The sequence below is a fragment of the Pseudomonas sp. zfem001 genome (assembly GCF_032621725.1).
Classification (GTDB): Bacteria; Pseudomonadota; Gammaproteobacteria; order Pseudomonadales; family Pseudomonadaceae; genus Aquipseudomonas; species Aquipseudomonas sediminis.
In genome coordinates this window covers 1-109,827 of the sequence record NZ_JAVYJI010000001.1, presented here as the reverse complement: position 1 = coordinate 109,827, position 109,827 = coordinate 1, and the positions used below count along the sequence as shown (strand labels likewise).

The window sequence follows — 109,827 nt, the reverse complement described above, 5'->3', positions numbered from 1 at the left end:
GCTCGAACTGGCCAGCCTGCCGCGTCTCTGCGACCCGCTTGCCGATACGGTTGGTACGGTGCAGGCGAAGTTTCATTTCGCCCGTGACGAGCAGAAAACTGTGGTTATCCGCAGTGAGCTCGAGGTTGAGGTCAAAATGGTCTGCCAGCGTTGTCTGGAGCTGGTCGCGCTACCCATCCGCAGCGAATGTGAATACGCAGTGGTTCGGGTTGGAGCGAACACTCAGTCCTTGCCCAAGGGCTACGACATACTGGAAGTGGGCGAAGAGCCGCTGGAGCTTCTTGGTCTGGTCGAGGAAGAGTTACTTCTCGCCCTGCCAATCGTTCCTGCTCATGCCCCAGGTGATTGCCAGCAGCCGGACGGTCTCGATGAGCCCGAGCCAGGCGAGGACGAGGTATCGCGGTCCAACCCGTTCAGTGTATTGGCGCAGTTAAAGCGTGACCCAAACGTTTAGGAGTTAATGAGTTATGGCTGTTCAGCAGAACAAAAAATCCCGTTCCGCCCGCGACATGCGTCGTTCGCACGACGCCCTCGAGGCCAGCACCCTGTCCGTAGAGAAGAGCACCGGTGAAGTTCACCTGCGCCACCACGTTTCTCCGGAAGGCGTGTATCGCGGTCGCAAAGTGATCGACAAGGGCGCTGACGAGTAATCCTTGTCCGCCTCGATCATCGCGATTGATGCAATGGGTGGGGACTTCGGTCCCCACTGCATTGTTCCGGCCTGCATTTCTGCGCTGGCCGAATTCCCCTCGCTGCACCTGGCCCTTGTCGGTCAAGCTCCCCTCATCGAAGAACAGCTCGCTCGCCAGTCTGGTGTCGATCGCTCACGCCTGCAGGTTCATCACGCCAGTGAAGTGATTGCCATGGACGAGCGTCCAGCTCAGGCCCTGCGCGGCAAGCCGGATGCCTCGATGCGCGTGGCGCTGGAATTGGTGCGTCAGCGTCAGGCGCATGCCTGCGTCAGCGCCGGCAATACCGGTGCGCTGATGGCGCTGTCGCGTTATGTGCTGAAGACGCTGCCGGGTATCGATCGGCCGGCCATGGTCAGCCCGATTCCTACCGAGCGTGGTCACTGCTACCTGCTGGATCTGGGCGCCAACGTCGATTGCAGTGCCGAGCACCTCTATCAGTTCGCGATCATGGGCGCCGTGGCTGCCGAGACGCTGGGCGTCCCACGGCCGCGAATCGCCTTGCTCAATGTCGGTACCGAAGACATCAAGGGCAATCAGCAGGTCAAGCTGGCGGCCAATATGCTGCAGCAGGCGCCTGGTTTGAACTTCATTGGCTACATCGAGGGCGACGGCATGTACCGCGGTGAGGCCGATGTCGTGGTGTGCGATGGCTTCGTTGGCAATATCCTGCTCAAGTCCAGCGAAGGTCTGGCCAAGATGATCACCGGGCGGGTCGAGACGCTGTTCAGTGAGGGGTTGTTCGCGCAGGCCATCGGTGCTCTCGCGATGCCGCTGCTGCGTCGCCTCAAGGCCGACCTGGCGCCCGCCAAGCACAATGGTGCGAGTTTCCTCGGGCTGCAGGGCATCGTGGTCAAGAGCCATGGTGCGGCGGGGCAGGAGAGTTTCCAGAGCGCCATTCGTTGTGCGTTGCGCGAGGTGCAGGAAAATTTGCCGCAGCGACTGCATGGTCGCCTCGAAGACTTGTTGCTGTAGACTCGTCACGTTTTCAGGGTATGAGCTGCAGCGGAATGTGACTGCCGCGCGTAGCCTGTCATCCAACTGTCAGTTTGCTGCGCCAGGCTCGCCTGGCGTTGGTTTTTCGACTCAAGGGACTTATTCATGTCTGCATCCCTCGCATTCGTCTTTCCCGGTCAAGGCTCGCAAGCCCTGGCCATGCTTGCCGACCACGGTGCTCAGCAGAAGCTGGTGCTCGATACCTTCGGTGAAGCCTCTGAAGCGCTCGGCTACGACCTCTGGGCGCTGACCCAGCAAGGTCCGGAAGAGCAACTGAACCAGACCGACAAGACTCAGCCGGCCATTCTCACTGCCTCCGTCGCCCTGTGGCGCCTGTGGCAGGCCGAAAACGGCGCTAAGCCGGCGTTCGTCGCCGGTCACAGCCTGGGTGAATATTCCGCGCTGGTCGCCGCTGGTAGCATCGCCTTTGCCGATGCCGTGAAGCTGGTGGAGCGCCGTGGTCAATTGATGCAGCAGGCCGTTCCAGCCGGGCAGGGCGGTATGGCCGCCATCCTCGGTCTGGAAGATGCCGACGTACTGGCTGCCTGTGCCGAAGCTGCGCAGGGTGATGTGGTCAGTGCAGTGAACTTCAACGCACCTGGCCAGGTGGTGATCGCCGGTAGCGCTGCTGCCGTCGAGCGCGCCATCGAGGCGTGCAAGGCCCGTGGCGCCAAGCGCGCCATGGCGCTGCCGGTCAGCGTGCCGTCGCATTGCGCGCTGATGAAACCGGCCGCCGAGCGTTTCGCCGAGTCGGTGGAGGCGCTGAGCTGGCAGGCGCCGCAGATCCCGCTGGTACAGAACGTCAGTGCAGCCGTGGTATCGGATCTGGCCACGCTGAAAGCCGACCTGCTGGCGCAGCTATACAGCCCGGTACGCTGGGTCGAGTCCATGGTGCGTCTGTCCGAGCAGGGCGTTACCGAGCTGGTCGAGTGCGGCCCGGGCAAGGTGCTGGGCGGCCTGAACAAGCGCTGCGTCAAAGGCATCAACACTTACAACCTGGATACCACCGATGCTTTCGCCGCTGCTCGCGCTGCGTTGGCTTGAGAAAGGAGAACGAACATGAGTCTGCAAGGTAAGGTCGCGCTGGTCACCGGCGCCAGCCGTGGCATCGGTCAGGCAATCGCCCTGGAATTGGGGCGTCAGGGGGCTACCGTTATCGGTACTGCTACTTCGGCATCCGGTGCTGAGCGCATTGCTGCCACGCTGAAAGAGCATGGTGTCAGTGGGACTGGTATGGAACTGAATGTGACCAGCGCCGAGTCCGTCGAGGCTGTGCTGGGCGCTATTGTCGAGCAGTTCGGTGCTCCGGCGATTCTGGTCAACAACGCTGGCATCACGCGCGACAACCTCATGCTGCGCATGAAAGACGACGAGTGGTTCGACGTCATCGATACCAACCTGAACAGCCTCTATCGCCTGTCCAAGGGCGTGCTGCGTGGCATGACCAAGGCGCGCTTCGGTCGCATCATCAACATCGGTTCCGTGGTCGGTGCCATGGGCAATGCCGGGCAGGCCAACTATGCGGCTGCCAAGGCCGGTCTCGAAGGTTTCAGCCGCGCTCTGGCGCGTGAAGTGGGTTCTCGCGGTATCACGGTCAACTCGGTCGCTCCGGGTTTCATCGACACCGATATGACCCGTGAGCTGCCTGAAGCACAGCGTGAAGCGCTGCTGACTCAGATTCCGCTGGGTCGTCTGGGCCAGGCTGAAGAGATTGCCAAAGTTGTCGGATTCCTGGCTTCCGATGGCGCAGGCTACGTCACTGGCGCTACTATTCCGGTGAACGGCGGTATGTACATGAGCTAAAAAGGGCGCCTTCGAATGATCGGAGGCTCTCGAATGTGACGCGAGCCATCAGAAAACTGTCATAGTGGCTGTCTAAAATCCGTTATAAAGCTGCAACAGGTTTATAGACAGATCGTTGAAGTGTTCCTGGGGGCTCCCCGGCATTCAGCTTGAAATGCTAAAAACCCTTTCTATACACTTGGCCGCTACCAGCTGCCTGGATTTGTCCAATAGGAGTGAAAACAAGGTATGAGCACCATCGAAGAACGCGTCAAGAAAATCGTTGCTGAGCAACTTGGCGTCAAGGAAGAGGAAGTAACCAACAGCGCTTCCTTCGTTGAAGACCTGGGTGCCGACTCTCTTGACACCGTTGAGCTGGTGATGGCTCTCGAGGAAGAATTCGAGACCGAGATCCCGGACGAGCAAGCTGAGAAGATCACCACCGTTCAGGAAGCTATCGACTACGTGACTGCCCACGCGCAATAAGTCACCGTCAGCTTTCTGACCGAGAAAAGCCGCACTGCCCTAATCAGGCGTGCGGCTTTTCTTTACGTGCAAGGCGCATGTGGCGCCTGAGTAGAACAAGAGGAGATTGCTGTGTCGCGTAGACGCGTCGTGGTTACCGGTATGGGCATGCTGTCGCCGCTGGGTAACGATGTGCCGAGCAGCTGGCAGGGCATTTTGGCCGGGCGCAGTGGCATCGGTCTGATCGAGCATATGGACCTGTCCGCCTACTCCACCCGTTTTGGCGGATCGCTCAAGGGCTTCAACGTCGAGGAATACCTGTCCGCCAAAGAGGCGCGCAAGCTCGACCTGTTCATCCAGTACGGTCTCGCTGCCTGCTTCCAGGCCGTGCGTGATTCCGGGCTGGATATCACCGACGCCAACCGTGAGCGTATCGGTGTGGCCATGGGCTCCGGCATCGGCGGCCTGACCAATATCGAGAACAACTGCAAATCGCTGCACGAGCAGGGACCGCGGCGTATTTCGCCGTTCTTCGTGCCGGGCTCGATCATCAACATGATTTCCGGCTTCCTGTCGATTCACCTGGGTCTGCAGGGGCCGAACTACGCTATCGCCACGGCGTGCACTACCGGCACCCATTGCATCGGTATGGCCGCGCGCAACATTGCCTACGGCGAAGCCGACGTGATGGTTGCCGGCGGTGCCGAAATGGCGGCTTGCGGCCTGGGCATGGGCGGCTTCGGTGCTGCACGTGCGCTGTCGACGCGCAACGACGAGCCGACCAAGGCCAGCCGTCCGTGGGACAAGGGCCGTGACGGCTTCGTGCTGTCCGATGGTTCCGGCGCCCTGGTGCTGGAAGAGCTGGAGCACGCCAAGGCACGTGGTGCCACCATCTACGCCGAGCTGATTGGCTTCGGCATGAGCGGCGATGCCTTCCACATGACCTCGCCCCCCGAAGATGGCGCCGGTGCAGCGCGCTGCATGGCCGCCGCCCTGCGTGATGCGGGTATCAATGCCGATCAGGTGCAGTACATCAACGCGCATGGCACCTCGACGCCTGCGGGTGACAAGGCTGAAGTTGCCGCGGTGAAAAGCGTGTTCGGCGATCACGCCTACAAGCTGTCGGTCAGCTCGACCAAGTCCATGACCGGTCACCTGCTGGGTGCTGCAGGCGCTGTGGAAGCGATCTTCAGCGTGCTGGCGCTGCGCGATCAGGTTGCGCCGCCGACCATCAACCTGGATGAGCCGGACGAAGGCTGCGATCTGGACTTCGTCGCGCATCAGGCCAAAGCCAGGCCGATCGAGATCGCTCTGTCGAACTCCTTCGGCTTCGGCGGCACCAACGGCTCGCTGCTGTTCCGTCGGTTCAACGGCTGATGCTGAGCTGGGTCAACGGCGTGCCCGGCGAGCAGTCGTCGGTTCGCGACCGTGGCCTGGCTTACGGTGATGGTCTGTTCGAGACCATCGCCGTGCGCGGCGGGCACATTCCGCTGCTGGCGCGGCACATGGCGCGCCTGGCCGATGGCTGTCGGCGTCTGTCCATTCCTCTCGATCTGCTTCTCATGGAGCGCGAGCTGCAGGCGTTCGCCGGGCAGTTGGGTGAGGGTGTGGCCAAACTCATCGTCACCCGTGGCGAGGGCCAGCGTGGCTACGCGCCACCGCAACCCTGCCAGCCGCTGCGCATCCTGCAATCTGCTGCGTTGCCGCAGTACCCTGTAGCGCATGCCGAGCAGGGCGTGCGTCTGTTTCCCTGCGAGACGCGCCTGGCTGAGCAACCACTGCTGGCCGGGCTCAAGCACCTCAATCGCCTGGAGCAGGTGTTGGCGCGCGCCGAATGGCAGGATGCCGAGTGCGCCGAAGGCCTGATGCGCGACAGCAGTGGCCGAGTCATCGAGGGCGTGTACAGCAACCTGTTCCTCGTCGTCGGCGGCGGGCTGGTGACGGCTGATCTGTCGCGCTGTGGCGTGGCTGGCGTGATGCGTGCGGAGATCCTGCAGCAAGCGCAGTTGCTCGGACTGGCCGTCGAGTTACGCGATGTTTCCTTCGACGAACTGCTGGATGCCGATGAAGTCTTTCTCTGCAACAGCCTTTACGGCATCTGGCCTGTTCGGGCGCTGCAAGAGCGACACTGGTCGGTCGGGCCGCTCACCCGTAAACTGCAGGCCATCGTCTGCGACCTACTGAGTAAATAACTGGTGCTACGCAAGATCTTGGTGCTGCTTGAGTGCGGCGTGCTACTGGCTGCGCTGCTAGTCGTGGGAGCCGCCTGGCAGCAGCAGAGAGCGCTGGAACAGCCTCTGCATCTGACTGAGGAAATGCTCCTGGAGGTGCCGTCCGGCGCCACGCCGAGCGGCCTGCTCAATCGCCTGGAGGCGGATGGCGTGATCGACAACGCCTTCTGGCTGCGTCTGTACTGGCGCTTCAATCTGCGTGCTCCGGCCATGCACAGCGGTGAATATCGACTGCTCCCGCAGCAGACGGCGCGAGACATGCTCGGCCTGTGGCAGCGTGGCGAGGTGGTGCAGTACAGCCTGACTCTGGTCGAGGGCTGGAACTTCCGCCAGGTGCGCGCCGCCCTGGGTCGTCAGGAGCGCCTGGAGCAGCATCTGGCCGATCTCAGCGATGTCCAGCTGATGGAGCGCCTGGGCCTGGCCGGACAGAATCCCGAGGGGCGTTTCTTTCCCGACACCTATCGCTACGTGCGCGGCATGAGCGACGAGGACCTGCTCAAGCAGGCCAACGCACGCCTCGAAAGCGTATTGGCCGAGGAGTGGCAGAAGCGTGCCGAGGGCTTGCCCTATCGCGAGCCCTACGATGCGCTGATCATGGCCTCGATGATCGAGAAGGAAACCGGCGTGCCCGAGGAGCGCGGCGAGATCGCCGGTGTGTTCGTCCGGCGTCTGCGCATGGGCATGCGTCTGCAGACCGACCCAACGGTTATCTACGGCATGGGTGAGCGCTATAACGGGCGCATCACTCGTGCTGATCTGCGTACACCGACGCCCTACAACACTTACACCATCGACGGCATGCCGCCGACACCCATCGCCATGGTCGGCCGTGAGGCGATCAATGCTGCGCTCAACCCGCTCGATGGCACCACGCTGTATTTCGTCGCGCGGGGCGACGGTAGCCACGTGTTCTCCAACACCTTGGCCGAGCACAATCGCGCGGTGCGCGAATATCAGCTCAAACGTCGCGCCGACTACCGCTCCAGCCCCGCGCCGCGCGCGGCGGCCGAAACTGAATAAGGGCAATCCGTGACCGGTCTGTTTATTACCCTGGAAGGCCCGGAAGGCGCCGGCAAAAGCACCAACCGCGAGTACCTGGCCGAGCGCCTGCGCGAGCGCGGTATCGACGTGTTGTTGACCCGTGAGCCCGGCGGTACGCCGCTGGCCGAGCGCATCCGCGAATTGCTGCTCGATCCCAGCGATGAGCCGATGGCGGCCGATACCGAATTGCTGCTGGTGTTCGCCGCCCGCGCCCAGCACCTGCAACAGGTGATTCGTCCTGCTTTGGCCAGGGGCTGTGTGGTGCTGTGCGACCGTTTCACCGATGCTACCTACGCCTACCAGGGCGGCGGCCGGGGTCTTTCCATCGAGCGCATCGCGCAACTGGAGCAGTTCGTCCAGGGTGAGCTGCGTCCAGATCTGACGCTGATCTTCGATCTGCCGGTAGAGGTTGGTCTGGCACGCGCGGCGGCACGCGGGCGTCTGGATCGCTTCGAGCAGGAAGGCCGTGGCTTCTTCGAGGCCGTACGCCAGGCCTACCTGCAGCGTGCTGCGCAGTCGCCGCAACGCTATCGGGTGCTGGACGCCGGGCAGACTCTGGTGCAGGTGCAAGCCGATATCGATGCCTTGCTGCCGAGCCTGCTGGAGGCTTGCCGTGGCTGAGGTCTATCCCTGGCAACAAACGCTCTGGCAGCAACTGGCCGGGCGTACTCAACATGCTCATGCCTATCTGCTACATGGCCCGGCCGGGATCGGCAAGCGTGCATTGGCCGAGCGTCTGATGGCGCGCCTGTTGTGCCAGAGTCCGAACGGGCTGGATGCCTGTGGCAACTGTAAATCCTGTCATCTGTTGGCCGCCGGTACTCACCCGGACAACTACGTGCTGGAGCCGGAAGAAGCGGACAAGCCGATCAAGGTCGATCAGGTGCGTGAGCTGGTCGATTTCGTGGTGCAGACCGCGCAGCTCGGTGGGCGCAAGGTGGTGCTGCTGGAGCCGGCCGAGGCGATGAACCTCAATGCCGCCAACGCGCTGCTGAAAAGCCTGGAAGAGCCGTCCGGCAATACCGTGCTGCTGCTCATCAGTCACCAGCCGAGCCGCTTGTTGCCGACCATCAAGAGTCGCTGCGTGCAGCAGGCCTGCCCCTTGCCGAGCGAGGCGATGAGCCTGGCCTCGCTCGCCCAGGCACTGCCCGAACTGGGTGACGATGAGCGCGCTGACCTGCTGACGCTCGCAGCGGGTTCGCCGCTGGCCGCCGTGCGCTTGCAGGCTCAGGGTGTGCGCGAACAGCGTGCGCTGGCCGTGGAGGGTGTGAAGAAACTGCTCAAACAGCAGATATCGCCGAGCCAGCTGGCCGAAAGCTGGAACTCACTGCCGCTGAATCTGCTGTTCGACTGGTTCTGCGACTGGGCGCAGCTGATGCTGCGCTACCAACTGACCAAGAACGAGGAAGGCCTCGGCCAGGCCGATATGCGCAAGGTGGTGCAATACCTCGCGGACAAGAGCGCGCAGGCCAAGGTATTGGCGATTCAGGAATGGTTGCTCGCGCAAAGGCAGAAAGTGATGGGCAAAGCCAACCTCAATCGTGTGCTGCTTCTCGAAGCGTTGCTTGTGCAATGGGCGGCACTGCCGGCGCAGGATCGCGGCTGAGTCGCGTCGGAGCAGGATTCGGCAGGGCGTCACATTCTGCTGGCTGCCTGCCACCTGGTTGTTTGCGCATGAGTATGGTCAGGCCCTAGAATCAGGCATTAAGCAATAAACGCCAGGAATGTGCTGATGAGCCTGCCACCCAATCTGGGTCCCCGTAACGGAATTCTGTCCCTGACCATCAAGGACAAGTCCGTGCTGTACGCGGCCTACATGCCCTTCATCAAGAATGGCGGCCTCTTCATTCCCACCAACAAGAGCTACAAGCTCGGTGACGAAGTGTTCATGCTGCTCAACCTGATGGATGAGCCGGAGAAGATTCCGGTTGCAGGCAAGGTGGTGTGGATTACGCCGAAAGGCGCGCAGGGCAACCGTGCTGCCGGTGTCGGCGTGCAGTTCAACGATGGTGATAACACTGCGCGCAACAAGATCGAAACCTACCTCGCTGGCGCGCTGAAGTCCGACCGCCCGACGCACACCATGTAATTCGTCGGCCGTGAGCCACCTTTCCCTCGCGGTCGATGCCTCTGCCCTCAGAGCGTCCAGCCAACTGCTGCTTTCGATTACAATTCGGGCTTTCCCTTTGCCCGAGTTTTCCCGCTGTGCTGATCGACTCCCATTGCCACCTTGATCGTCTCGACCTCGCTGCCCATGGCGGCTCGCTGGATGCTGCCTTGGATGCGGCGCGCGCCGTTGGTGTGGGCCACTTTCTGTGCATCGGCGTCAGCGCCGACAACGCCGCCACGGTCAAGGGCCTGGCTGAGCGTTATGACGATGTCGATTGCTCGGTGGGCGTGCATCCGTTGGATCTGGAGCCGGGGGCAGAACCCGCGTTGGACTGGCTGCTGGGCGAGCTGGCGCATCCGAAGGTGGTCGCCATTGGCGAAACCGGCCTCGATTATCACTATGAGCCGGAGTCTGCTGCGCTGCAGCAGGATTCCTTCCGTTTGCATCTGGAGGCCGCACGCATTACCGGAAAACCGGTGATCGTGCATACCCGCGAGGCCCGCGCCGATACCCTGGCGCTACTGCGTGAAGCGGCGTTGCCACAGGCTGGCGTGCTGCATTGCTTCACCGAAGACTGGGATATGGCCAAGGCCGCGCTGGATATCGGTTTTTATATTTCCCTGTCGGGTATCGTCACCTTCCGCAATGCCGAGGCGTTGCGCGAAGTGGCGCGCCAGGTGCCGGTTGATCGTCTGCTGGTGGAAACCGATTCGCCATATCTCGCGCCCGTGCCCCATCGCGGTAAGCCCAACCTGCCGCAATACGTGCGAGAGGTGGCTGAGTACCTGGCGGTGCTGCGTGGGGTGAGCTACGAGGCCTTGGCTGAGCAGACCTCGAACAACTTCAAGCGTTTGTTCCCGTTGGCTGGTGTGGCTGACGCATAACAGCCCGTAGGGGCGCCGCGCGCACCAGGCGATGTGAGGTGTTGCAGCCATGGTGGGTTACGCCGCACCCAGATCCAGCGAAGCAGTCGGCGACCGTGACAGGCGGCTCACCCACCCTACGGGAACGGCGATCCGCTGAGCAAAAAAAACCCGGACTCTGGGGGATGAATCCGGGTCAAGACCATTAGGAGTAAATCAAGGTACGCGGTCCACGGTACCTTGGCTGGCGGGGCACTTGGGGGGAGATGCCGCACACCAGTACGTTCCAGTATTAGCCATGATCAGCGAGCGTCCAGGCCAAAGCCTGAGTTTTTTAAACGGATTTGGAATACCACGGGCGCTGCTGAGTCCTCACCCTTTTGCCAGCTGGGTTAGCAGGCCCAAGGTCTCTTCGATAACCTGCTCGCTGGTGTAGAAATGCGGTGACAGGCGCACGCCTGGCCCGCGTTGCACGCAGATCACCTGTTCCTCGCGCAGACGTTGATACAGCGCGGAGTTGTCCCAACCCGTTAGGCTGAAGTTGAGGATGCCGGCGCGGCGCGCAGGGTCGAGCGGGCTATGGATCACTGCTCCGGGCAATTCGCGAATGCCGTCGTTCAAGCGCTGAACCCATTCCCCCACTAGCTCGCCAACCCGCTCCATTCCCACATCCTCGAGCAACGACAGGCTCGCCTCCAAGGCGAAGGCGCCGAGCATGTTCGGGCTGCCGCATTCGAAGCGCCGTGCACTGCGGGCCGGCTGCCAGTCCTGGCGGGTGTAGTCGCCGGCGTGCTCTAGCATGTGCCAGCCGTATTCGTGCAGTTTCAGCTGGTCGCGTACCGCACTACGGCAATAGAACACCCCCAGGCCCTCCGGGCCGAGCATCCACTTGTGGCCGTCGGCCATGGCGAAGTCGCAGTCGTAGGCTTGAACGTCGAAGGGCAGGGCGCCCAGTTGCTGGATGGCATCGATGCAGAACAGCACGCCATGCTGGCGGCAGCCGCGGCCTAGGCGCGGCAGATCGAGACGCAGGCCGCTAGCGAACTGCACGGCGCTGATCGACAACAGGCGTGTACGCGGGGTGAAGGCGGCGAGCAAGGCCGCTTCCGGATCATCACTCTTGAGATTGACCTCGACTACCTCGACGCCCTGAGCCGCCAGTGCCAGCCAGACGATGCGGTTGGAAGGGAATTCCTCGTCGCTGATGATCACCTGGTCGCCAGCTCGCCAGTCCAGGCCGAAGGCCACGAATGAGAGTGCCTCGGAGGTATTCTTGACCAGTGCAATATCACCGGTGCTTGGTGCGTTCATCAGGCGCACAAGGCGTTCGCGTAGGCTACGCTCAAGTTTCAGCCAGTCGGGATAGTCACGCGCACCGCTGCTGACGTTCGCTTCCGAGAACCGTCGAACCGCTTCAGCACTGCGTTTCGGCCAGGGGGCGACCGCCGCATGGTTCAGATAGCGCAGTCCATTTTCCAGGGGGAACTCATCATGAAACACGTACATGGTCGGATGATCCGTGCAATTTGGCCACATTTGGGCATAATAAGCGGCTTCGATTTTTGACCCCGTAGTCCCTTTATGCAGAAAGAACCCCGTAAGGTCCGCGAATTCCGTCGCCGCGAGCAAGAAATTCTCGATACCGCGCTGAAACTCTTCCTCGAACAAGGAGAAGACAGCGTTACCGTCGAGATGATCGCTGATGCGGTTGGTATCGGCAAAGGCACTATCTACAAGCACTTCAAGTCCAAGGCGGAGATCTACCTGCGCCTGATGCTCGACTACGAGCGCGATCTCAACGAGCTGCTGCATTCGGCCGATGTGGATCGTGACAAGGAAGCGCTGTCGCGTGCGTACTTCGAATTCCGCATGCGCGATCCGCAACGCTATCGCCTGTTCGACCGCCTCGAAGAGAAGGTGGTCAAGGGCAATCAAGTGCCGGAAATGGTCGAGCAGCTGCACAAGATTCGTGCTTCCAACTTCGAGCGTCTGACCCAGCTGATCAAGGGCCGCATCGCCGAAGGCAAGCTGGAAGACGTGCCGCCGTACTTCCACTACTGCGCCGCCTGGGCCCTGGTGCACGGCGCCGTGGCGCTGTATCACTCGCCGTTCTGGAGCAATGTGCTCGAGGATCAGGAAGGCTTCTTCCAGTTCCTCATGGATATCGGCGTGCGCATGGGTAACAAGCGCAAGCGCGACGCCTGAAGCCTGGCATGTCGGCCGCGGGACTGTGCCGCGGCCGACATAGCGATATACTCCGGCTCTTAACGAACTGGAGTTTCCAATGATCGTCGACCGCCAGGGCAGACGCTTTCGCAATCTTCGCGTCAGCCTGACCGCCGCCTGCAACTACGCCTGCACCTACTGTGTGCCGAACGGCAAGCGTCTGGTCGCCGCTCAGGACGAACTCTCCGCTGACGCCATGGCGCGTGGCGTCGCTTACCTGATCGAAGCCGCCGGTATCGAGCGCTTGCGCATTACCGGTGGTGAGCCCCTGGTCAGCACGCGCCTGGAACCTTTCCTGCGCCAGGTCAGCCAACTCGGCCTCGACGATATCAGCCTCACCACCAACGGCCAGTTGCTCGAGCGCAAGCTGCCGCTGCTGGTCGAATGCGGTATCCGCCGTCTCAATGTTTCCCTCGATACCCTCGATGCCAACGCTTTTCGCAGCATCGCCCGCGGCGGCGACCTGGCCACCGTGTTGGCCGGTATGGAAGCGGCGCGTGAAGCCGGGATGAAGATCAAGGTCAACATGGTGCCGCTGCGTGGGCAGAACCTCGACCAGGTGCTGCCACTGCTCGAGTACTGCCTGGAGCGTGGTTTTGAGCTGCGCTTCATCGAACTGATGCGCATGGGCCATCTGGCGCGCGACCCCAATGCCTTCAACCAGCAATTCGTCGGTCTGCCGGAGCTGCTGGAGCTGATCGGCAGCCGTCACCAGTACGTTCAGGCCAGCGCCCCGGTGGATGCTACCGCGATGCGCTATGCCATTCCCGGTGCCGGTCATTTCGGCGTGATCGCCAACGAAAGCGTGCCGTTCTGCCGTACCTGCTCGCGCCTGCGCCTGTCGTCTACCGGTTGGTTGCACGGCTGCCTATCGTCGAGCAACCGCCACTTTGTCGGTGACTTGTTGGACAAGCCGCGTCACCAGGCCTTGCCAGCGTTGCAGCGATTGCTGGTCAAGGCGCTGGGGGACAAGCAGGATCTGGCCTTCTCCGGTGGTGTGACGGTGATGAAGATCATCGGCGGCTAGTGGGCTGATCACGGTAGGGTGCGCCATGCGCACCGCCGACAGTGCTGCAGGGTGAGCTTTAGCCCACGATCCATTATAGAGCCCCGTCCCACGTGAGTTAAACGCAACCTGAGCGGCATGTAACGGTTCTAGGTCGAGGCCCAGAGTGGCTCGGCAGTCACGCCATGCCCGGATAAACTGCCGGGGCGCCAACCAACCGAGTGACTGCCTGCATGCCCGCCACCTTTCCCATCGCTTACATCGAGCCAGTGTTTCGCCCGCCGAGTGAGGCGCAGTCGCTGATTCTGCCGGTCACCAACGGCTGCTCCTGGAACCAGTGCACCTTCTGCGAGATGTATACAGCGCCGCAGAAGAAATTCCGCGCCCGCGATGAGGCGCAGGTGCTGGAGGAGATTCGTCGTGCGGGTGAGCAACTGATCGTCAACCGGGTGTTCCTCGCCGATGGTGACGCACTGGTGCTGCCGACTCGGCGTTTGCTGGCCATCCTGCAAGCCATCCGCGAATACATGCCCGAGGTGCGTCGGGTCTCGAGCTATTGCCTGCCGCGCAACCTGCGCAAGAAATCGGTGGATGAGCTCAAGGAACTGGCCGATGCTGGATTGAAGATGGCTTATGTCGGCTGCGAATCCGGTGATGACGAGGTGCTGGCGCGGGTCAACAAGGGCGAGACTTTCGAGTCCAGCCTTAGCGCTCTGGACAAGCTTGGCCAGGCCGGCATCACCCGCTCCGTGATGATTCTCAACGGGCTCGGTGGTCAGGTGCTCAGCGATCAACATGCGGACAACTCGGCGCGCTTGATGAACGAGGCCCAACCTGAGTACCTCTCCACTCTGGTGGTCAGTTTCCCCATGGGTGAGGCTCGCTTTCGCGAGCAATTCGCCGATTACCAGCCGCTGACGCAACTGCAGCTATTCGGTGAGGTTGAGCGCCTGCTGCAGGGGCTCGAACTGCAGCAGACGGTGTTTCGCAGTGATCATGCGTCCAACTACCTGGTGCTCAAGGGCAACCTGGGGCGTGACAAAGTACGTCTGCTGGCGCAGGTGCGTGAGGCTATCGAGCGTCCGCAACAGGCCAATCTGCGTCAGGAGTGGCAGCGCGGGCTTTGACGAGGCTGGCGCAGAACCTGCATCTATCCCTCATCCGCCGGTTTTCCGTCACCGGCACGAGGAGGATTCATTCATGCGTAACCTGCTTCTATTGGTGGCGCTGCTGGGGCTGGCTGGCTGCATGAAGGTCAGCGACATGGCCAGTGGCGCCGAATACCACCTGCGCGATGCCGGGTTTCTCGACCATGGCCGCACCGAGCGCATGGCGTCGCGGCGACTGCAGCAGGACTCCTTCATCTATATCGCTCAGGGGCACTTCGTGCCGCCGGGGCACGGCTATCCGCGGCCCAATGTGGTAGCCGAGGAAGCCTTCAAGGGCTTCGTCGAATATTTCCCTTTGGTACGTCGTGCACGCCAGCCGGCAGGCCTGGACGAAGCCATGGCCGAAGCCCGTGCCGCCGGCGCGCATTATCTGCTGTACAGCCGTTTTGCCTACAGCGACGACCGTATCGGCACCCTGGAGGAGTGGGAGGACCAGGAGGCTGTGGATCGCCTTGGTACCGACCGCGCCTCGATCCAGCTGATGCTGATCGAGACCAACACGCGTTATCTGGTGGACACCGCGCGGATTCGCAGCCGTGGCGGATTCCTGACGTTTTACGACGCCCAGCCGCAGGACCTCATCGGCCCGCCGCTGCATGACTATGCGCGCAGCCTGTTGGGCGTGGGACGCTAAGAGTAGGGACAATCGGCGCGCCGCTCTTGTTGGAGGGGCTTTAGCCGCGACAGGTGGCACGGTGTATCCTCGTCCGTTCGAATCGAACTGGACGAGGAAAGACCATGAGCGATCCAGGCAAGGCGGGCGATCTGCTGGCGCAGATCCCCAAGGGTGAAGGCAAGGGCCTACCTCCCGTGCACCTGTGGAATCCCGATTTCTGTGGCGATATCGACATGCGCATCGCCCGCGATGGCACCTGGTATTACCTGGGCACGCCCATCGGCCGTAAACCCATGGTGCGGCTGTTTTCCACGATCATTCGCCGTGACGGCGACGACTACTTCCTGATCACGCCGGTGGAGAAGGTCGGCATCCAGGTCGAGGATGCGCCCTTCGTCGCCGTGACCCTGCAGGTCGAAGGCGAGGGGGAAGCACAGGTGCTGCGGTTCACCACCAATGTCGAGGACGAAGTGGTAGCAGGCGGCGAGCACCCCATCCGTGTCGAGATCGACCCTGCGACACTCGAACCCTCGCCCTACATTCTGGTGCGGCGTAACCTCGAGGCGCTGATTCACCGCAACGTGTTCTATCAGCTGGTGGAACTGGCGGTGGAGCGCGAGGTCGACGGAGAACCCTGGTTGGGTGTGTGGAGCGCTGGGGTGTTCTATCCCATCGGGCCTTCTCCGGCCTGAACGGGCGATGCGCAAGCGGCGCTGGCGCACCCCATGGATTTGACAGGAGACGCATATGGATGAGCACCGCATCGAAACCGAACGGCTGACGCTGCGCCCGCCGCAACCGCAGGACGCGGCCGAGGTGCAGCGTTTGGCCGGAGATTTTCGCATTGCCGATGTCACCGGCAGCATTCCTCATCCCTATCCACCTGAGCTGGCGCAGCAGTGGATCGAGCGCTGTGCGCAGGACTGGGCCAGTGGCGCTGCTGCCAACTTCATCATCACCGAGTCCGGCAGCGGCACGCTGGTCGGCAGCATGGTGCTCAAGGATATTGGCCGAGGCGAGGCCGAGGTGGGCTACTGGATCGGCGTGCCTTACTGGAGCCGCGGCTACGCCAGTGAGGCCTGCAATGCCCTGGTGGAATTCGCCTTCCGCCAGCTTCGTCTGCGCCGGCTGCACGCCAGCCACCTGGCGCGCAATCCGCAATCCGGCCGGGTGCTGTTCAAGGCCGGCTTCCGTCACTTGGGCCTGGGCCACAGCCAGTGCGGCGCCCAGGGCAAGGTCGAGCCGGTCGAACTCTACGAGCGGGTTTCCGGCGAGTGACCTGAACGGCCCTCAACGCACCCGATCGCGACTCTGCACCGCCAGGTCCAGCGCCTTCTGCATATCCAGCCGCGCCGAGCGGCCCACGTCCTTGTCACTCATCTTGTAGTTGCGCTCCGATGGCAGGATCGGTGCGGTCAGGTCTTCGGCGTCCATCGGTTCGAAGTCGTAATCGCCGCCGATGGTCATGGCGCTGCGCCGTAGCAGCATGCGCACCTGTTCCGGCTGCAGGCGCGGATTGATCGACAGCATGGCGGCGACCACGCCAGTGACCAGGGGCGTGGCGTAGGAGGTGCCACAATGCACATCGCCGGTGGCATCGACCTTTTGGGTGGACGCGCGGGCACAGGCGGCGGCGGTGATATCGACACGCATGTCGACGTTCGATGAGTCGCGCTTGACCACGTAGCTCGGGTCGTCGATTTCGGCCTCTTTTTCCTTGCTGCGCTGATGCCCGCCGACCACCAGCAACTGCTCGGTAATGAACGAGGAGGGCAGGCGGTATTCGTCCCGGCCGGAGAAGGACGAACCGTTGCCGGCGGAGTTGATCACCAGCACGTCCGGGTGTTCCTCGCGCAGCCAGAGGAAGAACTCCTCCAGCAGTTCTTCGTAGCCGCTCATGGCGATGCCGGAGCGCACCAGCGAATCGATCTCGTCGCCTTCGACATTGCGCGTGCCGACGCGGTGGATGCCCCAGCTCCAGTTGAGTACGCGCACGCCGTCTTCCACCAGGTTCACCGAGGCGGCGATGTTGGCGGTGATGCCGGCGTCCGAGTTGCGTTCGACGATCACCTCGAAGCCCTGGCTGGCTTTGTCCAGCCCGCGCAGGAAACCAGTGTTGCCACCCTTGTCCCAGTGCGCAGCGAGGATGCCGGCCACGGTGCTGCCGTGGTTGTCCGGTTCGTCGGCATCACGCGCATAGACGCAGGTGCGCGGTTTGCCGTCGGGACAGGCGCCGAGGTAATCGGCGAAGTCGGGCGCGTCGAAATCGACGTTACGCTCGATCACGCCGATGCGAATCGGCTCGGCTTCGATGGGTGTATCGCCCGCCGGGATGCGCCGCTGGTAATAGTTCACCGCATCCATGAAGCGGTTCGCTGCCCATTCCTCGGAGTTCTTTTCCGGTTTATGTGCCGACTTGCGGGTGGCCTCGCTTTCTTCGCCACGCTCCGGTGCGCTTTCTTCCACCACCACGGCATCGACGCTGACTTCGTTGCCGATACGTAGCACCAGCGCATCACGCTCGGTCAGGTTCTTTACCGGCAGGCGCAGTTGGTAGACGTTCAGCGGTGGGATGGCGCCGACCACCTTGGCGTCATACTTCTTCGCCAGGCGCTTGGCCTCGTCTAGGCCGTCGTGGCTTTCCTCGATCAGCAGGCTGACCAGGTCGACATAGGTGGTCAGGCCATCCATGTTCTTCGCCACTTCATCCGGACCGGCAGCGAGCACATGGCTGCGGTGCAGCGACAGCCACACCGGATTGCTGGCGCGTGAGTCGTCCTCCAGCCACAGCGGTGCGCTGCGATGTTTGTCGCTGCTCAGTTGCAGACGCAGGCCATCGCCAGTGCGCTTGACCGCCGAAGCGGGCAGGGTGTCGTCGCCGAGGTGTAGCTTGGGCAGCTTCGCGCCTAGGCCACGCACCTGCATGCACCATTCCTGCTTTTCGTTGGCGAGCAGGTCGCCGCAGCGTTGCAGGCTCTGGATGCGCAATGGCTCCTGCGCCTCGGCAAGAGGGCTGAGCAGGGCCACGACGAAAGCGGAAAGGAGGGCGCGGTTGGGCAGCATGGGGCAGGGTTCCCTTGACGATTGTCCTGCATTTCCGACTGCGGCAGCCGCGCATCGTTCAGCGTCAGGTGCGCGCATGGCGCCTGGTGTCGAGGCAGATTGGCCACAACTGCAATGTGAATATGGTTATAGTATTACGTTTCATTTAGGCCTTATTCGAAGCCCCCCATGCCCTCCAATCGTCTGCTCTCGATCGACGCCCTGCGCGGTCTGGTCATCCTCTTCATGTTGCTCGATCACGTTCGCGAAACCTTCTACCTGCACCAGCAGGTCGGCGACCCGATGGACGTGACCGCCACCGAGCCTGCGCTGTTCTTCAGCCGTACCTTGGCGCATCTGTGCGCGCCGGTATTCATCCTGCTCACCGGGCTTTCGGCGTTTCTCTATGGCGAGAAGCAGATGAGCCGGGCGGCGACCAGCGCCTTTCTGTTCAAGCGCGGGCTGTTTCTGGTGGTGCTGGAGTTCACCCTGGTCAACTTCGCCTGGACCTTCCAGTTCCCGCCCACGGTGATCTACCTGCAGGTGATCTGGGCTATCGGCCTGAGCATGCTGGCGCTCGCCGCGCTGCTATGGCTGCCGCGAGCGCTGCTGGCCGTGCTGGGGCTGGCGCTGGTCGCGGGGCATAACCTGCTCGATGGGCTGCACTTCGGCCCCGAGTCGGCGTTGCACATTCCCTGGGCGATCCTGCATGACCGCGGCTGGCTCGAGTTTTCTGACACGCTACGCCTGCGCACCTCGTACCCGGTGCTGCCGTGGATCGGGGTGATCGCCCTGGGCTATGTGATCGGCCCGTGGTTTCGCGGCACGAGCGCGCCCGAGCAGCGCCTGCAATGGCTGCGTCGAGTCGGTTTCGCTGCGCTGGCGCTGTTCGTTCTGCTGCGCCTGCTCAACGGCTATGGCGAGAAGCCCTGGGTCGTTGAAGAAACCTCGCTGCAAACGCTGATGGGCGTGTTCAATATCACCAAGTATCCGCCGTCGCTGCTGTTTTTGGCGCTGACGCTGGGTATCGGTCTGCTGTTGTTGGCGGCCTTCGAGCGCCGCAACGATGGACGCATGGTGCGCACGCTGGCCGTGTTCGGGAGTGCGCCGATGTTCTTCTACCTGCTGCACCTGTACGTACTGAAGCTGCTGTACATCGCCGCCTTCGCCATCAGGGGCGCGAACCAGGGGCACTACTTCGGCTTCGATTCGATGGGGTGGGTCTGGGTTACGACCGTGCTGCTGGCGCTGGTGCTGTTTCCACCCACGCAGTGGTTCGCGCGGCTCAAGGCGCGGCGTCGCGACATTCGCTGGCTGAAGTACCTCTAGGAATCTCTGTCGTAGGGTGCGCCGCGCGCACCGGGGCAAGCCGTAACCAAGCCGGTGCTGACCGTCAGCCCCTTGAACGCAAAAAGGCCAGGGTTCGTCCCTGGCCTTTTCATTGGTGGTGTGCGACCTGTGCAACGGTTGTTGTTGAGCTGGTCTGGCGGTGCGCACGGCGCACCCTACGTTCGCTGGTCACACCATGTTGTGCGTGCAGGAGTCCGTTTTCGAGCTCCTGCAGGCCAGGTTGCAGCCGGGCGGCTTACAGCTTCATGTTCACCGACAGATAGGCCGAGCGACCTGGGGCAGGGGAGAACATCGGTTGTTCGTCGCCAGCAGCCCAGAAGAAGTTGTCGAACCATACGTACTCGTAGTCGCGGTCGGTCAGGTTCTTCATCTGCAGATCGAGGCTGGTGGTTGCCGATACCTGATAGCGCACGTTGGCATCGAGCACCGCGAAGCCGCCGTACTTGCCTTGCTCGTTCAGCTCGTCGATGTAGTAGTCGCCCTGTGCGCGGGCCGACAGGCCAAAGCGCCAGGCATCGTTGAACTGGTAGTCGACCCCTGCATTGCTGATATAGCGCGGCGTGGAGAATACTTCCTTGCCCGACAGCGACTGCCCGCCAGCGGTGAATGCGCTGACCACCTTGGCTTCCTGGATGGCGTGCGAGCCCCACACCGTCCACTGCTCGTTCAGCTGTGCGGTGAGCTGCATGTCGATGCCACGACGCTTGGTTTCACCCAGGCCTACGGTGGTGCCGGTGCTAGGCATGTTGGCCACCTCATCGGTAGCTTCCTGTTGCCACACAGCGATGCGCGCCTCCGAGCCGGCGAACGGCTTGAACTTCACCCCCACTTCCTTGCCGGTGTTGATAGACGGTTTGTACGAGGCTTGGCCGGCGGTCATGTAGGCCGGTGCGGTCGACCCGGTGAGAATCTGGAAGGTACGGCCCCAGTTGGCGTAGACGTTGATGTCCGAGGTGATGCTGTACACCACGCTGAGCTTGGGCTGCTCGATCCAGCCGTAGTCCTGCAGCTCGGCCTTCTCGCCGTTCATCAGCTCGGTATTACCGGAGAACTTGTCGACGCGGTACGCCGGGATGATCTTCAGCTGCTCGATGGGCTGGATGATCGCCTGGGCATAGGCGCCGGTGTTGTAGAGCGTGTAGCTGTCGTCGTTCTGCGTGCGTGCCGGCGGCGCGTCGAAATCGGTGGGAACGCCGAAGTTGTAGCGGTAGCGGCGGTATTCGTTGTTCTGCTGCTCGTAGTTGATGCCGCCGTCGAGGGTCAGCATCTCGTGGGCGCGCCAGGTCAGGTTGCTCAACACGCCGGTCTGGCGTTCCTCCCACTGGCGGCGCTGACGCGGGGCGTTGCCGACCGGGTAGCTGGTGAAAGTCACGGTGCGGTCATCGTCGTAGCTGTTGTAGTACAGCTTGTTGCTCAGGCTCAGATCGTCGCTGAGCTGGAAATCGGCATGCGCGCTGAGGTGCTTCATGTCACGGTCGTCGCCATCGTTGGCGTTCTTCTCCGGCGACTGCGAGCGGCTCGCGGCCAGCTCCTGCGCGGTGAGAAAACCCGGCTCCTCGGCCTGGTGATGGTAGAGGCGAGCGACTATGCCGAGCTTCATGGTCTGCGCGTCATCGGTGACGAACCATTTGCCGCCCAGGGAATATTTGTTGGAGTTGCTGTTGTCGCGGAAACCGTCGGAATCCTGCTTGGCCAGAAAGTAGTTCTGCGCGAAGTTGCCTTCTTCGTGGCCTACGGCCAACTGGAATTCGCGGGTATTGAAGCTGCCGTAGGTCAGGCGGCCGTCGGTGTAGTTGCCGCCCTGGCGGGTCACGAAATTGATGTTGCCGCCGATGTTGTGCAGGCCGTAGCGCGGGTCATTGGTGCCGCGCACCACCTCGATGTATTCCAGATCCAGCGGGAAGACCATGTCGATGAAACGCTGGTTGCCGCTGTTGACGTTGCTCGGTACGCCGTCGATCAGCGTCTTGATGCCATTGATGTAGCCCTCGCCGTTGAACGCACGGAATGTCACCTTGCCGGACTCGGCGCCCATGCGCGTCTCGGTCAGTTGGATGCCAGGCATCTGGCCCACCAGCTCCCAGCTGTTCATCACGTTCTTATCCTCGATCTTGTCGCTGCTCATGATGTCGACCGAGGACAGGATGCTGTCGGTGCGCAGCGTGCCGCTGGCCTCCGGGGTGACGTAGACCGAGCCGAGCGAGACGGTGGAGTTGCCGGACGAAGCGGCGTGAATCTGAGGCGTGACCAAGGCGGTCATGACGGCGAGGGAGGCCGAAGTGGCTTTCATGGGTATTCCTAGCGTTGCGTTTTCTAAGTGAGGGAGGGGGTGCGTTGGCCTGCTGGAGTGGCTGGCGACGTCCAGACAGCAGCGCGGGATGTATCGGTAAATGATCTATTTGAAAGATGTTATATCATAACAATTTTAAGGCTCACGGCTACGCTGAAAACCTGCAACCAGAGTCAGTGCAGGCCCAGGCCAGAATGATCGGCCGCTGAGTATCCGGCGCAAAGGCCGATGAATAGAGGCTTTCGGTGCACGAAGGATTAGACGCCAGCGCGCTAATGGCGTATCAATATCAAGCGCCTTCCGCGTTTCTATCCAAGCAGAATCACTATGCAGCCCCTGTGTTCGGTCAACGCGCCCACCAGCGCCAATGATGAGCGGCTCGATGGCTTCGTGCGCCTGCTTAGCCGGTATTTCGACTCGGCCGCCGCGCTGGTCTCCGGCGTTGGGGCTGCACGGCATATCTGGGCCAGCCCTGGCCTGAGCGATGTACGCCTGGCGAAGCTCATCGACACGCGCGAAACCTCACCCACTACCCTGGTCTGGCCCTTGCAGATGCAAGAGGGCGTCAGGCTCGGCACGCTGTACCTGCATTTCGACCCGCCCCGCATGCTCGACGCCAAGCAGCATGAAGCCCTGCAGGACTTCGCCGCACTGGCCCTCGACCTGCTGGCGCGCGAAGCGCAAGAGGCCCGCCAGCGCCATGAAGTCGCCGCCCTGCATGCCAGCGAGCGGCGCATGGCGCTGGCCATCGCCGGTAGCGGTACGGGCATCTGGGACCGCGACATCACCACCGGCGACATCCATTACTCCAGCAGCTGGAAGGCGCTGCTCGGCTATGCCGATCACGAAATCGGCAATCGCATCGAAGAGAGCTATACCCGCGTGCACCCGGCTGACCTCGACTACGTGCGCACGACCATTCAGGCGCACCTGGATCAACGCACCGAAGCCTATGAAGTCGAGCACCGCCTGCGCTGCCGCGACGGCCAGTACAAATGGGTGTGCAGCCGCGGCAAGGTGGTCGAGCGCGACATGCACGGCAAACCGCTGCGCATGATTGGCACCACCACCGACATCACCGCCATGCGCCGCCTGTCCGAGCAGGTACAGCAGACCGCGGCCCTGATGACCGACCTGACCAATGAAATCCCCGGCATGGTCTTCCAGTTCCGCCGGCAGGCCGACGGCACATCCGCCTTCACCTACGTCAGTGCCGGCGCGCAAGCCATCTGCGGTCTCAGTGCGATACAACTGATGCAGGATGCCGACGCGCTGACGGCCATCGTCCACTCCGACGACCGCATGGCCTTTATCGATTCTCTGCAGCTATCGGCCGAGGAGCTGACGGACTGGCATCTGGAGTTTCGCGTGCAGGTGCCGGGGCGCGAAATCGCCTGGTGCCAGGGCGAAGCCTGCCCGCGCCGCGAAGAAGACGGCAGCGTAATCTGGCATGGCTTCATGACCGACGTCACCGAACGCAAGCAGATCGAAGCCGAGCTGCAAGCCTTCGCTACCACCGACTTTCTCACCCAACTCGCCAACCGCCGGCACTTCATGCGTCAGCTTGAAGCCGAACTGGCGCGCCTGCAGCGCAGCCCCGAGCAGAGCGCGGCGATCCTGATGTTCGACCTGGACTACTTCAAGACCATCAACGACCGCTGGGGCCACAACGTCGGCGACCAGGCCCTGCGCCACTTCGCGGCGATTCTCTGCACCCAGCTGCGTAAGACCGATACCGCCGGGCGCCTGGGCGGCGAAGAGTTCGCCGTGGTGCTCAGCGAAGCGGATCTGGACCAGGCCATGCACTTCGCCACCCGCATCCAGAACGAACTGGCCAAGACGCCGATCGTGCACGCCGGGGAGCCAATCTTCCTTGCCGTCAGTGTTGGCATCTCCTCACTCAACGCCAGCGATGCCAGCGTCGAGGCCGCCCTGTCGCGCAGCGATATCGCTCTGTACTGCGCCAAGCGCGGCGGACGCAATCGCATCGAGCATCATTGACGGGAGGCTGGCTCAGGCAGCCAGCAACGCCTGGCTGATGGCCTCGTTGAACGCAGGAATATCGTCGGGGTTGCGTGAGGTGATCAGCGTCCAGTTCTGCCCTGGGCAAACCTGCACCTCGGCGTCTACCCAGCTCGCACCGGCATTGGCCAGATCCAGGCGTACGCTGGCATACGACGTCAGCACCTTGCCTGGCACCACGCCAGCATCGATCAGCAGCCAGGGGCCATGGCAGATCGCCGCGACCGTCTTGCCCGCATCGCGAAATTCCTGCACCAGGCGCTGCGCGTCCTCATCCTGGCGCAGGTTATCGGCGTTCACCGTACCGCCGGGGATCACCAGCAGATCGTAATCCGCCGCGCCCACTCCCTTGATCTGGGTGTCGGACTGCACGCTGACGTCCTTCTTGCTGTCCTGCAGCCAGGTTTCCGCCTCGCCACCCTTGACGCTGGCGTGGGTGACGCTGGCGCCCTGATCCTTCAACGCCTGCATCGGCTTGAGCAGCTCGTCGCGCTCGATGCCCGTGTTGGCGGTGATGAACAGCACCTTCTTGCCTTGCAGATTCGAACTCATGATCGATACCTCCGCTGATGCGCCGCTCGGCGCGGTGAGTGGTCGCGTTGGTGAACGCGACATGTATCAGGATTGAAAGGTGTAAGAGGCAGAAGTTCGACTTGATTGGCTGGCGATGGCTGCCGTCAGGCTCGTTTGCGGCGGGTCACAGATTCGCTGAGGGCAACTGCAGCCAGATCGAGAACACGCCCAGCACGCTCCAGAAAACGATGAACAGCCAGGGCGAGCGCAGGAAGAACAGCAACGACTTGTAAGTGCTCTCCCGGCTGGCCTCCTTCTCGCTGAACAGTGGTGAGTCGTCATAGGCATGGCCGAACTCGGGATCGCTGCGCAGCAACTGCTCCTGCTTGTAGTGCCAGTGCTCGATGATCGTCGCGGAGGCCCTGATCCCCGGCCAGGCGTGCAGTGAACTGATGATGCCGAGCAGCGTGAACAGCGCCGGAACCACCAGGGTGAATAGCGCCCCCCAGTTCTCATTCAGGTTGGCCATGGACGATGCATAGGCGATCACCAGAAACGACTGCGCCGTCAGATACGAATTGGTACGCCCGGCCAGCATACTGGCTTCGTACTGAATTTCCCGCCGATAGAAATCGAGCCGCTCCTTCGGCGTGCCGAAAATCATCAACTCCGCCTGCTGCTCACTCTGCAGATCGTGTAATTCCGAGGTGATGATTCGGGCGCGTTTCATGGGCTGTGCTCGACTGTCAGTTGGGCCTGCTCGGCAGACGAGCAGCCACGTGGGGGCTGACGAGTTAGACTGCAGGCCCTCCAGTCATTCACTGTTTTTATCGGGCCGGCATGCTACGCACGGCGCGTGACAGCCCAGCCGCCACCATGGGGTCGCCACCTCAGAGCTGAACTGCCGCACAGCGATAGCGCGCTTTATCGCGCCAAGCGCAGCGGGCGCAATCGCATCGAGCATCATTGACGGGGCAGGCTTGATCACCTGCCAGAGACACGCGTCACAGCCAGCGCCCGCCGCGCAAAAACGGTGGGCAGTTGCGCTGGACGCATGGCGCCATGCTGACTAACGTGGTTGCCCCATTCGAACCACCACAGGAAATCGTCATATGGACGTGCAATGCAATTCCCTTGAAGAGGTGCGCGAGCGCATCGACCAGATTGACCGCGCCATGGTCGACCTCATCGCTCAACGCGGCGGTTTCGTAGCTCAGGCGGCGCGCTTCAAGAAAGACAGTGCAGACGTTCGCGCCCCTGCGCGCGTTGAGCAAGTCATCGCCAAGGTGCGCGCACTGGCCGATGAGCGCGGCGCCTCGGCAGCGGTCGTGGAGCAGGTTTACCGCGCGATGATCGCCGCATTCATCGAGGAAGAACTGCGTACCCATGCCGCCTTGAGCGCAGATGCCTGAACGGCGCCAGCGCGGATGCTGAGCCTAGCGCTGGCTCAGCGTCGCCACTGATACGCCGGAGGCTACGAAGGTCATCCCGGCGCCCAGGTTCAACCCCTTCACCACCCGTGGCCGCGCCTGCAGATAGCGCGACAGCGAGGTGGCGAATACACCCATCAGCGCGAAGCCCACAGCCGTCAGCACCGCGAACCACAGGCCGTAAATCAGCATCTGCGTGCTCACCGAGCCGCGCTGCGGATCGACGAACTGCGGGATGAACGCCAACACGAAAAAGCCCGGCTTGGGGTTGAGCGCGGCGGACAGAAAACCGGTGAGAAAGATGCTCGGCAGCGACTGCCGGGTGACGGAGCGAAAGCTGATCAGGTTGCGCGTGCGCAGCACCTTGATACCCAGCCAGAGCAGATAACCGGCGCCGATGCACTTGATCAGCCAGAACGCCAGCTCCGAGGTCTGCATCAGCAACGTCAGCCCCAGCGACGCCGCCAACACGTGAAACAGAATCCCGGTGCCCGACGCCATACCTGAAACGATGGCGGCCAAGCGGCCCTGGCCGAGCCCGCGCGCCACCGCCAGCAGATTGTCCGGGCCGGGAGCCAGCACCAGCAGAATGCAGGCGCCCGTATAAGCCAGCCAGGTATCGATAGGGAACATGCACACCTCCATGCCGAAATGAACGAGGGCTCCGCCCCCAGGGACGGCCGACACTAACGCAGCGTAATTGGCCGGGGCAAACCATCGCGGCCGGAAATGCGACACAGCTGCCGAATGGTAAATACAGAGGGATGCCACTCGCTGCATATGAACGAGTGACCTCTCTCTGTAGCAAGTGACGACTCAAATACAGGCCGCCAGTCTACAGACGTAACTCCGTGCGCCAGGCTTGATGCTCACCGCCAAGCGGCGAACATTGGTGCTGATGGATGCGTATGGGGAACCCCAGCTTTCGACTATGGCGCTACCGCGCTTTGAGTACTCGGTTATCACGCCCTGTTGTAGCTTGGGACGGTGAGGACAAGTTTGTTAGGGGCTGCTATCGGCCAAGAGTTGTCCTTCGCAAGCTCATGCCTAGAATCGGAATACGATTCAGTCCTTACAGCCTTCGGCACACAGCTAATGCGACTGCGAGCCTATGAGAACTGAACAGAGAAGTAGATATCATGAGAACAGGTCTCCAGTTTTATGTTATTTTAAGGACTCGCTGTTCAAATCTTTGGCTTAGCGGGTTGCTTACGCTGTGTATAGCGCTGGAGGAGTTATGTTTGATATGAGTGTGGAACTTCCTGCTAAGATCGGTGACTTGGCGCAGGAGGTTTATTCGGACGGCGCAAAAGAAACTCTCCGTGAAACTTCCAAGATCGGCGTGGACGCAGCCAAGACTTTGAGATTAGCCCTTGCCCCGTTGCAATTCACGGCCATGCTTCAAGACAGAGTGGCAATGTATTTTAAGCGAGCTGCGGATAAAGCATCCCCCGAAAACAGGGTGAGCCCTGCACCTTCCCTAGCTCTGCCTATTCTGGAGAAGCTTCGTTACCAAGAGGACGGGGATCTGCTGACCGATATTTACGTGGAGCTTCTTTCCGCCAGCTTCGACAAGTCGCGTACGGGTGATGCCCATCCTGCGTTCTTGACGATCATTTCGCAGTTATCGCCTGACGAAATTAGGCTGATTAGTTCATTAGCTGGATCTGAACCCAAGAATTATTTTGGACGAGTGGCCTCAGAATGGACTCAATCCTCCGAAGGCATAATTGGACACTTGAATAGCAGTGTTATTGAACCTGTCGAAATTGATTGGAGCCTAGTTGTAAATCCTGATGAGTTCATGTGGCCTGCGCACCTACAAGTATACATAGGGCATCTGCACTCTCTCGGACTGATTGAATATACAAATGACTTAAAGTATTTGTCCGGGCGTGGGCTGAATCACGGCAAGGAGTGTTGGGCTGTAACTCTCACGGAGTTCGGTTCGTTGTTTCACCGTGCTTGTGTCAAGGGTGCACCATTGGAAAGCTTTGCCGTGACACACCAAGATAAGATCTAACATCACTGCTCATAGGGTGGGTTGAGCGCAGCGATACCCATGCAGTTCGGCTAAACACCTTGATCTAACTGAGAGCACGATGGGTATCGTTTCAATCAAGCCATCCTACTGCGTGCAAAATCAGGTTCGGGCTTCAGGCTGGCCGATTGCTGCTTGTCCTCACGAGCTGCAATGGGTCGGAATCAGCCCTTGAGACTGGCTGCTTTTGGCCGAAAGCAGCCCAATCACTGAGCTAGTAAAGACCGTGTGTGGAAGTAGACGCCAGATTGGATGTCACTCTTTGGCTATCTGCGCACAAATCATCGGTGCTGCGGCATACAGGCAGGAGTAGTGAGAAAGCCCCTCCATCCGCTCGACACGCGCGTTGCTTGAGAAACACTCAGCCAGATACACCGACATACCGAGGGGCGACCAGTTGTCCTCGGCGCCATGCCATAGGCATACATCTGCCTCGCAGGCGAAGGCCCTGGCTGACCAGGACTGGAGATATTGTTGTATGTCCCGCGTATAGCCGGTCGGATCTTGGGCAAAGCACTGTTGCAGTACCTGGCAGATAAACGTTTTGAACTTCGGTGATTTCACCAGCCCCCGATCCTGCCCCTGAGCGCTGGCAAACAGCATGCGAAACAGCAGCTGCGGTGCGCGTCTGGCCAGTAGCGCCTGCCACCTCACCAGCCAGTGGAACAAGCCTGGGCTGCGTTGGGCCAGCGAGAACACGGCCCTGCCGGCCATCTGATCGAGGAAGTCTCCACCATCGAGCGGGGCGGCGGCGGAAACAAGGTGCAGGCTGCGAACCTGGCCTGGCATAAGGGCAGCGACTTCCAATGCGGTATGTGTGCCGAGGGAAAAGCCGATGAAGTCGATCCGAGCATCTTGCACGGTCTCGCTGACCGCTTGGGCAATCTGTCGGTAGTAGTCAGCGCCGGTGATGGCGTGGTCGATGGCGAATCGGTCGAAGCAGAGAATGCGCAGGCCCTGTTCTCGGGCCGGCGCGTCGAATACGGAGGCCTCAGAAGGCGAGCCCGGCACCCCGTGGAAGTAAACGACCGGTTTGCCAGCCGGGTTTCCGTATTCGCTGAAGTCCATCGCTAGTTCCGAGCAAAGTGGCGTCTCGGTCTTTTATCACCACCTTGCTGAATACGCGCTAGGGCGAACTGCCGCATTGTCTTCTGGGTTCGAGCCCCGGAATGAGCCGAGCTTGATTCACGCCGGCAACCTGACCTTCTTCTTCGCCCCGAACAGGTTCCAGCTGGCCACGAACAGCGCCGCCACCAGCGGGCCGATCACGAAGCCGTTGAGGCCCAGCAGGGAGAGACCGCCGAGGGTGGAGATGAGGATCAGGTAGTCGGGCATGCGGGTGTCCTTGCCGACCAGGATGGGGCGCAGGATGTTGTCCACCAGGCCGATCACGAGTACGCCGAAGGCGGTGAGAATGATGCCTTGCACCATGCTGCCGCTGAGCATCAGGTAGATGGCCACTGGCGCCCAGATGATGCCGGCGCCGGCTGCCGGCAGCAGTGACAGAAAGGCCATCAGCACGCCCCACAGCAGCGGGCTGTATATGCCCAGCGCCCAGAAGATGAAACCACCGAGTGCGCCCTGTACGGCAGCGACCACCACGTTGCCTTTTACCGTGGCGCGCACTACGCGGGTGAACTTGATCTGCAGGCGGCGTTTGGTGGTGTCGGCCAGCGGGATGGCGCCTCGGATTCTATGCACCAGATCCTTGCCGTCACGCAGCAGGAAGAACAGCAGGTACAGCATCACGAAGAAGCCGATGAAGAACTCGAAGGTGCCCTGGCCAATGGCGAATACCTTAGTGGCCAGGTATTGGCTGCCGGCCATGGCGCCCTTGGAGATCTGTTCGCGCAGGCCTTCGAGGTTGCTTATGCCGACACGGTCGAGCTGTTGCTGTACCGACGGCGGCAGCATCTGGATGAAACGGGTGACGTAGGCGCCGGCATCCAGCTCGCCCGACTCGAGCTTCTGGTACAGGGCGGTACCTTCGGCCACCACGGCTGAGGTGATGAAGATCACCGGCAGAATCGCCACCAACAGGCAGATGATCAGCGTCAGCAGGGCAGTCAGGTTGCCTCTGCCGCCAGTGCGCCGCAGCAGGCGCTCCTGCAGCGGTGCGAACACCACGGCCAGGACCATGGCCCAGAACACCGCGCCGTAGAACGGCAGCAGTATCCAGAAGAAGGCGACGGTCACCAGGACGAGCAGGAGGATGAAGGCTTTCTGTTCGAAGGTCGGGTTCTGCATTTCGGGTTCGCCGGGAAGGGACATGCCCGTTAGTCCCCCGATGCCCTGGCAAAGTGCCCACAAAGTTGGATTGGGCTTGTAGTCGCTCGCTTGGGGGGCTTGACAGCTCTGGGATACTGGAAGGCGTGAGGGCGATCATTCGACGGAGGCATGGCCATGCGTGATGAGGAAATCAAGGCGCTGTTCGATCAACAGGCGGCGGGCTACGACAAGCAATGGGCGGGGATGGCGCCGATTCGCGAGGCGCTGTATCTGCTGCTCGATGCGCTGTTCATCGACCTGCCGTCCGACGCGCGGATACTCTGCGTGGGAACCGGTACGGGCGCGGAAATCGCGCACATGGCCGAGCGCTTTCCGGGCTGGCGCTTCACTGCGCTCGATCCGTCCGGGGCGATGCTCGAGGTGTGTCGCCAGCGTGCGGAGCACGGCCGCTTTGCCGAGCGCTGCGACTTTCATGAGGGCTATCTGGATACGCTGGTGCCTGTGGCGGCCTACGATGGCGCGACCTGTTTTCTGGTGTCGCAGTTTCTGCTCGAACCGGCGGTGCGTACCGGGTTCTTCGGCCAGATCGCACAGCGCCTGAAACCTGGCGGGCTGCTGGCCAGTGTCGACCTGGCAGCGGATACCCAGTCGCCGGCCTACGAGGTATTGCTGCCTGGCTGGATGACGCTGATGTCAGCGGCCGGGGTCGATACGCAGATGCTGGAGCGTGTGCGCGCAGCCTACGCTCGCGATGTGGCGGTGCTACCGGCGCAGCAGGTGGCGGGCATCATCCAGGCCGCTGGTTTCGAGGCACCGGTGCAGTTCTTCCAGGCCGGGCTGATGCACGGCTGGGTAAGTCGGCGCGAAGCCGATGCGTGAGCGGTGCTACTCGTGACGCGTGCTGCGGTCGCGGTCGCCTGGGTAGTGGCGGTCGAAGGGCAAGGGCGGTAGCCAGGCTTCGCGGCGGATGGTCCAGAGTTCGTAGGTGGGGGTGAACTGGTTCGGTTCATCCAGCGAACCGACATTCACTTCGATTTCATCCCCCGAGCGCGCGAACACCGGCGAGCCGCAGTGCGGGCAGAAGTGGCGGCCGGCGTACTGACCGGTTTCGCCCTCTACCGTCACCGCGTCCTGCGGGAATATCGCCGAGGTGTGGAAGAGGGCGCCGTGGTGCTTGCGGCAGTCCATGCAGTGGCACACGCCGACCCGATAAGGCTGGCCGCTGGTTTCGAAACGCACCTGGCCGCAGAGGCAGCCGCCAGTGAGATTGGGCATGGCGATGTTCTCCTGTTTCGTGTGCAGGGACTGAGAACATAGCAGGACGCTGGCTCTGTAGGAGCCCGCTGGCGGGCGATCCTGACAAGAGCATCGCCGCAAGCGGGCTCTTACGGTTTTGTATCGTTGCGCTCCAGTTCCTGCTCGATCTTGGCCCATTCCGCTTGCAGGGCGCGGCGCAGGTAGGCGATGAAGAGTTTGTCGCGCAGGCGACGCAGGGTGGAACTCTGTCGCGCCGCCTGGGCTTGCTCGATGGTTGCGCTGAGCCAGGCGCTGTCGAAGCCTGTCCAGATGGGTGGAATGGGCGCGAGCATGTTGGAGTAGCACGCGGGCGCGACGTCTTGGTAGAAGGCGGCTTGTACGGTGGCGCGGTCGAAACCTGCCACTTGACGGGCGATGTATCCGTAGTCGACTTCGTTGTCGACGAATACGTCCGACAGCGCCGACCACAGATGAATGCGTTCTTCGCGGGTCATAAGCCTGCTCTGCCCAATGCAGCGTAATCGGTGGCGAGACTGTAATGGCTGCCGCGCGTCCTGGCCATTGCCGCGGGCTGCTGCGAAGGCCGGGTGGGATGTATCATCGGGCACATGGTTGCATGGCTGAATCTGCCCGTGGGCGTCGGCCGTGCACGCTCTGTTTTCGTATCCGTGGCCGTAGACGCGGCCCGCCATTTGCGAGTGATGACACCATGATCGAGGTAATCGAAGTTTCCATTGCCGAGCTGCGCGCCGCGCTGGAGTCCGGCCGCACCACGGCGGTCGAGCTGGTCAAGGCCTACCTGGCGCGTATCGACGCCTATGACGGCGCGGACACGCCGACCCGGCTCAACGCGGTGGTGGTGCGCAACCCCGATGCGCTGAAAGAGGCCGAGGCCTCCGATGCACGCCGCGCTCGCGGCGAGACGCTGGGCCCGCTTGATGGCATTCCCTACACCGCCAAGGACAGCTACCTGGTCAAGGGCCTGACCGCTGCTTCCGGCAGCCCGGCGTTCAAGGATCTGGTGGCGCAGCGTGATGCCTTCACCGTCGAGCGCCTGCGCGCGGCCGGCGCCATCTGCCTGGGCAAGACCAACATGCCGCCGATGGCCAATGGCGGCATGCAGCGCGGCGTCTATGGCCGTGCCGAAAGCCCGTATAACGCCGATTACCTGACGGCGCCGTTCGCCTCGGGCTCGTCCAATGGCGCCGGCACGGCGACCGCTGCCAGCTTCTCCGCGTTCGGCCTGGCCGAGGAAACCTGGTCCAGCGGGCGCGGCCCGGCGTCGAACAACGGCCTGTGCGCCTACACGCCGTCGCGCGGGGTGATCTCGGTACGCGGCAACTGGCCGCTGACACCGACCATGGACGTGGTCGTGCCTTACGCCCGGACCATGGCCGATCTGCTGGAAGTGCTCGACGTGGTGGTGGCCGACGATGCCGACAGCCGTGGCGACCTGTGGCGTTTGCAGCCCTGGGTGCCTATCCCGAAAGCCTCCGAGGTACGCCCCGCATCCTACCTGGCACTGGCGGCCAAGGCCGATTCGCTCAAGGGCAAGCGCCTGGGCGTGCCGAAGATGTTCATCAACAAGGACGAAGCCGCCGGCACCAGCGAGAACCCGGGTATCGGCGGCCCGACCGGCCAGCGCATTCTCACCCGGCCGACGGTGATCGCTCTGTGGGAAGCAGCGCGCCAGGCGCTGGAAGCGGCCGGCGCCGAGGTGGTGGAAGTGGACTTCCCGTTGGTGTCCAACTGTGAGGGGGATCGCCCCGGTGCGCCGACCGTGTTCAATCGCGGCATCGTCACGCCCGAGTTCCTGCATGACGAACTGTGGGAGCTGAGCGGCTGGGCCTTCGACGATTTCCTGCGTGCCAACGGCGACCCCAAGCTCAATCGTCTGGCTGATGTCGATGGCCCGCAGATCTTCCCGCACGACCCCGGCACGCTGCCGAATCGCGAGGGCGACCTGGCGGCGGGCATGGACGAATACGTCAACATGGCCAAGCGCGGCATCAAGCCCTGGGACCAGATCGCCACGCTGCCTGACGGCCTGCGCGGCCTGGAGCACACTCGCAAGATCGATCTGGAAGACTGGATGGATCAACTGGAGCTGGACGCGGTGCTGTTCCCCACCGTGGCCGACGTTGGCCCGGCGGATGCCGATGTGAACCCGGCCTCCGCCGATATCGCCTGGAGCAACGGTGTGTGGGTGGCCAACGGCAACCTGGCGATCCGTCACCTGGGCGTGCCGACCGTCACCGTGCCGATGGGCGTGATGGCCGATATCGGCATGCCGGTGGGCCTGACCTTCGCTGGCCGTGCTTATGACGATTCAGTGTTGCTGCAACTGGCGGCAGCCTATGAGGCCACCGGCAGCAAACGCCTGGTGCCACCGCGTACGCCAGCGTTGTGAGGTGACCTTGCCACCCTGTGGGAGGGGCTTTAGCCGCGACGGCTGCAGAGATTATCGCCGCTGAAGCGCCTCCCACGGGCTGTGGTGCTCCACGATTCAGCGTGTAGGGCGGGTGCAACCCGCCACTGCCATCTCGGCGGATTTCACCCGCCCCACGACCCATAAATGGGAAAGGGGAGGCAGGTTGCATCGGTCTTGTGGGAGGGGCTTTAGCCGCGACGGCTGTAGATATCGTCGCCGCTGAAGCGCCTCCCACGGTTTGTGGTGCTCCACGATACAGCGTGTAGGGCGGGTGCAACCCGCCACTGCCATCTCGGCGGGTTTCACCCGCCTTACGACCCATAAATGGGAAAGGGCAGGCAGGTTGCATCGGTCTTGTGGGAGGGGCTTTAGCCGCGACGGCTGCCGCTAAAGCGCCTCCCACGGTTTGTGGTACTCCACAATTCAGCGTGTTGCCCCCAGCGCCCTATCTTTACTCTCGCAAATCCACCGCCGGTGCGCCCTGGCCATCGAACAGCTGGCTCGGGGTGCTGGGCAGGATGCTCGGGCGGCCGTTGCTGCCGTCGCCGAGGATGCGGATGTCGCTGTACTTCTTGCCGGACAGCGCAGCCAGGCCGGCGCCGTCACGTACCACGGTGGGCCGCAGGAACACCATCAGGTTGCGCTTGATGTGCGAGTCGCGGGTCGAGCGGAACAGCCCGCCAATCAGCGGAATGTCACCGAGCAGCGGCACCTTCGAGGTGGCCTGGGTGACGTCGTCCTGAATCAGGCCGCCGAGCACGATCACCTGGCCGTCGTCGGCGAGGATGGTGCTCTTGATCGAGCGTTTGTTGGTCACCAGGTCGACCGCCTGGGCGTTGAGCCCGGTGCTGGGAGCGAGGGAGGAGATTTCCTGCTCGATCTCCAGGCGCAGGGTGGCGCCTTCATTGATGTGCGGCGTGACCTTGAGGGTAACGCCGATGTCCTGGCGCTCGATGGTGGTGAAGGGGTTGCCGGCACCGGAGGCGTCGGTGGTGTAAGAGCCGGTCTGGAACGGCACGTTCTGGCCGACGAGGATTTCCGCCTTCTGGTTGTCCAGGGTCAGCAGGCTTGGCGTGGATAGCAGGTTGCTCTTGCTGTTGGCTGACAGCGCGGTGATCAGAGCGCCGAAGCGGTCGCTGCCGACGCCGATGATGGCGCCGTCGGGCAGTGTGGTGTTCTCCGGCACTTCGCCGTTCTGCAGGATCTGCAGCACGGTGCCGACCGACAGGCCGGTGCCGCCGAAATTCACCCCGCCCAGGCCACCAGTGCCACCACGGGCATCGACTGCCCACTGCACGCCGACGGCATCGGTGATGTCGCCGGAAATTTCGACGATGGCCGCCTCGACCATCACTTGCGCGCGCGGCACGTCGAGCTGACGCACGATGTCTTCGAGGGTCGCCACCAAGTCTGGCTCGGCCAGCAGCACCAGGGCGTTGAGGCTCTCGTCGGCGCGGATGAGAATGTTCGACTGCTTGCCGGTGGTTTCGCCGTTCTGCTGGTTCTTCAGACCTTCGGAGATTTCTCCGAGGGTTTCGGCCAGGGACTTGGCGTCGTTGTGACGCAGGCGAATCACCCGTGTGTTGGCCGAGCGGCTGGTGGGCGTATCCAGTGACCGGGCGAGGTCGGCCAGCTTGGCGCGGGCGTCCGGCGGGCCGAGCAGGATCAGGCGATTGGTGCGTGCATCGGCCACCACCTGGGTGGCGCTGGTGCCCTTGGCCTGGCCACGGGCGATGGCGGTGTTGAGCACTTCGGCAGCGTCCATCACCCAGGCGTTTTGCAGGGTGACCACGCTGAAGTCCTGCGCACCGCTCTGGTCGAGCTGGCGCATCAGGTCTTCGATGCGGGCGATGTTGGCGCTGCGGTCGCTGATGATCAGCGCGTTGGCCGAGGTGACGGCGGCCAGGTGGCCGTATTGCGGCACCAGCGGGCGAATCAGCGGGATCAGCTCCGCCACCGGCGCATGTTGCACCTGGATCAGGCGGGTTTCCAGGCGATCAGGCGCTGGGCGGCCGGCATCGGCTTCAGCCTTGGCCTCGGCGTTGGGCACGATGCGCGCCTGGTCGCCCTGGGTCAGCACGCTAAAACCGTGGGTGGCCATGACCGAGAGGAACAGCTGGTAGACCTCGGACAGCCCCAGCGGCGTGCTCGACACCACGTTGACCTGGCCTTTCACGCGCGGGTCGACGACGAACGTCTGCCCGGTGATGCTGGCGATCTGGTCGACGAACTCGCGGATGTCCGCGCCCTTCAGGTTGATGGTCCAGCTTTCTTCCTGCTGGTTGGCGCTGGCCGGCACCTGCTGGATCTGCGCGAGCAGGGGCAGCGGTGCGGTGGCCAGACCGGCGGCGAAGAGGGCGAGGGTCAGTCGGCTACGGAAAAAATGCATCGGTTCAGTCGCTTTCCATGGGCTGATCGGGGGGCGTTTCCACAGGCTGGGTGCCGGAGGCTTCCATCTGCTCGCGCAGCGCCTGCATGCGCTGGCGCAGTTGTTCGAGGTTGTCCTGGTCGAGTTGATCGAGCTGTTGCAGCGAGTCTGGCGCTGCCGTTTCGACCGGCGGGGTATAGCTGTATTGGCTGCTGCTCGGACGCGGGAAGGTGAGGCTTTCGCGGCGGCCGTTGCGCACCAGTTCGACGCGGTCGGCGTAGACGGCATCCAGGCGCACGCCGTTGTCCACGTCCGTGCCGACGGCAAAACGCTGGGCGCTCTGGCCCTGACGCTGGATCATCGCGCTGGAACGTTGCGGGTCACTGTGAACGAAGCTGCCAAGTAAGGTCAGTTGCAGGTTGGTGGCCGGCGGCGGGCCGCTGTCGGCCTGGCGTGGCGTGCCGAACAGCTGGTCGATGGGCGCCTGCGCGCGTTGTTCGGGGCTGGGCGTGCTCTGGCTGGGCGCTTGCTGCACAGGGCCGCGCACCAGGCGCAGCAACTCGGCGCTCTGCCAGGCCAGGCTGACGCTCAGGGCGATCAGCGCGAGCATGCCGATCAGGCTCGGGGCATTGTCCTTGAGCCGCTGGGAAAGGGCCGACATGGGCAAAAGCATCACTCCGGAAAACGACGTTCTAGTTCTTCTTATGTGCGGGGCGTCGCGCGCTGATCATAGCAGCCTGCTCGCGCTTGGCATCCCCCAAATAGGGTGGGTGTGCAGTTCCTGGCAATGTGGTAAAGATAATTGCATAAACATACAAGAAGACCGTCCCAGAGGTGGCCCATTGGGTCAAAACGGCCAGGTTAGGCTGTAATACCGGGATAAGGTTCTGTTCTAAGGTCTCGCATGAACGCTTCGCTGCTCGAAACCCCATTGCGCCGCTTGCCCTTCAGTTTCGCCAAGCGTCATGGCCTGGTGTTCGTCATGCATGACGGGCGCGCCAGTCTGGCCCATCGCGCCGACTGCGACCTGGCTGCCCTGGCCGAGGCGCAGCGTTTCGCCGGGCGCAGCCTGCCGCTGCAGGTGCTCGATACCCAGGCGTTCGCCCAGGCGCTGGGCGCTGCCTATCAGCACGACTCCGCTTCCATGCAACTGGCCGAGGATATCGGCGGCAGCTTCGACCTGGCCTCGCTGGCCGATCAGGTGCCGGAAACCGAAGACCTGCTGGAGCAGGAAGACGATGCGCCGATCATCCGCCTGATCAACGCCATTCTCGGTGAAGCGATCAAGGAAAACGCCTCCGACATTCACCTGGAAACCTTCGAGAAACGTCTTGTCGTGCGCTTTCGCGTCGACGGCATCCTGCGTGAGGTGCTCGAACCCAAGCGTGAGTTGGCTGCCTTGCTGGTATCGCGGGTCAAGGTCATGGCGCGTCTGGATATCGCTGAGAAGCGCGTGCCGCAGGACGGGCGCATTTCCCTCAAGGTCGGCGGGCGAGAGGTGGACATTCGTGTATCGACACTGCCCTCGGCCAACGGCGAGCGGGTGGTGCTGCGTTTGCTCGACAAACAGGCCGGGCGCCTGTCGCTGCAGCACTTGGGTATGCGCGCCGAGGATCGCGCGCTGATGGAAGACACTGTGCGCAAACCGCACGGCATTCTGCTCGTCACTGGCCCCACCGGTTCGGGCAAGACCACTACGCTGTACGCCAGCCTGGTCAGCCTCAACGATCACACACGCAACATTCTTACCGTCGAAGACCCCATCGAATATCACCTCGAAGGCATCGGCCAGACCCAGGTCAACACCAAGGTGGACATGACCTTCGCCCGTGGCCTGCGCGCCATCCTGCGCCAGGACCCTGACGTGGTGATGGTCGGCGAGATTCGCGACAAGGAGACCGCCGAGATTGCCGTACAGGCCTCGCTGACCGGCCACTTGGTGTTGTCCACGCTGCACACCAACAGCGCCATCGGCGCCATCACTCGTCTGGTGGATATGGGCGTGGAGCCGTTCCTGCTGTCGTCATCGCTGCTTGGTGTGCTGGCCCAGCGCCTGGTGCGGGTGCTGTGCCCGGCGTGCAAGGAGCCCTACGAGGCTGATGAGGCCGAATGTGCGTTGCTCGGCGTGCCGACCAGCTCACCGCCGACGCTCTACCATGCGCGTGGCTGCGCCCATTGCCATCAGCAGGGTTATCGCGGGCGTGCCGGCATCTACGAACTGGTGGTGTTCGACGAAACCATGCGCACCCTGGTGCACAGCCGCGCCTCCGAGCAGGACATGACCCGCCACGCCCGCACGCTGGGCCCGAGCATCCGTGACGATGGCCGGCGCAAGGTGCTGGAGGGGGTGACCACGGTCGAGGAAGTGCTGCGCGTGACGCGAGAAGAATAGATGGCCGCTTTCGAGTACATAGCCCTCGATGGGCGCGGCCGTCAGCAGAAGGGCGTGCTGGAGGCCGATAGCGCGCGCCAGGTACGCCAGTTGCTGCGTGAGCGACAGCTGGCGCCGCTGGAGGTCAAGGCCACGCGCAGCCGCGAGCAGGGCGGTGGCCAGGCGCGCCTGGGGTTTGTCCCTGGCCTGTCGGCACGTGATCTGGCGCTGGTCACCCGTCAGTTGGCGACATTGATCCAGGCGGCATTGCCCATCGAAGAGGCGCTGCGCGCCGCTGCCGCGCAATCCACCAACTCGCGTATCCAGGGCATGTTGCTGGCGGTGCGCGCTCGCGTGCTGGAGGGCCACAGCCTGGCAGGTAGCCTCAAGGAGTTTCCGGCCGCTTTTCCCGAGCTGTATCGCGCCACGGTGGCGGCGGGTGAGCACGCGGGGCACCTCGGCCCGGTGCTGGAGCAGTTGGCCGATTACACCGAGCAGCGTCAGCAATCGCGGCAGAAGGTGCAGCTGGCGCTGCTTTATCCGGTGATTCTGATGTGCGCGTCGCTGCTGATCGTCGGCTTCCTGCTCGGCTATGTGGTGCCGGACGTGGTCAAGGTGTTCGTCGATTCCGGGCAGACATTGCCAGCGCTGACGCGTGGGCTGATCGCCCTCAGTGATTGGGTCAAGGCCTGGGGCCTGGTCGCGTTGGTGGTGCTGGCGCTGGCGGTCTTCGCCTTGCGTGCAGCCCTGCGTGACGAGGCATTCAAGCTACGTTGGCATCGATTCCTGCTGCGTATACCGCTGATTGGGCGGCTGGGTCGCGCCACCGATTGCGCGCGTTTTGCCTCGACCCTGGCCATCCTTACCCGCAGTGGCGTACCGCTGGTGGAGGCGCTGGCGATTGCCGGTGAGGTGATCGGCAATCGGGTGATCCGTGGCGAGGTGCTGGTGGCGGCACAGAAGGTGCGTGAGGGCGGCAGCCTGACCCGTTCGCTGGAGGCCACCGGGCAGTTCCCGCCGATGATGTTGCACATGATCGCCAGTGGCGAACGTTCCGGCGAGCTGGATCAGATGTTGGCACGCACGGCGAAGAACCAGGAAAACGACCTCAGCGCGCAGATCGCTCTGCTGGTCGGGCTGTTCGAGCCTTTCATGCTGGTCTTCATGGGGGCAGTGGTGCTGGTGATCGTGCTGGCCATCCTGTTGCCGATTCTTTCTTTGAACCAAATGGTGGGGTAATTAGGTGATACGCAGACAAGCAGGTTTCACGCTCATCGAAATCATGGTGGTTGTCGTCATTCTGGGCATTCTGGCAGCGCTGGTGGTGCCGCAGGTGATGAGCCGGCCGGATCAGGCCAAGGTCACCGCCGCGCAGAACGACATCCGGGCCATCGGTGCGGCGCTGGATATGTACAAGCTCGACAACCACAACTACCCCAGCACCCAGCAGGGCCTGGAAGCGCTGGTGAGCAAGCCGAGCGGCAACCCACAAGCGAAGAACTGGAACAAGGACGGTTACCTCAAGCGCCTGCCCATCGATCCGTGGGGCAACCCTTACCAATACCTGGCGCCCGGCACCAAAGGCGCCTTCGATCTGTATTCGCTCGGCGCCGACGGCAAGCAGGGCGGCAGCGACCTGAACGCTGATATAGGCAACTGGGATCTCTGACCTGAGCATGATCGGTGTGCCGACAAAGACGCGCGGTTTCACCCTTATCGAACTGCTGGTGGTGCTGGTCATTCTCGGCAGCCTGATCGGTCTGGCTGTATTCAGCACCGGCATCGCCGGGCCGGGACGCGAGCTGCGCAGCGAGGCCGAACGCCTCAGTGGGCTGATTGGTGTGTTGCTCGATGAAGCAGTGCTGGATAACCGCGAATACGGCCTGAGCTTCACCCGTGAGGGCTATCGGGTGTTGCGCTATGACCCGCAGCGCGCCGAGTGGCAGGCGCTGGATCGTCAGGCCCACCGCCTGCCGGAGTGGGCCGAGCTGGCCTTTGAAGTGGAGGGTGAGGTCCTGAGCCTGGCGACTGAGGCCGGTGCTGATACGCCGCAGTTGCTGATTCTCTCCAGCGGCGAGCTGACGCCATTTCGCCTGCGCCTGGCCGAGCGCAGGCGCGACGGCCTGCGCCTGCAATTGTCCAGTGATGGCTTCGGCCTGCCGCGTGTCGAGGAGTTGGGCGCGGGGCGTGCCGGATGAAGGGCGCGCGCGGTTTTACGCTGCTCGAGGTGATGGTGGCGCTGGCGATCTTTGCCCTGGTCGCCGCCAGTGTGCTGACCGCCAGTGCACGCAGCGTGCGTACCGCCAGCCAGCTGGAAGACAAGACCCTGGCCATGTGGGTAGCCGACAACCGCATGACGGAATTGCAACTGGCCGAGACCCCGCCCGCCGATGGCCGCGACCAGGGCCAGGTGGAATTTGCCGGGCGCCGTTGGTCGTGGCAGAGCGAAATCCAGGCCACCAGTGAGCCGGCCATGCGCCGTGTGACGCTGTGGGTCGCCGCCGAAGAGCGCGGCGCCAGTGGCGATCTGCGTGAGCGGGCGCTGGTGAGCCTCAGCGGTTTTCTGGGGGCGCCATGATGCGTAGGAGCGAGCTCTGCTCGCGAATCCGTGGCGACGCCATTTCGCTCGCGGCGCTCGCTCCAGCCCGTAGGGTGGGCCGGGCGGCGCTCCGCTTCAGCCCACCAATAGCGGCCAGCTCTGGTGGGCTAAAGCCCACCCTACCAATTGGCGAGCCCCAGCGCTTTTCTAAGGGCTCCATGATGTGTGGGAGCGCTCAGCGCGGCTTTACCCTGCTGGAGCTGCTGATCGCCATCGCCATCTTCGCCCTGCTGGGATTAGCCACTTATCGCATGCTCGACAGCGTGCTCAGCGCCGATGCCGTTACCCGCGAGCACGAACGTCATTTGCGCGAGCTGACCCGCGCCCTATCTGCCTTCGAGCGCGATCTGCGCCAGGTGACGGTGCGGCCGATTCGCGATGGTTTCGGCGATGCTCAGCCAGCGCTTCACAGCGACCTGACCGATGCCACGGCGCTGGAGCTGACCCGCGCTGGCTGGCGCAACCCGCTGGGCCAACCGCGACCCGAGGTGCAGCGAGTGCGCTGGCAGCTAAGTGGCGAGCAATGGCAGCGCCGTTATTGGCGTGTGCTGGACCGCGCGCAGGACAGCGCACCGCAAATCCAGCAGGCACTCGATGGCGTGGAATCGCTGAGCCTGCGCTACCTGGACAAGGACGGGCAGTGGCAGCCCGACTGGTCGCCGGCCAATGCCTCCGGCGACGGCCTGCTCACCGATTTGCCGCGCGCGATCGAGCTGCGCCTGCAGCATCGCCGTTATGGCGAATTGCGTCGCCTGCTGCGCTTGCCGGATTTGCCGGCAGAGAACCGTGCTGGCGGGTCGCCGGACGAGCCGAATGAGGTGCCGCAGGCATGAGGCGGCAGAGTGGGGTGGCGCTTATTACCGTGCTGCTGGTGGTCGCCGTGGTGACGGTAGTCTGCGCTGGTTTGATCGCTCGTCAGCAGCTGTCGATCCGCAGCAGCGCCAACCAGTTGCACGTGACCCAGGCCTGGCACTACGCACTGGGCGGCGAGACCCTGGCCAAGGCGATTCTCGAACGCGATCTGCGTCAGGGTGATCCGCGCCAGCCGGTGGACCATCCGCTGGAGCCCTGGGCCCGGCCGCTGGCGCCGTTCCCGCTGGATGAGGGCGGCGAGCTGCGTGTGCGTATCGTCGACCCCAGCGGTCGTTTCAATCTCAATAGCCTGGTGCGCCAGGGCCGACCCAACGAGCTGGCGGTGCTGCGTTTGCGTCGCCTGCTGCTGCGCCTGGGAATCGACAAACCTTATGCCGAGCGCCTGCTGGACTGGCTCGATATCGACAGCGAACTGCAGGGCGGCAATGGCGCGGAGGATGGCCAGTACCTGTTGGCGACACCACCTTACCGCACGGCCAATCGCGAGATCACTGATGTGTCCGAACTGCGCCTGCTGCTGGAGATGGAGGAGGCCGACTACCGCCGCCTGCAGCCCTTCGTCAGCGCGCTGCCGAGCGAGGCGCTGCTCAACGTCAACACGGCCAGTGCGATGGTGCTCTCCAGTCTGTCCGACGGCTTGAGCCCAGATGCGGCTATGTCACTGATTGCCGGGCGCGGCGCCGAAGGCTATCCCAGCGCTGCGGCCTTCGCTGCCCAGCCTGCGCTTGCTGGCCTGGGTGAGCAGGTGGTGCAGGGGCTGGCGGTCGGCAGCCAGTATTTCGAGGTGTTCAGCGAAGTGAGCCTGGGTGAACGCCGGGTGGTATTGCGCAGCCTGTTGCAGCGCAGCAATGATGGCCAGGTCAGTGTCCTGGCGCGTGATCTGGGGCAGGGCGGTATGCCGCCACGTCCTATTGAGGAAGAACAAGAATGAACTCGACATGGATATTCCTGCCGCCCGAGGCGTGCCACGACCTGTCAGCGGACCTGCCCGTCATGCGTGTTACGGCAGATGACAGTCGCGCCTTGAGCCTGGCCGAGGCTCTGGCCGATATTCCGGCGCACTGGCAACTGGTGCTGCCGGTTGAGGCCGTCACCGCGTGCGCCGTGCAACTGCCGACGCAGAAGGCGCGCTGGATGCGCCAGGCGCTGCCGTTCGCGGTAGAGGAGCTGCTGGCCGAGGATGTCGAACTGATGCACCTGGCCCTGGGTGAGCAACTGGCCGATGGCCGTCACCGTGTCTACGCGCTGCGCGCCAGCTGGTTACGCGAGTGCCTGGCGCTGTTCGCGGCGCAGCCGCCGCAGGCGATCCGGGTCGATGCCGATCTGTTGCCGCCCCAGGGCAGTCAGTTGCTCTGGCTGCACTCACGCTGGTTGCTCGGCGGCGAAGCGCCTTGGCGCCTCGCCCTGCAGCGCGAGGATTGGCCCGTGCTGGCAGGGCGCTGCCCCGCGCCGCATATCGCCAGTGCGCCGGCGGGGCAGGCGCTGCCCGAATCGGTCGATGAAGTGCACCTTCTGGAGGATGCGCATCAGTGGCTGGTGCGTCAGCATGCGAGTGTCGACCTCGCGCAAGGGGAGTTCGCCCTGCGCCAGAGCGGTGACGGCTGGCTGCGTTGGCGGCCGCTGGCCGGGGTGCTGGCGCTGTGTCTCGTGCTGCAGTGGGGCTTCAATCTCGCGCAGGGCTGGTACCTGCAGCGCGAAGCGGATGCTTATGCCGCGTCCAGTGAGGCGCTGTACCGCGAGCTGTTTCCGCAGGACAGCAAGCTGATCAACCTACGCGCGCAGTTCGACCAGCATCTGGCGCAGTCTTCGGGCAGCGCCAGCCCGGTGCTCGGCCTGCTGGCCGAGGTGGCAGCGGCGCTACATGCCGAGGGCGCGCCGCAGGTACAGGTCAATCAGCTCGACTACAGCGCGACCCGTACCGATATGTCGCTGCAGTTGCAGGCACCGGGCTTCGCCGAGCTGGAGCGTTTGCGTGAGCGCCTGGAGGCGGCAGGACTGTCGGTGCAAATGGGCTCGGCCAGCCGCGAGGCCGAAGGCGTCAGCGCGCGCGTGGTGATAGGGGGATGAGCAGCATGTCGAGAACAGGGTTGAGCGAGAGTCTGCAACTGCACTGGCAGCGTTCGCCGCTGGCGCAACGCTGGCAGGCGCTGCCGACGCGTGATCGCCTGGCGCTGGCGGCGCTGAGCGTCTTCCTGCTGCTGGTGGTGTTCTACCTGGCGTTGTGGCAACCGGCGCAGCGCCATGCCCAGGCTGCGCGCGCCGCGTTCGAGGAGCAGCGCGCGCTTTATACCTATCTGCAAAGCCGTGCGCCGCAGGTGCAGGGGCGTGACCTGCAGCCGCGCGCCAGCCTCGACCCGGCGCGCCTGCAGGGCGTGGTCACGGCGAGTGCGGCGCAGCAGGGGCTGGTGATCGAGCGCCTGGATACCGAGGGCTACGGCGCGGTGCAGGTCAACCTGCAGCCGGTGGCGTTCGCTCAGTTGCTGCGCTGGATTCAGGCGCTGGAAGAGCAGGGCGTGCGCGTCGAGGAAGCCGGGCTGGATCGCGCCGAGGAAAACCGCGTGACTGCGCGCTTGAGTCTGCGCGTAGACGGGTAGGGTGCGCCATGCGCACCGGCTTCTTATGGGGCTCGCTATCGCGCTGGGTCAGCTCGGTGCGCGCGGCGCACCCTACGCGGTGGTGGTCCTGCGGGTAACAGCGCGCACCCGATTGGGCGGTTAGGGAACGTTGGTGCGCCGATACGGTGCCATTTACAACGCTGGATGACATGCGAAAGCGGCGTTGAAGCCCATGAAACGGGCTTTTGCTGATTGATGGCCTGAGTATTGCTGTAGATATCCGTTTACCCTTTTCTGCTTGATCACTCCTTTTGCGGGCTGTCAATATCTGCGCCCGGCGCTTCTGGTGCTTCTGTAATTAGTTGTCGCATTGAGGAAATATCGCCTCATTGCCTGCCGCTAGAATGCCGCACACCCAGCCAAGGCCCCTTTGTCGCTTGTCCACCACGACAGCGCAGCACCGCCTTCTACAATCCATAAAAGGCCCGGGCCCCTCACTGCCATCGATGTCATACCCAATTCGAAGGAGCAAAGAATGAAGAAGATCGCACTGCTTGGCGCCCTGGCGCTGTCCCTGATGTCGCCCTTGGCCATGGCCGAGAAGCCGCTGCGCATTGGCATCGAGGCGGCCTACCCGCCCTTCGCATTCAAGACTCCCGATGGTCAGATTTCCGGCTTCGACTACGACATCGGCAACGCCCTGTGCGAAGAGATGAAAGTCGAGTGCAAGTGGATCGAGCAGGAGTTCGACGGCCTGATCCCGGCTCTGAAAGTGCGCAAGTTCGACGCCGTGCTGTCGTCCATGTCGATCACCGAAGACCGCAAGAAGTCCGTCGACTTCACCGGCAAGTACTACGCCACTCCGGCCAAGCTGGCGATGAAAGCCGGTACCGAGATCAAGGACCCGCTGGTAGACCTGAAAGGCAAGAAGATCGGCGTGCAGCGTTCGTCCGTGTATGACCGTTACGCCACCGACATCTTCGCTCCGGCCGGCGCCGAGATCGTCCGTTACAGCTCGCAGAACGAAGTGTTCCTGGACATGCAGTCCGGCCGCCTGGACGCCACTCTGGCTGACTCGGTGAACATCGACGACGGTTTCCTCAAGACCGACGCTGGCAAGGGCTTCGCATTCGCCGGCCCGGACTTCACCGAGGTGAAGTACTTTGGCGAAGGCCAGGGCATTGCCGTGCGTAAGGGTGACCAGGCGCTGGCCGACAAGATCAGTGCTGCCATCCTGGCCATCCGCGCCAACGGCAAGTACAAGGAAGTGCAGGACAAGTACTTCGACTTCGACGTTTACGGCGAGTAAGCGTCCCAGGCAAAAAAAGTGGCACAACCTGAAAAAGGTTGGTGCCACTTTTTTCTTGGTTCTGCGGGGTTGGTTCTTGCTGGCCTTGGCTGAATGCCAACCGTGCGACCCGTCGTGTGAGCGACATGAATTTTCTTTGTGCTAGGCGGCGCCTGGGGTGCCTGAGAGGTATTAGCGCATGCTTCAAGGCTACGGCTCGACCATTCTCGATGGTGCCTGGCTCACTCTGCTTCTGGCACTGACGTCGATGGCAGTGGCGATCTTCCTCGGCCTGCTGGGTGCGGCCTTTCGCCTGTCGCCGGTGCGTTGGCTGGCGGCGTTGGGTGATACCTATGCCACGGTGATTCGTGGCATCCCCGATCTGGTGCTGATTCTGCTGATCTTCTACGGCGGCCAGGACATGGTGAACCGCATTGCGCCCATGGTCGGCTATGACGATTACATCGACATTAATCCCTTCGTCGCCGGCGTGTTCACCATGGGCTTCATCTTCGGAGCCTACCTGTCGGAAACCTTCCGCGGCGCCTTCATGGCCATCCCCAAGGGGCAGGCGGAAGCTGGCGCGGCCTATGGCATGAGCGGGATGCAGGTGTTCTTCCGCATTCTCGTGCCGCAGATGATCCGTTTCGCCATTCCCGGTTTCACCAACAACTGGCTGGTGCTGACCAAGGCCACCGCGCTGATTTCCGTGGTCGGCCTGCAGGACATGATGTTCAAGGCCAAGAGCGCGGCCGACGCGACGCGTGAGCCGTTCACCTTCTACCTGGCGGTAGCGGGGCTGTACCTGGTGCTGACCAGTGTGTCTTTGCTGGCGCTGCGTTTCCTCGAGAAACGGTATTCGGTAGGTACCAAGGCGGCTGACCTATGATCTTCGACTATCAAATGATCTGGGAGAACCTGCCGCTGTACTGGGGCGGCGTGCTGGTCACCGTGAAAATCCTGCTGATCTCCCTGGCGGTCGGTCTCAGCCTGGCTCTGCCGTTGGCGCTGATGCGGGTGTCGAAATCGCCCTGGGTCAACTTCCCGGCCTGGCTCTACACCTACGTGATTCGCGGCACGCCGATGCTGGTACAGCTGTTTCTGATCTATTACGGCCTGGCTCAGTTCGAGTTCATCCGTGACAGCTTCATGTGGCCGTATTTCTCCAGCGCCACCTTCTGCGCCTGCCTGGCGTTTGCCATCAATACCAGCGCCTACACGGCGGAAATCCTCGCCGGCAGCCTCAAGGCTACGCCGCCGGGTGAGATCGAGGCGGCCAAGGCCATGGGCATGTCGCGAGCCAAGCTGTACCGGCGCATCCTGCTGCCGTCCGCGCTGCGCCGTGCGCTGCCGCAGTACAGCAACGAAGTGATCATGATGCTGCACACCACGTCGCTGGCGTCGATCGTGACCCTGATCGACATCACTGGCGCGGCGCGTACCGTCAGTTCGCAGTACTACATGCCGTTCGAAGCCTTCATCACTGCCGGCCTGTTCTACTTGGCGCTGACCTTCATCCTGGTGCGCCTGTTCAAGCTGGCCGAACGTCGCTGGTTGGCCTACATGGCCCCGCGTAAGGGCTGATGCCATGACGATTCAAGAGAACCCGAACATGTACAAACTCGAAGTTCAGGACCTGCACAAGCGCTACGGCAGCCATGAGGTGATCAAGGGCGTGTCGATGGCAGCCAAGGCGGGCGACGTGATCAGCATCATCGGCTCCAGCGGCTCGGGCAAGAGTACCTTCCTGCGCTGCCTGAACCTGCTCGAGCAGCCGCATGCCGGCAAGATTCTGCTCAACAACGAAGAGCTGAAGCTGGTGCCGGCCAAGGATGGCTCGCTGCGTGCCGCCGACGCCAAGCAACTGCAGCGCATGCGCTCGCGCCTGGCCATGGTGTTCCAGCACTTCAATCTGTGGTCGCACATGAGCGCCCTGGAAAACGTGATGGAAGCGCCGGTGCACGTGCTTGGCGTGAGCAAGGCCGAGGCCCGCGACAAGGCCGAGCACTACCTGGCCAAGGTTGGCGTCGCGCACCGCAAGGATGCCTACCCGGCGCACATGAGTGGCGGTGAGCAACAGCGTGTGGCTATCGCCCGTGCCCTGGCCATGGAGCCGGAGGTTATGCTGTTCGACGAGCCGACTTCGGCGCTCGACCCGGAACTGGTCGGCGAGGTGCTCAAAGTGATGCAGGACCTGGCCACCGAAGGCCGCACCATGGTGGTGGTGACCCACGAAATGGGCTTTGCCCGCGAGGTGTCGAATCAACTGGTGTTCCTGCACAAGGGGCTGGTGGAAGAGCGCGGTTGCCCGAAGGAAGTGCTGGCCAATCCGCAATCCGAGCGACTGCAGCAGTTTCTTTCCGGCAGTCTCAAATAATAAGAAGCTAGACTGCGCACTTAACTGGTGCGTTGAACCCATTGAATAGACGCTAATGACCCCCCATCGAATCGGCTTTCTCTATTGGCCCGGCACCAAGGCTTTGACGTTGTCTCTGGCGGAGGAAGCCCTGCGTGTTGCCCAGCGCGTGCACCCGGAAGTGGTGTACGAGCTGGTGTTCCTCCAGGCCGAGCCGCTGGTTGCAGGTGACTGGCGTCTGCCGGGCGAGCCCTGGGCCGGGCATCTGGAAGGGTTGGACAAGCTGTTCCTGCTCGCCGATACGCCGCCGGCGCAGGTGTCCGCCGGCCTGGCGGCTGCGCTCAAGCAGCAGGTGCGCAGCGGTTGCGTGATCGGCGGGCTGTCTGCGGGGGTCTATCCGCTGGCTCAGCTCGGTTTGCTCGATGGTTATCGCGCGGCGGTGCACTGGCGCTGGCAGGACGACTTCGCCGAGCGCTTCCCCAAGGTCATCGCCACCAGCCACCTGTTCGACTGGGATCGCGATCGTCTGACCGCCTGTGGCGGCATGGCCGTGCTCGATCTGCTGCTGGCGGTGCTGGCGCGCGACCACGGCGCCGAGCTGGCCGGTGCGGTGAGCGAGGAACTGGTGGTCGAGCGCATTCGCGAGGGCGGTGAGCGTCAGCGTATTCCACTGCAGAATCGCCTGGGCTCCAGTCATCCGAAGCTGACCCAGGCCGTGTTGCTGATGGAAGCCAACATCGAGGAGCCGTTGACCACCGACGAGATCGCCCAGCATGTGTGCGTGTCGCGTCGTCAGCTCGAGCGCATCTTCAAGCAGTACCTCAATCGCGTACCCAGCCAGTATTACCTGGAGCTGCGCCTGAACAAGGCGCGCCAGTTGCTGATGCAGACCAGCAAGTCGATCATCCAGATCGGCCTGTCCTGTGGTTTCTCCTCGGGGCCGCATTTCTCCAGTGCCTACCGCAACTTCTTCGGCGCCACGCCGCGCGATGATCGCAACCAGCGCCGCAGCAACAGCCCCTTCGAGCTGACGTCGACGCCGGTCGAGCGGGGCTGAGACGCCTTTTGGGAGCGAGCTCTGCTCGCGAAGCTCTGGTGTTGCCCTCGGTTCGCGAGCAGAGCTCGCTCCTACGCTGCGGTGGCCGTAGCCCGGATTGCATCCTGGCTATGCAGGCGTGAATTTCGATACCGCCCGGTCAGCCTGCGGAGAATTTTTCCTGTGGCGTGCTCCAGGCTGTGATCTGCGATTAAACTGCGCCTTTCCGACGCTTTCTGTCGCTTGGACGAAAACCCGCGGAAAACCTGGGGTGGCGCTGTAAGAAGTTGTCGCATGGCGACAATGCCGGCCCCGATTCAGTCCCTACAATCCTTGCATTCCCTGTCGTTTCGGGCGCTTTGCCGCCTGCCAGCGGCCGGTATTTCTCATCAGGAGAGCTTTGATGTCCGTTCAGCACGATGCGGTGCAACGCGCCGATTTCGACCAGTTCATGGTCCCCAACTACGCCCCTGCTGCCTTCGTACCCGTGCGCGGCCTGGGTTCGCGAGTCTGGGATCAGAGCGGTCGAGAGCTGATCGACTTCGCCGGCGGCATCGCCGTCAACGTGCTTGGCCATTGCCACCCGGCGCTGGTCGCGGCGCTGACCGAGCAGGCCAATACCCTGTGGCACATCTCCAACGTGTTCACCAACGAGCCGACCCTGCGCCTGGGCAAGAAGCTGGTCGAGGCGACCTTCGCCGAGCGCGTGTTCTTCTGCAACTCCGGCGCCGAGGCCAACGAGGCTGCGTTCAAGCTGGCGCGGCGTGTCGCTCATGACCGTTTCGGGCCGGAGAAGCACGAGATCATCGCTGCGACCAACAGTTTCCACGGCCGTACCCTGTTCACCGTCAGCGTCGGTGGCCAGCCGAAGTACTCCGACGGTTTCGGGCCGAAGATCCAGGGCATCACCCACGTGCCGTACAACGATCTGGAGGCGCTGAAAGCCGCCATCTCCGACAAGACCTGCGCCGTGGTGCTGGAGCCCGTGCAGGGCGAGGGCGGCGTGCTGCCGGCCGACAAGGCCTATCTGCAAGGCGCTCGCGAGCTGTGCAACGCACACAACGCGCTGTTGGTATTCGATGAAGTGCAGAGCGGTATGGGCCGTACTGGCGAGCTGTTCGCCTACATGAATTACGGCGTGGTGCCGGACATCCTCTCCAGCGCCAAGAGCCTGGGCGGTGGCTTCCCCATCGCGGCGATGCTCACCACCACTGACCTGGCCAAGCATTTCTCGCCTGGTACCCACGGCACCACCTACGGCGGCAACCCGCTGGCCTGTGCGGTGGGCGAGGCGGTACTGGATATCGTCAACACTGCCGAGACGCTGAACGGCGTCAAAGCCAAGAGCGAACAGTTCAAGACGCGCCTGCTGGCGCTGGGCAAGCAGTACGGCCTGTTCGAGCAGGTACGTGGCATGGGCTTGTTGCTCGGCTGCGTACTCAATGATGCCTGGATGGGCAAGGCCAAGCAGGTACTCGATGCCGCCACCGCCGAGGGGCTGATGATTCTGCAGGCCGGCCCGGATGTGGTGCGTTTCGCCCCGAGCCTGGTGGTCGAAGATGCCGATATCGACGAAGGCCTGGCTCGTTTCGAGCGTGCGCTGAGCAAACTGACGGCAGCCTGAGTCTTCGCTGACTTGCTGTGGGTGGAGCTTTAGCCGCGACAATCGCGGCTGTGACTGCATGGATGCAGGAGCTAGAGCGAAGCAGGATGCCTGAGCCGAAGCACCTCCCACGGCTGTTTGCCCGACCCGGGCTACGAATTCCCTGTTTAGAAGGAGTGACCCATGCTGGTGATGCGCCCTGCGCAAATGGCGGACCTGGCGGATGTGCAGCGACTGGCTGCTGACAGCCCGGTGGGTGTCACTTCCTTGCCGGACGATGCAGGCCGGCTGGGCGACAAGATCGCCGCCTCGGATGCGTCGTTCGCCGCCGAAGTCAGTTTCAACGGCGAGGAGAGCTACTTCTTCGTGCTCGAGGACACCGAGAGCGGCCGCCTGGTCGGTTGTTCCGGCATCGTTGCCTCGGCGGGCTACTCCGAGCCCTTCTACAGTTTTCGCAACGAAACCTTCGTGCACAACTCGCGCGAGCTGAAGATCCACAACAAGATCCACGTGCTGTCGCTGTGTCACGACCTGACTGGCAACAGCCTGCTCACCAGCTTCTACGTCGAGCGCCCGCTGGTCAGCAGCGTGTTCGCCGAGCTCAATTCGCGCGGGCGCCTGCTGTTCATGGCGGGGCACCCGGAGCGCTTCGCCGATGCCGTGGTGGTGGAGATCGTCGGCCACAGTGACGAGAACGGCGATTCGCCGTTCTGGGACGCGCTGGGGCGCAATTTCTTCGACATGACCTACGCCGAAGCCGAACGCCTGTGCGGGCTCAAAAGCCGCACCTTCCTCGCCGAGCTGATGCCGCATTACCCGATCTATGTGCCGCTGCTCTCGGACGAGGCGCAGGAGGCCATGGGCCAGGTGCATCCGCGTGCGCAGATCACCTTCGACATCCTCATGCGCGAAGGCTTCGAGACCGACCATTACATCGACATCTTCGACGGTGGCCCGACCCTGCATGCGCGCACGTCGGGCATTCGCAGCATCGCGCAGAGCCGCCTGGTGCCGGTGAAGATCGGCGACGCCGAGACCGGTGGCCGCCAGTATCTGGTCAGCAACGGTCAGTTGCAGGATTTTCGCGCCATCGTCGCCGACCTCGACTGGGTGCCGGGCAAACCCGTGGTACTCAGTGCGCAGGCGGCCGAAGCGCTGGGTGTTGGTGAGGGTGCCAGTGTCAGGTTGGTAGCGGTTTAACCCCTGCTCCGCAGGAGAGGGCGCCCTTCACGGGCAGAGGAGAGTGCCGGCGGTGCTCTTGAGGAATCTGGAGGTTTTATGATCGTTCGTCCCGTGCGCAGTGCCGACTTGCCGGCCCTGATCGACCTGGCTCGCAGTACCGGCGCTGGCCTGACCACGCTGCCGGCCAACGAGGAGCGCCTGGCGCATCGGGTCGGCTGGGCGGAGAAGGCATTTCGTGGCGAGGCCGAACGCGCCGACGCCGACTACCTGTTCGTGCTCGAAGACGATGCCGGCAAGGTGGTGGGTATTTCTGCAGTGGCCGGAGCCGTCGGCCTGCGCGAGCCCTGGTACAACTACCGGGTCGGCCTGACCGTCAGCGCCTCGCAAGAGCTGAATATCCACCGCCAGGTGCCGACGCTGTTCATGGCCAACGACATGACTGGCAACTCGGAATTGTGCTCGCTGTTCTTGCATGCCGATCACCGCACGGGCCTCAACGGCCGCCTGCTGTCCAAGGCGCGCTTTCTGTTCATCGCCGAGTTTCGCGAGCTGTTCGGCGACAAGGTGATCGCCGAGATGCGCGGCATGTCCGATGACCGCGGGCGTTCACCGTTCTGGGAAAGCCTTGGTCGGCATTTCTTCAAGATGGAGTTCTCTCAGGCGGACTACCTCACCGGCGTTGGCAACAAGGCTTTCATCGCCGAGCTTATGCCCAAGTTTCCGCTCTATACCTGCTTCCTGTCCGAAGATGCGCGCGCCGTGATCGGTCGGGTACACCCGGACACCGAGCCGGCGCTGGCCATGCTCAAGGCTGAGGGCTTCAGCTACCAGGGCTATGTCGACATCTTCGATGCCGGCCCGGCTATCGAGGCGGAAACCGCGAAGATCCGCGCCGTGCACGGCAGCCAGAACCTGGTGCTGGCCATCGGCACGCCAGGCGATGACGCCGAGCCCTTCCTGATACACAACCGCAAGCGCCAGGATTGCCGCATCACCGCTGCGCCTGCACGCCTGGCTGCCGGCACCCTGGTGGTCGATCCGCTGACCGCCAAGCGTCTGCGCCTTTCCGCGGGTGATCAGGTGCGCGCCGTGACGCTGTCGGCGCACCGCTGAGTTATTGGTTTTGCACGGCGGCCCAAGCCGGCCGCCGGAAAATGCTGGGAGTGGTAAAACAAGATGAACACTCATTACATCGCAGGTCAGTGGCAGCCCGGTCAGGGCGAGTCGCTGCAATCGCTCGACCCGGTCAGCCAGACCGTGCTGTGGCAGGGCCAGGGCGCTACTGCTGCGCAGGTCGAGGCCGCCGTTACCGCAGCGCGTGGTGCATTCTCGTTGTGGGCCGCGCATTCGCTGGATGGCCGTATCGCTGTGCTGGAGCGCTTCGCCGCCTGCCTGAAGTCGCGTGCCGACGAAGTCGCCCGGGCGATTGGCGAAGAAACCGGCAAACCGCTGTGGGAAGCCGCCACCGAAGTGAACAGCATGGTGGGCAAGGTCGCCATTTCCATTCAGAGCTACCGTGAGCGCACTGGCGAGAAGAGCGGCCCGCTGGGCGACGCCACCGCCGTATTGCGGCATAAACCACATGGGGTGGTCGCGGTGTTCGGGCCCTACAACTTCCCCGGTCACCTGCCCAATGGGCATATCGTGCCGGCGCTGCTGGCCGGTAACTGCGTGCTGTTCAAGCCCAGCGAGCTGACGCCGAAGGTGGCCGAGCTGACCGTGCAATGCTGGATCGAGGCCGGGCTGCCCGAGGGCGTGCTCAACCTGTTGCAGGGCGGTCGCGAAACCGGCGTCGCCCTGGCTGGCCACCCCGGTATCGACGGGCTGTTCTTCACCGGCTCCAGTCGCACCGGCAACTTGCTGCATGCCCAGTTCGCCGGGCGCCCGGACAAGATCCTGGCGCTGGAGATGGGCGGCAACAACCCACTGATCGTCGATCAGGTCGCGGATGTCGATGCGGCGGTCTACACCATCGTCCAGTCCGCGTTCATCTCTGCCGGCCAGCGCTGCACCTGCGCGCGCCGTCTGCTGGTGCCGCAAGGGGAGTGGGGCGATGCGCTGCTGGCGCGCCTGGTGCAGGTCGTCGGGCAGATCAAAGTCGGTCGTTTCGACGAGCAGCCGGCGCCATTCATGGGTGCGGTGATCTCCCTGCGGGCTGCCGCGCAACTGATGCAGGCGCAGCAGGACTTGCTCGCCAAGGGCGCTACGGCATTACTGGCGATGACCCAGCCACAGGCCGATGCTGCGCTGCTGACGCCCGGCATCCTCGATGTCACGGCCGTGAGCGGCCGTCCCGACGAAGAGTTCTTCGGCCCGCTGTTGCAGGTGATCCGTTACGACAGCTTCGAATCGGCCATCGCCGAGGCCAATGACACGGCTTATGGTCTGGCCGCTGGCCTGCTGTCCGACTCGCGCGCGCGCTTCGAGCAGTTCTGGCTGCATAGCCGCGCCGGCATCGTCAACTGGAACAAGCAGCTCACCGGTGCTGCCAGCACCGCGCCGTTCGGTGGTATCGGGGCGTCGGGCAACCACCGCGCCAGTGCCTACTACGCGGCAGATTACTGCGCCTACCCGGTGGCCGGGCTTGAAAGCGACAGCCTGAGCCTGCCCGCGACCCTGACTCCGGGAGTGACCCTGTGATGGCTGCCTATGAGATGAACTTTGACGGCCTGGTCGGGCCGACTCACAACTACGGCGGGCTGTCCTACGGCAACGTGGCTTCGCAGAGCAACAGTCAGGCGGCATCCAATCCCAAGGAGGCTGCCAAGCAAGGCCTGGCGAAGATGAAGGCGCTGATGGACATGGGCTTCAAGCAGGGCGTACTGGCCCCGCAGGAGCGCCCAGATGTCGCGGCGCTGCGCCGCCTGGGCTTTACCGGCAGCGATGTCGAGGTGATCCAGCGCGCTGCACGTGAGGCCATGCCATTGCTGGTGGCGAGCTGCTCGGCCTCGAGCATGTGGACGGCCAATGCCTGCACCGTCAGTCCCAGTGCCGACACGGCGGACGGGCGTGTGCACTTCACCGCGGCCAACCTCAACTGCAAGTTCCACCGTAGCATCGAGCACCCGACCACCAGTCGTGTGCTGCAGGCGATGTTCGCCAACCCGGCGCACTTCGCTCACCACCCGGCGCTGCCGGCAGTGGCGCAGTTCGGTGACGAGGGCGCAGCCAACCACACGCGCTTCTGCAAGGGTTATGGCGACGCCGGGGTGGAGTTCTTTGTCTACGGGCGCAGCGCCTTCGACGCTCGCTATCCGGCGCCGGCGCGCTATCCGGCGCGACAGACCCTTGAGGCCAGCCAGGCGGTAGCCCGTCTGCATGGGCTAAGCGAGGCGGGTGTGGTCTACGCCCAGCAGAATCCGGCGGTGATCGATCAGGGCGTGTTCCACAATGACGTGATCGCCGTGGGTAACAGCGAGGTGCTGTTCTATCACCAGGATGCTTTCCTCGAGACCGACAAGGTGCTGGCCGAGCTGGGCGACAAACTGGCTCGTCGTGGCGGCAACTTCCAGGCCGTATGCGTGCCTGGTTCTGCCGTCAGCGTGCAGGACGCGGTGCGCTCCTACCTGTTCAACAGCCAACTGCTGAGCCGTGCCGACGGCAGCATGCTGCTGGTGGTGCCGGAGGAGTGCCGGAACAATGCCAGCGTCTGGCGCTATCTGCAGCAGCTGACGGCCAGCGGCGGGCCGATCCGCGAGGTGCGCGTGTTCGACCTCAAGCAGAGCATGCAGAACGGCGGTGGTCCGGCCTGCCTGCGGCTGCGCGTGGCGCTCAACGAGCAGGAACTGGCAGCGGTCAATCCGGGCGTGGTGATGAGCGATGTGTTGCACGACACACTGGTTGCCTGGGTCGACAAGCATTACCGCGATCGCCTCAGCGAAGCCGACCTGGCCGACCCGCAATTGTTGACCGAATGCCGCACGGCATTGGATGAACTGACGCAGATCCTTAAACTGGGCTCGGTCTATCCTTTCCAGATAGCCTGAACCTGACCTCGATTCCCGGAGATTGTATGAGCGACGCGCTGCAACTGATTCTTGAAGACAACGATGGCACTCAGCTGGAAACCTCCTGCAGCCGCTTTGCCGTGGTCTGGCAGGGTAAGGAACTGTGGGTCCAGGCGGTTGGCGATCAGTTGCTGATCGGCGTCGACGTGGAGGAGGGCGATACCGAGTACGTCAACCTGCTGCTGCGTCCGCAGGCCACCAACCTGGTCAGCCTGCAGCTGGAGATGGAGCCGATGATCGCCGATGAGGACGATCATGTTCATGGCCCGGACTGCAATCACTAAGTCTTGAGGAGTGTTCGATGCTTGCCCTCGGCAAACTGCTTGAACTGACCCTGGCCGGCCATGAGCCGTCGGCGAAGATTCAACTGACGCCCGATGGCACGCGTCTGCGCTGGCTCGATGAAGGTGCGCTGGAGGTGACCCCGCCTGCAGCGCGCGACAATGGCCTCGACCTGCTGCTGTCGGCCGGCGTTCACGGTAACGAAACCGCGCCGATCGAGCTGCTCGATCGGCTGTTGCGCGGCATCGCGCGCAACGAGCTGCATCCGGCGGCGCGCATTCTCTTTCTGTTCGGCAACCCTGAGGCCATGCGCCGTGGCGAGCGTTACGTCGAGCAGGACCTCAATCGTCTGTTCAGCGGCCGTCACGAGCAGTCCAGTGGCTTCGAAGCCATCAGGGCCTGCGACCTCGAGCACCTGGCCGTCAATTTCTTCGGCAAGGACACCGGTCGCACGCGCCTGCACTACGACCTGCATACCGCCATCCGCGCTTCCAGAATCGAGCAGTTCGCCCTCTATCCATGGCAGGAGGGGCGTACGCATTCCCGTCGCGAGCTGGAGCGCCTGCGCGCTGCCGGCATCGAGGCGGTACTGCTGCAGAACAAATCGTCGATTACCTTCAGTGCCTATACCTACGCGCAACTCGGCGCCGAGGCCTTCACCCTGGAGCTGGGCAAGGCGCGTGCTTTCGGCCAGAACGAACTGGTCAACCTCGATCTGCTGGAGAACGCACTGCACGCGCTGATCGAAGGGCGCGAGGTAATCAGTGGTGAGCCGACCCTCGATGGCATGCAGCTATTCGCCGTGTCGCGCGAGGTGATCAAGCACAGCGATAGCTTCCAGCTGCACCTGCCTGCGGATATCGAGAACTTCACCGAGCTGGAGCCCGGCTACCTGCTGGCCGAGGATATCGCCGATACCCGCTGGATCGTGGAAGAGCAGGGCGCGCGCATCATCTTCCCCAATCCCAAGGTCAAGAACGGCCTGCGTGCTGCCATCCTGATCGTCCCCGACGATGGTGCCGGTTTGGCATAGCGGCTTATGTTGCAGGGCTTTAGCCGCGACGTTGCGTTGTATTGATCGCCGCTAAAGCGCCTCCCACGGCAGTCCGCGATTTTGCCCTCAACTGTATCTTTTACCGTCCGAGCGACCTCTTTAGCATGGGGCTTTCGCCAATTGCCGGGAAAGCCTGTCATGCCCCTGATCGACCTGCGTAGCGACACCGTTACCCAACCCACTGCTGCCATGCGCGAAGCCATGATGGCTGCCGAGCTGGGCGATGACGTGTATGGCGAAGACCCCACGGTCAATCGTCTGGAGGTCTGGCTGGCCAATGAACTGGGCTTCGAGGCGGCGCTGTTCGTCCCCACCGGCACCATGAGTAATCTGCTCGGCCTGATGGCTCACTGCGAACGCGGTGACGAGTACGTCGTCGGCCAGCAGGCGCACACCTATAAGTACGAGGGCGGCGGCGCCGCCGTGCTCGGCTCCATCCAGCCACAGCCAATCGACGGTGAGGCCGACGGCTCGCTGGACCTGGCCAAGGTCGAGGCGGCGATCAAGCAAGACGACTTCCACTTTGCCCGCACCCGCCTGCTGGCCCTGGAAAACACCATGCAGGGCAAGGTGCTGCCGCTCGATTACCTGGCTGCCGCCCGCGAAATGACTCGCCGCCGTGGTTTGAGCCTGCACCTCGATGGCGCCCGCCTGTATAACGCGGCGGTCAAGCTCGGTGTGCCGGCGCGCGAGATCACTCAGTATTTCGACTCGGTCTCGGTGTGCCTGTCCAAGGGGCTCGGTGCGCCGGTCGGTTCGGTGCTCTGTGGCAGTACGGCGTTGATCGCCAAAGCACGCCGTTTGCGCAAGATGGTCGGGGGTGGCATGCGTCAGGCCGGCGTGCTGGCGGCAGCAGGCTTGTATGCACTGCAGCATCAGGTTCAGCGCCTGGCCGAGGACCATGCCAGTGCGATGCGACTCGGTGAAGAGCTGAGCGAGCTGGGCTACAGCGTTGAGCCGGTGCAGACCAATATGGTCTATGTGCAACTCGGCGAGCGTGCCGGGCAAGTTAAGGCCTTCATGGCCGAACACGGCATCGCCGTCAGTGCCGCGCCACGCCTGCGTCTGGTCACTCATCTGGACGTCAGCGCCGAACAAATCGAGCGGGTGATCAGGGCATTTGCTGCTTTCCGTTCGCATTAAGCGTCAGGCGTGCGCTGCCGATAGGCGCACGCTATCAACAAGGCACTAGCCGCGGGCGGTAGGCCCGATATAATGCGACCCTTTGCAGACAGCGTGACAACTGCTGCGCTCGGCCATGCTGCGTTAAAAACCGGCTCAGAATGCTCATTTACAACTCGTAAACTGCGCTTCTTCGCCGGCTTTTGCCTTGCCTGACCTTCGCTCGCGACGTTCTCACTTTGTCTGCTTCGCCGGCTTTGCCGTGGCCGCCTGATTCCGTGGATATCCCTATGAAAAGCGCAGAAATCCGTGAAGCCTTCCTGAGCTTCTTCGAAGAAAAAGGGCACACCCGTGTCGCTTCCAGCTCGCTGATTCCGGCGAACGACCCAACCCTGCTGTTCACCAACGCGGGTATGAACCAGTTCAAGGACTGCTTCCTGGGTCTGGAAAAGCGCGCCTATACCCGCGCCACTACCAGCCAGAAGTGCGTGCGTGCCGGCGGTAAGCACAACGACCTGGAAAACGTCGGCTACACCGCGCGTCACCACACCTTCTTCGAAATGCTGGGCAACTTCAGCTTCGGCGACTATTTCAAGCGCGATGCCATTCATTACGCCTGGGAATTCCTGACCTCCGACAAGTGGCTGAACCTGCCCAAGGAAAAGCTCTGGGTCACCGTCTACGCCACCGATGACGAAGCCTACGAGATCTGGACCAAGGAAGTCGGCATCCCCACCGAGCGCATGATCCGTATCGGCGACAACAAGGGTGCGCCGTACGCCTCCGACAACTTCTGGGCAATGGGTGATACCGGTCCGTGCGGCCCGTGCACCGAGATTTTCTTCGACCACGGTGAGCACATCTGGGGCGGCCCACCCGGCAGCCCGGAAGAAGATGGCGACCGCTACATCGAGATCTGGAACAACGTGTTCATGCAGTTCAACCGCACTGCAGATGGTGTGCTGCACCCGCTGCCGGCGCCGAGTGTGGATACCGGCATGGGCCTGGAGCGCATCAGTGCCGTACTGCAGCACGTCAACTCGAACTACGAGATCGACCTGTTCCAGAACCTGCTGACTGCCTCGGCCAAGGCCATCGGCTGCAGCAACGAAGGCCAGGCCTCGCTGAAAGTGGTGGCTGACCACATCCGTTCCTGCAGCTTCCTGATCGCCGACGGCGTGACCCCGTCCAACGAAGGCCGTGGCTACGTGCTGCGCCGTATCGTACGTCGTGCCTGCCGTCACGGTAACAAGCTGGGCGCCAAGGGCAGCTTCTTCTACCAGATCGTCGCCGCGCTGGTGGCCGAAATGGGCGAGGCTTTCCCTGAGCTCAAGCAGCAGCAGGCGCATATCGAGCGCGTGCTCAAGACCGAAGAAGAGCAGTTCGCCAAGACCCTGGAGCAGGGCCTGAAGATCCTTGAGCAGGATCTGGCTGGCCTGCAGGGCTCGGTCATCCCCGGCGACGTGGTGTTCAAGCTGTATGACACCTACGGTTTCCCGGTTGACCTGACCGCCGACATCGCCCGCGAGCGCGAGCTGTCGGTGGACGAAGAGGGCTTCGAGCGTGAAATGGAAGCGCAGCGCGAGCGCGCCCGTTCCGCCAGCGCCTTCGGCATGGATTACAACGCTCTGGTCAAGGTCGACGCCGACACCCGCTTCCTCGGTTACGAAGGCACCAGCGGCAGCGGCAAGATCATCGCTCTGTTCAAGGCCGGTGCTGCGGTCGACAGCCTCGCCGAAGGCGAAGAGGGCGTGGTGGTGCTGGATCAGACCCCGTTCTACGCCGAGTCCGGTGGCCAGATCGGCGACTGCGGCTACCTGGAAAGTGCTGGCGTGCGTTTCGACGTGCGCGACACCACCAAGGCCGGCGGTGCCTTCCTGCACCACGGTGTGGTAGCCAAGGGCGGTCTGAGCGTCGGCACCAGCGTCAAGGCCGAAGCCGAAGCGGGTGTGCGTCAAGCCACCGCGCTGAACCACTCCGCGACTCACCTGCTGCACGCCGCGCTGCGTCAGGTGCTGGGTGATCACGTGCAGCAGAAAGGCTCGCTGGTCGACAGTCAGCGCCTGCGTTTCGACTTCAGCCATTTCGAGGCGATCAAGCCTGAGCAGTTGAAGCAACTGGAAGACATCGTCAACGCCGAGATTCGCAAGAACTCCGAGGTCGAGACCGAAGAAACCGACATCGAGACCGCCAAGGCCAAGGGCGCCATGGCGCTGTTCGGCGAGAAGTACGGTGATCAGGTACGTGTGCTGAGCATGGGCGGCGATTTCTCCGTCGAGCTGTGTGGCGGTACTCACGTATCGCGCACCGGCGACATCGGTCTGTTCAAGATCACCAGCGAAGGCGGTGTGGCCGCTGGCGTGCGTCGTATCGAAGCGGTCACTGGTGCAGTCGCGCTGGCCTGGCTCAACGGTTCCGAGGAGCAGCTCAAGGAAGCCGCCTCCCTGGTCAAGGGCAGCCGCGACAACGTGCTGGACAAACTCTCGGCCCTGATCGAGCGCAACCGTCAGTTGGAAAAGGAGCTGGAGCAGCTCAAGGCCAAGGCCGCCAGCGCTGCTGGCAATGACCTGGCAGGTTCGGCCGTGGACGTGAAGGGCACCAAGGTGCTGGCTGCGCGTCTCGATGGCCTGGACGGCAAGGCGCTGCTGGCGCTGGTCGACCAACTGAAGAACAAGCTGGGCAGCGCTGTGATCCTGCTTGGCGGCGTGTTCGACGAGAAGGTGGTGCTGGTCGCCGGTGTGACCCAGGACCTGACTGCCAAACTCAAGGCCGGTGATCTGATGAAGCAGGCCGCCGCAGCAGTGGGTGGCAAGGGCGGTGGTCGCCCGGACATGGCCCAGGGTGGCGGCGTCGATGCCGGCAAGCTGGATGAAGCCCTGGCCCTGGCCGCAACCCTGGTCGAACAAGCTTCGTAACGAGCGAGAAAGCGGGGCCCGCAGTGCGTCCGGCGGGCCTTGGCAGTATGACCCGATGCGGGTTTAATGGGCGCCCTTCGAGGAATCAGGCGGCTTTTTGAAATGGCTTTGATCGTACAGAAGTTTGGGGGCACCTCCGTCGGCACCATCGAGCGCATCGCGCAGGTGGCTGACAAGGTGAAGAAGTTCCGCGAGAACGGTGACGACATCGTCGTCGTGGTTTCCGCCATGAGCGGCGAAACCAACCGCCTGATCGATCTGGCCAAACAGATCACCGATGGCGAGCCGGTTGCGCGTGAGCTGGATGTGATGGTGTCCACCGGTGAGCAGGTGACCATTGCCCTGCTAGCCATGGCGCTGATCAAGCGCGGCGTGCCGGCGGTGTCCTACACCGGCAACCAGGTGCGCATCCTCACCGACAGCGCGCACAACAAGGCGCGCATTCTGCAGATCGATGACCAGAAGATTCGCGCCGACCTCAAGGCTGGTCGCGTCGTTGTGGTCGCAGGTTTCCAGGGCGTCGACGAGCACGGCAATATCACCACCCTGGGTCGTGGCGGTTCCGACACCACCGGTGTGGCCCTGGCCGCGGCGCTGAAAGCCGAGGAGTGCCAGATCTACACCGACGTCGATGGTGTCTACACCACCGACCCGCGCGTAGTGCCCAAGGCCCAGCGCCTGGAAAAGATCACCTTCGAAGAAATGCTGGAAATGGCCAGCCTCGGTTCCAAGGTGCTGCAGATTCGTTCGGTGGAATTCGCCGGCAAGTACAACGTCCCGCTGCGCGTTCTGCACAGCTTCCAGGAGGGCCCGGGCACCCTCATTACCCTTGATGAAGAGGAATCCATGGAACAGCCGATCATTTCCGGCATCGCTTTCAACCGCGACGAAGCCAAGCTGACCATCCGTGGGGTGCCGGATATCCCAGGCATCGCCTTCAAGATTCTCGGCCCGATCAGCGCCGCCAACATCGAAGTGGACATGATCGTGCAGAACGTTTCGCACGATAACACCACCGATTTCACCTTCACCGTGCATCGCAACGACTACAACAATGCCCTGAGCGTGCTGCAGAAGACCGCAGACGAGCTGGGCGCTCGTGAAGTGGTCGGCGACACCAACATTGCCAAGGTGTCCATCGTCGGTGTCGGTATGCGTTCCCACGCCGGTGTTGCCAGTCGCATGTTCGAGGCCCTGGCCAAGGAGACCATCAATATCCAGATGATCTCCACCTCCGAGATCAAGGTGTCCGTGGTGATCGAAGAGAAGTATCTGGAGCTGGCGGTACGCGCACTGCATACCGCCTTCGAGCTGGATGCTCCGGCCCGGCAGGGCGAGTGATTCCACTGATTTGAAAGGCGCGGCTGGTTCCGCGCCTTTCGTCTTTTTGACTTGCATGCGGGAACTTTCTTTCTGCGCGGGCTGGTCAATACTTGGGTGGAGGCTTTCGGGCTTGATTTAGCGGGAAGCCGGCACCATTTTCTTTTTTGCAGACTGTTGTCCTGAAAAATGTAATCCGTGAGGAGAAAGGAATGCTGATTCTGACTCGCCGGGTCGGAGAGACCCTGATGGTCGGTGATGATGTGACTGTCACCGTGTTGGGTGTGAAAGGTAACCAGGTGCGCATTGGTGTCAATGCGCCGAAGGAGGTTGCCGTGCACCGTGAAGAAATCTACCAGCGCATCCAGAAAGAGAAGGGTGACGAACCAAGCCACTAATTTTTCTACAAATTTTTGTTTGCAAACGGGGAAAACATGTTTATCATGCGCCCCGTGTTGCGGAGAGGTGGCCGAGTGGCCGAAGGCGCTCCCCTGCTAAGGGAGTACACCTCAAAAGGGTGTCGGGGGTTCGAATCCCCCCTTCTCCGCCATTATTCAGCGAGTCGGGCGTAAGTCGGGCTGGCGAATCAACCAGAGGTGATCTGGTATAAAAGCACCGACCGGACTCATAGCTCAGCTGGATAGAGTACTCGGCTACGAACCGAGCGGTCGGAGGTTCGAATCCTCCTGAGTCCGCCATATTAAAATGGCTTGCATCGCTGCAAGCCATTTTGTTTCAACCAGCGGTGATCTGGTCTAAAAGCGCCAAAAGTGGACTCATAGCTCAGCTGGATAGAGTACTCGGCTACGAACCGAGCGGTCGGAGGTTCGAATCCTCCTGAGTCCGCCATATTAAATGGCACTGCAGCGATGCAAGGTCATGTTTCAGCCAGCGGTGATCTGGTCAAAAAGCGCCAATTGGACTCATAGCTCAGCTGGATAGAGTACTCGGCTACGAACCGAGCGGTCGGAGGTTCGAATCCTCCTGAGTCCGCCATACCGAAAGGGCCTGCAGCAATGCAGGCCCTTTTTCTTTGTGCGTTATTTCTTCACGCAGCCGGCTTCGTCGAAGCTGACCTGTCGGCTGTTCCCGCCTTTGCGTTTCTCTCGGTAATGGTAGCGCTGCTGCCCATTGCTGCTGGTGACTCTGTCTGGCTTGCCCAGGCTGCTTTCCACGTCGGCGCGGCTCATGCCGAGGCGGACTTCCTTGCGGATGATCGCCTGGCGTCTCTCGCTGCTGGTCAGCAGGTTGTCGCAACCATCGTCCTGTTGGCCAACGATGACCAGCTCGCCACTGCCGGCCGAGGTGGTTGCTGCGCGCCGGCCTGGGTCCGCGAGAGGGATTGCCTTGCCGCTGCTGGGGGTGTGGTTGCGCGCATCCTGCAGGTGCTGCTCCTGATCGTCGGCGCAGCCGTGGCGGGTGAAGGTGACATGGCCATTTGCACTCACGCAGCGGAACACACTGGCCGCCGAGCTGTCTGCAATAGGGTAGAGAAATGCAGCGGCCAATAGCGCTGCGAAGTGCAGTCCTCGCATGAGTCGTCCTCCCTGACGTTTGCCTGCTTCAGGTTAGACCGTTTTTTCGTACTCGCCAGGGTGTCCTAACGCGGGTAGCTGGCGTCGCATAGCCAGGTTTTCATGCGAGATCGAAGTTTGCGATGCAAGCAATTGTTCTTGCCGCGCTTTTGTCACGTACAAAGCTGTTTTGCGGTGTTATGATTCGCCGCGTCAGCCCCGCCGGGGCTTGTGGAATACCACCATGGACTTACCCAGTAGTTACTCAATACTCCCCTCGCACAATCGTGTAAGACCTGATTGATCCCCTTTGGCGTGCCCGCCAACTGGGGGTGGAGCGCGCTATGACAGAAGTAGAAGCCAAAAAGCCGCAAGAGAGCTTGCAGGATCGCCTGGCCCAGGTGATCGAACTGTTGCATCGGCACAAACTGGTCGAAGACCTGACTCACCGTCAGGAAGGCCAGCATCACGACCGGGTCGAGAACCTGGTACATCGTCAGAATCTCGTCGAGCTGCAGCGCAAGCTCGAAGATCTGCACCCTGCGGATATCGCCCACATCCTCGAAGCCCTGCCGCTCGATGAGCGTCTGACCGTCTGGCAACTGGTCAAGGCCGAGCGCGATGGCGACATCCTGCTGGAAGTCTCCGACGCGGTACGAGAAACCCTGATCGCCGACATGGACGATCATGAGATTCTCGCTGCAGCCAAGGACATGGACGCCGACGAACTCGCTGACCTGGCCCCGGAACTGCCGCGCGACGTCGTTCATGAGCTGATGGAGTCGCTCGACGCTCAGCAGCGTGAACGTGTGCGCTCGGCCCTGTCCTACGAAGAGGATCAGGTCGGCGCGCTGATGGACTTCGAGATGGTCACCATCCGCGAAGACGTCAGCCTGGAAGTGGTTCTGCGTTACCTGCGCCGCCTGAAGGAGCTGCCGGGCCATACCGACAAGCTGTTCGTGGTCGATTACGACGGCGTGCTCAAGGGTGTGCTGCCGATCAAGCGCCTGCTGGTCAATGATCCGGAGAAGCAGGTCGGCGAAGTCATGGCCGACGATCCGGTGAGCTTCCACCCGGACGAGGACGGTTACGACGCCGCTCAGGCGTTCGAGCGTTACGACCTGATTTCCGCCCCGGTGGTGGACAAGAACGGCAAGCTGATTGGCCGTCTGACCATCGACGAGATGGTCGACCTGATCCGTGAGGAAAGTGAAAGCGAAGTGCTGAACATGGCCGGTCTGCGCGAGGAGGAAGACATCTTCGCCTCGGTGTGGAAGTCGGTTCGCAACCGTTGGGCCTGGCTGGCGATCAACCTGGTCACCGCGTTCCTGGCGTCGCGTGTGATCGGCCTGTTCGAAGGCTCGATCGAAAAGCTGGTGGCGCTGGCGGCGCTGATGCCCATCGTTGCCGGTATCGGTGGCAACTCGGGTAACCAGACCATCACCATGATTGTGCGCGCCATGGCGCTGGATCAGGTCAGCACCGGCAATACCAAGCGCCTGGTACGCAAGGAACTGGGTGTTTCCCTGATCAATGGCATCCTCTGGGGTGGTGTGATCGGCGCCGTTGCCTATGGGCTTTACGGTAGTTGGTCGCTGGGCGTGGTGATGACCGCGGCAATGACCCTCAACCTGTTGCTGGCGGCGTTGATGGGAGTGCTGATCCCCATGACTCTGGCACGCCTGGGGCGTGACCCGGCCATGGGGGCCAGCGTGATGATCACTGCCATGACCGACAGCGGTGGTTTCTTCATCTTCCTGGGGCTGGCGTCGATCTTCCTGCTGTAATCAGTTCATCAGCTCGACCAGCCGCCAGGTATCGAGAAAGGCCGTGACCTGAGTGATCCGGCCATTCTCCAGCTGCATGTGCCAGGAATAGCTGTTCTCGTAGCGGCTGCCGTCCTTGGCAGTCGCCTCGCCATCCCAGTGCACGACCACGTAAGGCCCTTGCGCCACGATCTGGCGGACGGTGGGTACGATGGGCGTGGCCAGTTTGTCAGTGATGGGTTTGACCGCATCTTCCATGAACGCCTCTCGCGTGCGATAAGTCCCGGAGGATGGGCTGCTACCGGCCACGACCCAGACGGCGTCATCGGCGAGCAACTGGAAGATACCGCCCTGGCCGGCGCGCCAATCATCGAAGGCTTTCTGAATCAGGGCCTGATTGGCCGCAGTGTTGTCGTTTGCCCAGGCCGGGAAGCAGAGTGAGGCGCTCAGTAGCAGTGCGATGATGATTTTTTGCGTGTTCATGGTTTTTCCTTGGCTGATGGGGGCGTTACTCGCCAGTTGAAGTGTTCTTGCGGCGCAGCACCATGCCGCCGTGATAGAGCACGTCGTCGATGAATTCACCGTCGGCGGTAAAGCCGGTGTCGTCGACGTAGTCGATGTGGTTGCCGGTGACGTGGTAGTTGCCCTGGTAGGCGCTCTCGCGATTCCCGCGTGCCTCGTCATAACGGCCGTTGGCCAATAGCTCATGGCGGACATGGCCGTCGTCCGTTACCCACATGCCTACATAAGGATGTGAAGGCTCGGGTACTGCCATTACCGCGTCGGGTAGCAGGGCGCCGCTGATCAGCATTGCCGCGACGGTGTTCTTCGCTGACATGGTGGTCTCCATCAATAGGGGCTGGCGGTTGGGCGCACGATCAGCTCGCTGACGTCGACGTCATCGGGTTGTTCGACTGCATAGGCCACGGCGCGGGCGATGGCGTCTGGAGTGATGGCGACGCGACGGAAAGCTTTCATCGCCTCGCGCGCACTGGCATCGGAGATGCTGTCGGCCAGTTCGGACTCGACCACGCCGGGGCAGATGGTAGTGACGCGTATACGCTCGCTTTCCTGGCGCAGGCCGTCGGAAATCGCCCAGACGGCATACTTGGTGGCGCAGTAGACCGCTGCTGTCGGCGATACGGCGTGGGCGCCGATGGAGGCGATATTGATGACCTGGCCGCGCCCGCGCTCTTCCATGCCTGGTAGTACGGCGGCAATACCATGCAGCACGCCCCGGATGTTGACGTCGATCATGCGGTCCCACTCGTCCACCTTCAGGGCGTTGAGCGGCGACAGCGGCATGACTCCGGCATTGTTGATGATCACGTCGACGGGGCCGTGCTGCGCTTCGGCATATTCGACGAAGGCTTGCATCTCATGCAGTTGGCTGACGTCGAGGGTGAGGCAGGAGGCGTGCTGACCTTGTGCTTGCAGTTCTTCTACCAGCACCTGCAGGCGCTCGATGCGCCGGGCGCCGAGTACCACGTGATGGCCCAGGCTTGCCAGGTGTCTGGCGATGGCTTCGCCGATACCGCTACTGGCGCCGGTGACGAGGATGACTTTGCTCATGTCGATCTCCATTGCGTTCTGGAGAGTCCATGCTAGGCAGGGGTAGGCCGGTTGCTAAGTCTCGTTACTCTTTCGATATTGCCTGTTTCTATTGAATGCTTCCTACAATGTCCGGGTATTGATAACGAGTCGAAAGCGGCGCATGAGCATGAGTCCTGAGAGCATCAAGCAGCGTATGGTCGAGCTGATGCTGCGCTTGGCCCCCGAGGAGGGGTACACCGCGGCGCAGCTCGACGGAGTTACCTTCATGCGCTCCAATCGCTCGCTACCGGTTACCCCGGCGCTGTATGAGCCGAGCATCGTGATCGTGATCCAGGGGCGCAAGAGCGGGCTGCACGACGGCAATCTGTACGTATACGACGCGCAGCACTATCTGGTGCTGGCGCTGCCTTTGCCATTTTCCATCGAGACCGAGGCCAGCGCCGAAGAGCCGATGCTGGGTGTGGCGCTGCGTGTCGAGCCGCTGTTGGTGGCTGAGCTGGTCATGGATCGGGACGAGCCCCAGCCCACTCAACCGGCAACGCTTTATTCCAGCCCGATCGATGCGCACTTGAGTGATGCTACGTTGCGCCTGCTGGAGGCGCTGGCTGACCCTGACGAGGTGCGCCTGCTCGGCCCATCGATTCTGCGTGAGATCGTCTTTCGCGTGCTGCAGGGTGAGCAGGGCAATGGCCTGCGCGCAACCCTGGCGCAGAACAGTCATTTCGGCCGTATCGCTCGCGTCCTGCAGCGGATTCACCGGGACTATCAGGAGTCGCTCGATGTGCCTGCGCTGGCTGAGATCGCCAGCATGAGCGTTCCGGCCTTCCATGTGCATTTCAAAGCGATGACCAGCCGCTCGCCGCTGCAGTACCTCAAGGCCATTCGCCTGCATCAGGCGCGCCTGCTGATGATCCGCAACGACATGAGTGCGCTCAGTGCTGCGCAGCGCGTCGGGTATGAAAGTCCGTCGCAGTTCAGTCGAGAGTTTAAGCGCCTGTTCGGGCGTACCCCTGGCGATGAGACGCGTCACTTCAAGACCCTGCTTAGGCTTGCTCCTGCCGTTGCTGGCGTGGCGCGCTCCGCATCCTGATACTTCCCTCGCAGGGCCTTTCTGCTTCTTTGGTAGTGGATGCCGATAAACCACTACATAAATAGCCCGTGCGGCCCTTTTGGCGTTTGCTTCAAACGCTCGTTTCACGCTAAGGTTCGCCAGCTTTGCCCAGGCGCTGACGCTGGGCGCTCCTAATCAATAATGAACGCAGCCCTTGAGCTGCCGGCCAAAGGAGCCAAGATGACCCCCAGTGAACTGCTGCTCGAGGGTGTCGAACTCATGCTGTTCGGCATGGGCTTCGTCTTTGTCTTTCTGGTGTTGCTGGTGGGTGTGGTCAGTCTGATGTCACGACTGATCGCGACCTTCGCCCCGCCCGCGCCGAGCCCGGCCATTTCTTCTCCAGCACCTAGTGCCAGGTCGGCCAGCCATGAGCCGGACGCAGCAACACTGGCCGCCATCCAATCCGCCATTGCCCAGCACCGCGCACGCCGCGGTTGATCAGGTTCAGAGGGAGTACCTGCATGACTGCCGTGAAACAAGCACTCGGAATTACCGATGTGGTGCTGCGTGATGCGCATCAGTCGATCCTGGCGACGCGTGTTCGCCTTGAAGACATGCTGCCGATCGCGCCCAAGCTCGATCAGGTGGGCTTCTGGTCGGTGGAGTCCTGGGGTGGCGCGACCTTCGATGCCTGCATTCGTTATCTCGGCGAAGATCCCTGGGAGCGTATCCGCGAACTGAAGAAGGCCATGCCCAATACCCGCCAGCAGATGCTGTTGCGCGGGCAGAACCTGTTGGGCTACCGCCACTACGCCGATGACGTGGTGGAAAAATTCGTCGAGCGTGCCGCCGTCAATGGCGTCGATGTGTTTCGCGTATTCGACGCGATGAACGATCCGCGCAACCTGGAAACGGCGCTCAAGGCCGTCAAGCAGCAGGGCAAGCATGCCCAGGGCACCATCTCCTATACCACCAGTCCGGTGCATACGCTGGACATGTGGGTCGATCTGGCCAAGCAGATCGAAGACATGGGCGCCGACTCGGTGGCGATCAAGGACATGGCCGGGATTCTTACGCCTTACACGGCGTTCGAGCTGGTCTCACGTCTGAAGGCCAGTCTGGCCATTCCGATCCATATGCAGTGCCACGCCACCGCTGGGCTGTCGTCGGTGGCCATCCTGAAGGCGGTAGAAGCTGGCATCGACAACGTCGACACCGCAATTTCCTCGCTGTCGATGACCTACGGTCATTCGCCGACCGAGTCGGTGGTGGCGATGTTCCAGAACACCGAGCGCGACACCGGGCTCAACCTGGAGCTGCTGGAAGAAATCGCCGCGTACTTTCGCGAGGTGCGCAAGAAATACGCGAAATTCGAGGGCAATCTCAAGGGCGTCGACTCGCGCATCCTGGTCGCTCAGGTGCCGGGCGGCATGCTCACCAACATGGAAAGCCAGCTGAAAGAGCAGGGCGCCCAGGATAAGTTCGACCAGGTGCTGGCTGAGATTCCGCGCGTGCGTGAAGACCTCGGTTTTATCCCGCTGGTGACCCCGACGTCGCAGATTGTCGGCACTCAGGCGGTGATCAACGTGCTCACTGGCGAGCGCTACAAGTCCATCACAAAGGAAACGGCGGGTGTGCTCAAGGGCGAGTACGGCGCAGCTCCTGCTCCCTTCAATGCCGAACTGCAGGCCCGTGTGCTCGATGGTGCCGAGGCTATCACCTGTCGTCCGGCCGACCTGCTCGAAGCCGAGATGGACAAGCTGAGCGCCGAACTCAAGGGCATCGCTCAGGAGAAAGGCATCAAGTTGGCCACCGACGAAATCGACGACGTCCTGACCTACGCGCTATTCCCGCAGATCGGTTTGAAATTTCTGGAGAACCGCGGCAATCCGGCGGCCTTCGAACCCGCTCCGACTGGTAAGGAAATGCCTGCTCGCGAGGCCGGCAAGCCTGAGGTCTACACCGTCGAGGTCAATGGCAAGTCGTTTGTCGTGCAGGTGAGCGACGGCGGCGATATCGAGGGAATCAAGCCCGTCGGTGGCGCGGCGAGCGCTGCACTGGCGGCTACTCCGGCTGCAGTGGATGGCGGCGAGCCGCAAGCGGCACCGCTGGCTGGCAATATCTTCAAGGTGCTGGTGCAGCCAGGCCAGGCCGTGGAGGAAGGCGAGTTGGTGATCATTCTTGAGGCGATGAAGATGGAAACCGAGATCCGCGCCTTCAAGGCCGGTACTGTCGGTGCCGTCAACGTCAAGGTCGGCGATACCGTGGTAGTGGGCGCTAGCCTGCTGACCATCGGCTGAGGGGCGCATAATGGAAAAGCTGCTCAAGCTCTGGCAGAGCACCGGCCTGTATCACCTGGAACCCGGTCAGGCGTTCATGATCGCGGTGTGCATACTGCTGATCTACCTGGCGATCAAGAAAGGCTTCGAGCCTTTGCTGTTGATTCCTATCGGCTTCGGCGGGCTGATGTCGAACATTCCGGTGGCCAACATGGCGGAGGGGGCGGGTTTTCTGCACCTGATCTATGAAGTGGGGCTGCCGACCAGCATCTTCCCATTGCTGATCTTCCTCGGCGTCGGCGCCATGACCGATTTCGGTCCGATGCTGGCCAACCCCAAAACACTGCTGTTGGGTGCTGCTGCGCAGTTCGGTATTTTCGGTACGCTGCTCGGCGCCTTGGCACTGACTGCGTTGGGTATTCCCGGTATGGAGTTCACCCTCAAGGAGGCTGCCTCCATCGCCATCATTGGCGGTGCTGACGGCCCGACCTCGATTTTCGTGACCTCCAAGCTGGCGCCGCATCTACTTGGTCCTATTGCAGTTGCGGCCTATGCCTACATGGCGTTGGTGCCCTTGATTCAGCCGCCGATCATGCGCGCCCTGACCACCAAGGAAGAGCGCGCCATCGTCATGCAGCAGCTACGTCCGGTGGGGCAGACCGAGAAAATCATTTTCCCCATCGTGCTATGCATTCTGATCGGGATGCTGCTGCCTGACGCCGCGCCGCTGATCGGTATGTTCGCCCTCGGCAACCTGCTGCGTGAGGCCGGTGTGGTCGAGCGTCTGGCTGATACCTCGCGCAATGCGCTGATCAATATCGTTACCATCTTCCTCGGTCTGACCGTGGGTTCGAAGCTGTCGGCCGAGGCTTTCCTGCAGCTCAAGACCCTGGGCATTCTGATGCTGGGCATGGTGGCGTTCTGCGCAGGTACGGCGGCCGGTGTATTGATGGCCAAGCTGATGAACGTGTTCAGCAGCAACAAGGTCAATCCGTTGATCGGTTCGGCGGGTGTGTCGGCCGTGCCGATGGCGGCTCGGGTATCGAACAAGGTCGGCCTGGAGGCCAACCCGCAGAACTTCCTGCTGATGCATGCCATGGGGCCGAACGTGGCTGGGGTGATCGGCTCGGCCGTGGCGGCGGGGGTACTGCTCAGCTTCGTTGGCTGAGCAAGAGGCGCCGTGACCGTTGCCAGGAATGGCAGGCAATAAAAAACCGGCTCAAGGCCGGTTTTTTTATGGGCTCGCTTCAAGCTTCTTCGGCGGCCATTTCCACGTCATGTGCAATCAGAGCGACCAGTGCATTCTGCTGGCGTCGCGACAGCTGACGGAAGCGCTGCAGCAGCTCACGCTCGTGCAGGCTCAGCTCAGGGCTGTCGAGGCGCAGGCTAAGATCCTCATCCAGGGCGCCTTCCTGCAGCATGCTTTGCTCCAGGCGGGCGATGATTTCAGAGTTCATGCTGCGGTGATGGTTGCGTGCTACGTCAGCAATACGCTCACGCATGCCATCAGGCAAGCGAACGACGAATTTGTCAGCCGTGCGGCTGGAATAAATAGCCTGTTTCATAGGGCGCATACATTACCGGTTAGTTCAGGGAGCGATACTGGTAGTCAGTGTCGAGATTGTCACCGGTTTGACCGTGTTTCGCACTAGCCGTTCAACCGGTACCGCGTTCTGCGTCATTATGACCTTCAGGTCATCTGAACAGTTCCTTGACGCCAAATACGTGTCACATTGTGATTCAGGTAGCGGCTTTATGCCAGCACCGATTGTCTGAAATGCGTGGTACTCGGCAGAACTCATCCTGTTGCTTCGCTCGAGCATAAAAGTTTCAAGTTTCATTCACTCAATCGTCATCCCCGGTTCACGGGTCTGACACAGCGTGCGCCTACCTTGGTCTACACCAGAAGGCGCCGGCTAGCGGCCTTCTTATCGAAATGATAGTAGAGGGCCAGCACATGAGCGTAGCTATTCGAGTCGATCATCTGAATAAAAGTTTCGGCCGCAAGCAGGCGCTGTTCGATCTGGCGCTATCCGTGCAGCCGGGTGAGATGGTGGCACTGATCGGTGCCTCGGGCTCGGGCAAGTCGACCCTGCTGCGGCATCTGGCCGGCCTGGCGCGTGGTGACGCCGGTAGCATCGAAGTGCTTGGGCGCCAGGTGCAGAGCGACGGGCGCCTGAATGGCGATGTGCGCCGCCAGCGCGCCGATATCGGCTACATCTTCCAGCAGTTCAATCTGGTCGGCCGTCTCAGCGTGCTGCAGAACGTGCTGCTCGGCGGCCTGGGGCGCATGCCGCGTTGGCGTGGCAGCCTCAGCCTGTTCAATCCCGAAGAGAAGCAGCGTGCGCTGCAGGCGTTGGAGCGGGTAGGGCTGGCCGAGTTCGCCGCGCAGCGTGCCTCGACCCTGTCCGGTGGCCAGCAGCAGCGCGTGGCCATCGCCCGTGCGCTGTGCCAGCAGGCCGAGGTGATTCTCGCCGACGAGCCCATCGCCTCGCTCGACCCGGAGTCGGCGCGCAAGGTGATGGAGATCCTTGCCGACATCAACCGTCGCGACGGCAAGACGGTGGTGGTGACCCTGCATCAGGTCGATTACGCGGTGCGCTATTGCCAGCGCGCCGTGGCGCTCAAGGGTGGGCGAATTCATTTCGACGGCCCGACCGCGGGCTTCAACCCCGATTTCCTCAATGACCTCTACGGCGGCGATCTCGATATCAGCCTGCTGCTGCCGCAAGGGCAGCGCCCAAGGGCTGTGGAGCGTCCGCTGACACTGGCCAAGGCCTGAGCTCAGCCCTCTCATTCGAAACAACAACGCCAACTAGCAACAGGAGTGTGCTCCATGTTCAAACGCATCGGCCAGGTGCTGGCTGCTTCCGCGCTCGTCACCGGTTCCCTGCTGGGCTCGGCCCAGGCTGCCGAGGAACTCAACTTCGGCATCATTTCCACCGAGTCTTCGCAGAACCTCAAGGCCATGTGGGATCCCTTCCTGGCCGACATGAGCAAGCAGACCGGGGTAAAGATCAACGCCTTCTTCGCGCCTGATTACGCCGGGATCATCCAGGGCATGCGCTTCGACAAGGTCGATGTGGCCTGGTATGGCAACAAGTCGGCGATGGAGGCGGTTGATCGCGCCGGTGGTGAGATCTTCGCCCAGACCGTGGCGGCCAACGGCGCGCAGGGTTACTACAGCCTGCTGGTGGCGCACAAGGACAGCTCGATCAACTCGGTCGAGGACATGCTCAAGAACGCCAAGAGCCTGACCTTCGCCAACGGCGACCCCAACTCCACCTCCGGCTACCTGGTACCGGGCTATTACGTGTTCGCCCAGAACAACGTCGACGCCGGCAAGGTCTTCAAGCGCTCGCTCAATGGCAGCCATGAGGTCAACGCGCTGTCGGTGGCCAACAAGCAGGTCGATGTCGGCACCTTCAACAGCGAAGGCATGGAACGCCTGGAAGTGACCGCGCCGGACAAGGCGGCGCAGCTCAAGGTGATCTGGACTTCGCCGCTGATCCCTTCCGACCCGATCGCCTGGCGCAAGAACCTGCCGCAGGAGACCCGCGACAAGCTGCGCAACTTCTTCATGACCTACGGCGCCAAGCCGGAGGAGAAGAAGGTGCTCGAAGGCTTGCAGTGGGGCCAGTTCAAGGCTTCCGACAACGACCAGTTGCTGCCGATTCGTCAGCTCGAGCTGTTCAAGAAGCGCAGCGAAGTGGCCAGCAACGCCACGCTCAAGGACGCCGACAAGCAGGCCCAGCTCAAGGAGCTTGATGCCGAGTTGGCCAAGCTGGAGCAGCGTATGGCCGAGCGTGAGAAGCAAAACAGCGGCAGCGCTGGCTGAGCCTCGGAGCCGCCCCGCGAAAGTGGGGCGGTTCTTGAACAGCTCGCCGCTGAAGCGCCTCCCACAGGAACGAGAGTTACCCATGACCACACTGACCACCGCCACCCCGGCAACCGAAGCCAAGCGCAGCTGGCTGCAACTGATCGGCTGGGGCCTGTTCTTCGCCGTACTCGCCTGGTCCTGGCAGGGTGCGGAAATGAACCCGCTGGCGCTGGTGCGCGATGCTGGCAACATGGCCACCTTCGCCGCCGACTTCTTCCCGCCGGACTTCAGCAACTGGCAGCACTACCTCAAGGAGATGGTCGTCACCGTACAGATCGCTCTTTGGGGCACGGTGCTGGCCATCGTCTGCGCTATTCCGCTGGGCATCCTCTGTTCCGAGAACATCGTGCCCTGGTGGGTGTACCAGCCGGTACGCCGGGTGATGGATGCCTGCCGTTCGATCAACGAAATGGTCTTCGCCATGCTCTTCGTCGTCGCAGTCGGCCTCGGACCCTTCGCCGGTGTGCTGGCGCTGTTCATCAGCACCACCGGAGTGCTGGCCAAATTGTTCGCCGAGGCGGTCGAGGCCATCGATCCAGGCCCGGTCGAAGGCGTGCGCGCCACCGGCGCCAGTGCCCTGCAGGAGGTGATCTTCGGCGTCATCCCGCAGGTGCTGCCGTTGTGGATTTCCTATTCGCTGTACCGCTTCGAGTCCAACGTGCGTTCGGCCACGGTGGTCGGCATGGTCGGCGCCGGTGGCATCGGCGTGATCCTCTGGGAGGCCATACGCGGCTTCCAGTTCGCCCAGACCTGCGCGCTGCTGATCGTGATCATCCTGGTGGTGAGCGCCATCGACATCCTGTCCCAACGCCTGCGCAAGCTCTTTATCTGAAGGAGAGGGAGGGCGCCTGCGTGCGCCCTTTTCAAACGATGAACTTGTCTAGACAAAGCGAACCGCTGTACCGCGAGCTGGCCGCCGTGTTGCGCGAAGACGTGCAGCACATGAGCCCGGGCGATTACCTGCCGGGCGAGATGCAATTGGCCGCGCGCTTTTCCGTCAACCGTCACACCCTGCGCCGCGCCGTCGACGAGCTGGTGCTCGAAGGCCGCCTGCTGCGCCGCCAGGGCAAGGGCACTCAGGTGCTGGCCAAGCCGCTGGTGTATCCGGTAGAGGCGGGCAGTGCGTTCAGTCAGTCGCTGTCTGCGCTTGGTCACCGCGTCGAGGCGCAGTTGATCGAGCGCCTGCGTCGCAGCGGCAGCAGCGAGGAGTGCCGCCACCTGCAACTGCCCGATGGCAGCGAACTGCTCGAGCTGGTCACCCTGCGCCTGCTCGACGGCCAGCCGCTGAGCCTGATCCGTCACCGTTTCTGCATCAGCCTGGCGCCACTGCTGGCCGACTATCAGGGCGGCTCGCTGCGCCAGTACCTGGCCGAGCGCGATCTACCGCTGACACGCACCTTCAGCCTGATCGGCGCGCGCCTACCCAGTCGCGAGGAGGCTGCGCACCTGCTGATGCCGCGCCATGCGCCGCTGCTCAGCGTACTCACTTTGTCCCGCGATCCCGCTGGCCGGGCGGTGGAGCTGGCGCAGTCCAGCAGCCGCGCCGACCGCTTCCAGTACCAGGTAGCGACCTGATGGAGACCCGCATGAACGAAACCGATCCGAACATCGCCGCGCGTCAGCGCTGGATGGGCGTCCTGGCCCGCGCCGGCAGCGCTCTCGATAGCCATGAGGCGGCGCTGAAAGACAGCGCCTACCAACTGATCCGCTCCCCCGAGGTCGGCATGACCCTGGTGCGCGGGCGCATGGGCGGCACCGGTAGCGCCTTCAACCTCGGCGAGATGACCGTGACCCGCTGTGTGGTGCGCCTGGCCGACGGCCGTACCGGCTACAGCTACCTGGCAGGCCGCGACAAGCGTCGCGCCGAACTGGCCGCCCTGGCCGACGCGCACCTGCAGGGCAGCGACCAGGCGCGCTGGCTGGATGACCTGATCGAACCCCTGGCCCGCGAGCAGCGCGAACAGCGCCTGAACCGGGCCGCCCGTACCGCCACCACTCAGGTGGAATTTTTCACCCTGGTCAGAGGAGAGGACTGATGACTACGCCGCACAGCTCGCACTGGCTGCAACCGGCTTTCGACGACCCGGTGCTGGACGCCCAGGTCAGTTTCCGCGCGGCCCTCGGAGCCCTGGCCGAACCGGGGCTGCCACGCGCCATGGATCGTGCCCATGCCTTGGGTGACCTGGCCCCAGCTACTTATGGCTTGTGTCTGGCCTTCCTCGACAGTGATACGCCTCTGTGGCTGGCGCCGCGTTTCGACACGCCGCTGATTCGCGCCAACCTGGCGTTCCACTGCGGCTGCCCGATTGTCGCCGAGCGTGAGATCGCTCTGTTCGCCCTGCTTGATGAGGGCGAGTTGAGCGATCTGTCGGACTTCGACAATGGCAGCGAACGCTACCCGGACCAGTCCTGCACGCTGCTGATCCAGCTCGACGATCTGCGCGCCGGCGTCCCCCTGCGCTGGCGCGGGCCGGGGATCAAGGACGTGCGTGGCGTCAACTTGCCGCTGCCAGCCTCGTTCTGGCAACAGCGCCAGGCCCGCAGCGCCTTTCCCCGTGGCCTGGATTGCTTCTTTGCCGCAGGCGGCGAAGTCATCGGCCTGCCGCGCAGCACCCGCGTGCTGATCGAAACCGAGGAGGCTGCCTGATGTATGTCGCCGTCAAGGGTGGCGAACGCGCCATCGACAATGCCCATCAACTGCTGGCCTGCCGTCGCCGTGGCGATACCGCTGTCGCTGAACTGGGCGTTGAACAGATCCGCCAGCAACTGCCGCTGGCCGTGGCCCGGGTGATGAGCGAAGGCTCGCTGTACGACGAGGAGCTGGCCGCACTGGCGATCAAGCAGGCGGCCGGTGACCTGATGGAGGCCATCTTCCTCTTGCGCGCCTACCGCACCACGTTGCCGCGTTTCGGCGCCAGCGAGCCGCTGGATACCACGATGATGCAGCTGGAGCGGCGCATATCCGCCACTTTCAAGGATCTGCCCGGTGGTCAGTTGCTCGGTCCGACGTTCGATTACACCCACCGTCTGCTGGATTTCACCTTGCTGGGCGAGGGCGAGTATCCGGCGCCGGAAACCACGCTCGCCGACGAGCCCAAGCCCTGTCCACGGGTGCTGGATTTTCTCGCAGGCGAAGGGCTGATGGCCCGCGAGCAGGACGACGGCGCACCGGTGCCGGACATCACCCGCGAGCCGTTGGCCTTTCCCACCAACCGCGCCGAGCGTCTGCAGGCCCTGGCCCGTGGTGATGAAGGCTTCCTCCTGGCGCTCGGCTACTCGACTCAGCGCGGCTACGGGCGCAATCACCCCTTCGCCGGGGAGATCCGCATCGGTGATGTCGAGGTGTGGATGACGCCCGCCGAACTGGGCTTCGCCGTACCGCTGGGCGATATCGAGATCACCGAGTGCGAGATGGTCAACCAGTTCGTCGGCGACAGCGCCGAGCAGGCGCAGTTTACCCGCGGCTATGGCCTGGCCTTCGGTTACGCCGAGCGCAAGGCCATGGGCATGGCTCTGGTCGATCGCGCGCTGCGCGCCGCCGAGTACGGCGAGGAGGTACAGGGCCCGGCGCAGGAAGAGGAGTTCGTGCTGATGCACTGCGACAACGTCGAAGCTGCCGGCTTCGTCTCGCACCTCAAGTTGCCGCACTACGTCGACTTCCAGGCCGAACTGGAACTGATCCGCAAGCTGCGCCGCCAGGCGCCGGCAGAGGAGAACCGCTGATGAATCTGTCCAATGCAAGCGGCGCCCGTGAGGCGTCGGCCTACAACTTCGCCTATCTGGATGAGCAGACCAAACGCATGATCCGCCGTGGCTTGCTCAAGGCGGTAGCGATTCCCGGCTATCAGGTGCCTTTCGGCGGTCGCGAAATGCCGCTGCCCTATGGCTGGGGCACCGGTGGTATGCAGCTGACTGCAGCCATTCTCGGGGCGGACGACGTGCTCAAGGTGATCGACCAGGGTGCCGACGACACCACCAATGCGGTGTCGATTCGCCGCTTCTTCGCCCGTACCGCAGGTGTCGCCACCACCGAGCGCACGCTTGAGGCCAGCGTGATCCAGACCCGCCACCGTATTCCGGAAACACCGCTGTCGGCCGGGCAGATCATGGTCTATCAGGTGCCGATTCCCGAGCCGCTGCGTTTTATCGAGCCCAGCGAGCAGGAGACGCGGACCATGCACGCGCTGGAGGACTACGGCGTGATGCACGTGAAGCTGTACGAGGACATCGCCACCTTCGGCCATATCGCCACCGCCTACGCCTACCCGGTGACGGTGGATGAGCGCTACGTGATGGACCCGTCGCCGATTCCCAAATTCGACAACCCCAAACTGGACATGAGCCCGGCGCTGATGCTGTTCGGTGCCGGCCGCGAGAAGCGCCTGTATGCGGTGCCGCCCTTTACCCGGGTGGTCAGCCTGGACTTCGAGGATCATCCCTTCACCGTGCAGCGCTGGGACGAGTGCTGCGCCTTCTGTGGCAGCAGCGAGTCCTTCCTTGACGAGCTGATCGTCGATGACGCCGGCAGCAAGCGCTTCGTCTGCTCCGACACCGACTACTGCCGTCAGCGAACCGAGGAGAACCTGCAATGAGCGCCGCCGAACGTCTGCAACCTGCCGTGGCAGCGGCTGAGCCACTGTTCTCGGTGCGTGATCTGACCCGCCTGTACGGCCCGGACAAGGGCTGCCAGGGCGTGAGTTTCGACCTCTATCCCGGTGAAGTGCTGGGCATCGTCGGCGAGTCCGGCTCGGGCAAGTCCACCTTGCTCAGCCTGCTCTCCGGGCGTTGCCCGCCGGATCGCGGCGCGGTCAGTTATCGCGGCCGCGATGGCCAGTGGCTCGACCTGTACAGCGCCAGCGAGGCCGAGCGGCGCACGCTGCTGCGCACCGAATGGGGCTTCGTCGAGCAGAACCCGCGTGACGGCCTGCGCATGGCGGTATCAGCCGGCGCCAATATCGGCGAGCGGCTGATGGCCCAGGGTGTGCGCCACTACGGCGAGTTGCGCGCCGCCGGGCTTGACTGGCTGAGCCAGGTGGAGATCGACCCGGCGCGCATCGACGACCTGCCGCGCACCTTCTCCGGCGGCATGCAGCAGCGCCTGCAGATCGCCCGCAACCTGGTCTCGGCGCCGCGTCTGGTGTTCATGGACGAGCCGACTGGAGGGCTGGACGTGTCGGTGCAGGCGCGCCTGCTCGACCTGCTACGTGGCCTGGTGCGTGAGCTGGACCTGGCCGTGGTGATCGTCACCCATGACCTGGCGGTGGCGCGGCTGCTGGCCGACCGACTGATGGTGATGCGCCGTTCGCGCGTGGTGGAAGCGGGGCTGACCGACCAGATTCTCGACGACCCGCAGCATCCTTATTCGCAGCTGTTGGTGTCGTCGGTGTTGCAGCCCTGATTTCGTCCTGTGGGAGGGGCTTTAGCCGCGGCCCCTCTTTGTCGCGGCTAAAGCCCCTCCCACGAACGCAGAGAGTATTGACCATGGAAAACCTGATCGAGGTCAGCGGCCTCAGCAAGACCTTCACCCTGCATCAGCAGAACGGCGTCGTTCTGCAGGTGCTGCGTGATCTGAATTTCGCCGTGCGCGGCGGCGAGTGCCTGGTGCTGCACGGCCAGTCCGGCGCCGGTAAATCGACCCTGTTGCGCACGCTGTACGGCAACTACCTTGCCGCCGGCGGCAGTATTCGCATCCGTCACCAAGGCTCGCCGGTGGAACTGGTCGGCGCCGAGCCGCGCCAGGTGGTGGCGGTGCGCCGGCAGAGCCTGGGTTACGTCAGCCAGTTCCTGCGGGTGATTCCACGCGTGTCGACCCTGGACGTGGTGATGGAACCGGCGCTATCACGCGGCTGGACGCGTAGCGACGCCGAGGCGCGGGCCAAGGCGCTGCTGGGCCGGCTGAATATTCCTGAGGCGCTCTGGCAACTGGCGCCGGGCACCTTCTCCGGCGGCGAGCAGCAGCGCGTCAATATCGCCCGCGGCTTTATGGTCGAGTGGCCGGTGCTGTTGCTCGATGAGCCCACTGCCTCGCTGGATGACGCCAACCGCCAGGTGGTGTTGGCGCTGATCACCGAGGCCAAGGCCGCGGGTAGCGCGCTTATCGGCATTTTCCACGACCGCACCGCCCGCGAGGCGGTGGCCGACCGTTACCTCGACATGAGCGCCAAGGCGGCGCAAGCGGAGTACGTCTATGTCGTCTGAACAGATTCTTAGCAACGCCCGCGTCGTCACCGCCGAGCGCGAGTTCCTCGGCACGCTGTTGCTGCGTGACGGGCTGATCGCTGCAGTGGATGAGGGCGCCAGCCGCCTGCCGCAAGCCCAGAATCTGGGCGGCGATTACCTGCTACCGGGGCTGGTGGAGCTGCACACCGACAACCTGGAAAAACACATGAGCCCGCGCCCCGGGGTTGACTGGCCGTCGACCTCGGCGGTGCTGACCCACGATGCGCAGATCGTCGCCGCTGGCATCACCACGGTGTTCGATGCGCTGTCCATCGGCGACATCAACCCGCGTGGCCGGCGCATGCAGCAATTGCCGGCGATGATCGAAGCCATCGCCGCCAGCGAGGCAGCCGGGCAGACTCGCGCCGAGCACCGCCTGCACCTGCGCTGCGAGCTGTGCCATCCCGATGCCCTGACCATCTATCGCGACCTGGTGGAGCACCCGCTGGTGGCCCTGGTGTCGGTGATGGACCACTCGCCCGGTCAGCGCCAGTTCGCCAAGGTGGAGAAGTACCGCGAGTACTACATGGGCAAGTACCACCTGAGCCCGGCAGAGATGGAGGAATTCCTTCAGGAGCAGATTGCCAACTCGCGCCAATACAGCGACCGCCAGCGCCATGCCATCGTCGAGGACTGCCACAGCCGGGGCATCTCGGTGGCCAGCCATGACGACGCGACTCTGGCCCACGTGCAGGAGTCGGCCGATTTCGGCATGGCCATTGCCGAGTTTCCCACCACACTGGAGGCCGCCAGGGCCAGCCACGAACGGGGGTTGAAGGTGCTGATGGGCGCTCCGAACGTGGTGCGTGGCGGCTCGCATTCGGGCAATATCGCCGCCGCCGAGCTGGCACGTCACGGCGTGCTGGATATCCTTTCCAGCGACTACTACCCGGCCAGTCTACTGCATGCGGCCTGGCTGCTCGCCGGGCAGGACAACGACTATGATTTGCCTGCGGCCATCGCCACCGTGAGCCGCGCACCGGCCAGGGCGGCGGGGATGGATGACCGCGGCGAGATTCGCGTCGGTCTGCGTGCCGACCTGGTCCAGGCCAGGGCCCATGGCCAGCAACCGGTGATCCAGCAGGTGTGGCGCCAAGCACGAAGGGTGTTCTGATGCAGGGCAGGTTGATCTATCTGATGGGGCCTTCGGGCTCGGGCAAGGACAGCCTGTTACAAGCCGCACGTGCGCCGCTGGAGGCGCACGGCTGCCGTTTCGCTCGGCGGGTGATCACCCGCAGTGCCGAATCGGTGGGGGAAGATGCGCTGGGAGTGACCCCGGCCGAGTTCCAGCGCTTGGAGGGCGAGGGCGCCTTCGCTCTGAGCTGGCGCGCCAATGGCCTGGCCTATGGCATCCCGCTCGAGATCAATGACTGGCTGAGTGCCGGGCAGGACGTGCTGATCAACGGTTCGCGCGGTCATCTCGACACGGCGCGGCAGCGCTACCCGGATCTGCTGGCGATTCTCCTGCAGGTCGACGAAGCGGTACTGCGTCAGCGCCTGCTGGACCGTGGCCGGGAAACATCGGAGCAGATCGAGCAGCGCCTGGCCCGCAGCCGCAGCTTTACTGTGGTGGGAGGCGCTTCAGCAGCGACTGTCGCGCAGGAGCACATTTGCGTTCTAGACAACTCCGGCCCGCTGCCACACACCGTTACCCGCCTGCTGCAGCTGCTCGACGAGACTCGCCAATGCGCCTGACCCTGCTCGGCACCGGTGATGCCCGCCAGGTGCCGGTCTATAACTGCAGTTGCCCGGCCTGCGATGCGTCCCGCGTCTATCCAACACGTCGCCGCGGCCCCTGTTGCGCGCTGATCGAATGCGGGGCGCAGCGCTGGTTGATCGACAGCGGCCTGACCGACCTTACCGAGCGCTTTGCGCCACACAGCCTCAGCGGCATCCTGCAGACCCACTACCACGCCGATCACGCCCAGGGTCTGCTGCACCTGCGCTGGGGGCAGGGGCTGATCATCCCCGTGCATGGTCCTGATGACCCGGAGGGGCTGGCCGATCTATACAAGCATCCGGGCATTCTCGACTTCAGCCAGCCGTTCGCCGCTTTCGAGCGTCGCCAATTGGGTGAGCTGAGTGTTACCGCACTACCGCTGACGCATTCCAAGCCGACCTTCGGCTACCTACTAAAGGGGCAGGACAGGCGCATCGCCTACCTCACCGATACCGTCGGCGTGCCGGAAGCGAGTTGCGCCGAGCTGCAGCGCGCGCCACTGGATCTGCTGGTGCTCGATTGCTCCACCGCGCCGCAACCCGTCGCACCGCGTAACCACAACGATCTGACCCGTGCGCTGGAGGTCGTCGAGCGCCTGCAACCGACACAGGCAGTGCTGACCCATATCGGCCACAGCTTCGATGCCTGGCTGCTGGAGCATCCCGACGCCTTGCCGCCAGGCGTGACGCTGGCAAGCGATGGCCTGGTGTTGTGAGTCCACGCCGCTATCTGTAACCAAAGATTTCAGATTGGCCGGGCTTGCCGTTACAGTGCTGGGCCTTCCAACGTGTTCGCCGCCAGCAGAGAGGTTGCATGAACGCCCGCCGCATTACCCTGTTGCTGTGTACGGCCGAAACCCTCGGCATGGCCGGTTTCGCCCTGTTCGCCGCGCTGCTACCGCAATTCCAGGCACTCTGGGGTTTGAGTAATACCGAGGCCGGCTGGATCGGCGGCGGCTTCTTTCTTGGTTACATGCTCGCCGTGCCTGTGCTCACCGGCCTGACCGATCGGCACGACGCCCGGCTTATCTACCTGGCGGCCATGTTGCTGACGGCCGTGGCCAGCGCGGGTTTCGTCTTTGCCGATGGTTTCTGGTCCGCATTGCTCTGGCGCGTACTCGCCGGTGTCGGCCTGGCGGGCACCTACATGCCGGGGCTCAAGGCGCTGTCGGAACGTATCGACGGTGCCTCGCAGTCGCGTGCCATCGCCTTCTATACCGCTAGCTTCGGACTGGGCACGGCGCTGTCGTTCACCCTGTCCGGCGAGCTGGCCAAGCTCGGCGGCTGGCAGGTGCCGGCGTTGCTCAGTGGTGCCTGTGCGTTGCTGGCCTGGGCGTTGGTGTACTGGGGGCTGGCGCCGAAAGCGGTAGAGGCACATGCGCCGCGCAATCTGCTGGATCTGGCGCCGTTGAGAAATCGCGCGGTGCTGGCTTACTGCCTGGCCTATGCGATGCACAACCTGGAGCTGTTCGCTCTGCGCGCCTGGCTGGTGGCCTTCGTGGTGTTCTCCGGGCATCTGCAGGGCGTCGATCCCTGGCTATCGGGCACCTGGGTGGCGATGCTGGCGACGCTCATCGGTATGCCGTCGAGCATCCTCGGCAACGAACTGGCACTGCGTTTCGGGCGTCAGCGCTGGCTGATCGGTGTGATGCTCAGCTCCGCGCTGCTGGCCGCCGTGGTCGGCTTGGGTGCGGCGCTGCCGTTCTGGGCGATGCTGGGGCTGATTCTGGTCTACGCAGTGACCGTCACCGCTGACTCGGCTTCGTTGACCGCCGGACTGGTCAGCGTCGCCCCGGCCAGTCACCGTGGCGCGGCGATGGCGCTGTATTCCTGTACCGGCTTTACCGGCGCGTTCCTCGGCCCGTTGTTGTTCGGTATGACTCTGGATGCCCTGGGTGATCAGCAGTTGATCGGCTGGTGGGCGGCGTTCGCGCTGATGGGCCTGTCGCTGACGCTCGGGCCGCTGGCGTTGTGGTGGGCGGGTAGAGGGCGCGAGGAAAGCTCGCGCCTCTGAGTCAGGGATACCGGGCCTGTGTGGTGGATTTCACGCTTTGTTGCCCAGCGCCTCGGCCTTGCGCAGCCAGGTCTGGCGTTGTTCTTCGCTGGACGGGCGCACCGGGGCGAATTCGCTCAGGCGGCGAGTCTTGATCCCGCAGAAACCGAGGATGGTACGCACCATCTGCCGGTGCGCCGGGGCACCGTAGATCCAGCGGAAATACCAGCGTGGCGTGTCCATGGTCACCAGCAGGTCAGCACTGCGCCCGGTGAGCAGCTTGTCCCAGAGTTGCGAGCGGTTGCGGTACTTGAAGGCGAAACCGGGCAGGAACACCCGGTCGAAGAAGCCTTTCAGCAGCGCTGGAATGCCGCCCCACCAGACCGGGTAGACGAACACCAGGTGCTGGGCCCAGTGAATCAGACGCTGAGCTTCGAGCAGGTCCGGCTCCAGATTCTGGCTCTGCTCGTAACCTTCACGCAGGATTGGGTCGAACTGCAGTTCGCCCAGTCTGAGCTGGCGCACCACGTGCCGCTTGCTACGTGCTCCCAGGCTATAGGCCTCGGCCAGTGCGTGGCAGAGGCTGTCCTTCTTGGGGTTGCCGAGAATCAGCAGGATGCGTTTGCCATCGCCTTCCAGCGGTGTGGCGCCACTCTTGCCTTCAGTCATGCCGCCCGGCTCCAAGCATGTCCTGCGGTCGTACCCATTGGTCGAACTCCTCTTCGTTCAGGTAGCCGAGCTGCAGAGCGGCCTGGCGTAGCGTGCTGCCTTCGGCGTAGGCCTTCTTGGCGATTTCGGCGGCTTTGTCGTAGCCGATGTGGGGGTTGAGCGCTGTCACCAGCATCAAGCCGTTTTCCAGGTGCGCAGCCATTTGCGTGGCATCCGGCTGCAGGTCGGCGACGCAATGCTGCTGGAAGTTGCGGCAGCCATCGGCGAGCAGGCGGATCGATTGCAGCAGGTTGTGGATGATCACCGGCTTGAACACATTGAGCTGCAGGTGGCCCTGGCTGGCGGCGAAGCTGATGGTCGCGTCGTTGCCCAGCACCTGACAGGCCAGCATCGACAGCGCTTCGCACTGGGTCGGGTTGACCTTGCCAGGCATGATCGAACTGCCCGGCTCGTTGGCTGGCAGGCGCACTTCGGCAAAGCCGGCGCGCGGGCCGGAGCCGAGCAGGCGCAGGTCGTTGGCCAGCTTCATCAGGGCCACGGCCAGAGTCTTCAGCGCGCCGGAGAGCTGCACCAGCGGCTCGTGGCCGGACAGTGCGGCGAACTTGTTCGGGGCGCTGGTCAGCGGCAGGCCGGAGAGTGCGGCCAGTTCAGCAGCGATGGCTTCGGCGAAACCGGCTGGTGCGTTCAGCCCGGTGCCGACGGCAGTACCGCCCTGGGCCAGCTCGCAGACGGCGGGCAGTGCAGCGCGAATCGCGGCCTCGGCATGGCCGAGCTGGGCGACGAAGGCCGACAGCTCCTGGCCGAAGGTTATGGGGGTGGCGTCCATCATATGGGTGCGCCCGGTCTTGACCAGGTTGGCGTGGCGCTGCGCCTGTTCCTGCAGGCCGTCACGCAGTTCGGCCAGCGCCGGCAGCAGGGCGTGGCGAACGCCCTGCACAGCGGCGATGTGCATGGCGGTGGGGAAGCAGTCGTTGGAGCTTTGCGCGCGGTTGACATGATCGTTGGGGTGCACCGGGTTCTTGCCGCCGCGTTGGCCGCCGGCCAGTTCGTTGGCACGGCCGGCGATCACCTCGTTGACGTTCATGTTGCTCTGCGTGCCGCTGCCGGTCTGCCAGACCACCAGGGGGAATTGCGCGTCGTGCTGGCCTTCGAGCACTTCGTCGGCAGCCTGTTCGATCAGTCGGGCGACATCCGCCGGCAGCTCGCCGCTGCGGCTGTTGACCCGTGCCGCGGCTTTCTTGATCAGCGCCAAAGCATGCAACACGGCCAGCGGCATGCGCTCCTGGCCGATGGCGAAGTTGATCAGCGAGCGCTGGGTCTGCGCGCCCCAGTAGGCGTCGTTAGGGACTTCGATGGGGCCGATGCTGTCGGTTTCGGTGCGGCTCATGGCGTTCTCCGGGGCAAGTGCAAGGTTGCTGGCAGTTTAGGTCGCGCCACCGAAGACTGGTTCCACAACTTATCTATCAGGTTGATTGGAGCCTTTGAAAGAGCGACTACCAGCGGGCGTGGGTTTCACCCAGCCAGCCCAGTGCTCCGTCTACCGGCACGCGCTCGCCTTTAGGGCCGCGCAGTACGCCGTCGTAATGACCGAAGCGCTGCACGGTGTTGGCGTGAAACGGACCGAGTTTGGGGCAGGCCTTGTGCAGTTGGCGGGGCGTGAAGCGCAGGGCCACGCGATCATCTTCGCTGTCCAGACGCCAAGGAGCCAGCGGCGCCTGCGAGCTGCGCTCGATATGCAGGGGGCTGTCGAGCAATTGCACTTCACCGCCGAACCACAGGGAGTTTTCCGACAGGCCGCTGTGATCGAGCCAGCCAGCGCCGAAGTTGCCGGCAATGCCGCCCGCTGCAGCGAAAGCCGCGCGCTGCCAGTATGTGTTCAGCGGCCAGACACCGCGACCGAAATCCAGCGCGGCGAAGCTCTGGCCCGGCACACAGCTGTAGTGCTTGCCGCCCAACTGCAGGCTACCCGCGGTGGGCAGGCCTAGCTGGCGACAGGTGGCATGGAAACCGCCTTTTTGCAGGGGCGCAACCAGATTGATCGATTGCAGATGGGCGGGGCGTTGTATGTCTAGAGCAACCTGTAGGGGCTGGCCGCCGATATCCGGGGCGGCAGCGGTGAGGCGCAGGCGTCCGGGGTGCTCATCGATGCGCAGCTGCAGGCGAGAGTGGCTGAAAGCATGGCTCTCCAGCGGCAGGTCGGGCAACTGGCAGCCGAGGGCGAAGGGACGGAACTGGGTATGGGCGACGGCCTGGCCGGTTTCCAGGTCGAGGAAGTAGGCGGCGCCGTAGCCGAGGTAGTCGAGGTCAGCCAGGGTTAGCGAGAGCATCCACTGCGGCGTGGTGATGCACCAGTGATTCCAACGTTTGCGCCGCCCGGCGTGGCCGTGCAGGGTGCAGTCCACCTGCGGGCGGCTGGACCAGCCAATGGCTTCGTCCAGCAATCGGCCTTTGCTGTCGCAAAGCGGCTGGAGCGGAAGGGGCGCGTGTGAGGTGAGGCTGGTCATCGGGCACGTCCGTGTGTGTACGCGGGCTGGCGATCAATTGCCGGCTCTTGAGGTGCGCACGCCTTGTTGAATAATAGTGGGGAGGTCGCAAAGAATGCCGAGCCCACCCGAGCATGAGCAAGTACTGGCATTTTGGCAACTGACCAGTGGGTGCGCCGGTCAACATGACGGGTGTGAGCCAGCGCACAACGCGCATCGCTTGAGGGATTTCCGCACAGGGCACAAAATGCCGCCTTCGTAGTCTACCCAGACTCATTCACAACCTCTGGACGCTCTCCATGCTCCGTTTTTCCAAACTCTGCACCGCCGTTCTGCTCAGCGCGAGCGCATCCCTGGCCATGGCCGATGCCGCCAGTCATGCTGCCGATGCCGAGCGTTTTCTCAAGTTGGCTCACGCCGACAAGCTGACCGTGCCGGTCTACGGCCAGGTGCAGCAGATGTTCGCCCAGCGTTTCGCCGAGGCGCCGAACGGCAAGAAAGCAGTACTCGAGAGTTACCAGGCCAAGGCCAATACCGCGCTGGACAAGGCGGTCGGCTGGGACAAGCTCAAGCCGGACATGGTCAGGCTCTACACAAGCAACTTCAATGAGCAGGAGCTCAAGGACCTGATCGCCTTCTACGAGTCGCCGCTGGGACAGAAGGTACTGCAGAAAATGCCGACTCTCACCGCACAGTCCGCGCAGATCACCCAGAGCAAGCTGGAGTCCGCCGTGCCTGAGGTGAACAAGCTGCTGGCCGACATGAGCAACGAGCTCGGCCTGCCTAAACAGCCCTGATGGAGCCCGAGATGTCCAAGCAAGACCTGATCGTCACCGCCCTGGCCGCGCTGCAACCCGAGCACCTCGAAGTGCTGGACGAGAGCCATATGCACAGCCGCGGTCTGGAAACCCACTACAAGGCGGTGATCGTCAGCCCGGCATTTGCTGGCCTGAATGCGGTCAAGCGACATCAGAAGGTGTATGCGACGGTCGGCGAGTTGATGGGACAGATCCACGCGCTGGCGCTGCATACCTACACCCCGCAGGAGTGGGCGGCGCAGGGCGTGGCGCCGGCTTCGCCGACCTGCCGCGGCGGTCATTGATGTAGCTCGGCTGTAATCCGGGGGAACCCGCCGGTAATTCCAGGATTGCATCCGGGCGACGTGACAGGCTGTCGCGCCTTGTCGCCAAGCCACCCCGGCGAATCCCTGCTTTGCTACAATCCGTCCGCGCCGGCCCACGCCGGCGCTTTCGTTTAGATTCTCTATCCGGCTAGCTGGAGCTATGCAAGGCGCTACGCTAGTAACGCAGCAAAGCCGACGCGCAGCTGATCGAGGGCCAGTCCGCCCTTTACGTGGGCGACTACTGAGAGAATATTCATGACCGACAAGATCGTCGTCGCGGCGCTGTATAAATTCGTCTCCCTGCCGGACTATCAGGCGCTGCGCGAACCCCTGCTGCAAACCCTCATCGATAACGACATCAAGGGCACCCTGTTGCTCGCCGAGGAGGGTATCAACGGCACCGTTTCCGGCACCCGTGCCGCTATCGATGCACTGCTCGCCTGGTTCCGCCTGGACGCCCGTCTGGCCGATGTCGACCACAAGGAATCCTATTGCGATGAGCAGCCGTTCTATCGCACCAAGGTCAAGCTGAAGAAAGAGATCGTCACTCTCGGCGTACCTGGCGTCGACCCCAACCAGCGCGTCGGTACCTACGTCGAGCCGCAGGACTGGAATGCCCTGATCAGCGACCCTGAAGTGCTGTTGATCGATACCCGCAACGACTACGAAGTGGCCATCGGCACCTTCGAGGGCGCCATCGACCCGAAGACCAAGTCGTTCCGCGAATTTCCCGAGTACATCCGCGAGCACTTCGACCCGAGCAAGCACAAGAAGGTGGCGATGTTCTGCACCGGCGGTATCCGCTGCGAGAAGGCCTCCAGCTACATGCTCGGCGAGGGTTTCGAGGAGGTCTATCACCTCAAGGGCGGCATTCTCAAATACCTCGAGGAGGTGCCGCAGGAAGAGACCAAGTGGCAGGGCGACTGTTTCGTCTTCGACAATCGCGTGACCGTACGCCATGACCTGTCTGAAGGCGATTACGATCAGTGTCACGCCTGCCGCACGCCTATCTCTGTGGAGGACCGCCAGTCCGAGTTCTACAGCCCCGGCGTCAGCTGTCCACATTGCTGGGATTCGCTGCCGGAGAAGACCCGTGAAAGCGCCCGCGAGCGACAGAAGCAGATCGAACTGGCGCGCCAGCGCAACCAGCCGCACCCGATTGGCCGCGACCCCCGTCAACTGAACGAGGCCTGACCATGGCTAGCCGCCTGCTCTACGTGATGGACCCGATGTGCTCCTGGTGCTGGGGTTTCGCGCCGGTAGTCGAAGCCCTCGCCGAGCAGGCTGCAGCGGCCGATGTGCCGCTGCAGATCGTGGTCGGCGGCCTGCGCCGTGATCAGGTGGCGATCGATGCGGCAGCGCGGGTGCGTTATCTGGGCTACTGGCAGGCGGTCAATGCCAGTACCGGACAACTGTTCGACTTCGAGCGCGGCCTGCCGGAGGGGATGGTGTATGACACCGAACCCGCCTGCCGCGCGTTGGTCACTGCACGTAATCTCGATGCACAGAGCGCCTGGACACTGCTCAAGCTGATTCAGCAAGCCTTCTACACCGAAGGGGCCGACGTCACCCAGGCCAGCGTGTTGGTGCAACTGGCCGAGCAGGCGGGCATCCCGCGCATCGAGTTTGCCGAGGCCTTCGACAGCCAGGCCATGGAGGACGCGACCGCCGCCGATTTCACCTGGGTGCAGGACCTGGGCATCGCCGGCTTCCCCACGCTGCTGGCCGAGCGCGATAGCCAACTGGCGTTGCTGACCAACGGCTATCAGCCGCTCGAGGTGTTATCGCCGCTGCTGGGGCGTTGGCTGGAGCGCGCTGCCAATGCCTGATCGGTTGAGCTGGGCAGAAATTCGTCGCCTGGCCCTGCGTCACAAGAAAGCGCTGATCCTGGCCAATCTGGTCGCCGTGCTGGCGACCCTGTGCAGTGTGCCGATCCCATTGCTGTTGCCGTTGCTGGTCGACGAAGTGCTGCTGAACGACGGCGATGCGGCGCTCAAGGTGATGGACAACTTCCTCCCGACCGAGTGGGAAACGGCAGCCGGCTATATCGGCCTGATGCTGGTGCTGACCCTGCTGCTGCGAGGCTCGGCGCTGATCTTCAACGTCTTGCAGGCGCGGCTGTTCGCCAGGTTGTCGAAGGACATCGTCTACCGCATCCGCATGCGTCTGATCGAGCGGCTCAAACGCATTTCCCTTGGCGAGTACGAGAGCCTGGGCGGCGGCACCGTGACCACCCACCTGGTCACCGATCTGGATACCCTGGACAAGTTCGTCGGCGAGACCCTGAGCCGCTTTCTGGTGGCGGTGCTGACCCTGGTCGGCACCTCGGCCATCCTGATCTGGATGCACTGGCAACTGGCCTTGCTGATCCTGCTGTTCAACCCGCTGGTGATCTACGCCACCGTGCTGCTGGGCAAGAAGGTCAAGCACCTGAAGAAGTTGGAGAACGACAGCACGTCGCGCTTCACCCAGGCGCTGACCGAAACCCTTGAGGCGATTCAGGAGGTGCGCGCCGGCAACCGCCAGGGCTACTTCCTTGGTCGCCTTGGCGGGCGGGCGCGCGAGGTGCGCGACTATGCGGTGGCCTCGCAATGGAAGAGCGATGCCTCCAACCGTGCCAGCGGCCTGCTGTTCCAGTTCGGTATCGACGTGTTCCGCGCGGCGGCGATGCTCACCGTGCTGTTTTCCGACCTGTCCATCGGCCAGATGCTCGCGGTGTTCAGCTACCTGTGGTTCATGATCGGTCCGGTGGAGCAGCTGCTCAGTCTGCAATACGCGTTCTACGCCGCAGGCGGCGCGCTGACGCGGATCAACGAGCTGCTGGCACGCAAGGACGAGCCGCAGTACGACGGGCGCGTCGATCCTTTCAAGGGGCGTGACACGGTCGGTATCGAGGTGCGCGGATTGACCTTCGGCTATGACGACGAGCCGGTGCTGGATCGGCTCGATCTGTCCATCGGCCCGGGCGAGAAGGTGGCCATCGTTGGCGCCTCCGGCGGAGGCAAGAGTACTCTGGTGCAGTTGCTGCTGGGTCTGTACACGCCGCAGGCCGGCAGCATTCGCTTCGGCGGCAGCGCGCTGGAGGAGATCGGCCTGGATTGCGTGCGCGACAACGTCGCGGTGGTGCTGCAGCACCCAGCGCTGTTCAACGACACGGTACGCGCCAACCTGACCATGGGCCGCGAGCGCAGCGATGAGGCCTGCTGGCAGGCGCTGCGCATCGCCCAGCTGCACGACACCATTGCGCAACTGCCGCAAGGGCTGGACAGCGTGGTTGGGCGTAGCGGTGTGCGTTTGTCCGGCGGGCAGCGCCAGCGCCTGGCCATTGCCCGTATGGTGCTGGCCGGGCCCAAGGTGGTGATCCTCGACGAGGCCACCTCGGCGCTGGATGCCGCCACCGAGTACGCCCTGCACGAAGCGCTCGCGCAATTCCTTGAAGGTCGCACCACGCTAATCATCGCCCACCGCCTGAGTGCGGTGAAGCAGGCCGATCGCGTGCTGGTGTTCGACGGCGGCAGCGTCGCCGAGGATGGTGACCACCAGCAACTGATCGCAGAAGGTGGCCTGTACGCCAAGCTTTACGGGCATTTGCAGCAGGGCTGAGTCGTAGGGTGCGCCGTGCGCACCGCAGCGATCAGGATGTTCGGGAAATTCTTCGCGGCTGAAACGGAATGCCGCCCAGCCGCTCCTACGGGTAGGTGAGCATTTGTAGTAGCGGCTTCAGCCGCGATGCTCTTTTGCGCAGCCAATGTCCCCGGATTGCATCCGGACTAGACGGCTTCCGGGCCTGTCGCGGCTGAAGCCCCTCCCACAGGACTTTGCCGCTGCAATTACAGGCTGCCCCCGCTCTGTGGGAGGCGCTTTAGCGGCGACGCTCTAGCTCAACCCTGGCTCATCAGCGCTTCGCTCAACTCCTCGAACAGCGTCTGCACCGAGCGCAAGGCACGGCAGTCCGGGCGGGTCAGCAGCCAGAGTTCGGTGTCGCAGCCAGCCAGTGGTGGGCCGAGTGGCTTGAGTTCGGGGTGGGCGCGTAGCACGAAGTCGGGCAGGGCGGCGACACCCAATCCGGCGCGCGCCAGTTGCGCCACGGCATACATGCTGCTGCAACGGTAGTTGGGCGTGACGCCCGGCAATTCGCGCAGGCGCCAGAGCACCGTGGCGTGATCCGGCATCGCCTCGTCCGGGGCGATCCAGCTCTGCCGCGCCAGGTCGCTGCGATCCTGATCATCATCACGGGCGCAAACGACGTAGGAAACCTTGGCCAGAGGCCGACCGACCAGGTGCTCCGGCGGCTCATTGGTCAGGCGCAGGGCCAGGTCGGCATCGCGCCGGCTCAGGTTGGCGAAGTCGTTGGAGGTCACCAACTCCAGCGCCAGGGCCGGGTAATTGGGCATGAAACGCGCCATTGCCGGCAGTAGCAGGCTGCTCAAGACCGCATCGGTGCAAGTCAGGCGTACCGTGCCGCTGACCACCTGCTTGCCCAGCTCCAGCGCCACACGGGCGGCATCCAGTGCCTGTTCGGCGCGCTCTGCCTGCTCGGCCAGGGCCCGAGCGGTTTCGCTGGGCTCATAGCCGCGTCGACTCTTCTCGAACAGTGCCACCCCCAGGGCGGCTTCCAGCCGGCGTACGGCACGGAACACCGTGGAAACGTCGACCTGCATCAATTCTGCCGCCCGCGCCAGGGAGCGACCACGCACCAGGGCGAGCACCAGAGAGAGGTCGGTATGGTCGATTTGATATTGCATGGCTGCAATCTCTGCTTGTCTATTCGCCAATTATTATTGCGCGAGCGCCATCTTATAGTGGCAGGGAGACGGTCATGCAAGAGGGGATAGGCGTATGTACAGCAAGTGTCGAGTCAAGGTCGCCCTGGTAGGTGATTACAGTGCGGCAGTTACCGCGCACCGTGCCATTCCAGAGGCGCTACGCCTGGCTGGTGAAGCGCTGGGAGTGGCGGTCGAATATGACTGGCTGGCCACTGAGCGTATTCTCGATGACTCGACCTTGCAGGCTTATGACGGCATCTGGTGCGTGCCGGGCAGCCCTTATGCTGCTACCGAGGGTGCGCTGCGCGCGATCCGTTTCGCCCGCGAGCAGGGCGTGCCATTTCTCGGCACCTGCGGTGGCTTCCAGCATGCGCTGCTGGAATACGCACGCAATCAGCTGGGGTGGCAGGATGCCGAACACGCCGAGCTGTCGTCGCAAGCGCAGAACCCTGTGATCGCGCCGCTGAGCTGCGCCTTGCTGGATGTCAGCGAGCATGTGCACCTGGTTTCCGGTTCGCGTATCGCCGAGCTCTACGGTGTACGCGAGATCAGCGAGCAGTATCTGTGTCGCTACGGCCTTTCCGATGCTTTCGTCGAGCCGCTGATGGCGCAGGCGCTGAAGGCTTCCGGGCATGACGAGGCGGGTGCCGTGCGCGCCATCGAGCTGGAAGATCATCCGTTCTTCATCGCCACCCTGTTCCAGCCCGAGCGTGCGGCGCTGGAGGGGCGCCTGCCGCCGCTGGTCGCTGGCCTGGTCGGCGCCTGTGCGGTGCAGTCGGTGCATGAGGCGCAGCAGGAAGCAGTGGCTTGATCGCCGCCACGCCGGAGTCACCCTATTACGTGGTGATGTTCACCTCGGTGCGTACCGACGTGGACGCCGGTTATGCCGAAGCGGCGCAGCGCATGCTGGACTTGGCCGCACAGCAGCCCGGCTTTCTCGGCGTGGAGTCGGCGCGCAGCGACGGCCTGGGCATCACCTTGTCCTACTGGCAGAGCGAAGAGGCCATTCGCGGCTGGCGCGAGCATGCCGAGCACAGCGCCGTTCGCGAGCAGGGACGCACCGACTGGTACGCCGCCTTCACCACTCGCGTGGCCAAGGTGGAGCGGGCCTACACATTCTCGCGCCCAAGCTGAGTGATGGTGGCAAGCCGGCTGACCGTCGTGTAAGGATTATTTTACGGTTGCCAGGGCTTCACGTGCCTTGCCTGGAAGGCGTAAGGAAAATTTGCCACTGCCGCGCTCGGCCGACGCGTTGAAGTGTCGCAAGCCATCTTGAGAGCGCGTCTGCGCTCGGTTGTCATGAGGTTGTCCGCAACGCATTCGTGCGCTGCCATAACAATGACAATCAGGAGGCGAAATGAACGCCGTGGCCAAGATCGAGCAGCACAACCCCATCGGAACCGACGGTTTCGAGTTCGTCGAGTTCACCGCACCGAGTTCCGAAGGTATCGAGCAGCTGCGCCAGTTGTTCACCGCCATGGGCTTCACTGAAACCGCCAAGCACCGCTCCAAAGAGGTGTGGCTGTTCCAGCAGAACGACATCAATATCGTGCTCAACGGCAGCCCCACCGGCCATGTGCGCGCCTTCGGCGAGAAGCATGGCCCCAGTGCCTGCGCCATGGCTTTCCGGGTCAAGAATGCGGCTCAGGCCGCTGCTTACGTCGAGCAGCAGGGCGCCACTCTGGTAGGCAGTCACGCCAACTTCGGCGAGCTGAACATCCCCTGCGTAGAGGGCATCGGCGGTTCCCTGCTGTATCTGGTCGACCGCTATGGTGACAAGAGCATCTATGACGTCGATTTCGAGTACATCGAAGGCCGCAGCGCCAATGACAACGCCGTCGGCCTGCAATGCATCGATCACCTGACCCACAACGTGCGCCGCGGGCAGATGGACGTCTGGTCCGGTTTCTACGAGCGCATCGCCAACTTCCGCGAGATCCGCTACTTCGATATCGAAGGCAAGCTCACCGGCCTGTTCTCCCGCGCCATGACCGCGCCGTGCGGCAAGATTCGCATCCCGATCAACGAGTCGGCCGATGACAAGTCGCAGATCGAGGAATTCATCCGCGAATACCATGGTGAAGGCATCCAGCACATTGCCCTGAGCACCGACGACATCTACGCCACCGTGCGCCAACTGCGCGCCAACGGCGTCGACTTCATGACCACCCCGGACACCTACTACGAGAAGGTCGATACCCGCGTCGCCGGCCATGGCGAACCGACCGACGTACTGCGTGAACTGAATATCCTGATCGATGGCGCGCCGGGGGATGACGGCATCCTGCTGCAGATCTTCACCAACACGGTGATCGGTCCGATCTTCTTCGAGATCATCCAGCGCAAGGGCAATCAGGGTTTTGGCGAGGGCAACTTCAAGGCGCTGTTCGAATCGATTGAGGAAGACCAGCTGCGTCGCGGCGTGATCGCCGAGGAGTGATGCCATGAGCCGCCAATGGATCCGCTTTCCCCTGCGTGAAGGCGAGTGCTCGCGCCAGGCGCACTGCGACCTGCCGCAGGGCACCTACGAGCGCGAGATGGGCCGCGAAGGCTTCTTCGGCCCCACCGCGCACCTGCACCACAAGCATCCGCCGACCGGCTGGATCGACTGGGAAGGCCCGCTGCGTCCGCACGCGTTCAACTTCAACAACATTCCCAGCGAGCGCGACTGCCCGCTGGCGGCGCCGCTGACGCTGCACAACGCCGACGTCAAGCTGCGCGTGTGGCGCACCCACGGCGCGATGCGCCATCTGGTGCGCAACGCCGACGGCGATGAGTTGCTGTTCGTCCATGAAGGCAGCGGGCATTTCTATTGCGACTTCGGCCATCTGGAATACCGCGACGGCGACTACCTGCTGATTCCCCGCGGCACCGCCTGGCGTATCGAGGCCAGCACACCGAGTTACTTCCTGCTGATCGAGAACACCGATGGTGCGTATCAGTTGCCGGACAAGGGCCTGCTCGGCCCGCAGGCGATCTTCGACCTGGCGGTGCTGGAGCACCCGCATATCGACGAAGCCTTCAAGGCGCAGCAGGACGAGAACACCTGGCAGATTCGCATCAAGCGGCGCGGCCAGATCAGCACCGTGACCTACCCCTACAACCCGCTGGATGTGGTCGGCTGGCATGGCGACAACACCGTGGTGCGCCTGAACTGGCGCGACATCCGCCCGCTGGTCAGCCATCGCTACCACCTGCCGCCGTCGGTGCACACCACCTTCGTCGCCAATGGCTTCGTGATCTGCACCTTCACCCCGCGCCCGGTGGAGTCCGACCCCGGCGCGCTCAAGGTGCCGTTCTTCCACAACAACGACGACTACGACGAAGTGCTGTTCTACCACCGTGGCAACTTCTTCAGCCGCGACAACATCGAGCAGGGCATGGTCACCCTGCACCCGTGCGGCTTCCCCCATGGGCCGCACCCCAAGGCGCTGAAGAAGAGTCAGGAAGATCCGGCCACTTTCATCGACGAGGTGGCGGTGATGATCGACACTCGCCGCGCCCTGGAAGTGAGCGATGCCGCTGCTGCGGTGGACGTGGCCGAGTACGTCAATTCCTGGCGTGCGCCGGGTCTGTAGCTGCACACGGATTTCTGATTGCAATGGTGCGCACGGCGCACCCTACGAGGTTTGAGCATGAAACTCGCATCACTGAACCAAGGCCGCGACGGCGTGCTGATCGTCGTTTCCCGCGATCTCACCCGTGCCGTCGTTGTGCCACAGATCGCTTTCACCCTGCAGGCTGCGCTGGACGACTGGGCTGTGGCCCGGCCCAAGCTCGAAGCGGTCTATCAGCGCCTCAACGACGGCATGGAAGAGGGCGCTTTCGCCTTCGATCAGGCCGCCTGTCACAGCCCGCTGCCGCGTGCCTATCACTGGGCCGACGGCAGCGCCTACGTCAATCATGTCGAGTTGGTGCGCAAGGCGCGCGGCGCCGAGATGCCCGAATCCTTCTGGCATGATCCACTGATGTACCAGGGCGGCGCCGATGCCTTCATCCCGCCGCACAGCCCGATCAGCCTGGCCGACGAAGCCTGGGGCATCGACCTGGAAGCCGAGCTGGCAGTGGTCACCGACGATGTGCCGATGGGCGCCACACCGGCCGAAGCGGGCGGCCATATCCGTCTGCTGATGCTGGTCAACGACGTCTCGCTGCGCAATCTGATTCCTGGCGAGTTGGCCAAGGGCTTTGGTTTCTACCAGAGCAAACCGTCGTCGAGCTTCTCCCCCGTGGCCATCACCCCAGACGAACTGGGCGAAAGCTGGAAAGACGGCAAGGTGCACCGGCCGCTGGTGTCGCATATCAACGGCGCGCTGTTCGGCCAGCCGAACGCCGGTGTGGACATGACCTTCAACTTCCCGACTCTGGTGGCCCATGCCGCCAAGACCCGACCGCTGGGCGCGGGCACCATCATCGGCTCGGGCACCGTGTCCAACTACGACCGCAGCGCCGGTTCGAGCTGCCTGGCAGAGAAACGCATGCTGGAGATCGTCGAGTCGGGCGAGGCGAAGACGCCGTTCCTCAAGTTCGGCGACCGGGTACGTATCGAGATGTTCGACGTAGCTGGGCAGAGCATCTTCGGTGCCATTGATCAGGTGGTGCAGCGCTACGACGCCCGCTGATTCGTAGGAGCGGCTTTAGCCGCGATTCGTCTGAAGTCGCTGAAAGCATCGCGGCTGAAGCCGCTCCTACCAAGTCGCGTTTCGAAAGGAATCCGCAATGCTGAAACTCTACGGCTACTGGCGCTCCAGCGCCGCCTACCGTGTGCGTGTCGCCCTGAACCTCAAGGGCCTGGCTTACCAGCAGGTGCCAGTGCACCTAGTCAAGGATGGCGGCCAGCAGCACGGCGCCGCCTACCGTGCGCTGAACCCGCAGGGCCTGTTGCCGCTGCTGGTGGACGAAGAAAACGGCGGCGTGCGCATCGCCCAGTCTCTGGCGATCATCGAGTACCTCGAAGAAATCTTCCCGGTGCCGGCGCTGCTGCCGGCCGATCCGGCCGAGCGTGCGCAGGTGCGTGCGCTGGCGCTGCACCTTGCCTGCGACGTGCATCCGCTGAACAACCTGCGCGTACTGCAGTACCTGTCCAGCGAGCTGGGCGTCGCCGATGAGGCGAAGAACGCCTGGTACCGGCACTGGGTCGCGCTCGGTCTGACCGCCGTGGAGGAGGGCCTGGCTGCATTCGACGGTCGCCTGTCGCTCGGCGACCGGCCTGGATATCTGGAAGCCTGCCTGATTCCGCAGCTGTATAATGCGCGGCGTTTTAACTGTGACCTTGCCGCGTACCCACGCATTGTCGCCATGGCGGCGCGCTGTGAACCCCTGGAGGCCTTCCAACTGGCCTTGCCGGAGGCACAAGCCGACGCCCAGTGACACCTTCGGCTTCACCCAAGCCTTGCATTCCGCTGCGCCACAAGCGCGGCGGGTCCGATTCCGTCACAGATAAAAACAAACAGGTGACGCATGACCCGTGAAAAACCGAAGAACCTCTGGCTCTCGCGCTGGGGTTTTATCCTCGCTGCAACCGGCTCGGCCGTCGGCCTGGGCAATATCTGGAAATTCCCTTACATCACTGGCGAGTACGGCGGCGGCGCCTTCGTGCTGATGTACCTGGCGTGCATCCTGGCCATCGGCATTCCGGTGATGATGACCGAGATCGCCATCGGTCGCCGTGGCCGCGGTAGCCCCATCGACGCCATCGGCCGCGTGGTCCGCGAGAACGGTGGCAACCCGCTGTGGAAGGCGGTCGGCGGTATGGCCATGCTCGCCGGCTTCATGATCCTGTGCTTTTATGTGGTCGTTGCCGGCTGGGCTTTCGCCTATACGTGGAAGATGCTCGACGGTTCGCTGGCGGCCACCAGCGTCGAAGCACTGGGCGGGGTGTTTGAGGCGCACAATGCCAATCCCTGGCAACTCGGTGGCTGGAGTGTATTGGTGGCGCTGCTGACGTTGTGGATCGTCGCCAAGGGCGTGCAGAAAGGCATCGAGAATGCCGTACGCTGGATGATGCCGGGTCTGGCGCTGATGCTGGTGGCGCTGGTTGGCTATGCGTTCACCAGTGGCAGTTTCAGTGCAGGCTTCGGCTTCCTCTTCCACTTCGATGCCTCGAAGATCACCGGTGAGGCACTGTTGGCGGCACTGGGGCACGCCTTCTTCACCCTGAGCCTGGCCTCGGGCGCCATTCTCACTTACGGCTCCTACATCCCGGATGGGCAATCCATCGCGCGGACCACCTTCATCGTCGCACTCTGCGATACCTGCGTGGCGTTGCTGGCCGGTCTGGCGATCTTCCCGATCATCTTCGCCAACGGCATGAGCCCTAGCGCTGGGCCGGGGCTGATCTTCATGAGCCTGCCGCTGGCCTTCCAGCAGATGCCATTCGGTACTGCGTTCGGGGTCTTGTTCTTCGCCATGGTATCGATCGCCGCGCTGACCTCGGCGATTTCGATGATCGAGGCCAGCGTGGCCTACCTGAACGAAAAGCACGGCATCAGCCGCCTGCGCGCTGCCATCGGGGCCGGCGCGGTGCTGCTGGTGATCAGCCTGCTGGCAATGCTGTCGTTCAACCTGCTGACGGGCTGGACGCCGCTGGGCAAAAACTTCTTCGACTGGCTGGATTACCTCACCTCGCGCTGGATGATGCCGCTGGGCGGCATCTTCATGGTCGTACTCGCAGGCTACGCACTGCGCGGCGAGATCATGCGTGACGAGCTGGGTCTACCGCCTGCGGGGTATGCGCTGTGGCTGTTCATGGTGCGCTACGTCAGCCCGGTGCTGATCATGGTGGTGTTCCTGCATGCGCTGGGCTGGCTGATGTTCGATCCCGTACTGCAGTGGTACTGGATTGCCGGTGCCATCGGCCTGCTGGCTGTGGCTGGGGAGGTTCTACGGCCGAGAGTGGTGCCGGCGCTCGCCGGGCGCTGATCGCGGCTCGAATCCAGAGGCGCAGCTTCGGAAGAGGCTGCGCCTTTTTTGTTGCGATAAGCCAGAAACGGCGCCTCAGTAGGCGGTATTTCGCCATTTATTCGGCGTCAATAAGCGGATAGTTGCCTGTCTTGGCCATTTCATTGGCTATGCTGAGAGCCATGGGTTGGCTAATTGCCAGCACTCAAGCGGCGGCACTCTTTGCCGATAAACCGGACTCGACATGGCACAGCAGTTGCGTAGTCAGTCGACCAGGTCGCGCCCACGATGCGCGGCTGTATAAGAAGAATCTGGAGTCGCCGTTATGTTCAAGCCTGCCGCACGCTTTTTCGCCAATCTTGCCGTCGGCAAGAAACTCTTTATCGGTTTCGGCCTCGTGCTGTTGCTTACCGCCGCCATGACGGTCAGTGGCTATCTGGCGGTTCAAGCGGTACTGCATGGGCATGAGCAGGTTGGGCAGTTGGCGCAGGTGAACCAGGAGATTCTTCAGGCGCGTCGTCTGGAACGCAGTTTCGCCATCGAACAGACCCAGGAGAGCGCAGAGCGTGTGCGCGAGAGCTTGCTCAAGGTACAGGGCATGCTGGAGCACCTGGGCAAGGATGCAACCGAAAGCACGCGTGTGCAGACCATGCAGCAAGCTACTGCCGAGTACCTGAAGCAGTTCGACAACTATGTCGAGCAGCAGGGCAAGGCGCGCGAAGCACGCCAGGACATGCGCACTGCTGCCGGTGAAACCCGTGACCAGTTCGAGGTGATCGAGCTGGACATGTATGACGCCGTGCGTGAGCTGCGCCTGCAGGGTGATCGTCTGCGGGGTAGCGACCCCCTGACCCTGGCGGAAACCGCATCCGGCCTGAGCAAACGCATGCTCGACCTGCGCGGCCAGGAAAGCCTGTACATCATCGATGGCTCGCCCGAAGCGCTGGAAGAGTGGGAGTACGTCAGCGAAGACCTGCAGACCGTTGCCCGCAGCCTGACCGTCTGGCTCAACGATGATCAGAAAGCCTCCATCGAAACTGCCCTGCAGGCGTTGACTCTCTACCAGCGCTCCTTCCTCTACTACCAACAGCTGCGTGAGCAGAACCAGGCCACCGAGAAGGCCATGATCGAGCGTGCACGCTCGGTCGTCGACTTGGCCGAGTCGGCCCAGGCCGGCGCCGAAACCCGGATGCTAGACGACACTCAGCGCGCACTGGTGATGCTCGGCATCATGGGCTTGGCTGCCGTGGTGCTGGGCCTGTGTGCCTCACTGCTGATCACTCGTCTGATCGTCGCGCCGCTGCGCCAGACCGTGACCTTCGCCCAGCGTATCGCCGCCGGTGACCTCAGCCAGGACATCCCGCAGGACCGCGGTGACGAAGTGGGTCAGTTGCTTGCCGCCATGCAGGACATGACCGTCAGCCTGCGCAATCTGGTTGGCCGTATTGGCGGTGGTGTCGGGCAGATCGCTGCGGCTGCCGAGCAACTGTCTGCGATCACCGCGCAAACCAGCGCCGGGGTGCAGACGCAGAAACTGGAAACCGAACAGACCGCTACCGCCATGCACCAGATGGCCGCCACCGTGCAGGAAGTGGCGCAGAACGCCGAGCAGGCTTCACTGGCCGCGCGCGATGCCGACCTGGAGGCACAGCAGGGTAATCGCGTGGTGCAGCAGGCCGTGGATCAGATCGACAGCCTGGCCAGCGAAGTGGAGCAGTCGGCCAAGGCCATCGCCGACCTGAACCAGGAAAGTGCGCGCATCGGCAGCGTGCTTGAAGTGATTCGCAACGTCGCCGAGCAGACCAACCTACTGGCGCTCAACGCGGCCATCGAGGCGGCGCGCGCCGGCGAGCAGGGCCGTGGTTTCGCTGTGGTCGCCGATGAGGTGCGGGCACTGGCCAAGCGTGCTCAGGAGAGCACCGAGGAGATCGAAAGCCTGATTGCCGGCCTGCAACGCATGGCCAAAGGCGCGGTGCAGCAGATGGACAGCAGCCGCGATCTGACCCGGCGTACCGTCGAGCTGGCCGGTGAAGCTGGCGATGCCCTGGGGCGTATCACTCAGGCGGTGAGCACCATCGAGCAGATGAACCAGCAGATCGCTGCCGCCGCCGAGGAGCAGAGTGCGGTGGCCGAGGCGATCAACGAAAGCGTCACCCGCGTGCGCGATATCGGTGAGCAGAGCGCCACTGCCAGCGAGCAGACCGCCGCATCCAGCGCCGAGCTGGCTCGCCTGGGGGTGGAATTGCAGGGAATGGTGCGACAGTTCCGCACTTGACGCGGGCGAACCGGGACACCGGCCGCAGGCGGGCGTAGGGCGGACTCAGGCGCGTCAGCGGACAGTCCGCCGTCTTCGGCGTAGCAAAAGTCCTGACGGCGTACTGCTTCGCGAGTACGCCCTACAGAGCTCGCTCCCACATGTTCAGGTTCGGGCTGGACTGAAGCGCTGGCCCGAGATAGCCGGATGGTAGAGCGGCTGGATCTTGTTGCCGGCGGGGTCCAGCAGGTGGAAGCTGCGTGCGCCGTCGCCATGGTCGAAGGGGCGATCCAGCAGTGTCACCCCACGCGCCTTGAGGTACTGGTACCAGGCATCCAGCTCCTCGACGCTGTCGACGATGAAGCCGTAGTGATCGACCAGCGGTACGCCATGGCTCTCTGCATAGGCGCGGCCGAGCGAGAGGTTGTCATTGCCACAGGTCAGGTAGACCAGGTCCTCGTTGGCGCGGTGCAGCAACTGCATGCCCAGCACGTCCACGTAGAAACGCTCGCACGCTTCCAGGTTGGGTACCAGCAGGGCCAGGTGGCGCAGGCCATTGAGGCGCGACGGGCGTTCGAGCATCTTTTTGCACTCCATTATGTATACAATTATTTTTCAAATATAAAACATAATGGAGTTTGCTGTGTACGTGCTATTGCTCAAGACCCAACTCAAACCCGGCAGTTTCGAGGCGTTCATGGACGCCATGCGGATCAACGCCGCTGCTTCGGTGCGCGATGAACCGGGCTGCCTGACCTTCGACGTGATGCGCGACCGCAGTGACCCCGACCTGGTGTGGCTGTACGAGGTATACGTCGACGAGGCGGCTTTCGAGGCGCATACGCGAACCGCGCATTTCCTCGCCAGCCGGCCGCTGGTGGAGCCGCTGATCGAGCGTCAGGACGTTATCGAAGCCGATATGCTGGCGCTCAATCCGTCGCGTTGAAGGCCCACGTCCCGCAGGGTGGGCCAAGCACTGCGCTGCAGTTCAGCCCAGATGAAAGCCGCCATCGATGGGGATGATGGCGCCTGTCATGTAAGCGCCGGCGCTGCCGGCCAGGCTCAGGGCCAGGGCGGCCATTTCCTCTTCACGGCCCCAGCGCTTCATCGGAATTACTGCGGTATCGGCGGCGAGCGCGGCTTCGTCCTCGGCGATGAAACGGGTCATCTTGCTCGGGAAGCGGCCCGGTGCGATCACGTTGACGTTGATGTGCTCGTCGACCAGTTCCTTGGCCAGCATGCGCGACAGTTGATGCAGTGCCGCCTTGCTCGGCCCGTATGCATAGGCTTGTTCGCTCATGGCGCTGATGCCGGCCACCGAGCCGATATTGATCACCCGCGCCGGGCAGTCCGCCGAGCCGGCCTTGCGCAGCAGCGGAAGCAGTTGCTGGATACAGCCGAACACCGAGGTGACGTTGAGCTGCATGACCTTTTCCCAGCCTTTGGCAGGGTAGCTCTCCAGCGGTGCGCCCCAGGTGGTACCGGCGTTGTTGACCAGAATGTCCAGGCGCTCGATACGTTCGCTTAGCTCGCGCGCCAGCGCCTGCACGCCTTCCTCGCTGGCCAGGTTGGCGGCGATGCCGGTGCACTGGCCCAGCGCCGAGAGTTCAGCGGCGGTTTGCGCACAGGCTTCGCCGTCGCGCGCGCAAACATAGACATGGGCGCCGGCTTCGACGAAGGCTTTGGCGATCATCAGGCCGATGCCACGGGTGCCACCGGTGACCAGGGCAGTGCGCCCGGCAAGGGAGAAGTAAGGATGCATGGAAAGGCCTCGCGAGATGGTGAGGGCTTCACCCTAGGGCCTGGCAGCGGGGAATGCAGGCATCATTGCCGGCCGAAATGACGCTTTATGCGTTCTGTCTGGTCGCGGTTGAGGCTTTCCACGGAATCACGCCCTGTAAGAGCTTTGGCCATGTAGAGGCTTTCGCGCTTTGTCGAAGGGGCTTTAGTCGCGACTCGCCATCTGCACATCCAGCACCCGGATGCGCCCGGGCTCGGGGTAGTGCCAGTGCACGTCCAGATCCCAGAAGCGCGCGCCATACCGGCGCTCCGGCTCTGGCTGTTGGTAGGCCGGACGCGGGTCTTGCGCCAGGCATTGCTCGATCAGCTCCACCAGCGGTTCGTTCAGGCGCAGCGCATGCTGGCGCGCCGACGGCAATGCATCGGCATGCCATTCCACTGGGATCAGCCGTGGCGCGCTATCGGCCATGGCGTTGTGCGCATCGCTCACGCAGTCGGCGTAGGGCACGTAGGGCTTGATGTCCAGCACGGGCGTGCCGTCGAGCAGATCGATGCCGGACAGGTACAGCCGGCCCGGTTCGACCTTGTTCAGGCGTACCACCGATTGGCCGATGCCATTGGGGCGATGGGTTGCACGGGTACTGAACACGCCCACCGACTGATTACCGCCCAGGCGTGGTGGGCGCACCTTCAGCCGTGGCTTGTCCTCCAGCGCCTGGTGAAACAGAAACAGCAGCCAGACATGACTGACCTGTTCCAGGCCCTGCACGGCTTCACCCTGATCGAAAGGAGGCAACAGTTCCAGCACGCCGCGAGCGGCGGGAGCCAAGTGTGGCTGGCGGGGAATGGCGAACTTTTCCTTGAAGCAGGAGCGCACGATACCGACAGGCGAAACCAGATGCTGCATGGCGTCCTCTTAGCGGCTGCGCACAGGCGCGTCGTGCGCTACCCGGCAGCCGGCATCGCGGAAGGGGCCGGTGAAACGAATCCAGCCGTCACCAGGGCTGACCTGGGCGCAGGTCAGGTGGCCGTCGACCTTACTCTGCCAGAGGAAGAAGGGGGCTGGCGCGGCCAGGGCGGGCAGGCTCAGGGCAAGTAGGGCGGTGAGTAACAGGGTACGCATGAGGGTGGTCTCCAGAGCGTGACGGACACAGCCTAACACGGCCTCAGAAGCGTTCCTTCTCACCCAGATAGCGCCACTGCCCGGAAGGCAGCTTGGCCATGGGTACGCCGCCGATACGGATGCGCTTCATGCTCAGCACTTTCAGGCCCAGCGCCGTGCAGATCTGCCGCAGCAGGTCAGGAGCCGGATTCTTCAAGGCGAAGCGCAGGCGCTGTTCGCTCTGCCAACTGGCCTTGCACGGTGGGAACTGCGTGCCCTTGTGCAACCAGCCTTTCTTCAGGCGTTCCAGCGCGCTGGCGGGCACCTCGCCGGCGACCTCGACCAGGTACTCCTGCTCCAGTTTGGCGGCATCCTCGCGCAGCTTGCGCTGTGTGCGCCAATCCTGGCTGAGCACCATCAGGCCACTGGCGCCGGTCTGCAATGGCAGGCTCTGCTCCTGGCACAGGAAGTGGCCATGCAGGATGCGCTGGGCGTGCGGGTCTTGTTCCCAGTGTCGTTCGCGCACCAGCAGATGTTGCAACTGCGCGGCGTTACAGCCAGCCGCACCATGCACCAACAAGGTGACGGGCTCTACCGGCTCAAGCGTGGCATCCGGATGCAGCTCGACGCGCTGATCTTCGATCTTGAATTGCGGCGCCTCGACCACCTGGCCGTCCACCGTCACCCAGCCGCCAGTGATGTACAGATCGGCCTCGCGGCGCGAGCAGCCGAACAGTTCGATGACGCGTTTGGACAAGCGGGTGGGTTCGCTCATGGGATGGCTCTGCAAAAGGGTCGTCATTGTAGCGCCGTGTTTGTCGGCTGGTGCACAAAACGATGCCGAGTCACGGCATACGCAGACCGTTGAGCTCCAACTTCCATTGCCGTGGCGAACTCTTTTCGCCGGGTGGGCGTCAATACCCCTCTCCAACGGAAGCGTGTAGCCAAGGAGCTGCGAATGTCACTGAAGGTACAAATGGTCTTTGGAACTCGCCCTGAGGCGATCAAGATGGCGCCTCTGGCACGTGTTCTGAAACACTGGCCAGGGGTCGATCTGTTCGTCTGCTCCACCGGGCAACACCGGGAAATGCTGCAGCAGGTGCTCGGCGCTTTCGAACTGAAAGTGGACGAAGACCTCGATGTCATGACCCAGGGGCAAACGCTGAACGGCCTGTCGCAACAGTTGCTGCAGCGGCTCGATGAGAGTTACGCACGGGTACAGCCGGATATCGTCCTGGTCCACGGCGACACCACTACCAGCTTCATCGCGGCACTGGCCGCTTATCATCGGCAGATCGCCATTGGTCACGTCGAAGCGGGCTTGCGTACCGGCAACCTGCGTTCGCCCTGGCCGGAGGAGGGTAATCGCACCCTCACGGGTGTGCTCGCGGACCTGCACTTCTCCCCCGTCGGCGAGTCGCGCGACAACCTGCTGCGCGAAGGACGGCCTGCCGAACATATCGAGGTGACGGGCAATACGGTGATCGACGCGTTGCTGTGGATGCGTGATCACCTGCAGCAGAGCCAGTGGCGCCCCGCCGCAGGCTCGCCATTGGCAGCGCTGCAAGACAATCAGCGTCTGATACTGATCACCGGGCATCGGCGGGAGAACTTCGGCAAGGGTTTCGAGCACATTTGCCAGGCCCTGGCCGAACTGGCCGAACGACACCCGGACGTGCAGTTCGTCTATCCCGTGCACCTCAACCCTCAGGTGCAAGGGCCGGTGCATGCGTTGCTTGGCGGCCTCGCCAACATTCATTTGATACCACCGCAGGACTATCAGCACTTCGTCTGGCTGATGGATCGCGCCTACCTGATTCTGACCGACTCCGGTGGTGTGCAGGAGGAAGCCCCGGCGCTGGGCAAACCACTGCTGGTGCTGCGCGAGGTGACCGAGCGGCCCTCGGTGCTGGAGGGCGGCACCGTGCTGTTGGTCGGTACCGACCCGCAGCGCATCGTCGAACAGACCTCACGCCTGCTCGACGATGCCGATGCCTACCGGGCGATGAACCGGGTATTCAGCCCTTATGGCGATGGTCATGCCAGCGAGATAATCGCGCAGCGCCTGATGCGTTGGGCTGCAGAACGACGCGGCGAGTGAGGGGCTTATGACTTTGGAATTGGTCGATGTACTGGCCTATGTGCTCTATGCCCTGAAATACCTGGCCATTGCACTGGCGGCCTTGATGTTCTTGTTGGGTCTGGATGATCTGTTCATCGACCTGATGTACTGGGGGCGCTCGCTGATTCGGCGCCTGCGCATCTACTCCGGGCACAAGCGTGCCGATGAGAAGCTGCTCTATGGCACCGCGGAAAAGCCTCTGGCGATCATGGTGCCAGCCTGGCAGGAGGTCGGCGTAGTCGGCGAGATGGCGCGCCTGGCCGCCTCGACGCTGGACTACGAGAACTACCAGATTTTCGTCGGCACCTACCCCAACGACCCTGACACCCAGCGAGATGTCGATGCGGTTTGCCTGCATTACCCCAACGTGCACAAGGTGGTGTGCGCGCGTCCGGGGCCGACCAGCAAGGCCGACTGCCTGAACAACGTGATCGACGCCATTCTGCGCTTCGAGTCAGAGGCGCGGGTCGAGTTCGCCGGCTTCATCCTGCATGACGCCGAGGATGTGATTTCCCCGCTGGAACTGCGCCTGTTCAACTACCTGTTGCCGAACAAGGACCTGATCCAGGTTCCCGTCTATCCCTACGCGCCGGAATGGAGCGGTTTCACCGCAGGCCACTATGTCGATGAGTTCGCCGAGAACCACGGCAAGGACGTGGTGGTGCGCGAGGCGCTGACCGGCCAGGTACCCAGCGCAGGTGTCGGCACCTGCTTCAGCCGCCGTGCCATTGCTGCACTGCTGGAAGATGGTGACGGCATCGCCTTCGACGTGCAGAGCCTGACCGAGGACTACGACATCGGTTTTCGCCTGAAGGCCAAGGGCATGAAGTGCATCTTCGCCCGTTTCCCGGTGAGTGACCCGAAACTGGCGTTGGCGCAGGAGTCGGGCTGGGGCATGAGCAAGCGGTTCTCCCAAGTGATCTGCGTGCGTGAGCACTTTCCGCGTACCTGGTCGCATGCCGTCAGGCAGAAGTCGCGCTGGATCACCGGCATCGTGTTCCAGGGCACCACCAACCTGGGCTGGAGTCGGTTCAAGGCGCTGAACTACTTCCTCTGGCGCGATCGTCGCGGTTTGTTCGCCTACATGCTGAGCTTTCTGGTCAACGTGCTGCTGGTGGTGATGCTCTGCATCTGGTTGATCAGCCTGTTCAATCCCGATGCCTGGCACTTTCCCTCGATTCTTTCCGGTAGCCCGTTGCTCAGCTCCTTGCTCTGGTTGAACGGCTTCCTGCTGGTCAATCGCCTGTTCCAGCGCGGTTATTTCGTCACCCGGTTCTACGGCATTGGTCAGGGGCTGCTATCGGCACCGCGGATGATGTGGAGCAACTTCGTCAATTTCTTCGCCAACGTGCGCGCGCTCAGGCAGGTGCTGGCGATGGGCGATTCGCGCCGGGTCGCCTGGGACAAGACCACCCACGAGTTCCCGTCGTTGGGACAGAGCCCGCAGACGCCACTGGGCCAGCGCCTGCTCGAGCGTGGGTTGATCACCGAGGCGCAATTGACCGCTGCCCTGACCAACCCGGTACGCCGCCGCCTGGGGCGGCAGCTGCTGCTCGATGAACTGCTCGACAGCAAGCAACTGGTTCAAGCATTGGCTGAGCAACTGGATGAACCCTGGGCTCCGCTCAATCCCTTTCAACTCGAACGGCATTTGCTTGACGGCTTTCCGCGTCGCTTGGCGCTGCGCTATGCCGTGCTGCCGGTGGCCGAGGAGGGCGACACCCTGGTGCTGGCCAGCGAGCGTCTGCTCAGCCAGGTGTCGGTTGGTGCGATCAGCCGCCAGCTCGGCCGACCTGTGCGTTGGCAGTTGGCTCCGCAAGGGCGAGCAACCGTGTTCAGCGTCAAGCCACTTGAGGCCTGAAATGAGCCTGATCACGGAGCATCGCATTGAGGATGGTAAGCAATTTCCGCATGCAGGCGACGACCGCTACTTTGCCTGGTTTCCCCTGTTCCTTAAGTCGCC

General features: G+C 63.1%; 110 protein-coding genes, 4 tRNA genes and 3 pseudogenes (1 of these 117 only partly in view). 90 read left to right on the top strand and 27 right to left on the bottom strand.

The features are described from left to right. From RTH74_RS00580 to RTH74_RS00520, 13 genes are all read left to right on the top strand, one after another. Positions 1-454, top strand: the 3' portion of a protein-coding gene (locus RTH74_RS00580; RefSeq protein ID WP_099526415.1) for a YceD family protein. Its footprint begins 74 nt before the window's first position; the window shows 454 of its 528 coding nt (coding positions 75-528); the start codon falls outside the window, past its left edge; its stop codon occupies positions 452-454. A gap of 13 nt (positions 455-467) precedes the next feature. Next, on the top strand, positions 468-650 hold the full coding sequence (rpmF, locus tag RTH74_RS00575) for a 50S ribosomal protein L32 (RefSeq protein WP_003245185.1): 183 nt from the start codon (positions 468-470) through the stop codon (positions 648-650). A gap of 3 nt (positions 651-653) precedes the next feature. Next, entirely contained in the window at positions 654-1,664 is a 1,011-nt protein-coding gene (plsX, locus tag RTH74_RS00570; protein ID WP_099526414.1) for a phosphate acyltransferase PlsX, read from the top strand. A 126-nt stretch (positions 1,665-1,790) separates the two neighbouring features. Then, positions 1,791-2,729 (top strand): ACP S-malonyltransferase, encoded by a 939-nt coding sequence (fabD, locus tag RTH74_RS00565; protein ID WP_316913418.1) that lies wholly within the window; start codon positions 1,791-1,793, stop codon positions 2,727-2,729. A 15-nt stretch (positions 2,730-2,744) separates the two neighbouring features. Further along, positions 2,745-3,488, top strand: coding sequence for a 3-oxoacyl-ACP reductase FabG (gene fabG, locus RTH74_RS00560; protein ID WP_099526412.1), 744 nt, complete (start codon positions 2,745-2,747; stop codon positions 3,486-3,488). Between the two features lie 228 nt (positions 3,489-3,716). Continuing rightward, positions 3,717-3,953 carry an acyl carrier protein gene (acpP, locus tag RTH74_RS00555; RefSeq protein ID WP_003245177.1) on the top strand — a complete coding sequence of 79 codons (237 nt, stop codon included), beginning with the start codon at positions 3,717-3,719 and terminating at the stop codon, positions 3,951-3,953. Between the two features lie 111 nt (positions 3,954-4,064). After that, a complete protein-coding gene (gene fabF, locus RTH74_RS00550) occupies positions 4,065-5,309 on the top strand; it encodes a beta-ketoacyl-ACP synthase II (RefSeq protein WP_099526411.1) in 1,245 nt (414 codons plus the stop codon). Further along, positions 5,309-6,124 carry an aminodeoxychorismate lyase gene (gene pabC / locus RTH74_RS00545; protein WP_316913417.1) on the top strand — a complete coding sequence of 272 codons (816 nt, stop codon included), beginning with the start codon at positions 5,309-5,311 and terminating at the stop codon, positions 6,122-6,124. Before fabF ends, pabC begins: the two co-directional genes overlap by 1 nt. A 3-nt stretch (positions 6,125-6,127) precedes the next feature. Continuing rightward, positions 6,128-7,183, top strand: a complete 1,056-nt coding sequence (mltG, locus tag RTH74_RS00540) for an endolytic transglycosylase MltG (protein ID WP_316913416.1) — start codon at positions 6,128-6,130, stop codon at positions 7,181-7,183. A 9-nt stretch (positions 7,184-7,192) separates the two neighbouring features. Then, on the top strand, positions 7,193-7,825 hold the full coding sequence (gene tmk, locus RTH74_RS00535; RefSeq protein ID WP_179545289.1) for a dTMP kinase: 633 nt from the start codon (positions 7,193-7,195) through the stop codon (positions 7,823-7,825). Next, positions 7,818-8,810 carry a DNA polymerase III subunit delta' gene (locus RTH74_RS00530; protein ID WP_316913415.1) on the top strand — a complete coding sequence of 331 codons (993 nt, stop codon included), beginning with the start codon at positions 7,818-7,820 and terminating at the stop codon, positions 8,808-8,810. Before tmk ends, RTH74_RS00530 begins: the two co-directional genes overlap by 8 nt. Positions 8,811-8,936: 126 nt before the next feature. Next, positions 8,937-9,293 (top strand): PilZ domain-containing protein, encoded by a 357-nt coding sequence (locus RTH74_RS00525; protein ID WP_003245164.1) that lies wholly within the window; start codon positions 8,937-8,939, stop codon positions 9,291-9,293. A gap of 116 nt (positions 9,294-9,409) precedes the next feature. Continuing rightward, positions 9,410-10,198 (top strand): TatD family hydrolase, encoded by a 789-nt coding sequence (locus RTH74_RS00520; protein ID WP_316913414.1) that lies wholly within the window; start codon positions 9,410-9,412, stop codon positions 10,196-10,198. A gap of 351 nt (positions 10,199-10,549) precedes the next feature. Here RTH74_RS00520 and RTH74_RS00515 read toward each other — a convergent pair whose 3' ends face one another. Then, positions 10,550-11,683, bottom strand: coding sequence for an aminotransferase class V-fold PLP-dependent enzyme (locus RTH74_RS00515; RefSeq protein ID WP_316913413.1), 1,134 nt, complete (start codon positions 11,681-11,683; stop codon positions 10,550-10,552). Between the two features lie 75 nt (positions 11,684-11,758). Here RTH74_RS00515 and RTH74_RS00510 point away from each other — a divergent pair, with 75 nt between their 5' ends. The 6 genes from RTH74_RS00510 (at position 11,759) to RTH74_RS00485 (ending at position 16,472) form a co-directional block, all read left to right on the top strand. Further along, positions 11,759-12,382, top strand: coding sequence for a TetR/AcrR family transcriptional regulator (locus RTH74_RS00510; RefSeq protein ID WP_003461933.1), 624 nt, complete (start codon positions 11,759-11,761; stop codon positions 12,380-12,382). A 79-nt stretch (positions 12,383-12,461) separates the two neighbouring features. Continuing rightward, the gene (locus RTH74_RS00505; protein WP_316913412.1) at positions 12,462-13,430 is read left to right on the top strand and encodes a radical SAM protein; all 969 of its coding nucleotides are present in this window, start codon (positions 12,462-12,464) and stop codon (positions 13,428-13,430) included. A 212-nt stretch (positions 13,431-13,642) separates the two neighbouring features. Continuing rightward, entirely contained in the window at positions 13,643-14,536 is an 894-nt protein-coding gene (locus tag RTH74_RS00500; RefSeq protein WP_316913411.1) for a radical SAM protein, read from the top strand. A 73-nt stretch (positions 14,537-14,609) separates the two neighbouring features. Next, on the top strand, positions 14,610-15,212 hold the full coding sequence (locus tag RTH74_RS00495) for a DUF4823 domain-containing protein (RefSeq protein WP_316913410.1): 603 nt from the start codon (positions 14,610-14,612) through the stop codon (positions 15,210-15,212). 104 nt (positions 15,213-15,316) lie between these two features. Beyond that, the gene (locus RTH74_RS00490; protein ID WP_099526402.1) at positions 15,317-15,886 is read left to right on the top strand and encodes a DUF1285 domain-containing protein; all 570 of its coding nucleotides are present in this window, start codon (positions 15,317-15,319) and stop codon (positions 15,884-15,886) included. Positions 15,887-15,941: 55 nt separating this feature from the next. Further along, the gene (locus RTH74_RS00485; protein WP_316913409.1) at positions 15,942-16,472 is read left to right on the top strand and encodes a GNAT family N-acetyltransferase; all 531 of its coding nucleotides are present in this window, start codon (positions 15,942-15,944) and stop codon (positions 16,470-16,472) included. A 12-nt stretch (positions 16,473-16,484) separates the two neighbouring features. On the opposite strand, the gene RTH74_RS00480 is transcribed toward RTH74_RS00485, so the two are convergent. After that, the gene (locus RTH74_RS00480) at positions 16,485-18,257 is read right to left on the bottom strand and encodes a S8/S53 family peptidase (RefSeq protein ID WP_316913408.1); all 1,773 of its coding nucleotides are present in this window, start codon (positions 18,255-18,257) and stop codon (positions 16,485-16,487) included. A 168-nt stretch (positions 18,258-18,425) separates the two neighbouring features. Between RTH74_RS00480 and RTH74_RS00475 the strand changes: the two genes are divergently transcribed. Next, complete coding sequence (locus RTH74_RS00475; protein ID WP_316913407.1) at positions 18,426-19,565, top strand: heparan-alpha-glucosaminide N-acetyltransferase domain-containing protein; 1,140 nt, start codon at positions 18,426-18,428, stop codon at positions 19,563-19,565. Positions 19,566-19,821: 256 nt separating this feature from the next. On the opposite strand, the gene RTH74_RS00470 is transcribed toward RTH74_RS00475, so the two are convergent. Then, entirely contained in the window at positions 19,822-21,876 is a 2,055-nt protein-coding gene (locus RTH74_RS00470) for a TonB-dependent receptor (RefSeq protein ID WP_316913406.1), read from the bottom strand. A gap of 327 nt (positions 21,877-22,203) precedes the next feature. On the opposite strand from RTH74_RS00470, the gene RTH74_RS00465 reads away from it, so the two are divergent. Beyond that, a complete protein-coding gene (locus RTH74_RS00465) occupies positions 22,204-23,877 on the top strand; it encodes a diguanylate cyclase (RefSeq protein WP_316913405.1) in 1,674 nt (557 codons plus the stop codon). Between the two features lie 12 nt (positions 23,878-23,889). Here RTH74_RS00465 and RTH74_RS00460 read toward each other — a convergent pair whose 3' ends face one another. Next, on the bottom strand, positions 23,890-24,450 hold the full coding sequence (locus RTH74_RS00460) for a type 1 glutamine amidotransferase domain-containing protein (RefSeq protein WP_099526396.1): 561 nt from the start codon (positions 24,448-24,450) through the stop codon (positions 23,890-23,892). A gap of 145 nt (positions 24,451-24,595) precedes the next feature. Next, positions 24,596-25,141, bottom strand: a complete 546-nt coding sequence (locus tag RTH74_RS00455; protein ID WP_179545273.1) for a hypothetical protein — start codon at positions 25,139-25,141, stop codon at positions 24,596-24,598. A gap of 382 nt (positions 25,142-25,523) precedes the next feature. Between RTH74_RS00455 and RTH74_RS00450 the strand changes: the two genes are divergently transcribed. Continuing rightward, a complete protein-coding gene (locus RTH74_RS00450; RefSeq protein WP_280057515.1) occupies positions 25,524-25,823 on the top strand; it encodes a chorismate mutase in 300 nt (99 codons plus the stop codon). A 24-nt stretch (positions 25,824-25,847) separates the two neighbouring features. Here RTH74_RS00450 and RTH74_RS00445 read toward each other — a convergent pair whose 3' ends face one another. Beyond that, complete coding sequence (locus RTH74_RS00445) at positions 25,848-26,474, bottom strand: LysE family translocator (RefSeq protein ID WP_316913404.1); 627 nt, start codon at positions 26,472-26,474, stop codon at positions 25,848-25,850. Positions 26,475-27,078: 604 nt separating this feature from the next. Between RTH74_RS00445 and RTH74_RS00440 the strand changes: the two genes are divergently transcribed. Then, positions 27,079-27,864, top strand: a complete 786-nt coding sequence (locus RTH74_RS00440; protein ID WP_316913403.1) for a DUF4393 domain-containing protein — start codon at positions 27,079-27,081, stop codon at positions 27,862-27,864. Between the two features lie 273 nt (positions 27,865-28,137). Here RTH74_RS00440 and RTH74_RS00435 read toward each other — a convergent pair whose 3' ends face one another. Then, positions 28,138-28,950, bottom strand: coding sequence for an alpha/beta hydrolase (locus RTH74_RS00435; protein ID WP_316913402.1), 813 nt, complete (start codon positions 28,948-28,950; stop codon positions 28,138-28,140). Between the two features lie 117 nt (positions 28,951-29,067). Beyond that, positions 29,068-30,129 carry an AI-2E family transporter gene (locus tag RTH74_RS00430; protein ID WP_316914296.1) on the bottom strand — a complete coding sequence of 354 codons (1,062 nt, stop codon included), beginning with the start codon at positions 30,127-30,129 and terminating at the stop codon, positions 29,068-29,070. Positions 30,130-30,285: 156 nt separating this feature from the next. Between RTH74_RS00430 and RTH74_RS00425 the strand changes: the two genes are divergently transcribed. After that, complete coding sequence (locus RTH74_RS00425) at positions 30,286-30,990, top strand: methyltransferase domain-containing protein (RefSeq protein WP_316913401.1); 705 nt, start codon at positions 30,286-30,288, stop codon at positions 30,988-30,990. A 6-nt stretch (positions 30,991-30,996) separates the two neighbouring features. Here RTH74_RS00425 and RTH74_RS00420 read toward each other — a convergent pair whose 3' ends face one another. Next, entirely contained in the window at positions 30,997-31,386 is a 390-nt protein-coding gene (locus tag RTH74_RS00420) for a GFA family protein (RefSeq protein ID WP_316913400.1), read from the bottom strand. 110 nt (positions 31,387-31,496) lie between these two features. Beyond that, positions 31,497-31,862, bottom strand: a complete 366-nt coding sequence (locus RTH74_RS00415) for a DUF7079 family protein (protein ID WP_316913399.1) — start codon at positions 31,860-31,862, stop codon at positions 31,497-31,499. Between the two features lie 215 nt (positions 31,863-32,077). On the opposite strand from RTH74_RS00415, the gene RTH74_RS00410 reads away from it, so the two are divergent. Continuing rightward, positions 32,078-33,778, top strand: coding sequence for an amidase (locus RTH74_RS00410; RefSeq protein WP_316913398.1), 1,701 nt, complete (start codon positions 32,078-32,080; stop codon positions 33,776-33,778). Positions 33,779-34,250: 472 nt separating this feature from the next. Here the strand turns inward: RTH74_RS00410 and gspD are convergent, their stop codons facing one another. Both gspD and RTH74_RS00400 read right to left on the bottom strand, forming a co-directional pair. Continuing rightward, positions 34,251-36,188 (bottom strand): type II secretion system secretin GspD, encoded by a 1,938-nt coding sequence (gene gspD / locus RTH74_RS00405; protein ID WP_316913397.1) that lies wholly within the window; start codon positions 36,186-36,188, stop codon positions 34,251-34,253. Between the two features lie 4 nt (positions 36,189-36,192). Then, positions 36,193-36,828 carry a type II secretion system protein N gene (locus RTH74_RS00400; protein ID WP_316913396.1) on the bottom strand — a complete coding sequence of 212 codons (636 nt, stop codon included), beginning with the start codon at positions 36,826-36,828 and terminating at the stop codon, positions 36,193-36,195. 243 nt (positions 36,829-37,071) lie between these two features. Between RTH74_RS00400 and gspE the strand changes: the two genes are divergently transcribed. The 29 genes from gspE (at position 37,072) to RTH74_RS00255 (ending at position 63,726) form a co-directional block, all read left to right on the top strand. Then, complete coding sequence (gspE, locus tag RTH74_RS00395) at positions 37,072-38,559, top strand: type II secretion system ATPase GspE (RefSeq protein WP_316913395.1); 1,488 nt, start codon at positions 37,072-37,074, stop codon at positions 38,557-38,559. Beyond that, positions 38,560-39,777: a GspF family T2SS innner membrane protein variant XcpS gene (gene xcpS, locus RTH74_RS00390; protein WP_316913394.1), complete on the top strand. Its 1,218-nt coding sequence runs from the start codon at positions 38,560-38,562 to the stop codon at positions 39,775-39,777. A gap of 4 nt (positions 39,778-39,781) precedes the next feature. Further along, a complete protein-coding gene (gspG, locus tag RTH74_RS00385; protein ID WP_099525190.1) occupies positions 39,782-40,207 on the top strand; it encodes a type II secretion system major pseudopilin GspG in 426 nt (141 codons plus the stop codon). 7 nt (positions 40,208-40,214) lie between these two features. After that, positions 40,215-40,736: a type II secretion system minor pseudopilin GspH gene (gene gspH, locus RTH74_RS00380; RefSeq protein WP_316913393.1), complete on the top strand. Its 522-nt coding sequence runs from the start codon at positions 40,215-40,217 to the stop codon at positions 40,734-40,736. Further along, on the top strand, positions 40,733-41,116 hold the full coding sequence (gene gspI, locus RTH74_RS00375; protein ID WP_316913392.1) for a type II secretion system minor pseudopilin GspI: 384 nt from the start codon (positions 40,733-40,735) through the stop codon (positions 41,114-41,116). The genes gspH and gspI overlap by 4 nt, the downstream gene beginning before the upstream one ends. Before the next feature lie 179 nt (positions 41,117-41,295). Then, positions 41,296-41,970, top strand: a complete 675-nt coding sequence (gene gspJ, locus RTH74_RS00370; protein ID WP_316913391.1) for a type II secretion system minor pseudopilin GspJ — start codon at positions 41,296-41,298, stop codon at positions 41,968-41,970. Beyond that, a complete protein-coding gene (gene gspK / locus RTH74_RS00365; RefSeq protein WP_316913390.1) occupies positions 41,967-42,941 on the top strand; it encodes a type II secretion system minor pseudopilin GspK in 975 nt (324 codons plus the stop codon). The genes gspJ and gspK overlap by 4 nt, the downstream gene beginning before the upstream one ends. Then, a complete protein-coding gene (gspL, locus tag RTH74_RS00360) occupies positions 42,938-44,077 on the top strand; it encodes a type II secretion system protein GspL (protein WP_316913389.1) in 1,140 nt (379 codons plus the stop codon). The genes gspK and gspL overlap by 4 nt, the downstream gene beginning before the upstream one ends. A gap of 5 nt (positions 44,078-44,082) precedes the next feature. Then, positions 44,083-44,604 (top strand): type II secretion system protein M, encoded by a 522-nt coding sequence (locus tag RTH74_RS00355; RefSeq protein ID WP_296235862.1) that lies wholly within the window; start codon positions 44,083-44,085, stop codon positions 44,602-44,604. 496 nt (positions 44,605-45,100) lie between these two features. Next, positions 45,101-45,874 carry an ABC transporter substrate-binding protein gene (locus tag RTH74_RS00350; protein WP_099525196.1) on the top strand — a complete coding sequence of 258 codons (774 nt, stop codon included), beginning with the start codon at positions 45,101-45,103 and terminating at the stop codon, positions 45,872-45,874. A gap of 178 nt (positions 45,875-46,052) precedes the next feature. After that, positions 46,053-46,742, top strand: a complete 690-nt coding sequence (locus tag RTH74_RS00345; RefSeq protein WP_106733825.1) for an ABC transporter permease — start codon at positions 46,053-46,055, stop codon at positions 46,740-46,742. After that, positions 46,739-47,437, top strand: a complete 699-nt coding sequence (locus RTH74_RS00340) for an ABC transporter permease (RefSeq protein ID WP_106733826.1) — start codon at positions 46,739-46,741, stop codon at positions 47,435-47,437. The genes RTH74_RS00345 and RTH74_RS00340 overlap by 4 nt, the downstream gene beginning before the upstream one ends. A 28-nt stretch (positions 47,438-47,465) precedes the next feature. After that, a complete protein-coding gene (locus RTH74_RS00335) occupies positions 47,466-48,230 on the top strand; it encodes an ABC transporter ATP-binding protein (RefSeq protein WP_099525199.1) in 765 nt (254 codons plus the stop codon). A 55-nt stretch (positions 48,231-48,285) separates the two neighbouring features. Continuing rightward, positions 48,286-49,266, top strand: a complete 981-nt coding sequence (gene argR, locus RTH74_RS00330) for a transcriptional regulator ArgR (RefSeq protein WP_099525200.1) — start codon at positions 48,286-48,288, stop codon at positions 49,264-49,266. A gap of 382 nt (positions 49,267-49,648) precedes the next feature. Then, on the top strand, positions 49,649-50,869 hold the full coding sequence (locus RTH74_RS00325) for an aspartate aminotransferase family protein (RefSeq protein WP_316913388.1): 1,221 nt from the start codon (positions 49,649-49,651) through the stop codon (positions 50,867-50,869). Between the two features lie 162 nt (positions 50,870-51,031). Beyond that, positions 51,032-52,048, top strand: a complete 1,017-nt coding sequence (gene aruF, locus RTH74_RS00320) for an arginine/ornithine succinyltransferase subunit alpha (RefSeq protein WP_279921861.1) — start codon at positions 51,032-51,034, stop codon at positions 52,046-52,048. A 78-nt stretch (positions 52,049-52,126) separates the two neighbouring features. Further along, entirely contained in the window at positions 52,127-53,143 is a 1,017-nt protein-coding gene (astA, locus tag RTH74_RS00315; protein ID WP_279921860.1) for an arginine N-succinyltransferase, read from the top strand. A gap of 63 nt (positions 53,144-53,206) precedes the next feature. After that, positions 53,207-54,670, top strand: coding sequence for a succinylglutamate-semialdehyde dehydrogenase (gene astD / locus RTH74_RS00310; protein ID WP_316913387.1), 1,464 nt, complete (start codon positions 53,207-53,209; stop codon positions 54,668-54,670). After that, the gene (gene astB / locus RTH74_RS00305) at positions 54,670-56,016 is read left to right on the top strand and encodes an N-succinylarginine dihydrolase (RefSeq protein ID WP_316913386.1); all 1,347 of its coding nucleotides are present in this window, start codon (positions 54,670-54,672) and stop codon (positions 56,014-56,016) included. The genes astD and astB overlap by 1 nt, the downstream gene beginning before the upstream one ends. A 26-nt stretch (positions 56,017-56,042) precedes the next feature. Continuing rightward, complete coding sequence (locus RTH74_RS00300) at positions 56,043-56,321, top strand: hypothetical protein (RefSeq protein WP_003461883.1); 279 nt, start codon at positions 56,043-56,045, stop codon at positions 56,319-56,321. A gap of 17 nt (positions 56,322-56,338) precedes the next feature. Continuing rightward, positions 56,339-57,352: a succinylglutamate desuccinylase gene (gene astE / locus RTH74_RS00295; RefSeq protein ID WP_316913385.1), complete on the top strand. Its 1,014-nt coding sequence runs from the start codon at positions 56,339-56,341 to the stop codon at positions 57,350-57,352. Positions 57,353-57,511: 159 nt separating this feature from the next. Then, entirely contained in the window at positions 57,512-58,516 is a 1,005-nt protein-coding gene (ltaE, locus tag RTH74_RS00290; RefSeq protein WP_316913384.1) for a low-specificity L-threonine aldolase, read from the top strand. Positions 58,517-58,785: 269 nt separating this feature from the next. Continuing rightward, positions 58,786-61,410 (top strand): alanine--tRNA ligase, encoded by a 2,625-nt coding sequence (gene alaS, locus RTH74_RS00285; protein ID WP_316913383.1) that lies wholly within the window; start codon positions 58,786-58,788, stop codon positions 61,408-61,410. A 102-nt stretch (positions 61,411-61,512) separates the two neighbouring features. Then, positions 61,513-62,751 carry an aspartate kinase gene (locus RTH74_RS00280; protein ID WP_099525209.1) on the top strand — a complete coding sequence of 413 codons (1,239 nt, stop codon included), beginning with the start codon at positions 61,513-61,515 and terminating at the stop codon, positions 62,749-62,751. Between the two features lie 191 nt (positions 62,752-62,942). Then, a complete protein-coding gene (csrA, locus tag RTH74_RS00275; protein ID WP_003244478.1) occupies positions 62,943-63,128 on the top strand; it encodes a carbon storage regulator CsrA in 186 nt (61 codons plus the stop codon). A gap of 61 nt (positions 63,129-63,189) precedes the next feature. After that, positions 63,190-63,280: transfer RNA gene (locus RTH74_RS00270), tRNA-Ser, on the top strand. A gap of 71 nt (positions 63,281-63,351) precedes the next feature. After that, positions 63,352-63,428 (top strand) — tRNA-Arg (locus RTH74_RS00265). Between the two features lie 74 nt (positions 63,429-63,502). After that, positions 63,503-63,579 (top strand) — tRNA-Arg (locus tag RTH74_RS00260). Between the two features lie 70 nt (positions 63,580-63,649). Then, a tRNA-Arg gene (locus RTH74_RS00255) sits at positions 63,650-63,726 on the top strand. Positions 63,727-63,770: 44 nt separating this feature from the next. Here the strand turns inward: RTH74_RS00255 and bamE are convergent. Further along, a complete protein-coding gene (gene bamE / locus RTH74_RS00250) occupies positions 63,771-64,265 on the bottom strand; it encodes an outer membrane protein assembly factor BamE domain-containing protein (protein ID WP_106733837.1) in 495 nt (164 codons plus the stop codon). A 323-nt stretch (positions 64,266-64,588) separates the two neighbouring features. Between bamE and mgtE the strand changes: the two genes are divergently transcribed. Then, positions 64,589-66,031: a magnesium transporter gene (gene mgtE, locus RTH74_RS00245; RefSeq protein ID WP_099525211.1), complete on the top strand. Its 1,443-nt coding sequence runs from the start codon at positions 64,589-64,591 to the stop codon at positions 66,029-66,031. On the opposite strand, the gene RTH74_RS00240 is transcribed toward mgtE, so the two are convergent. Genes RTH74_RS00240 through RTH74_RS00230 form a run of 3 tightly spaced genes read right to left on the bottom strand, consistent with a single transcriptional unit; the run spans position 66,032 to position 67,582 of the window. Further along, positions 66,032-66,493: a nuclear transport factor 2 family protein gene (locus tag RTH74_RS00240; protein ID WP_179545253.1), complete on the bottom strand. Its 462-nt coding sequence runs from the start codon at positions 66,491-66,493 to the stop codon at positions 66,032-66,034. A 25-nt stretch (positions 66,494-66,518) separates the two neighbouring features. Beyond that, positions 66,519-66,848 (bottom strand): Atu4866 domain-containing protein, encoded by a 330-nt coding sequence (locus tag RTH74_RS00235; RefSeq protein WP_316913382.1) that lies wholly within the window; start codon positions 66,846-66,848, stop codon positions 66,519-66,521. Positions 66,849-66,859: 11 nt separating this feature from the next. Then, positions 66,860-67,582 (bottom strand): SDR family oxidoreductase, encoded by a 723-nt coding sequence (locus RTH74_RS00230; RefSeq protein ID WP_106733841.1) that lies wholly within the window; start codon positions 67,580-67,582, stop codon positions 66,860-66,862. Between the two features lie 175 nt (positions 67,583-67,757). Here RTH74_RS00230 and RTH74_RS00225 point away from each other — a divergent pair, with 175 nt between their 5' ends. The 4 genes from RTH74_RS00225 (at position 67,758) to RTH74_RS00210 (ending at position 72,062) form a co-directional block, all read left to right on the top strand. Further along, positions 67,758-68,654, top strand: coding sequence for an AraC family transcriptional regulator N-terminal domain-containing protein (locus RTH74_RS00225; protein WP_420713129.1), 897 nt, complete (start codon positions 67,758-67,760; stop codon positions 68,652-68,654). 201 nt (positions 68,655-68,855) lie between these two features. Continuing rightward, the gene (locus RTH74_RS00220; RefSeq protein ID WP_166432408.1) at positions 68,856-69,113 is read left to right on the top strand and encodes an OadG family protein; all 258 of its coding nucleotides are present in this window, start codon (positions 68,856-68,858) and stop codon (positions 69,111-69,113) included. 23 nt (positions 69,114-69,136) lie between these two features. Next, positions 69,137-70,915 (top strand): sodium-extruding oxaloacetate decarboxylase subunit alpha, encoded by a 1,779-nt coding sequence (oadA, locus tag RTH74_RS00215; protein ID WP_316913380.1) that lies wholly within the window; start codon positions 69,137-69,139, stop codon positions 70,913-70,915. A gap of 10 nt (positions 70,916-70,925) precedes the next feature. Then, entirely contained in the window at positions 70,926-72,062 is a 1,137-nt protein-coding gene (locus RTH74_RS00210; protein WP_099525217.1) for a sodium ion-translocating decarboxylase subunit beta, read from the top strand. 79 nt (positions 72,063-72,141) lie between these two features. Here the strand turns inward: RTH74_RS00210 and RTH74_RS00205 are convergent, their stop codons facing one another. Further along, positions 72,142-72,468 (bottom strand): Arc family DNA-binding protein, encoded by a 327-nt coding sequence (locus RTH74_RS00205; RefSeq protein WP_061240039.1) that lies wholly within the window; start codon positions 72,466-72,468, stop codon positions 72,142-72,144. A 383-nt stretch (positions 72,469-72,851) separates the two neighbouring features. Between RTH74_RS00205 and phnC the strand changes: the two genes are divergently transcribed. From phnC to RTH74_RS00135, 14 genes are all read left to right on the top strand, one after another. Next, the gene (gene phnC / locus RTH74_RS00200) at positions 72,852-73,676 is read left to right on the top strand and encodes a phosphonate ABC transporter ATP-binding protein (RefSeq protein ID WP_316913379.1); all 825 of its coding nucleotides are present in this window, start codon (positions 72,852-72,854) and stop codon (positions 73,674-73,676) included. A 54-nt stretch (positions 73,677-73,730) separates the two neighbouring features. Next, a complete protein-coding gene (gene phnD / locus RTH74_RS00195; protein WP_316913378.1) occupies positions 73,731-74,732 on the top strand; it encodes a phosphonate ABC transporter substrate-binding protein in 1,002 nt (333 codons plus the stop codon). Between the two features lie 82 nt (positions 74,733-74,814). Beyond that, the gene (gene phnE / locus RTH74_RS00190) at positions 74,815-75,606 is read left to right on the top strand and encodes a phosphonate ABC transporter, permease protein PhnE (RefSeq protein ID WP_003461861.1); all 792 of its coding nucleotides are present in this window, start codon (positions 74,815-74,817) and stop codon (positions 75,604-75,606) included. Between the two features lie 20 nt (positions 75,607-75,626). Further along, entirely contained in the window at positions 75,627-76,349 is a 723-nt protein-coding gene (gene phnF, locus RTH74_RS00185; RefSeq protein WP_099525220.1) for a phosphonate metabolism transcriptional regulator PhnF, read from the top strand. Positions 76,350-76,360: 11 nt separating this feature from the next. After that, a complete protein-coding gene (gene phnG, locus RTH74_RS00180; protein ID WP_316913377.1) occupies positions 76,361-76,810 on the top strand; it encodes a phosphonate C-P lyase system protein PhnG in 450 nt (149 codons plus the stop codon). Next, positions 76,810-77,421, top strand: coding sequence for a phosphonate C-P lyase system protein PhnH (phnH, locus tag RTH74_RS00175; RefSeq protein ID WP_143499985.1), 612 nt, complete (start codon positions 76,810-76,812; stop codon positions 77,419-77,421). The genes phnG and phnH overlap by 1 nt, the downstream gene beginning before the upstream one ends. After that, positions 77,421-78,497: a carbon-phosphorus lyase complex subunit PhnI gene (locus tag RTH74_RS00170; protein WP_316913376.1), complete on the top strand. Its 1,077-nt coding sequence runs from the start codon at positions 77,421-77,423 to the stop codon at positions 78,495-78,497. Before phnH ends, RTH74_RS00170 begins: the two co-directional genes overlap by 1 nt. After that, positions 78,497-79,366 (top strand): alpha-D-ribose 1-methylphosphonate 5-phosphate C-P-lyase PhnJ, encoded by an 870-nt coding sequence (locus RTH74_RS00165; protein WP_316913375.1) that lies wholly within the window; start codon positions 78,497-78,499, stop codon positions 79,364-79,366. The genes RTH74_RS00170 and RTH74_RS00165 overlap by 1 nt, the downstream gene beginning before the upstream one ends. Further along, on the top strand, positions 79,363-80,172 hold the full coding sequence (gene phnK, locus RTH74_RS00160; RefSeq protein ID WP_013714906.1) for a phosphonate C-P lyase system protein PhnK: 810 nt from the start codon (positions 79,363-79,365) through the stop codon (positions 80,170-80,172). The genes RTH74_RS00165 and phnK overlap by 4 nt, the downstream gene beginning before the upstream one ends. Before the next feature lie 83 nt (positions 80,173-80,255). Further along, entirely contained in the window at positions 80,256-80,972 is a 717-nt protein-coding gene (gene phnL / locus RTH74_RS00155; RefSeq protein WP_316913374.1) for a phosphonate C-P lyase system protein PhnL, read from the top strand. Continuing rightward, complete coding sequence (locus RTH74_RS00150) at positions 80,962-82,107, top strand: alpha-D-ribose 1-methylphosphonate 5-triphosphate diphosphatase (protein ID WP_106733853.1); 1,146 nt, start codon at positions 80,962-80,964, stop codon at positions 82,105-82,107. The genes phnL and RTH74_RS00150 overlap by 11 nt, the downstream gene beginning before the upstream one ends. Then, positions 82,107-82,688: a phosphonate metabolism protein/1,5-bisphosphokinase (PRPP-forming) PhnN gene (phnN, locus tag RTH74_RS00145; protein ID WP_316913373.1), complete on the top strand. Its 582-nt coding sequence runs from the start codon at positions 82,107-82,109 to the stop codon at positions 82,686-82,688. Before RTH74_RS00150 ends, phnN begins: the two co-directional genes overlap by 1 nt. Next, the gene (gene phnP / locus RTH74_RS00140) at positions 82,679-83,428 is read left to right on the top strand and encodes a phosphonate metabolism protein PhnP (protein WP_099525229.1); all 750 of its coding nucleotides are present in this window, start codon (positions 82,679-82,681) and stop codon (positions 83,426-83,428) included. Before phnN ends, phnP begins: the two co-directional genes overlap by 10 nt. A gap of 98 nt (positions 83,429-83,526) precedes the next feature. Continuing rightward, positions 83,527-84,726 carry an MFS transporter gene (locus RTH74_RS00135; protein ID WP_316913372.1) on the top strand — a complete coding sequence of 400 codons (1,200 nt, stop codon included), beginning with the start codon at positions 83,527-83,529 and terminating at the stop codon, positions 84,724-84,726. A 30-nt stretch (positions 84,727-84,756) separates the two neighbouring features. Here RTH74_RS00135 and RTH74_RS00130 read toward each other — a convergent pair whose 3' ends face one another. The 3 genes from RTH74_RS00130 to RTH74_RS00120 all read right to left on the bottom strand — a co-directional run bounded on the left by RTH74_RS00130 (position 84,757) and on the right by RTH74_RS00120 (position 87,878). After that, on the bottom strand, positions 84,757-85,374 hold the full coding sequence (locus RTH74_RS00130) for an NAD(P)H-dependent oxidoreductase (RefSeq protein WP_316913371.1): 618 nt from the start codon (positions 85,372-85,374) through the stop codon (positions 84,757-84,759). Then, entirely contained in the window at positions 85,367-86,761 is a 1,395-nt protein-coding gene (locus RTH74_RS00125) for a class II fumarate hydratase (protein WP_316913370.1), read from the bottom strand. The genes RTH74_RS00130 and RTH74_RS00125 overlap by 8 nt, the downstream gene beginning before the upstream one ends. A gap of 106 nt (positions 86,762-86,867) precedes the next feature. Then, complete coding sequence (locus RTH74_RS00120; protein WP_059391596.1) at positions 86,868-87,878, bottom strand: DUF2804 domain-containing protein; 1,011 nt, start codon at positions 87,876-87,878, stop codon at positions 86,868-86,870. A gap of 278 nt (positions 87,879-88,156) precedes the next feature. Here RTH74_RS00120 and RTH74_RS00115 point away from each other — a divergent pair, with 278 nt between their 5' ends. From RTH74_RS00115 to RTH74_RS00095, 5 genes are all read left to right on the top strand, one after another. Next, complete coding sequence (locus RTH74_RS00115; RefSeq protein ID WP_099525233.1) at positions 88,157-88,654, top strand: DUF2059 domain-containing protein; 498 nt, start codon at positions 88,157-88,159, stop codon at positions 88,652-88,654. Positions 88,655-88,665: 11 nt separating this feature from the next. Then, positions 88,666-88,959: a BolA family protein gene (locus RTH74_RS00110; RefSeq protein WP_099525234.1), complete on the top strand. Its 294-nt coding sequence runs from the start codon at positions 88,666-88,668 to the stop codon at positions 88,957-88,959. A 276-nt stretch (positions 88,960-89,235) separates the two neighbouring features. Beyond that, the gene (locus RTH74_RS00105) at positions 89,236-90,174 is read left to right on the top strand and encodes a rhodanese-related sulfurtransferase (RefSeq protein WP_059391599.1); all 939 of its coding nucleotides are present in this window, start codon (positions 89,236-89,238) and stop codon (positions 90,172-90,174) included. Positions 90,175-90,176: 2 nt separating this feature from the next. Next, complete coding sequence (locus RTH74_RS00100; RefSeq protein WP_316913369.1) at positions 90,177-90,809, top strand: DsbA family protein; 633 nt, start codon at positions 90,177-90,179, stop codon at positions 90,807-90,809. Further along, positions 90,802-92,583 carry an ABC transporter ATP-binding protein gene (locus tag RTH74_RS00095; RefSeq protein ID WP_316913368.1) on the top strand — a complete coding sequence of 594 codons (1,782 nt, stop codon included), beginning with the start codon at positions 90,802-90,804 and terminating at the stop codon, positions 92,581-92,583. The genes RTH74_RS00100 and RTH74_RS00095 overlap by 8 nt, the downstream gene beginning before the upstream one ends. A 278-nt stretch (positions 92,584-92,861) precedes the next feature. Here RTH74_RS00095 and RTH74_RS00090 read toward each other — a convergent pair whose 3' ends face one another. Then, positions 92,862-93,725 (bottom strand): LysR family transcriptional regulator, encoded by an 864-nt coding sequence (locus RTH74_RS00090; RefSeq protein ID WP_316913367.1) that lies wholly within the window; start codon positions 93,723-93,725, stop codon positions 92,862-92,864. Positions 93,726-93,819: 94 nt separating this feature from the next. Here RTH74_RS00090 and RTH74_RS00085 point away from each other — a divergent pair, with 94 nt between their 5' ends. The 9 genes and pseudogenes from RTH74_RS00085 (at position 93,820) to RTH74_RS24065 (ending at position 102,921) form a co-directional block, all read left to right on the top strand. Then, positions 93,820-94,557 (top strand): CTP synthase, encoded by a 738-nt coding sequence (locus tag RTH74_RS00085; protein ID WP_316913366.1) that lies wholly within the window; start codon positions 93,820-93,822, stop codon positions 94,555-94,557. Further along, complete coding sequence (locus tag RTH74_RS00080; protein ID WP_059391604.1) at positions 94,554-94,880, top strand: antibiotic biosynthesis monooxygenase family protein; 327 nt, start codon at positions 94,554-94,556, stop codon at positions 94,878-94,880. Before RTH74_RS00085 ends, RTH74_RS00080 begins: the two co-directional genes overlap by 4 nt. 223 nt (positions 94,881-95,103) lie before the next feature. Beyond that, entirely contained in the window at positions 95,104-96,186 is a 1,083-nt protein-coding gene (hppD, locus tag RTH74_RS00075) for a 4-hydroxyphenylpyruvate dioxygenase (RefSeq protein ID WP_059391605.1), read from the top strand. A gap of 4 nt (positions 96,187-96,190) precedes the next feature. Next, a complete protein-coding gene (locus tag RTH74_RS00070; protein WP_059391606.1) occupies positions 96,191-97,324 on the top strand; it encodes a homogentisate 1,2-dioxygenase in 1,134 nt (377 codons plus the stop codon). 57 nt (positions 97,325-97,381) lie between these two features. Next, the gene (locus RTH74_RS00065) at positions 97,382-98,368 is read left to right on the top strand and encodes a fumarylacetoacetate hydrolase family protein (protein WP_316913365.1); all 987 of its coding nucleotides are present in this window, start codon (positions 97,382-97,384) and stop codon (positions 98,366-98,368) included. Positions 98,369-98,465: 97 nt separating this feature from the next. Beyond that, a complete protein-coding gene (maiA, locus tag RTH74_RS00060) occupies positions 98,466-99,116 on the top strand; it encodes a maleylacetoacetate isomerase (protein ID WP_316913364.1) in 651 nt (216 codons plus the stop codon). 90 nt (positions 99,117-99,206) lie between these two features. Continuing rightward, positions 99,207-100,667, top strand: a complete 1,461-nt coding sequence (locus RTH74_RS00055; RefSeq protein ID WP_099525245.1) for a sodium-dependent transporter — start codon at positions 99,207-99,209, stop codon at positions 100,665-100,667. 304 nt (positions 100,668-100,971) lie between these two features. Continuing rightward, positions 100,972-102,063: pseudogene (locus tag RTH74_RS24070) on the top strand (HAMP domain-containing protein); the annotation flags it as partial. Beyond that, positions 102,049-102,921: a methyl-accepting chemotaxis protein gene (locus RTH74_RS24065; RefSeq protein WP_372237962.1), complete on the top strand. Its 873-nt coding sequence runs from the start codon at positions 102,049-102,051 to the stop codon at positions 102,919-102,921. The pseudogene RTH74_RS24070 and the gene RTH74_RS24065, both read left to right, overlap by 15 nt. Positions 102,922-103,065: 144 nt before the next feature. Here RTH74_RS24065 and RTH74_RS00045 read toward each other — a convergent pair whose 3' ends face one another. Beyond that, entirely contained in the window at positions 103,066-103,482 is a 417-nt protein-coding gene (locus RTH74_RS00045) for a VOC family protein (RefSeq protein ID WP_099525247.1), read from the bottom strand. A 61-nt stretch (positions 103,483-103,543) separates the two neighbouring features. On the opposite strand from RTH74_RS00045, the gene RTH74_RS00040 reads away from it, so the two are divergent. Then, positions 103,544-103,846, top strand: a complete 303-nt coding sequence (locus RTH74_RS00040; RefSeq protein ID WP_316913362.1) for a putative quinol monooxygenase — start codon at positions 103,544-103,546, stop codon at positions 103,844-103,846. A 42-nt stretch (positions 103,847-103,888) separates the two neighbouring features. Here RTH74_RS00040 and RTH74_RS00035 read toward each other — a convergent pair whose 3' ends face one another. The 4 genes from RTH74_RS00035 to RTH74_RS00020 form a co-directional block, all read right to left on the bottom strand. Next, the gene (locus tag RTH74_RS00035; RefSeq protein ID WP_316913361.1) at positions 103,889-104,662 is read right to left on the bottom strand and encodes an SDR family oxidoreductase; all 774 of its coding nucleotides are present in this window, start codon (positions 104,660-104,662) and stop codon (positions 103,889-103,891) included. Between the two features lie 183 nt (positions 104,663-104,845). Beyond that, positions 104,846-105,547, bottom strand: a complete 702-nt coding sequence (tsaA, locus tag RTH74_RS00030; RefSeq protein WP_316913360.1) for a tRNA (N6-threonylcarbamoyladenosine(37)-N6)-methyltransferase TrmO — start codon at positions 105,545-105,547, stop codon at positions 104,846-104,848. A 9-nt stretch (positions 105,548-105,556) separates the two neighbouring features. Beyond that, positions 105,557-105,763 carry a hypothetical protein gene (locus tag RTH74_RS00025; RefSeq protein ID WP_099525251.1) on the bottom strand — a complete coding sequence of 69 codons (207 nt, stop codon included), beginning with the start codon at positions 105,761-105,763 and terminating at the stop codon, positions 105,557-105,559. Between the two features lie 43 nt (positions 105,764-105,806). Beyond that, entirely contained in the window at positions 105,807-106,517 is a 711-nt protein-coding gene (locus RTH74_RS00020) for an rRNA pseudouridine synthase (protein WP_316913359.1), read from the bottom strand. A gap of 183 nt (positions 106,518-106,700) precedes the next feature. Between RTH74_RS00020 and wecB the strand changes: the two genes are divergently transcribed. Both wecB and RTH74_RS00010 read left to right on the top strand, forming a co-directional pair. Beyond that, positions 106,701-107,843 carry a non-hydrolyzing UDP-N-acetylglucosamine 2-epimerase gene (gene wecB / locus RTH74_RS00015; protein ID WP_316913358.1) on the top strand — a complete coding sequence of 381 codons (1,143 nt, stop codon included), beginning with the start codon at positions 106,701-106,703 and terminating at the stop codon, positions 107,841-107,843. 7 nt (positions 107,844-107,850) lie between these two features. Next, positions 107,851-109,698 (top strand): annotated as a pseudogene (locus RTH74_RS00010) (glycosyl transferase family protein); the annotation flags it as partial. A gap of 7 nt (positions 109,699-109,705) precedes the next feature. Here the strand turns inward: RTH74_RS00010 and RTH74_RS00005 are convergent. After that, positions 109,706-109,827, bottom strand: a pseudogene (locus RTH74_RS00005) (IS110 family transposase); the annotation flags it as partial.

What these genes read in the sequence shown, in the direction of transcription:
- phnE (WP_003461861.1), top strand. Translation starts at nt 74,815, where the DNA reads ATGACCACACTGACCACCGCCACCCCGGCAACCGAAGCCAAGCGCAGC.
- phnD (WP_316913378.1), top strand. Translation starts at nt 73,731, where the DNA reads ATGTTCAAACGCATCGGCCAGGTGCTGGCTGCTTCCGCGCTCGTCACC.
- maiA (WP_316913364.1), top strand. Translation starts at nt 98,466, where the DNA reads ATGCTGAAACTCTACGGCTACTGGCGCTCCAGCGCCGCCTACCGTGTG.
- RTH74_RS00510 (WP_003461933.1), top strand. Translation starts at nt 11,759, where the DNA reads ATGCAGAAAGAACCCCGTAAGGTCCGCGAATTCCGTCGCCGCGAGCAA.
- RTH74_RS00410 (WP_316913398.1), top strand. Translation starts at nt 32,078, where the DNA reads ATGATCGAGGTAATCGAAGTTTCCATTGCCGAGCTGCGCGCCGCGCTG.
- RTH74_RS00515 (WP_316913413.1), bottom strand. Translation starts at nt 11,683, where the DNA reads ATGTACGTGTTTCATGATGAGTTCCCCCTGGAAAATGGACTGCGCTAT.
- RTH74_RS00035 (WP_316913361.1), bottom strand. Translation starts at nt 104,662, where the DNA reads ATGCATCCTTACTTCTCCCTTGCCGGGCGCACTGCCCTGGTCACCGGT.
- RTH74_RS00425 (WP_316913401.1), top strand. Translation starts at nt 30,286, where the DNA reads ATGCGTGATGAGGAAATCAAGGCGCTGTTCGATCAACAGGCGGCGGGC.
- RTH74_RS00340 (WP_106733826.1), top strand. Translation starts at nt 46,739, where the DNA reads ATGATCTTCGACTATCAAATGATCTGGGAGAACCTGCCGCTGTACTGG.
- bamE (WP_106733837.1), bottom strand. Translation starts at nt 64,265, where the DNA reads ATGCGAGGACTGCACTTCGCAGCGCTATTGGCCGCTGCATTTCTCTAC.
- RTH74_RS00110 (WP_099525234.1), top strand. Translation starts at nt 88,666, where the DNA reads ATGTCCAAGCAAGACCTGATCGTCACCGCCCTGGCCGCGCTGCAACCC.
- RTH74_RS00470 (WP_316913406.1), bottom strand. Translation starts at nt 21,876, where the DNA reads ATGAAAGCCACTTCGGCCTCCCTCGCCGTCATGACCGCCTTGGTCACG.
- RTH74_RS00500 (WP_316913411.1), top strand. Translation starts at nt 13,643, where the DNA reads ATGCCCGCCACCTTTCCCATCGCTTACATCGAGCCAGTGTTTCGCCCG.
- phnL (WP_316913374.1), top strand. Translation starts at nt 80,256, where the DNA reads ATGGAAAACCTGATCGAGGTCAGCGGCCTCAGCAAGACCTTCACCCTG.
- RTH74_RS00450 (WP_280057515.1), top strand. Translation starts at nt 25,524, where the DNA reads ATGGACGTGCAATGCAATTCCCTTGAAGAGGTGCGCGAGCGCATCGAC.
- RTH74_RS00235 (WP_316913382.1), bottom strand. Translation starts at nt 66,848, where the DNA reads ATGTCAGCGAAGAACACCGTCGCGGCAATGCTGATCAGCGGCGCCCTG.
- alaS (WP_316913383.1), top strand. Translation starts at nt 58,786, where the DNA reads ATGAAAAGCGCAGAAATCCGTGAAGCCTTCCTGAGCTTCTTCGAAGAA.
- RTH74_RS00485 (WP_316913409.1), top strand. Translation starts at nt 15,942, where the DNA reads ATGGATGAGCACCGCATCGAAACCGAACGGCTGACGCTGCGCCCGCCG.
- gspD (WP_316913397.1), bottom strand. Translation starts at nt 36,188, where the DNA reads ATGCATTTTTTCCGTAGCCGACTGACCCTCGCCCTCTTCGCCGCCGGT.
- astD (WP_316913387.1), top strand. Translation starts at nt 53,207, where the DNA reads ATGAACACTCATTACATCGCAGGTCAGTGGCAGCCCGGTCAGGGCGAG.
- fabG (WP_099526412.1), top strand. Translation starts at nt 2,745, where the DNA reads ATGAGTCTGCAAGGTAAGGTCGCGCTGGTCACCGGCGCCAGCCGTGGC.
- fabD (WP_316913418.1), top strand. Translation starts at nt 1,791, where the DNA reads ATGTCTGCATCCCTCGCATTCGTCTTTCCCGGTCAAGGCTCGCAAGCC.
- pabC (WP_316913417.1), top strand. Translation starts at nt 5,309, where the DNA reads ATGCTGAGCTGGGTCAACGGCGTGCCCGGCGAGCAGTCGTCGGTTCGC.
- RTH74_RS00355 (WP_296235862.1), top strand. Translation starts at nt 44,083, where the DNA reads ATGTCGAGAACAGGGTTGAGCGAGAGTCTGCAACTGCACTGGCAGCGT.
- RTH74_RS00435 (WP_316913402.1), bottom strand. Translation starts at nt 28,950, where the DNA reads ATGGACTTCAGCGAATACGGAAACCCGGCTGGCAAACCGGTCGTTTAC.
- RTH74_RS00445 (WP_316913404.1), bottom strand. Translation starts at nt 26,474, where the DNA reads ATGTTCCCTATCGATACCTGGCTGGCTTATACGGGCGCCTGCATTCTG.
- astB (WP_316913386.1), top strand. Translation starts at nt 54,670, where the DNA reads ATGGCTGCCTATGAGATGAACTTTGACGGCCTGGTCGGGCCGACTCAC.
- RTH74_RS00020 (WP_316913359.1), bottom strand. Translation starts at nt 106,517, where the DNA reads ATGAGCGAACCCACCCGCTTGTCCAAACGCGTCATCGAACTGTTCGGC.
- RTH74_RS00350 (WP_099525196.1), top strand. Translation starts at nt 45,101, where the DNA reads ATGAAGAAGATCGCACTGCTTGGCGCCCTGGCGCTGTCCCTGATGTCG.
- phnK (WP_013714906.1), top strand. Translation starts at nt 79,363, where the DNA reads ATGAGCGCCGCCGAACGTCTGCAACCTGCCGTGGCAGCGGCTGAGCCA.
- RTH74_RS00460 (WP_099526396.1), bottom strand. Translation starts at nt 24,450, where the DNA reads ATGAGTTCGAATCTGCAAGGCAAGAAGGTGCTGTTCATCACCGCCAAC.
- RTH74_RS24065 (WP_372237962.1), top strand. Translation starts at nt 102,049, where the DNA reads ATGCAGGACATGACCGTCAGCCTGCGCAATCTGGTTGGCCGTATTGGC.
- csrA (WP_003244478.1), top strand. Translation starts at nt 62,943, where the DNA reads ATGCTGATTCTGACTCGCCGGGTCGGAGAGACCCTGATGGTCGGTGAT.
- phnP (WP_099525229.1), top strand. Translation starts at nt 82,679, where the DNA reads ATGCGCCTGACCCTGCTCGGCACCGGTGATGCCCGCCAGGTGCCGGTC.
- RTH74_RS00070 (WP_059391606.1), top strand. Translation starts at nt 96,191, where the DNA reads ATGAGCCGCCAATGGATCCGCTTTCCCCTGCGTGAAGGCGAGTGCTCG.
- RTH74_RS00430 (WP_316914296.1), bottom strand. Translation starts at nt 30,129, where the DNA reads ATGCAGAACCCGACCTTCGAACAGAAAGCCTTCATCCTCCTGCTCGTC.
- RTH74_RS00475 (WP_316913407.1), top strand. Translation starts at nt 18,426, where the DNA reads ATGCCCTCCAATCGTCTGCTCTCGATCGACGCCCTGCGCGGTCTGGTC.
- RTH74_RS00525 (WP_003245164.1), top strand. Translation starts at nt 8,937, where the DNA reads ATGAGCCTGCCACCCAATCTGGGTCCCCGTAACGGAATTCTGTCCCTG.
- RTH74_RS00490 (WP_099526402.1), top strand. Translation starts at nt 15,317, where the DNA reads ATGAGCGATCCAGGCAAGGCGGGCGATCTGCTGGCGCAGATCCCCAAG.
- hppD (WP_059391605.1), top strand. Translation starts at nt 95,104, where the DNA reads ATGAACGCCGTGGCCAAGATCGAGCAGCACAACCCCATCGGAACCGAC.
- xcpS (WP_316913394.1), top strand. Translation starts at nt 38,560, where the DNA reads ATGGCCGCTTTCGAGTACATAGCCCTCGATGGGCGCGGCCGTCAGCAG.
- phnN (WP_316913373.1), top strand. Translation starts at nt 82,107, where the DNA reads ATGCAGGGCAGGTTGATCTATCTGATGGGGCCTTCGGGCTCGGGCAAG.
- RTH74_RS00300 (WP_003461883.1), top strand. Translation starts at nt 56,043, where the DNA reads ATGAGCGACGCGCTGCAACTGATTCTTGAAGACAACGATGGCACTCAG.
- phnC (WP_316913379.1), top strand. Translation starts at nt 72,852, where the DNA reads ATGAGCGTAGCTATTCGAGTCGATCATCTGAATAAAAGTTTCGGCCGC.
- RTH74_RS00225 (WP_420713129.1), top strand. Translation starts at nt 67,758, where the DNA reads ATGGTCGAGCTGATGCTGCGCTTGGCCCCCGAGGAGGGGTACACCGCG.
- RTH74_RS00095 (WP_316913368.1), top strand. Translation starts at nt 90,802, where the DNA reads ATGCCTGATCGGTTGAGCTGGGCAGAAATTCGTCGCCTGGCCCTGCGT.
- RTH74_RS00345 (WP_106733825.1), top strand. Translation starts at nt 46,053, where the DNA reads ATGCTTCAAGGCTACGGCTCGACCATTCTCGATGGTGCCTGGCTCACT.
- gspI (WP_316913392.1), top strand. Translation starts at nt 40,733, where the DNA reads ATGAAGGGCGCGCGCGGTTTTACGCTGCTCGAGGTGATGGTGGCGCTG.
- RTH74_RS00065 (WP_316913365.1), top strand. Translation starts at nt 97,382, where the DNA reads ATGAAACTCGCATCACTGAACCAAGGCCGCGACGGCGTGCTGATCGTC.
- oadA (WP_316913380.1), top strand. Translation starts at nt 69,137, where the DNA reads ATGACTGCCGTGAAACAAGCACTCGGAATTACCGATGTGGTGCTGCGT.
- RTH74_RS00115 (WP_099525233.1), top strand. Translation starts at nt 88,157, where the DNA reads ATGCTCCGTTTTTCCAAACTCTGCACCGCCGTTCTGCTCAGCGCGAGC.
- tsaA (WP_316913360.1), bottom strand. Translation starts at nt 105,547, where the DNA reads ATGCAGCATCTGGTTTCGCCTGTCGGTATCGTGCGCTCCTGCTTCAAG.
- RTH74_RS00440 (WP_316913403.1), top strand. Translation starts at nt 27,079, where the DNA reads ATGTTTGATATGAGTGTGGAACTTCCTGCTAAGATCGGTGACTTGGCG.
- RTH74_RS00240 (WP_179545253.1), bottom strand. Translation starts at nt 66,493, where the DNA reads ATGAACACGCAAAAAATCATCATCGCACTGCTACTGAGCGCCTCACTC.
- astE (WP_316913385.1), top strand. Translation starts at nt 56,339, where the DNA reads ATGCTTGCCCTCGGCAAACTGCTTGAACTGACCCTGGCCGGCCATGAG.
- RTH74_RS00325 (WP_316913388.1), top strand. Translation starts at nt 49,649, where the DNA reads ATGTCCGTTCAGCACGATGCGGTGCAACGCGCCGATTTCGACCAGTTC.
- wecB (WP_316913358.1), top strand. Translation starts at nt 106,701, where the DNA reads ATGTCACTGAAGGTACAAATGGTCTTTGGAACTCGCCCTGAGGCGATC.
- RTH74_RS00105 (WP_059391599.1), top strand. Translation starts at nt 89,236, where the DNA reads ATGACCGACAAGATCGTCGTCGCGGCGCTGTATAAATTCGTCTCCCTG.
- aruF (WP_279921861.1), top strand. Translation starts at nt 51,032, where the DNA reads ATGCTGGTGATGCGCCCTGCGCAAATGGCGGACCTGGCGGATGTGCAG.
- acpP (WP_003245177.1), top strand. Translation starts at nt 3,717, where the DNA reads ATGAGCACCATCGAAGAACGCGTCAAGAAAATCGTTGCTGAGCAACTT.
- RTH74_RS00210 (WP_099525217.1), top strand. Translation starts at nt 70,926, where the DNA reads ATGGAAAAGCTGCTCAAGCTCTGGCAGAGCACCGGCCTGTATCACCTG.
- RTH74_RS00495 (WP_316913410.1), top strand. Translation starts at nt 14,610, where the DNA reads ATGCGTAACCTGCTTCTATTGGTGGCGCTGCTGGGGCTGGCTGGCTGC.
- phnH (WP_143499985.1), top strand. Translation starts at nt 76,810, where the DNA reads ATGACTACGCCGCACAGCTCGCACTGGCTGCAACCGGCTTTCGACGAC.
- RTH74_RS00125 (WP_316913370.1), bottom strand. Translation starts at nt 86,761, where the DNA reads ATGAGCCGCACCGAAACCGACAGCATCGGCCCCATCGAAGTCCCTAAC.
- RTH74_RS00455 (WP_179545273.1), bottom strand. Translation starts at nt 25,141, where the DNA reads ATGAAACGCGCCCGAATCATCACCTCGGAATTACACGATCTGCAGAGT.
- RTH74_RS00220 (WP_166432408.1), top strand. Translation starts at nt 68,856, where the DNA reads ATGACCCCCAGTGAACTGCTGCTCGAGGGTGTCGAACTCATGCTGTTC.
- gspL (WP_316913389.1), top strand. Translation starts at nt 42,938, where the DNA reads ATGAACTCGACATGGATATTCCTGCCGCCCGAGGCGTGCCACGACCTG.
- RTH74_RS00150 (WP_106733853.1), top strand. Translation starts at nt 80,962, where the DNA reads ATGTCGTCTGAACAGATTCTTAGCAACGCCCGCGTCGTCACCGCCGAG.
- RTH74_RS00280 (WP_099525209.1), top strand. Translation starts at nt 61,513, where the DNA reads ATGGCTTTGATCGTACAGAAGTTTGGGGGCACCTCCGTCGGCACCATC.
- gspH (WP_316913393.1), top strand. Translation starts at nt 40,215, where the DNA reads ATGATCGGTGTGCCGACAAAGACGCGCGGTTTCACCCTTATCGAACTG.
- gspJ (WP_316913391.1), top strand. Translation starts at nt 41,296, where the DNA reads ATGATGTGTGGGAGCGCTCAGCGCGGCTTTACCCTGCTGGAGCTGCTG.
- RTH74_RS00420 (WP_316913400.1), bottom strand. Translation starts at nt 31,386, where the DNA reads ATGCCCAATCTCACTGGCGGCTGCCTCTGCGGCCAGGTGCGTTTCGAA.
- RTH74_RS00025 (WP_099525251.1), bottom strand. Translation starts at nt 105,763, where the DNA reads ATGCGTACCCTGTTACTCACCGCCCTACTTGCCCTGAGCCTGCCCGCC.
- RTH74_RS00170 (WP_316913376.1), top strand. Translation starts at nt 77,421, where the DNA reads ATGTATGTCGCCGTCAAGGGTGGCGAACGCGCCATCGACAATGCCCAT.
- RTH74_RS00205 (WP_061240039.1), bottom strand. Translation starts at nt 72,468, where the DNA reads ATGCGCCCTATGAAACAGGCTATTTATTCCAGCCGCACGGCTGACAAA.
- gspE (WP_316913395.1), top strand. Translation starts at nt 37,072, where the DNA reads ATGAACGCTTCGCTGCTCGAAACCCCATTGCGCCGCTTGCCCTTCAGT.
- RTH74_RS00465 (WP_316913405.1), top strand. Translation starts at nt 22,204, where the DNA reads ATGCAGCCCCTGTGTTCGGTCAACGCGCCCACCAGCGCCAATGATGAG.
- RTH74_RS00230 (WP_106733841.1), bottom strand. Translation starts at nt 67,582, where the DNA reads ATGAGCAAAGTCATCCTCGTCACCGGCGCCAGTAGCGGTATCGGCGAA.
- gspK (WP_316913390.1), top strand. Translation starts at nt 41,967, where the DNA reads ATGAGGCGGCAGAGTGGGGTGGCGCTTATTACCGTGCTGCTGGTGGTC.
- RTH74_RS00505 (WP_316913412.1), top strand. Translation starts at nt 12,462, where the DNA reads ATGATCGTCGACCGCCAGGGCAGACGCTTTCGCAATCTTCGCGTCAGC.
- RTH74_RS00055 (WP_099525245.1), top strand. Translation starts at nt 99,207, where the DNA reads ATGACCCGTGAAAAACCGAAGAACCTCTGGCTCTCGCGCTGGGGTTTT.
- RTH74_RS00120 (WP_059391596.1), bottom strand. Translation starts at nt 87,878, where the DNA reads ATGACCAGCCTCACCTCACACGCGCCCCTTCCGCTCCAGCCGCTTTGC.
- RTH74_RS00135 (WP_316913372.1), top strand. Translation starts at nt 83,527, where the DNA reads ATGAACGCCCGCCGCATTACCCTGTTGCTGTGTACGGCCGAAACCCTC.
- RTH74_RS00165 (WP_316913375.1), top strand. Translation starts at nt 78,497, where the DNA reads ATGAATCTGTCCAATGCAAGCGGCGCCCGTGAGGCGTCGGCCTACAAC.
- rpmF (WP_003245185.1), top strand. Translation starts at nt 468, where the DNA reads ATGGCTGTTCAGCAGAACAAAAAATCCCGTTCCGCCCGCGACATGCGT.
- mgtE (WP_099525211.1), top strand. Translation starts at nt 64,589, where the DNA reads ATGACAGAAGTAGAAGCCAAAAAGCCGCAAGAGAGCTTGCAGGATCGC.
- RTH74_RS00090 (WP_316913367.1), bottom strand. Translation starts at nt 93,725, where the DNA reads ATGCAATATCAAATCGACCATACCGACCTCTCTCTGGTGCTCGCCCTG.
- argR (WP_099525200.1), top strand. Translation starts at nt 48,286, where the DNA reads ATGACCCCCCATCGAATCGGCTTTCTCTATTGGCCCGGCACCAAGGCT.
- RTH74_RS00100 (WP_316913369.1), top strand. Translation starts at nt 90,177, where the DNA reads ATGGCTAGCCGCCTGCTCTACGTGATGGACCCGATGTGCTCCTGGTGC.
- ltaE (WP_316913384.1), top strand. Translation starts at nt 57,512, where the DNA reads ATGCCCCTGATCGACCTGCGTAGCGACACCGTTACCCAACCCACTGCT.
- astA (WP_279921860.1), top strand. Translation starts at nt 52,127, where the DNA reads ATGATCGTTCGTCCCGTGCGCAGTGCCGACTTGCCGGCCCTGATCGAC.
- phnG (WP_316913377.1), top strand. Translation starts at nt 76,361, where the DNA reads ATGAACGAAACCGATCCGAACATCGCCGCGCGTCAGCGCTGGATGGGC.
- RTH74_RS00130 (WP_316913371.1), bottom strand. Translation starts at nt 85,374, where the DNA reads ATGACTGAAGGCAAGAGTGGCGCCACACCGCTGGAAGGCGATGGCAAA.
- RTH74_RS00335 (WP_099525199.1), top strand. Translation starts at nt 47,466, where the DNA reads ATGTACAAACTCGAAGTTCAGGACCTGCACAAGCGCTACGGCAGCCAT.
- RTH74_RS00085 (WP_316913366.1), top strand. Translation starts at nt 93,820, where the DNA reads ATGTACAGCAAGTGTCGAGTCAAGGTCGCCCTGGTAGGTGATTACAGT.
- RTH74_RS00415 (WP_316913399.1), bottom strand. Translation starts at nt 31,862, where the DNA reads ATGACCCGCGAAGAACGCATTCATCTGTGGTCGGCGCTGTCGGACGTA.
- RTH74_RS00480 (WP_316913408.1), bottom strand. Translation starts at nt 18,257, where the DNA reads ATGCTGCCCAACCGCGCCCTCCTTTCCGCTTTCGTCGTGGCCCTGCTC.
- RTH74_RS00045 (WP_099525247.1), bottom strand. Translation starts at nt 103,482, where the DNA reads ATGCTCGAACGCCCGTCGCGCCTCAATGGCCTGCGCCACCTGGCCCTG.
- RTH74_RS00400 (WP_316913396.1), bottom strand. Translation starts at nt 36,828, where the DNA reads ATGTCGGCCCTTTCCCAGCGGCTCAAGGACAATGCCCCGAGCCTGATC.